Source organism: Shewanella maritima (assembly GCF_043643735.1).
Classification (GTDB): domain Bacteria; phylum Pseudomonadota; class Gammaproteobacteria; order Enterobacterales; family Shewanellaceae; genus Shewanella; species Shewanella maritima_A.
Map to the genome: position 1 here is coordinate 1 of NZ_JBHZSM010000016.1, position 92408 is coordinate 92408.

Below are 92408 nucleotides of genomic sequence, written 5' to 3' on the forward strand. Positions count from 1 at the left end.
GGCTGCGTATTTTACGCATTCCCGTTGTGGCGTCAAGGGTTTTTTCAAACTTTCTTTTCGCCGTTGATTTGGATGCTTATTTGCGATTCAAATCAAGATGTCACGTTTGCTGCATACCGTAATTGTTTGCCGCTGTGCCGTGTCAGTGGATGCGCATTATAGGGAGATTTAGAAACCACGCAAGGGCTTTTATAAATAAAAAGGCAAAAAAAAGATCGCTTGATGATCATTTCACCAATTGCGATCTTTTTTAATCAATTTAGCTAATAAATGAGCTAAATATTGTGTGTCTACTGACGTGCTAGTCTGCGGCTTTTGGCTGACTAGTTTCTGCAGGGGTATTAAACTGCTCTAAAAAGGTTAGTGCGTTTTCATCATCCCAATCCACATAGGTTCGTACAAATGCAACTAACTCACCTTGTTTGTTCAAAATAAACGTTGCAGGTATTGTTTCTAGTGGAAACACTTCCCGTAAATTTTGTTGTGGGTCAAAGTAAGAAGTGAACTCCGTGAGTTCAAGCTTTTCTAGAAACGGCTGAACGATTTCCTTGCCCTGAGCATCGATAGAAATTGGCAATAAGGCAAAGTCATCTTTATCTAGTGCTTTTTCTAATCGATCTAATGCAGGTAATTCACGTACACAAGGTGGGCACCAAGTTGCCCACATATTGATGACGACAACTTTACCTTTATATTGCTCAAAATCTATTTTAGTACCATCAATGGTATCGAAATCGACTAAGGCAATAGGGAAAGGCGTTGGCAAAACATTAATCAACTCTAGCGTTGAATTAGATGTTGGTTCTTGCTTGGGCTGCATCCCTGGGTATGCATGGCTGTATGAGGATACAACCAATGCAGTGACGAGAATGATACTCAGTATAGATTTCATCATTTATTTACGATTAAGTAGTTCATCAAGCTGTTTTTGCTCATCATCTGTTAAATCAGAATTATCATCCACGGCCGTTTTTTGACGACGAACCCAGAATAGACCAACAAAAAGTCCAATTGCTAATAATGCAAATGGGCCACCCCAAAGGATGTATGTTTTAGGGTCAAGTCTTGGCTTATAAAGTACGAAGTCACCGTAGCGACTAGTCATGAAATCAATAATTTCATTGTCAGTACGACCTTCATCGACCATTTTGTAAACTTCTAGTCGAAGATCGTCAGCAACTGGTGAGTTAGAGTCAATCAGATTCTGATTCTGACATTGCGGACAACGCAAGTTATGCGATAACGACAAAGCTCTTTTTTGATTGTTATCAGACTTAAACTGATAGGTATCAACATTATCATTGCTGTCAGCTAACGCTGAAACTGATAGCACCATAGAGAAGCAGGCAACTATTAATAATTTAAACGCTTTCATTATGATGCACCTTCTAACTTAGCTTCAGCTTGTAGCTCTTGGATCATTGGATATAAGGTTTCTTGCCAAATGCCACCATCGATAGGACCTGCATATCGAAAACGTATAATACCATTGTGATCGACGATAAAGGTTTCAGGTGCACCATATACACCTAAATCTAATCCTAAGCGCCCATCAACATCGAAAATGTTTTTCGCATAAGGATCACCTTCACGACGTAACTCTCTGATAGCAGCTGCGCGATCATCACGGTAGTTGATGCCGTAAATAGGGACTTGATTTTGACGAGCAAGCATCATCAAGAATGGGTGTTCGTATTTACATGCTGGACACCATGTGGCCCAAACATTCATTACTGACACCTGACCCTTAAGATCTTCTTGTGTGTAGTACTCGCTCGCATTTTCTAGCTTTTCAAGTTGGAAAGCCGGAATCGGCTTTCCTTCCAATGCTGAATCAAGCTTCTGCGGATTTAAGAATAATCCTTGATAAAGAAAGATACCCATCCCTAAAAACAGTACTAAGGGTATAAACAGCACCAACTTTTTCATAAATTCTCCATTTTAATTAGGCGGTCGCTTGATTAGGCTGTCGCTAATTCTGGTTTACTTGTCTCTTCTTTGGCAGCACTTTTCACGCGATAGCGTTTATCAGATGCCGCTAAGAAACCACCAATCATCATGAATATGGAACCAATCCAAATCCAACGAACAAATGGCTTGTAGTTTAGACGAACAGCAAACTCAGTTGTGCTAATAGGATCGCCCATGGTGACGTATAAATCGCGGAATAATCCCCAATCAATACCAGCTTCAGTCATATCCATAGTGCGAACATTGTATTGACGACGATCAGGGCGCAATAACGCAATGAACTTGTCTTCTTTATAAACTTCAATCTGACCTTGCTGAGCCGTGTAGTTTGGTCCAACAACATTCAGTGTTTCAATGTAGTTGAATGTGTGGCCAGCAAGTTCTTCACTCACGCCAGGCCCCATACGCACACTTTTCTCTACTGAATAGTTAGATACCATTGTGGCACCGACAACAGAGACAGCAATACCTAAGTGAGCAATGACCATACCTAGCTCACTGCGACCTAGGCGGGCAATACTAAAGCTACCATCTTTATTGCGCAGTAAGTTATATACAGCACGTGAAGTTGCTAGGAAAATCCATGTTGAAGCAGTGATACCTAACGCAACCCAAATTTTGAACTCGTCACCAGCGATGAACGGCGAAGCAAAACCAAAGGTTACCGCAATAATTGCAGGGACCATTAATTGACGCTTCAGCTCACCTGCTTTCGATTTCTTCCAGCGAATGATTGGGCCAATACCCATGAAACCAAACAGGACAAGTACAATCGGTACAAATACAGCGTTAAAGTATGGAGGTCCTACAGAAATCTTACCCATGCCTAAGGCATCAATTAATAGAGGGTAAAGCGTACCTAGTAATACAGTACCTGCTGCAACGGTGAGTAACACGTTACATACCAGTAGCATAGTTTCTTTAGACTTAAGCTCAAACTTGGCAGGGCTGCTCATTTCACTTGCTCGGAATGCGAACAAGGTGAGCGAGCCACCAATGGCGAGACCAAGAAGAAGGAGAATGAACATACCACGACTTGGGTCCGCTGCGAACGAGTGAACAGAAGTCAGTACACCTGAACGTACAATAAAGGTACCTAACAAGCTTAATGAGAAAGCAAAGATTGACAGTAATACCGTCCAGTTACGGAATGCACCACGCTTTTCAGTCACGATGACAGAGTGAAGCAAGGCTGTACCAATCAACCAAGGCATAAATGAAGCGTTTTCAACTGGGTCCCAGAACCACCAGCCACCCCAGCCTAGTTCATAGTATGCCCACCAAGAACCTAGTGAGATACCACCTGTTAGGAATACCCAAGCCGCTAATGTCCATGGACGTGACCAACGTGCCCAAGCTGAGTCTAAGCTACCACTCATTAAGGCAGCAATTGCAAATGCAAAGCTAACTGCAAAACCTACATAACCGAGATAAAGCATTGGAGGGTGGAAGATCAAACCAACGTCTTGCAACATTGGGTTCAAGTCTCGACCTTCCATCGGCGTTGGGAATAAGCGCTCAAATGGACTTGAAGTTAGAATCATAAACAGCGTGAAACCAACAATAACCATTGCAAGTACAGACAGTACGCGAGCAGTAAAGACTTCTTCTAAACCTTTACTGAACTTAGCAACTGCTGCAGCCCAAACCGTTAGAGAGAATACCCAGAACAGTAATGAACCTTCATGACCACCCCAAACCGCTGCAATCTTAAAGAAGATAGGAAGTTCAGAATTTGAGTGATGGGCTACATATGCAACAGAAAAATCATCAACTGCAAAGCTATAACCTAAGGTAACCACAGAAAATGTGATAAATAAGAACATACCGTAAGTTAAAGGCCAGGCGAATCTCACAAGGTACGGATCTTTCTTGATCGACCCTATGAGCGGCACGCTAGCTAATAGAAAGGCAAATGCCAATCCAATAATTAGCGCAAAATGTCCAAGTTCTGGAATCATGGGTATTCCTCAATCTCATTAGATTTAAGTTAATAAGAGTATCTCTACTCACAAAATGCTACATGTGAAACACGAATATAGTCACATTAGCTTAAACGAATTTTAATCATTTTAGAGCTTGCTAAGATTAATGTCTGCTCTTTTCATGCAAAACTGGGTTACTTGTCTCACTTCTGTTAGCTAGCAATATGATTAAGATTGTCATCTATATGAAAAGTTGCAGACATAGATATTTAGCGTATGACCTGCTCTTGAAGTAAAAGTTTCCGCTATAGATGACTATTTTCTGGCAATATGTGAACCAGCACTCAACTCTCAAGAATTGAGATTCATATATTCCTTATATTACTGTTCAATGAATAATCTTTACGTATAATCTACAACTTCAAGCCAAGCGGATATTCCGCTTTTCTATAAACTAAAAGTGAATATTTAAACAATGACCACATTTTGGATTTTTATTGCGCTTGCCGTAACCGTCAGCTTACTCATGATTTGGGTACCTCACTTCCGCCAACAAAAACTGTTACAGGCCGAAGAAGAGAACGTCCGCAAAGAAACGAATTTAGAATTGTTCAATGAACGTCTTGGGATTCTTGAAAAAGAGCTTGAAGATGAATTGTTGGATCAACAAGAGTTTGAGTCTCTAAAAAAAGAACTTGAAGTCAACCTTTTACAAAACATGAAACAAGAGAGCAATGATTCACTTAAAGAAGCTGCAAAGCCTAAAAGTGTCTTATGGCCCGCTATCATGACTGTGTCTGTTTTTGCCGTTTGTGGTTACTTCTACCAGCAACTAGGTGCATATGAAGAGTTATCTAATCCGCCACAAGCTGCTGCAGATCCTCATCAAGGTATGACACAAGAGCAAATGATGGCTCAACGTGTACAAATGATGGAAGCACAAGTACAAGCTGATCCAAATAACAGTCAAGCTTGGTTCTCACTTGGTCATGCTTACATTTCTGCCAGTAAATATAACCAAGCCATTGCTGCTTTTGATAAAGTAATGGAGCTAGTGGGTACCCACTCTGAACTATTAGGTCCTAAAGCTACAGCAATGTACTACAGCGCAGGTCAGAAGATCACTCCTCAGATTCAAGTAATTATTGATCAATCATTGGAACTTGACCCAAGTGACCCATCAACACTATTGCTAGTTGGTATGGACTCATTCTTTACTGCTAATTACCAAAAAGCCATCGATGCATGGCAGCTAATTTTAGATAGCAACCGTGAAGATGTTGACCGTGCAGCAATTATGAATGCGATCCAATCTGCAAAAATGAGCATGCAATCGAACATGGGTGCTATGCCAAATGATGCCGCTCACAACCCAATGGGAGCGACGGGTTCAAACACTGATTCAGCTCAAGTGAAAACAGTTGATGTAACACTTAATATCGCGCCAGAGTTAGCACAGCAAGTCGCTTCAACCGATATGGTATTTATATTTGCTCGTTCAACTACAGGCCCTAAAGTACCGTTGGCTGCGACCAAAATTAGTGCAGCAAGCTTACCAGCGACAGTGACGCTAGATGACAGTACCTCTATGGGCGGAGATGTCACCTTAAGTGGTGCAAATGAAGTAGAAATTATTGCTGTACTTTCTAAGCACGGCAGTGTGAAGGCCCAAGCAGGTGACTTTAAAGGTAAAGTCGATGCTGTAAAAGTGGGTAATGATGCTTCATTAACGATTGATACAATCGTGCAATAAGTTAAGTCAGCACGAGCTAAGCTCGTAACTCCGACACAAAAAAACCGGCATTAGCCGGTTTTTTGTTATTCAGCTTCAAGATTACTTAGACATAAACTCGATAGCTTTTTGGTAATCTTCATCAGTACAATCAGTACACATGCCGCCAGGTGGCATTGCATTTAGACCTGATTTAACAGAAGCTACAAGCGCTTCCATACCTTTAGCCATTTTTGGTTCCCATGCTGCAGCATCATGAGCTTTAGGAGCACCGGCAACTCCCATGCTGTGACATACTTGGCATGCTTTGTTATAAACGGCTTCACCTTCTTGAGCAAATACATTCGCAGACAAAGTTAATGCGGCTACTGCAGACATTGCTAACAATTTTTTCATGTTCAACGTTCCTAATTGCAAATAAATACAAAGCTTAACGCTGCCCTTTGTTCCAGAAGGCAGACTCTTTTAGCAAGGGCAGAATACTACAAACTGCAAAAAAACTCACCTTTTTGTGATAACAATCTCACCTTGGCATTTAAGAAAAGCAAAAAATCAACGTCTTGGTAATATATTAGTGAAAATTGAACAAGTTCAATTTTTAGTTAAATTATTGGAACTAAATCAAATTGCTGAATGTCCATAACTAACTAATGTAACGCCAGTAATAGGATTATGTTAGTATTATTCATGTATTCTTCCTCACTAATTTAACGAGGGCTAAGTGACAGAAAAACCACAACAAGACGTCCTACTTCGCGCTAACGAATTAACCTGTATCCGCGAAGAGCGCATTCTATTTGATCAACTCTGCTTTAATATTCACGCTGGTGATATTGTCCAAATTGAAGGGCCTAACGGTGCAGGTAAAACCAGCTTATTAAGAATTATTGCTGGCCTTTCGCGCCCTTACGCAGGTTCTGTGCACTATCTTCAAGAAGATATTTTGCGCTGCCGTGACGAGTTTAATCATGACTTATTGTATTTAGGGCATTTACCTGGTGTGAAAAGCGAATTGACCGCAGAAGAAAATCTTAACTTCAATTTAAGGTTAAGTGGTTACGATACACACGATACAAATGATATTTTAGCGAAGGTTAATTTAAGCGGTTTTGAGGATGCGTTGGCAGGTCACTTATCTGCTGGGCAACACCGTAGAACGGCACTAGGCAGACTCTGGCACACCAATTGCCGAATTTGGATATTGGACGAACCTTTTACGGCCATTGATAAAAAAGGCGTGGAAGAGTTAGAGAACCTATTCCTCAAGCATGCCGAGTCTGGAGGCTGCGTTATCTTAACAACCCACCAAGACATGGGCGTTGTTCCAGATGAAAAATTACGCAAAATCCGTTTAGACTATCGCTTCGTATAAGGTATCAAAATGAACAGAGGTATTAGCTACACCAGTGCATTTTACACACTGTTAAAACGCGATATTCAAATTGCGATTAGACACCGTGGTGATATTTTTAACCCACTATTATTTTTTATATTAGTGGTGACCCTTTTCCCCTTAGGCATTGGGCCAGAACCACAGGTATTAAGCCGTGTTGCACCTGGCATTATTTGGGTAGCCGCATTACTGGCATCAATGTTGTCTCTAGAACGCTTATTTAAAGCCGACTATAACGATGGCAGCCTTGAGCAAATGTTATTAAGCCCACAACCATTATCGTTAATGGTGCTAGCAAAAGTATTTGCACACTGGATTTTAACCGGTGTTCCACTTATTTTAGTTGCACCTTTATTAGCAGTTCTGTTACACCTAGATCAAAATAGCTATGTTGCATTAGTTGCCACATTAGCGATAGGGACACCAGTACTGTCATTGTTAGGCGCAATTGGTGTTGCGTTAACAGTTGGTCTGCGCAAAGGTGGCGTGTTACTGAGTTTGCTTATTTTACCACTGTATATCCCAGTGTTAATTTTTGCCACCAGCGCCATCGATGCTGCAACCTTTGGTTTATCTTATACTGGTCACCTCGCATTTATCGGCGCGATGTTGGCGGGTTCATTAATTTTGGCACCGATAGCAATTGGTGCGTCTTTACGAGTGAGTACTAACTAAATGTGGAAATGGCTTAATTCATACGCTGATCCTCAGCGTTCATATAACCTTGCAGGCAAGTTGTTACCTTGGTTTGCTGGCATTGCAATTGCTTTGATCGGTATCGGTACGACTTGGGGCTTATTGTTTGCGCCAATGGACTACCAACAAGGTGAAAGTTTCAGAATCATTTATATCCACGTACCAGCGGCTTCAATGTCTATGACGGCTTATATGATGATGGCAACAGCCTCATTTATTGGTCTGGTATGGCAAATTAAAGCGGCAGATTGGGCGGCAGCATCTATTGCGCCAATCGGTGCAGTGTTAACTTTCATCGCACTATTTACCGGTGCCACTTGGGGTAAACCTATGTGGGGTACTTGGTGGGTATGGGATGCTCGCTTGACTGCAGAGTTAGTACTTCTATTCTTATACCTAGGTGTGATTGCACTTTACGCTTCATTTGAAGACAAAGTGCTTGCAGCACGTGCAGCTGGGATCTTAGCAGTAGTTGGTGTGATTAATATTCCAATTATTAAGTACTCTGTTGAGTGGTGGAGTAGCTTACATCAGCCAGCCACAATCAAGATTACAGAAGAATCAGCTATGCCAATGGAAATGTTAGCGCCGCTATTAATCAACATCTTTGGTTTTGGCGTAATGATTGGTGCGTTAACATTAGTAAGATTCCGTGCAGAAGTATTAGCGCGTAACGGCATGCGCCCGTGGGTACGTGAAATAGCAACACAAGAGGCAGCTAAGTAATGCAATTTGATTCATTAAACCAATTTTTAGACATGGGCGGCTATGCCTTCTATGTATGGCTTGCTTACGGTGTATCTGCAGCAAGTTTAGGGATCCTTATCATTAGCAGTGCGCGTAAAAAACGCAAAGTGCTTCAACAGATAGCAGCTAAAGTTGCTCGTGAAGCAAGACTTAAAGAATCAAGAGGAAACAAACAGTGAACCTGAATCCAAGACGTAAAAAACGACTAACTTTAGCCGTATCATTAATCGGTGGCGTCGCAGTAGTGGCTTCACTATTACTGTATGCCCTGAACTCTAACTTAAACTTATTCTTTACCCCTTACGAAATTGTAAACGGTAAAGAAGGAACTGGTGAGCGTCCTGAACTCGGACAGCGTATCCGTGTCGGTGGTATGGTGACTGTAGGAACACTAACCCGTGACCCTGACAGTCTGCAAGTTGAGTTTGAAATCCACGACGCCTTTGGTGGTGCTATCATGGTCACTTACGATGATTTGTTACCTGACTTATTCCGTGAGGGACAAGGTATCGTAGCTCAGGGTGTATTAGGCGAAAATAATACGCTTGAAGCAACTGAAGTATTGGCAAAGCATGATGAAACTTACATGCCTCCTGAAGTTGCTGAAGCCATGGGTAAATCTCATGAGCAGCTTGATTATTCAGAACAGCAAACTGGCGGTTCATACTAATACTGCATGAGTGATTAAAACCAGCCCAAGTGGCTGGTTTTTTATTGCCTGTCATCTCCCCTAAGTAACAACTTGGCTAAACATTTGCCTATTTATAATGATTTGTTTAAGGTCTCTGTTGTAAATAACCTGACGGAAAGGACTTCCTTTGAAAACAACCTTAACTGCGGCAGCCTGCTTACTCGCCACGACCTTCAGCCTGCCAGCTATTGCAGATCAGACACAAGATAAAAAAGCGCTACTACTTGAGTGGATGCAAGGCCACTTTGATAGTGAGCAACAAGCCAGTGCTGATGCAGACTTTTTTAATATCCACCTAAACATGACGCAAATCTGGACAGAACATCAATCAACTTGGCTGTATGTCGAGCAAGCTGCAGTAACACATTTGCAAGCCCCATATAGACAGCGGGTTTATGAAGTATCGGCTATCTCTGATACTGAATTCTCCAGTAAGGTGTATACCTTTGAAAACCCCAAGTCATACGCGGGGGATTACAAAAAACCGCAGCCTCTTGCCAACCTGACTCCTGATGACTTAACCATAAAGCAGGGTTGCACGGTATATTTAACTTGGAATGAATCTACATCTGCTTTTATTGGCTCAACCAAAGAAGATGAATGTAAAAGTCAGCTAAGAGGGGCGAGTTACGCAACATCTGAGGTGATGGTAACAGCAGATAAGATATTAAGCTGGGACAGAGGCTTTGATGCCGACGGCAAACAAGTTTGGGGCGCTGTAAAAGGGGGCTATGAGTTTATCAAAAAATAGCACTTTTAACCTGTTTAGCCTTTTAAGCTTGCTTAAAGAATAAAGCCCTGACGGGGCTTTATTCTTTTTTAAAATAGTTACCACGAACACTTACAGGGCAACGTAAAGTAACCTAAGCAGATTTTTTCGCTTCAATCGCCGCTTTAACCTGTTTTACCGCAGTGCCACCTAATACATCACGCTTCTCAAGGCAGGCTTCAATGGTGAGGTCTTGGTATACATCATCGCCAATCACATCTGCAAATTGCTGTAATTGACTGACTGTCAGCTCCTCAATGGCTTTTTGCTCATTGATAGCAAATACTACCACTTCACCCACCACATGATGCGCTTCTCTAAATGGCATTCCTTTCGCTACCAGATAGTCGGCTAACTCAGTGGCATTTGCATAACCTTGTTGAGCAGCACTAAGAGCCTGAGGGCGGTTAACTGATAAGCCAGAAAGCACCAATGCTGCCATATCTAAACAAATGGACCAGCTATCAACAACATCAAATAAACCTTCTTTGTCTTCCTGCATGTCTTTGTTATAGGCTAATGGCAGGGCTTTCATCGTAGTTAAAATACCGACCAAGCTGCCATATACCCGACCGGTTTTGCCTCTGATCAGCTCTAATGCATCTGGGTTTTTCTTTTGCGGCATCAATGATGAGCCAGATGTCACTTCATCGCTAAGTGAAATAAAGTTAGCTTCGCCTGCATTAAAGAAAATTAAGTCTTCAGCCATACGACTTAGGTGCATCATGCTAATTGACGCAGCACTGCAAAGCTCTACCACATGGTCTCTGTCAGATACGGTATCAAGGCTATTTAATGTTGGGCGTGCAAAACCTAAAGACGCCGCTAATGCATGACGATCAATTGGGTACGCTGTACCTGCCAGTGCACCACAGCCAAGTGGGCAAGCATCAACCCGCTTAAGCGCATCCTGTAAACGGCTAATATCACGCTCAAACATTTCCACATACGCTAAACACCAATGGCCAAATGTGACAGGTTGAGCCCGTTGTAAATGCGTGTAGCCAGGCATAACCGCATCAACTTCTCTTTCAGCAAGTGCAATAAGCTCACTATGCAGAGTCGATAATTTACTTAATAGTGAATCACCCTGAGTTTTACACCAAAGCTTCAAATCTGTCGCGACTTGGTCATTACGAGAGCGGCCAGTATGTAACTTTTTACCTAAGTCACCCACTTTAGCAATGAGCTGCTGCTCAACATAACTGTGAATATCTTCTGCGCCATGCTCGATAATCTGCTGCGGGTCTTCACCCACTTCAGCCAATAGCTCATTTAATGCCGCTTTTAAATCGGTGCATTCTTGCGCCGTAATGATCCCAACACTGGCAATCGCATCGGCCCAAGCAATCGAGCCAACAACATCTTGCTCAAATAAGCGGTAATCTACTGGCAGTGAATCATTAAATAACTTAAATAGCGCACTGCTTTCACCTTGAAATCTTCCGCCCCATAACGCCATGATGTTGTCCTCTAAATCTTATGTTTCGCTTATGCTTTTCATCAAAGTGGCTACACCAAACGCAATGTTTGGCTAGCCAACTGATGCTAATATTCTGGTGCTAGTCAATATTGAGAGTTACTTGCTGTTCAATGCTCTAATACGGCTAGCCAATGAGTACAACCGAATAAAGCCTTCTGCATCTTTTTGGTTATAAACTTCATCTTCACCAAATGTGGCAAACTCTTCAGAATACAAACTGTTAGGCGAACGCTTCTTCACTGCTGTGACTTGACCTTTATACAGCTTCAATACCACATCACCGTTAATCAGATCTGCTAGCGGCTTGGACGCGCCTAGTAGTGACTCACATAATGGCGTAAACCAACGACCGTCATAAACTAAGTGTGCCATTTGCTGACCGACTTGCTCACGCCAATCACGGCTGGTTTTATCTAGCACTAATTCTTCAATTGCCCGTAACGCTGCAAACATGACTGTTCCACCAGGTGTTTCATAACAACCACGTGATTTCATGCCCACTAAACGGTTTTCAGTAATATCAATCCGACCCACACCATGTTTACCTGCAATATCATTAAGTTGCATCAATGCAGCGTACGGCGATAACGATTGACCGTTAACTTCAGTCACCTTGCCTTGCGCAAGTCCTAAGGTGACATATTCAGGTTCATTGGGTGCATCTTCAGGGGCTACCGTCATGGTCCAGACTTCTTTAGTTGGCTCGTTCCATGGATCTTCTAGCTCACCACCTTCATGAGAGATATGCCAAGCATTCGCGTCACGACTGTAAATCTTAGTCGCTGAGGCTGTTGTCTCAATATTTCTTTCTGCTAGATAGTCCAATAGATCTTCACGGCTAACCATTGACCATTCACGCCATGGCGCAATCACTTTTAAATCTGGTGCGAGTGCAGCAAAACAGCCTTCAAAACGAACCTGATCATTACCCTTACCTGTACAACCGTGGCACACAGCATCAGCGCCGACTTTACGGGCAACTTCAACTTGTGCTTTAGCAATGATTGGGCGCGCCATAGAAGTACCTAACAAGTAAGTACCTTCATAAATTGCACCAGTCGCAATCGTTGGATAAATGTAATCTGCCACCAGCTCTTCTTTCAAGTCGACGATATAACATTCTGAAGCACCTGAAGCGATGGCTTTTTCGTGTAAGCCTTCTAACTCTTCATCACCTTGGCCGACATCGGCACAGAAGGCGACAATTTCACAGTCGTTATAGGTTTCTTTTAACCACGGGATAATAGCTGACGTATCTAAACCGCCTGAATATGCTAATACGACTTTCTTTACATCATTGTGTTGTTCAATGCTCATGATTCTGTTCCTACTACTCTCTTGCTAGGCAAGTAAATTAAATTGGGTGATTAACCTAACAAGGTCACTAACACTGCATTTTGTGCATGCATACGATTTTCTGCTTGCTGTAAAATTAATGAGCCTTCACCATCAATAACTGCGGCGGTAGCTTCAACTTCACGGTACGCTGGCAAGCAATGCATAAATAAATTAGCACCAGTTTGTTGCATCAATGATTCATTGACTTGGTAAGGCTTAAACTTTGCCTCAATTTGTTCCATTGGCGTATTGTCACCCATAGATAACCAAGTATCAGTATAAATAGCATCTTGCTCACCCATGGCTTCGACATCAGATGTCAGTATCAATTCGCCACCATGTTGCTTAGCCAGTGCTTGAGCTTCACATACTACTTGGCCATCTGGGAAGTGTCCTAGCGGGCACACCACTGTCATTTTCGCGCCTAATAAGGCTGCACCATACATCAGTGAATGAGTGACATTATTGCCATCACCTACATAGGCAAGTTTAACCTTGCTTACATCATCAAAGTGCTCTGCTAGTGTGAGAAAATCTGCCAAACCTTGGCATGGATGATACATGTCAGACAGTGCATTGATCACGGGTACTGAACCATGCTGCGCTAACTGTTCAATCGTTGAATGAGCAAAGGTTCTCGCCACAATAGCATCAGCCCAACACGAAATATTACTGGCAAAATCAGATACTGGCTCACGTTTACCCAAGGCGCCATTTTGTTGGTCTAAATACAGGGCATGTCCACCCAACTTATTAATGCCAATATCGAAGCTGACCCGAGTACGCAGTGATGGCTTTTCAAATAACATTACTACACTTTTACCCGCTAAAGCTTGAGCATAATCTTGTGGATTCGCTTTAATTGTCTTAGCGAGTGACAGCAAATCGAGAAGTTGTTGCTGAGTTAAATCTTTTATCGTCAGAAGATGGTTCATATTATTAATCTCCTATGGTTGGATCTGAGTGCCAAGGTTGCCACCATTGGCAAAACCCATGAGCCCTATTGTGTCTTGCCAAGAAGCAATATTGACTGCGACACCAGATTGCTGGGCCACTGCTAGGGCTGCTTCCACTTTAACTTTCATGCCTTTCTCAATCACACCTTGTGTAATCAGTGCATGAATTTGTGACTCATTTAAATGAGTTAGTAACTGTTTGTTTGCATCAAGCACACCAGGTACATCAGATAACAGTACTAGCCCACCTTGTAATAACTGCGCGATGGCCACTGCAGCTTGATCAGCATTGACATTCAAACAGTTACCCTGCTCATCAATGGCAATGGAGCTGCATACAGCCAAACACCCTTTCGCAATGATAAATTGCAAATAGCTATCGTCATTTGCGACAACTTCTCCCACCAAACCTAATTCAGGTTTCATGACTTTTGCCGAAACAGTATTGGCATCACTCAGGCTCATACCTACGGCAGAGATACCCGCCGCGATTGCCGCTGCTTGTATTTGTTTGTTTGCAGTTCCGGCTAACGCCCCGACAATAATGTCAATTTGATCTTCAGGGGTCACTCTTAAACCATCAAGTTTAATGGTTTGTTTACTGTTTGCCTGTAACTGCTGTTCAACGAGATAACCGCCACCATGCACCAGTACAACAGGTTGACCAGCATCAATCATGCTCTTAACTGCTGCCATGAAACTGCTCAAGCTTTCAGCTTGTTGTAATAGAGCACCACCCACTTTTATCACTATTGGCTTTTTCATATTTCCCCCTTACAAACCAAAGTGAATTTTGATGCATTGTAGACCTTGGCTTGCAGCCCCTTTCATCAAATTATCAATGGCGCTTGCTATCACTATATGGTGATTTGATTCATCATACTTCCAGCCGATATGGCAGTTAGGCGTATGGACAACATCATCCACTTTAGGGAATTGATTATGCGTGACATTAACAAGTTGACACTCGTCATACATACTGAATGCTTTAGCGATATCGGTATTGGTTGTCTCAGGCTTAAGCTGTACGGTAATAGTCGCTAAAATCCCACGCTTAAAATTGCCTAAATGAGGGGTGAAAATTACTTCATGGCCGAGATGAGTGGCAATCTCCGGTTGATGACGATGCCCAAGTACGCCATAAGGCGTAAGGCTAACCTCGCAAAAGCTCGTATGTAATTGCGCTTTTCTACCCGCACCGGTTACACCGCTAACCGCATTAATAACAGGTAAGCTACCTGCAAAAAAGTCAGTTAAGGGTTTGAGTGCTAGTAAAGAGGCCGTTGGATAACAACCTGGTACGGCTATCATTTTAGATTTGGCAATTTGCTGAGCGTTCCATTCTGCTAGTCCGTAAACCGCTTGATCTAGTGTTTTCTTTTCAGTGTGCTCAAAACCATACCATTTTGGATACTGCTGATTGTCAGCAAACCGATAAGCACCACTTAAGTCAAACACCGACAGTCCTTGCTCATAAAACCAAGCGGCAAGCGTTAAACTTACGGCATGATCAGTAGCCAAAACAACGGCATCTGCTTGCGCGACAATTTGTTGTTTAGCCTCTTCTGATAATCCTTGAAGCGTGTATTCAAGTTGACCATAGTAAGGATATAAACTGGATAATGCTTTGTGTTTATCTACACTACCTTCTGATACATAGATCCCTTGTACAGAAAGTTGTGCCTCTTGATCAATCAATTGTGTGATTTGTGCCCCGGTATAACCACTGGCACCAATAATAGCGATATTTTTCATAGTAAATAGCTTATAAAAGAGTAAAACAAAAAATGCAGTTAGGCTGGGTGCCTAAAAAGATGCGAACTATCGTCGCGAGGTAGGCAAACAGCGAGTGCGATACTGATGATGAATTTTATGTAGCTTACTCATTTATCGGGTCACTTTTATTAATGGATGATGGTGCTTAATTCAACTGTTTGCTAGACTACCACAACTTATTATTTATGCAATAAATATGCATAAATATTTTAAAATAATTTTTGGAGTTACCCTATGAGCTCACTGCCGGATTTACAATCAAGTTTTACACAGTTGATTGCAGCCCCTTCTATCAGTTCCCTTGAAGCCAAACATGACATGAGCAATAAGCCTGTGATTGACTTGCTGCAACAATGGTTCACAGAACTTGGTTTTGAATGTCAAACACCAAAAGTTAACGACAGTCGAGATAAACATAACCTAGTTGCTCGTTTAGGCCAAGGAAGTGGTGGTTTATTATTAGCCGGTCACACAGACACTGTACCTTTTGATGAAGGGCGCTGGAATAGCAGCCCATTTGAACTTATCGAAAAAGATAACCGTTGGTACGGTTTGGGCACGTGCGATATGAAAGGCTTTTTTGCGCTCATAGTAGAGGCCTTGAAAGACTTGCCTGTCAGCGAATTTAAAAAGCCACTGACTATTCTTGCCAGTGCAGATGAAGAAACAACCATGAATGGCGCAAAGGCTTTTGCAAAAGAAACCACTGTAACACCAGACTTTGCCATCATCGGTGAACCCACTAGTTTGAAACCTGTTTACATGCACAAGGGACATCTAGCCCAAGGCATCCGCGTGACAGGCCGCAGCGGCCATTCATCCGACCCCGCAAAAGGGCTAAACGCCATTGAGGTAATGCATAAGGTTATTGGGCAACTGTTGAAACTAAAGCAGCACCTTAGTGAGAATTATCGTGAGAACGCATTTTCGGTACCTTACCCTACTATGAACTTCGGTCATATACATGGTGGCGATGCCGCCAACCGGATCTGTGGCTGTTGTGACCTACACCTTGATATACGTCCTCTCCCCGGTATGGAGCTAGCTGACTTAGAGCACATGGTATTAAATTATCTTGCCGAGATCAGTGCCGCTTATCCAGGCAGTATTAATGTCAGCACGCTCTATCCTGGCTCAGAATCATTTGCAGGTGATGCTAACAGTGATTGGACCCAAGTGGTGGAGCAGCTGAGTGGTCAGCAAGCTCAAGTTGTTAATTATGCAACTGAAGCACCTTATATCAAGCAGTTAGGCTGCCAAACACTTGTACTGGGACCTGGCAGCATTGAACAAGCTCACCAGCCGGATGAGTTTATCGATTTAGCCTATATGAAACCAACAATTGAGTTACTTAAAAAACTAATTTACAAGGTTTGTATCAAATAATGGCTATAATTTGACACTTTAGCGCTAATCGTTGTAATTTTTTAACAACTTTTAGAAATTATATTTCACCTTTAACATGTAAAATATTGACCATGCAGCTTGTGCTGGTTAAGGTGCTTAATAGGATATTCAGTGATTGGGAGTCATCATGACAGTTGTATCAGCAGATATGTATGCATCACTTAGGGCCAATGTGGGCAACTTAGGCCAAATTTTAGGTGATACTATGCAAAGCCACCTTGGTCCTGCATTTTTGGAAAAAGTAGAACAAATTCGTATTTTAGCCAAAGAATCAAGACAAGGTGATGACTCAGCCAGAGAGCATATGCTAGCCCTGCTGACTTCACTACCCGATGATGAGTTAGTCCCTTTTGCTAAGGCATTTAATCAGTTCCTCAACCTTGCCAATATTGCCGAACAGTTCCACACAATTAGCCGCAATTGTGATGAATTAGTGTGTGTACCAGATCCAGTTGAGCAACTGTTAGGCAGAGTGCTCAATAATGACAAGTTTGACGAAAATGACGTACTTGAATGCCTACGAGAGCTTCACATTGATTTGGTACTTACCGCTCATCCAACCGAGATCTCGCGTCGTACACTCATTCAGAAATACTCATCTGTCATTGACTGTCTCACCGAACTAGAAAACCCGCAGTTAACTGACCGCGAGCAGCAACAATCAACACTCAAATTGCGCCAATTGATCGCACAGATTTGGCATACGAATGAGATCCGTGAAGAACGCCCGACCCCAGTAGATGAGGCACGTTGGGGGTTAAGCACAATTGAAAACTCGCTTTGGCAAGCTGTGCCAGATTTTTTACGTCAGTTAAACGATCAAGTAGAAGAAAAAACTGGCCAGCAATTACCTTTTGATATTTGTCCTGTGCGTTTTTCATCTTGGATGGGCGGCGACAGAGACGGCAACCCTTTTGTCACCGCTAAAGTCACTAAAGAAGTCCTAGATAGAAATCGACATGCGGCGGCGCGCCTTTACCTTAAAGATGTAGTCACTCTTATCAATGATCTTTCTATGCGCCAAGCAAACGAAGCACTGATGGAACTTTCAGGTAACAGTAATGAACCCTACCGTGAAGTGTTGCGAGAACTACGTACTAAATTACGTGCAACAATTGATTTTCTCAATGAGCGATTAGCAGGTCATCATCCAGACGTGGATAAATCGACCTTGATTTGGACTCAAAAAGATCTACAGCAACCACTTGAACTGTTATATCGCAGCTTATGTGACAACGGTATGCGTTTAATTGCTAATGGCTTATTACTCGATATGCTGCGCCGTTTAAGTTGTTTTGGCATTCACATGTTACGCCTAGATATCCGACAAGATGCTGAACGCCATAGCGATGTTATTGCAGAGCTGACTCGCTACCTCGGTATGGGTGATTACAACCATTGGGACGAGACTGAAAAACAAGCCTTCTTACTTAGAGAGCTCACTAACAAACGACCTTTGATCCCAACTAACTGGTTACCAAGCGATGATGTAGCTGAAGTACTTAGCACCTGTAACTTAGTTGCCAAGCAACCTGCTAATGCACTAGGTTCTTACGTGATTTCAATGGCGAGTAAGCCATCTGATGTCCTAGCAGTTTTGTTGCTATTAAAAGAAAGTGGTTGCCAACATCCAATGCGTGTAGTGCCATTATTTGAAACATTAGATGACTTAACCAATGCAGCAGACTGTATCCACCACTTATTAGCAATAGATTGGTATCGCGGTTATACCAAAGGTATGCAGGAAGTGATGATCGGTTACTCAGATTCAGCGAAAGATGCCGGTGTGATGGCTGCTGCATGGGCACAATACCGCGCTCAAGAACAGTTAGTTGATGTGTGTAAGCAAGCTGACGTTAAATTAATGCTGTTCCATGGTCGCGGTGGCTCTATCGGTCGTGGTGGTGGGCCAGCACATAAAGCGATATTGTCTCAACCACCAGGTTCAGTCGATGGCCGTATTCGCGTAACTGAGCAAGGCGAAATGATCCGCTTTAAGTTTGGATTACCAAAACTTGCAGTACAATCACTGGCACTGTATACATCTGCAGTAATGGAAGCTACATTACTTCCACCACCTGCACCTAAACAGCAGTGGCGTGAGTGCATAGAAAAAATTGCAACTGAATCGGTCGAAGCTTACCGTGGAATCGTAAGGCAAGAAAAAGATTTTGTTGCCTATTTTCGCAGTGCAACGCCCGAAGTTGAGCTAGGTAAACTACCATTAGGGAGTCGTCCAGCTAAAAGGCGTATAGATGGTGGCATTGAAAGCTTACGTGCCATTCCTTGGATTTTTGCTTGGTCCCAAAACCGTTTGATGTTACCTGCATGGCTAGGTGCTGGTGAAGCATTACAAGCTGCAATTGAAAGAGGTGAACAGGGCCTTTTACAAGAAATGCAAAACCAATGGCCATTTTTCGAAACCCGTATATCAATGCTTGAAATGGTATATATGAAAGCTGAGCCCAATTTAGCTAAATATTATGAACACTGTTTAGTTGAGGAAGCACTTCAGCCTTTAGGTGAAAAATTACGTCAACGATTACAGATCGGTATAGATGCTGTGTTATCACTTACAGACTCTGGTGAGCTAATGGCTCATACTCCTTGGAACAGAGAATCGGTGAAACTCAGAAACCCATACATTGATCCACTAAACTTCTTACAAACAGAACTTCTTGCTCGTACTCGTAAAGAGCAAACACCTTCGGAAAACGTACAACTAGCATTAATGTTAACCATTGCTGGAGTCGCCGCAGGTATGAGGAATACAGGTTAAGCTATGCGCCTATTTAAAATGTGTCTGATTTTAATGACTGCTGTATTAACTGGTTGTGCTAGTCAATACAGCATTTCTGAGCGTGATATTGAGCGCTATTTGAATAATCAGATGCACTTTGAAGTTAAGCAAGGCAATCAACTAATTGGATTTATGATTGAGCTCAATGACATGAATGTAGAGCTAGGGCATAAACCCGAGACCATGGCTGTGACTGCTAATGCCGAAGTCACAGTCAGTAATCCTATCTTTCCAATTTCGGCAAAGCTAAAAGCCACCTTTGAAGCAAAACCTTGGTACGATAAAGATTCAAAAAGCATCTACCTCAAGCACTTAGACTTGATTGATGTAGAATCTGAACCGGAAGATATTCAAGCCGCCATTGAGCAAATAAGCCCAAGATTAATGCAGTTCGTCAGTCAGTTTTTAACAACCCAGCCTGTATATACGCTCGACGAAACAGATTCGAATCAAGCATTAATGGCAAAGCTTGCTGAAGAGATTGAAATTAAACAGGGTAAAATCATTATCAAATTGAAATAAGAGCCAACTAAGGCTCTTAATGGTTCACAGATAGCCACACTATTTGGCAAAACGCTTAATATTTGGATAATCCACAATGACAGCCTCACCAAGTAATGCACGTCTTAACATGTCATAGGCCACTGCAGCAGTTAAACCGCGAATAATCTCGCGCTTTTTAAGTGGCAGTTTAACCATCTGACTGTGAATACCACCATCTTTAACAGCAAGAGCAATCGCAACTGTACCCACAGGTTTATCGTCAGTACCACCATCAGGCCCTGCTATACCACTTGTGGCAAGCGCATAGTCACTGTCTAGCATTTCCCTAGCACCAGACGCCATTTCTTCAACAGTAGCAATGGAAACTGCACCATGATCGTCTAGAGTTTGAGGGCTAACGCCAAGTACACGCACTTTTGATTCATTACTGTAAGTGACCAAACCATGGTGTAAGTATGATGAACTACCTGGAAAATCAATAAGCTGGCTAGTAAGCATCCCACCAGTACAAGACTCAGCCATACTCAAACTAATCCCAGACTGAAACAATCTTTGATGGATTTCAGATGCCAACGTAGGCACATTATCAGCAACCACAACATGACCCAAAAGCAACCTAATTGCAGAGACAACGTCCTCTAATTGATTGATAGCAGTTTTACCACGAGCAAATACCTTAACCTCTATATGAGGCATTGAAGAGCGATAACCTAACTCGATACCACTGGGTAATTGGAGAGCAGATAAGGTATCTTGAAGGGCAGATTCCCCCTGCCCTATGGTTAAAAGCTTAAAGACTTTTGTAGGTTGGCTGCTACCAAACTCAGTATTTAAAAAGGGTAGGAACTGTTCGTGGATCATTTGCTTAAGTTCAAAAGGCACACCAGGAGTAAAGAAGAACCATGCACGGTTCAATTTAACTCTGAAGCCACAAGCCGTGCCAACAGGGTTATCGACCATGATGGCTGACTCTGGTAATAATGCTTGCTTGAGATTACTCTCGGGCATCAATCTATTACTGGCGGCATACCAATCAATCAATGTGCGCTTCCATTGCTCATTTAAGGTAAGTGGTTCGCCCTTAGCTTTGGCCATGGCTTCTGCTGACATATCATCAGTAGTAGGGCCTAATCCACCATTTACAATGATGACATCTGCATGATGGCTACGGGCAGTGAAAACATCTACCAGGTCATCTAAACGGTCGCCTACCGTTGTACGATGCTGCATTTCAATGCCTTGCTCCATTAAGGTGTTGGCCACCCAAGCAGCATTAGTGTCGATTATTTGACCTGACAACACTTCCTCGCCTGTACAAATCATCTCAAGTTTCATGACATACCCTACATAGTAAATATGCGATCAACTTAGATAAGGTGTTAGTGAAAAGCAAGGTAAAAGGGAAATTGGATTGTAGTGTGGTGAAAAATGGGCATAAAAAAACCGAGCCTAAGCTCGGTTTTTCAATGTAATACTAAATATTACTCAGCTGCTTCAACTTCTTCAGTTTCTGCAACTTCAGGGCGACCGACTAACTCGATGTAAGCCATTGGGGCTTTATCACCGGTACGTAGACCGCACTTAAGAATACGAGTGTAACCACCAGGACGTTCCTGGAAGCGTGGACCCAATTCTGTGAATAACTTACCTACAACTTCAGCGTCGCGGGTACGAGCAAAAGCTAAACGGCGATTTGCAACGCTGTCTACTTTAGCTAGTGTTATTAGAGGCTCAACTACGCTACGCAGTTCTTTCGCTTTAGCTACTGTTGTCTTGATAATCTCATGACGAACCAGTGAGCCAGCCATGTTACGGAACATAGCTTGACGATGACTGCTGTTGCGGTTCAGTTGACGACCACTCTTACGATGGCGCATGACCTAATCCTTATAACCTAAATCTGTACTAAACTGAGAACTTATAGGTCGTCTGCTAAACTAGCTGGAGGCCAGTTTTCAAGACGCATACCTAACGACAGTCCGCGAGATGCTAAAACATCCTTAATTTCAGTAAGAGACTTCTTACCTAAGTTAGGTGTTTTCAACAACTCAACTTCAGTGCGCTGTACAAGATCTCCGATGTAATGAATCGCTTCAGCCTTCAGACAGTTGGCTGAACGTACAGTTAGCTCTAAATCGTCGACAGGACGCAACAGAATCGGATCGAATTCTGGCTTCTCTTCTTCTTCTGGCTTAGCTGAAGATACATCGTCAAGGTTCACAAACGCTTCTAGCTGTTGAGCCAGAATAGTTGCCGAACGACGAATAGCGTCTTCAGGATCGATAGTACCATTAGTGGTCATATCGATTACTAATTTATCTAAGTCAGTACGCTGTTCAACACGTGCCGCTTCAACATTGTAAGCAATGCGTGCAACAGGTGAAAAAGAAGCATCAACCAACAGGCGACCAATTGGGCGATCATCGTCTTCAGTTTGTGTTCTAGCAGAAGCTGGAACATAACCACGACCACGCTCAACACGGATACGCATGCTGATGTCATTATTACCGGTCAAATGACAGATAACATGATCAGGATTCATAACGGTAACATCACCGTCATGTGTGATATCTGCTGCTGTAACAGGGCCTGCGCCTGACTTACTTAGCGTAAGTAAAGCCTCATCTTTACCCTCAATAGTTACCGCTAGACCCTTTAGGTTTAACAATATTTCAAGGATATCTTCTTGTACGCCTTCCTTACTGCTGTATTCATGCAGTACGCCATCAATCTCTACCTCTGTGACAGCACAGCCAGGCATTGATGACAATAGGATGCGACGCAACGCGTTACCTAAGGTATGGCCAAAACCACGTTCTAGTGGCTCTAGTGTAACTTTAGCGCGTGTTGAATTAACCTGCTCAATATCAACGAGACGCGGTTTAAGAAATTCTGTAACAGAACCCTGCATTGTGTCCTCTCTTGTTTGTTAGCTTTACTTAGAGTAAAGCTCGACGATCAGCTGTTCGTTAATATCCGCAGACAAATCGCTACGTTCTGGTAGACGCTTGAAAGCACCTTCCATTTTCGCATTGTCGACTTCTACCCATGTAGGCTTTTCGCGTTGACCAGCAACTTCTAAAGCCGCTTTGATGCGAGCTTGGTTGCGTGATTTTTCACGGATGCTTACAACATCATTCGCAGACACTTTGAATGACGGAATGTTAACAACACGACCGTTAACCATAATTGATTTATGGCTTACTAGCTGACGTGATTCTGCACGAGTAGCACCAAAACCCATACGATAAACTACGTTATCTAGGCGTACTTCTAAAAGTTGTAATAGGTTTTCACCAGTATTACCTTTTAGACGTGCAGCTTCTTTATAGTAGTTACGGAATTGCTTTTCTAGCACTCCATAAATACGACGAACTTTTTGTTTCTCGCGTAACTGTAAACCGTACTCAGACAAACGAGGCTTACGAGCGCCGTGTTGTCCTGGTGCAGCTTCAAGCTTACACTTCGAATCGATTGCTCTCACACCGCTTTTTAAGAAAAGGTCAGTACCTTCTCGGCGGCTGAGCTTGAGCTTAGGACCCAAGTATCTTGCCATGATCTTTCTCCAACTATCCTATAACGTAGTTATACACGACGTTTTTTAGGTGGACGACAACCATTGTGAGGGATAGGTGTCACATCAGTAATGTTGGTAATTTTATAACCAACTGCGTTCAGTGCGCGAATCGCTGATTCACGTCCTGGACCTGGACCCTTCACAAAAACTTCAAGGTTTTTAACACCATAATCTTGTGCGGCAACACCTGCACGCTCTGCTGCAACCTGCGCAGCAAATGGGGTTGATTTACGTGAACCACGGAAACCAGAACCACCTGAGGTAGCCCAAGATAAAGCATTACCTTGACGATCGGTAATGGTTACGATTGTGTTGTTGAAAGACGCATGGATATGAGCCATGCCATCTGCAACCTGTTTACGTACGCGCTTACGCGGAGAACGTGACGGAACTTTAGCCATTTTGGTTTACCTTCCCGTTACTTTCTAATTGGTTTACGTGGACCTTTACGCGTACGCGCATTGGTCTTAGTACGTTGCCCACGAAGAGGCAGGCTACGACGATGGCGGAGACCACGGTAACAACCAAGGTCCATAAGACGCTTGATGTTCATTGAAATCTCACGACGTAAGTCACCTTCTACTTCATACTTGGCAACTTCTTCGCGTAGGGTGTCTATTTGAGCTTCGCTCAATTCCTTGATCTTAGCGTCTTCTGAAATTGAAGTAGCAGCACAAATTTGTTTTGCGCTTGTACGTCCAATACCGAAGATAGCAGTCAATGCAATGACTGTATGCTTATGATCAGGAATGTTAATGCCAGCGATACGGGCCACTATGCACTCCTTAAATGTTAAAGGCCATCTGCGAAAAGCCCGAAAGGATACTCGACAGACGACAATTTTGCAAACAATATTTTTGGTCAGCCCAGACAGGGCTGACCAACTTCTTTACTAGCCTTGACGCTGTTTGTGTTTTGGTTCAACACAGATAACGCGTACAACGCCACTACGCTTGACGATCTTGCAGTTACGGCAGATCTTCTTCACGGAAGCTCGAACTTTCATTTCACACTCCGTCAAGTAATCTTATTTACCAAAGCGATCTAAATTCGCTTTGTTAACAAGATTAGCTTTCTTCATAACAGACTCATATTGATTAGACATCATATGGGTCTGAACTTGAGCCATGAAGTCCATGATTACAACTACAATAATTAGTAGTGAAGTACCGCCAAAATAGAACTGTACTTGCCATGCAATTAACATGAACTCCGGAATTAAACAGATAAAGGTAATGTAAATCGCGCCAGCTAATGTTAGGCGAGTCATTACTTTATCAATGTAACGCGAAGTCTGTTCACCGGGACGTATCCCTGGAATGAATGCACCACTCTTCTTTAAGTTATCTGCAGTTTCACGCGGGTTAAATACTAACGCCGTGTAGAAAAAACAGAAGAAGATGATTGCTGCAGCATACAATAATGAATACAGCGGTTGTCCAGGTGACACAGCTAATGCGAAATCGCTTAACCATGACATGGACTCATTTTGACCAAACCACTGAGCCAGTGTGCCTGGGAACAAAATGATGCTGGATGCAAAAATTGGCGGAATTACACCTGCCATATTAACTTTAAGTGGTAAGTGAGTGCTTTGCGCCGCAAAGACTTTACGTCCTTGTTGACGCTTTGCGTAGTTAACAACGATACGACGTTGACCACGCTCGACAAACACTACCAAGTAAGTTACAGCAAATACAATAACCGCTAACAGCAATAATAGTAACACATTCAAGTCACCTTGACGCGCCTGCTCAGCCGTTTGGCCGATAGCCGATGGTAAACCAGCAACAATACCTGCGAAAATAAGAATCGAGATACCATTACCAATACCACGTTCGGTAATTTGCTCACCTAGCCACATAAGGAACATGGTTCCTGTCACTAGACTCACAATCGCAACGAAGTAGAACGCTGGGCCAGGGTTAGCAACTAAGCCTGGCATCAGGTTCGGTAAACCTGTTGCAATACCGATTGATTGGAGCGTACCCAGTACTAATGTACCGTATCTTGTATATTGACTAATTTTTTTGCGTCCTGACTCGCCTTCTTTTTTCAATTCAGCAAGTGCAGGGTGCACAACAGTCAATAACTGCATAATAATCGAAGCCGAAATATACGGCATGATTCCTAATGCAAAGATAGAAGCACGCTCTAAGGCGCCACCCGAGAACATGTTAAACATGCCAAGGATGGTGTCTTTTTGCTGTGCAAACAAATCGGCTAATACAGCTGCGTCAATACCAGGAATTGGTACAAACGAACCCGCACGGAATACGATTATCGCACCAATCACGAACAGAAGACGGGTTTTCAATTCAGATAAACCGCCTTTCGCGCTTTTTAAATCAAGTCCTGGTTTTGCCATCGACGTATTATTCCTCGATCTTACCGCCGGCAGCTTCAACCGCTGCACGTGCACCTTTGGTTACCTTCAGACCTTTTACGGTCACTGGGCGCTCAATGGTACCTGAAAGAACGATTTTAGCAAACTGGATGTTGCGAGTAATTACGTTCGCATCTTTCAGAGCGTTCAAATCGATAACATCACCGTTAACTTTTGCTAGTTCGCTTAAACGAACTTCAGCTGTTACCAAAGCTTTGCGTGAGGTAAAACCGAACTTAGGTAGACGGATTTTAAGTGGCATTTGACCACCTTCAAATCCTACGCGTACGCCGCCACCTGAACGAGACTTCTGCCCCTTGTGACCACGACCAGCAGTTTTACCTAGGCCAGAACCAATACCACGACCTACACGCTTAGGTGCAGACTTAGCGCCTGCAGCTGGAGATAGAGTATTTAAACGCATTTATTAATCCTCCACCTTAACCATGTAGTAAACTTTGTTAATCATACCGCGAACTGAAGGTGTATCTTCAACTTCAACAGTGTGATTAATGCGACGCAGGCCTAAACCTGTTAAGCATGCGCGGTGCTTTGGTAAGCGACCGATGCTGCTTTTAGTCTGTGTTACTTTAATTGTCTTAGTAGCCATGGTGCATTACCCCCGAATTTCATCAACATTCAGGCCACGCTTAGCTGCAATTTGTGCTGGTGACTTCATGTGCACCAACGCATCTACAGTTGCGCGAACGATGTTGATCGGGTTAGTTGAACCGTATGCTTTAGACAGTACGTTATGAACGCCTGCAACTTCCAATACGGCACGCATTGCGCCACCGGCAATAATACCGGTACCTTCCGATGCTGGCTGCATGTATACACGCGAACCAGTGTGGCGACCTTTAACTGGGTGATGTAAAGTACCACCATTCAGTTCAACGGTTACCATGTTACGGCGGGCTTTTTCCATTGCTTTTTGAATAGCAGCTGGAACTTCACGCGCTTTACCATAGCCATAGCCGATCTTACCATTACCATCACCCACTACTGTTAGTGCTGTGAAGCTAAAGATACGACCGCCCTTAACTACTTTAGAAACACGATTAACTGCAATTAGTTTTTCTTGCAGATCGTCTTTTTGCTGAGCTTCTAATTTAGCCATTTTATAACCCCTTAGAACTTCAGGCCAGCTTCACGAGCAGCGTCTGCCAATGCAGCTACGCGACCGTGATACTTGAAACCAGAACGGTCAAACGCAACTGTTGCTACGCCTTTTTCGATCGCACGCTCAGCAACTAGTTTACCAATTGCTTTAGCCGCATCTACGTTACCGGTACTCTTAAGTTGCTCTGCAACCGCTTTTTCAACAGTTGAAGCAGCTACAACCACCTGAGCTTCAGGATTGATCACCTGAGCATAAATGTGACGTGGTGTACGATGTACAACCAGACGATTCACGCCTAGCTCTTGGATCTTCTTACGTGCACGAGTAGCGCGACGTAAGCGAGATGTTTTCTTATCCATATCGCGTTACCTACTTCTTCTTAGCCTCTTTACGGCGTACTTGTTCGTCTGCATAGCGAACACCTTTACCTTTATAAGGCTCTGGTGGACGGTAGCCACGAATTTCAGCAGCAACTTGGCCAATTAACTGCTTATCAACACCAGAAAGTGTGATATCAGTTTGGCTAGGACATTCTGCTTTTACGCCAGCGGGTAGTTCATGCACTAATGGGTGCGAGAAACCTAAAGTAAGGTCGATACCTTTACCGGCAACTTTTGCACGGTAACCAACACCAACTAACTTAAGTTTTTTCTCGAAACCTTCAGATACACCAATAACCATGTTGTTTACTAATGCACGAGCAGTACCTGCTTGAGCCCAAGCGTTAGTAACGCCTTCAACTGGGCCAAAAGTTACTTGTGCATCTTCAACTTTTACAATGACTGCATCATTGATTACTCGAGTCAGACTACCTTTGCTGCCTTTAACAGTAAGGGTCTGTTCGTTTAAAGTCACCTCTACGCCAGCAGGGATAGTGACTGGTGCTTTTGCAACACGAGACATTACTAACTCCTTACGCTACGTAGCAGATAACCTCACCACCCGTGCCATTTTGGCGGGCGGCACGATCAGTCATCAAGCCTTGAGAAGTGGAAACAATTGCGATACCCAGACCGCCCATCACCTTTGGTAATTCGTCTTTACCTTTGTAAATACGAAGACCAGGGCGACTTACGCGCTGGATAGTCTCAACGACTGGTTTGCCTTGGAAATACTTTAAAGTGATTTCTAATTCAGGCTTAGCTTCGTCTGCTACGGCGTAGTCAGTAATGAAACCTTCGTCTTTAAGTAATTTCGCGATTGCTACTTTTAACTTAGCTGAAGGCATCTTTACAGATACGTGGTTAGCAGCTTGGCCGTTACGAATACGGGTTAACATATCCGCAATAGGATCTTGCATGCTCATATTAGCTTACTCCGTGACAAGTGCTTACCAGCTGGCCTTACGCAGACCAGGAACTTCACCACGCATGGTAGCTTCACGTAATTTGATACGGCTTAAGCCGAATTTACGTAAGTAGCCATGTGGGCGACCAGTTTGATTACAGCGGTTGCGTTGACGCGACGCGCTAGAATCACGAGGTAGTGCTTGCAACTTAAGCACTGCATCCCAACGATCTTCTTCAGAAGTATCAGGGCTGCTAATTAGTGCTTTAAGAGCTAAACGCTTTTCAGCATATTGAGCTACTAGCTTCGCACGCTTTACTTCACGTGCTTTCATAGATGATTTTGCCATTATGCTACCCTTATTTCTTGAATGGGAAGTTAAAAGCGTCTAACAAAGCACGACCTTCTTCATCATTCTTCGCAGTAGTAGTGATAACAATATCCATACCACGAATCTTATCGATTTTATCGTAATCGATTTCTGGGAAGATGATCTGCTCACGCACGCCCATTGCGTAGTTACCACGACCGTCAAACGCTTTTGCGCTTAGGCCACGGAAGTCACGAATACGTGGGATTGCAATGTCAACTAAACGCTCTAAGAATTCCCACATACGCTCACCGCGTAGGGTCACTTTACAGCCAATAGGGTAGCCTTCACGGATTTTAAAACCAGCAACTGATTTACGAGCTACAGTTACGATTGGTTTTTGACCAGCAATTGCAGTCATGTCACGAAGCGCGTGCTCCATAACTTTCTTATCTGCAACAGCTTCGCCTACACCCATATTAAGGGTGATTTTTTCAATCCGAGGGACTTGCATGACACTGGAATAACCGAACTTTTTAGAAAGTTCTGAAATTACAGTCTCTTTGTATTTATCATGCAGTTTCGCCATCGTTTACTCCAAATTACTTAACGAGTTCGCTGTTCGACTTAAAGAAACGGACTTTTTTGCCGTCTTCAAATCGGAAACCAACACGATCTGCCTTGCCTGTGGCTTGGTTAAAGATCGCTACGTTTGATGCTTGAATTGGGGCTTCTTTCTCAACAACACCACCAGTTACACCCAGTTGTGGGTTTGGCTTTTGGTGTTTTTTAACAAGATTGATGCCTTCAACAATCAATTTACCAGTAGGTAAAACTTGAGAAACCTTACCGCGTTTCCCTTTGTCCTTACCTGCTAATACAATTACTTCGTCTTCACGACGGATTTTTGCTGCCATTTTGAAGCTCCTTACAGTACTTCAGGTGCCAGCGAGACAATTTTCATGAACTGCTCAGTACGCAATTCACGTGTCACTGGTCCAAAGATACGAGTACCAATCGGTGCAAGGTTTGCGTTAAGCAATACCGCTGCATTCCGATCGAAGCGAATGACAGAACCGTCTGGACGACGTACGCCTTTCTTAGTACGGACTACCACCGCGTTATATACATCACCTTTCTTCGCTTTAGCGCGAGGAATCGCTTCTTTTACAGAAACTTTAATGATGTCGCCGATACCGGCATAACGACGATGAGAGCCACCCAAGACCTTAATACACTGAACTCTGCGTGCGCCACTGTTACATGCGACGTCAAGAGTCGATTGCATTTGGATCATTTCAAGTGCTCCGCTATCGTTACTACACAAATCCCACTATTGGGACATATTATTGCCCATTTTTGAGCACAATTACTCGAAAATGGCGCGCAAGTATAACACCACAACATTGGATTGCATAGGAAAAAAAACAAACGGCCCCAATTTTTTGGAGCCGTTTCGGTTAACCTAATAAAATATTAGGCTTTTGTTACTACTTCAACCAGGGTCCAAGACTTAGTCTTAGAAAGAGGACGACACTGGCTAATTGCCACTACGTCACCTTGGTTACACTGATTTGTTTCGTCATGTGCATGGATTTTAGTAGTACGCTTAATGTATTTCCCATAGATTGGGTGTTTCACTTGGCGTTCAATAGCAACAGTAATAGACTTGTCCATTTTGTTGCTAATTACTTTACCTTGCAAAGTACGGATTTTATCAGACATTACGCACCTGCCTTAGAAGTAATAATGGTCTTAACACGTGCAATGTTACGACGCACTAGTTTCAATTGATGAGTTTGGTTCAATTGACCAGTAGCGTGTTGCATACGCAGGTTAAACTGCTCACGCAGCAGACCAAGTAATTCAGCGTTAAGTTCTTCAACGCTCTTTTCTCTTAGTTCGCTCGCTTTCATTACATCACCGTCTTAGTTACGAAGGTAGTCTTAATAGGAAGCTTGGCAGCTGCTAAAGTGAAAGCTTCACGAGCTAACTCTTCAGAAACACCATTCATCTCATAAAGAACCTTACCAGGTTGAATCTGACATACCCAGTATTCAACGTTACCTTTACCTTTACCCATACGCACTTCAAGAGGCTTAGAGGTAATTGGCTTGTCAGGAAAAACTCGAATCCAAATTTGTCCTTGACGTTTAATGTGACGTGTCATGGCACGACGTGCAGATTCGATCTGACGAGCAGTTAAACGGCCACGGCCGACTGCTTTTAGACCGAAGTCACCGAAGCTAACTTCAGTGCCGTTCGCTAGACCGCGGTTACGGCCTTTGAACATCTTGCGAAACTTCATACGTTTAGGTTGCAGCATTGAAGGCTCTCCTATTTACCACGAGGCTTACGCTTAGGTTGCTGCTTCGGCTCTTCAAGCGCTGGGATCATACCGTCTAGAACTTCACCTTTGAAGATCCAAACTTTGATACCAATCACACCGTATTGGGTGTGAGATTCAGCTGTTGAATAGTCGATATCAGCACGTAGAGTATGTAGAGGTACACGACCTTCACGATACCATTCAGAACGTGCGATTTCAGCGCCACCTAGACGGCCACTCACTTCAACTTTGATACCTTGGGCACCGATGCGCATTGCATTTTGTACCGCGCGCTTCATAGCACGACGGAACATAACACGACGTTCTAACTGCTGAGCAATAGAGTCAGCAACTAACTTAGCGTCTAATTCAGGCTTACGGATTTCAGCGATGTTGATTTGAGCAGTAGTGCCAGTGATTTTAGACACGTATGCACGTAATACTTCAACGTCTTCACCTTTCTTACCAATCACAACACCTGGACGGGCAGTGTGAATCGTAACGCGGATGCTTTTCGCTGGGCGTTCAATAACAATCTTAGATACTGATGCAGCCTTTAACTTCTCAGTTAAATATTGGCGCACTTCCCAGTCGCTGTTCAGATTATTTGCATAATCTGATTTATCGGCGTACCAGGTAGAGATCCAAGGCTTGGTGATACCTAGACGGATACCATTAGGATGTACTTTCTGTCCCATTGCTCTCTTCTCCTAGCGATCTGATACAACCACAGTAATGTGGCTGGTACGCTTCAATATACGATCAGCGCGGCCTTTAGCACGGGGCATGATACGCTTCATAGTTGGACCTTCGTCAACGAAGACTTTACCAACTTTAAGCTCATCAATATCTGCACCTTCATTGTGCTCGGCGTTTGCGATAGCTGAGTCAAGTACTTTTTTAACTAGTACGGCGGCTTTCTTAGGGCTGAAAGTCAAAATCTCTAGCGCCTTAGATACAGGCAAACCGCGGATTTGATCAGCAACCAGACGGGCCTTCTGCGCAGACGTACGAGCAAAACGATGTTTAGCTAAAACTTCCATCTTATTCCTCCCGTATTAACGCTTCTTCGCTTTCTTATCAGCAGCATGGCCGCGATAAGTGCGAGTTGGTGAAAATTCACCAAGCTTGTGGCCGATCATTTCGTCAGTTACGAACACAGGTACGTGCTGACGACCATTATGGACAGCGATGGTCAAACCAATCATGTTTGGAATGATCATTGAGCGGCGAGACCAAGTTTTAATTGGCTTTTTATCTCCCGCTTCCATCGCTTTCTCTACCTTCTTCAGCAAGTGCAGGTCAATGAAAGGACCTTTCTTGAGAGAACGTGGCATGGGCGAATCCTCTTACTATTTATTACGACGACGTACAATGTACTTGTCAGTGCGTTTGTTGCTACGAGTTTTATAACCCTTAGTCGGCACACCCCATGGAGATACAGGATGACGGCCACCCGAAGTACGGCCTTCACCACCACCATGTGGATGGTCTACTGGGTTCATTGCAACACCACGAACTGTAGGGCGTACGCCTCTCCAGCGCTTAGCACCAGCTTTACCTAACTGGCGTAGCATGTGCTCGGCATTACCAACTTCACCGAATGTCGCGCGGCAATCAACTGGAACTTTACGCATTTCGCCAGAGCGAAGACGTAGAGTTGCATAAGCGCCATCACGAGCAACAACTTGTACATAAGCACCAGCTGAACGAGCGATCTGAGCACCTTTACCAGGCTTCATTTCTACCGCGTGCACAACACTACCCACTGGGATGTTGCGTAACGGCATAGCGTTACCCGTCTTGATTTCAGCATCAATACCAGATTGGATTGCGTCACCTGCTTGCATGCCTTTAGCAGCAAGAATGTAACGACGCTCACCGTCTGCGTATAATACTAGCGCAATGTGCGCTGTACGGTTTGGATCGTACTCAAGACGTTCGATTTTTGCAGGGATACCATCTTTGTCGCGCTTAAAGTCGATTAGACGGTAATGCTGCTTGTGTCCACCACCAACGTGACGAACAGTGATACGGCCAGTATTGTTACGACCACCACTTTTAGACTTCTTCGCCAGCAGGCCAGCAAAAGGTTTACCCTTGTGCAGGTCAGTGTTAACCACTTTAACAACGTGGCGACGACCAGCAGAGGTAGGCTTACACTTAATAACTGCCATGATAATTCTCCTTTGCTTACTCAGCGCCGACGAAATCGATGTCAGCACCAGCAGCTAGAGTTACATAAGCTTTTTTCCAATCGCTACGACGACCTGCACGGCCACCGGTACGCTTAGATTTACCTTTGTTAACTAGAGTGCGAACTGAATCAACTTCAACTTCAAATAGCTTCGCTACTGCAGCTTTAATCTCTGCTTTAGTCGCATCGATTGCTACGCGGAAAACTACAGTGTTGTTTTTCTCTGCAACGATTGTGCTCTTTTCAGAGACATGCGGAGCTAGAATAACTTTTAGCAAACGTTCTTCGGTGATCATGCTAGCATCTCCTCGATTTGCTTCACTGCGTCAGCAGTAACTAAAACAGTGTTGAACGCGATTAGACTTACCGGGTCAAGACCCGCTGCGTCACGTACGTCAACTTTGTATAAGTTGCGAGCTGCTAAGAATAAGTTCTCATCAACTTCTGCAGTAACAATTAGAACGTCGTCTAATTGAAGATCTTGTAGTTTTGCTTTCAGCTCTTTAGTTTTAGGAGCTTCAACACCAAAAGATTCAACAACAACTAAACGCTCTTGACGTACCAATTCAGAAAGAATGCTCTTAAGAGCACCACGGTACATCTTCTTGTTAACTTTTTGGCCATGATCTTGTGGCTTAGCAGCGAATGAAACTCCACCACCACGCCAGATTGGGCCTTTTACGCTACCGGCACGAGCACGGCCAGTACCTTTTTGACGCCAAGGCTTTTTACCAGAGCCTTTTACTTCAGCACGAGTCTTTTGAGCACGAGTGCCCTGACGTGCGTTAGCAGCGTACGCAACAACTACCTGATGAACCAGAGCCTCGTTAAAGTCCTGGCCGAAGGTAGTTTCGGAAACTTCAAGAGCGCTTTGCGCGTCTTTCAATACCAATTCCATTACTATCTCCTCAGACCTTAAGCTTTAACTGCAGGCTTGATGATCAGGTCGCCATTTGTAGCGCCTGGTACAGCGCCGCGTACTAGAAGTAAGTTACGCTCTGCATCAACACGTACAACGTGTAGATTTTGAGTCGTTACTTGCTCAGCACCCATATGGCCTGACATCTTTTTGCCTTTGAATACGCGACCTGGCGTTTGGTTCTGACCGATAGAACCATTTGCACGGTGCGCTAATGAGTTACCGTGAGTCATATCTTGAGTACGGAAATTCCAACGCTTAATACCGCCTTGGAAGCCTTTACCCTTAGATTGACCAGTAACGTCTACTTTCGCTACGTCTGCGAAAATATCTACATTTAGCTCAGCACCAACTTCAATGCCTTCGCCTTCACTATCTGCTAAACGCATTTCCCATAAACCACGACCGGCTTCTACACCGCCCTTGGCAAAGTGACCTGCTTCTGCTTTAGTGATGCGATTGGCTTTTTTGGTACCAGTAGTTAACTGAAGAGCGCGGTAGCCGTCGTTCTCTAAAGTTTTCACTTGAGTAACGCGGTTGCCAGCAACTTCAATTACTGTTACAGGGATCGACGCACCATCTTCAGTGAAGATGCGGGTCATACCCACTTTACGACCAATAAGACCGATAGCCATCTCTCAAACCTCTTCTAAGGATCTCAATTAACCTAAGCTAATCTGAACGTCGACACCAGCCGCAAGATCTAAACGCATTAATGCGTCTACTGTCTTTTCTGTTGGCTCTACGATGTCAACTAAGCGCTTGTGAGTACGAATTTCGTACTGATCACGAGCATCTTTGTTAACGTGCGGAGAGATCAAAACGGTATAACGCTCTTTGCGTGTTGGTAGTGGAATAGGACCACGTACCTGCGCGCCTGTACGCTTAGCAGTTTCAACGATTTCCGCTGTAGACTGATCAATCAAACGATGATCAAAACCTTTCAAGCGGATACGGATTCTTTGGTTCTGCATTGACCAGAGCTCCTAAATTGGACACATAAAAAATCACCCTCTAGCGTTTTCCCAAATGGAAAAGCAGAGCGAGATGATTTAACCGTTAGACTCCCTATCGGAGTCCCTGATGAATGTGAAAAGACTAATTGTCTTAACACTTAACTTATTCTCTGTATCTAACAGAGGCTGGCAATTATACAGAACAAGATTTAAAGATCAAGCCTATTGGATGATTTTTATTCTTTTCACTTGAACTGCAAAATTTGTCTTTTGGACTTACCCAAGTAAAAGGTATTTAATTCTGAAATTTAATCTAGAAAATACCATCAAATTTTATAATTAAAACCACTCTTGAATTTTACCCAACAAAAAAGGAAGCCGAAGCTTCCTTTTTAGGATGTGTCTCTAAATCAGCTATTAAGCGATGATTTTAGCTACAACACCAGCACCAACTGTACGGCCACCTTCACGGATAGCGAAACGTAAACCGTCATCCATCGCGATTGGGTAAATTAGTGTAACAACCATCTTGATGTTGTCACCTGGCATTACCATTTCTACGCCTTCTGGAAGCTCGATAGTACCTGTTACGTCAGTTGTACGGAAGTAGAACTGTGGACGGTAACCTTTGAAGAAAGGAGTGTGACGACCACCTTCATCTTTCGAAAGTACGTATACTTCTGATTCGAAAGTTGTGTGAGGAGTGATTGTTCCTGGCTTAGCCAATACTTGACCACGCTCAACTTCATCACGCTTAGTACCACGTAGTAGTACACCACAGTTCTCACCTGCACGACCTTCGTCAAGCAGCTTACGGAACATTTCTACACCTGTACAAGTTGTAGTTGTCGTGTCTTTGATACCAACGATTTCTACATCGTCACCTACTGTGATAATACCACGCTCAACACGACCTGTTACTACTGTACCACGACCTTGAATTGAGAATACGTCTTCAATTGGTAGTAGGAAAGGCTTATCGATGTCACGCTCTGGCTCTGGGATATAAGTATCTAAAGCTTCTGCTAGTTCGATTACTTTAGCTTCCCAATCTGCTTCACCTTCTAGGGCTTTAAGTGCAGAACCTTGGATTACTGGTAAGTCATCACCTGGGAAGTCATACTCAGATAGAAGTTCACGAACTTCCATTTCTACAAGCTCAAGTAGCTCTTCATCGTCAACCATGTCACATTTGTTCATGAATACGATGATGAAAGGTACACCAACCTGACGTGAAAGTAGGATGTGCTCACGAGTCTGTGGCATTGGGCCATCAGTCGCTGCTACTACTAAGATTGCGCCGTCCATCTGTGCAGCACCAGTAATCATGTTTTTAACATAATCCGCGTGACCTGGGCAGTCTACGTGTGCGTAGTGACGAGTTGGAGTGTCATATTCGATGTGAGAAGTATTAATTGTAATACCACGCTCACGCTCTTCTGGAGCGTTATCGATTTGTGCGAAATCTTTAGTCTCACCGCCGTATGCTTTAGTCAATACTGCAGAGATAGCCGCTGTTAGAGTAGTTTTACCATGGTCAACGTGACCAATTGTGCCCACGTTTACGTGCGGTTTACTACGTTCAAATTTTTCTTTAGCCACGATATATTCCTTTCTTTTCAGAAGTGCTCGACTGTGCCGAGCTATATAACAATTTAATATGTACTTATTATTAAGTACGGGATTCTATAATCGCTTTTGCAACATTGTTAGGTGCTTCATCGTACTTCAAGAACTCCATCGAGTATGAAGCGCGACCTTGTGTAGCACTGCGTAAGTCTGTTGCATAACCAAACATTTCAGCGAGTGGTACTACTGAACGGACTATTTTAACACCACCGATGCCATCGTCCATACCTTCAATTAAACCACGACGTCTGTTGAGGTCGCCCACAACATCACCCATGTAATTTTCAGGTGTAGTTACTTCTACTTTCATGCAAGGTTCGAGCAGTACAGGGCTTGCTTCAAGCGCACCCTTTTTAAAGCCCATTGAACCAGCAATTTTGAAAGCCATCTCATTTGAGTCTACATCATGGTATGAACCATCATATAGCGTGACTTTCACGTCAAGAACAGGATAACTAGCTAACACGCCGTTCTTCATTTGTTCTTGAATACCTTTGTCAACAGCCGGGATAAATTCCTTAGGAACTACACCACCGACGATTTGGTTAACAAATTCATAGCCAGCCCCTTCTTCAAGCGGCTCTAGTTTTAACCACACGTGACCAAATTGGCCACGACCACCAGATTGGCGTATGAACTTACCTTCCACTTCAACGCTGTTACGAATTGTTTCGCGATAAGCAACTTGTGGCTTACCTACGTTACACTCAACACTGAACTCGCGACGCATACGGTCTACGATAATGTCTAAGTGTAATTCACCCATACCAGAGATAAGTGTTTGAGCGGTTTCTTCATCAGTCTCAACACGGAATGACGGGTCTTCTGCAGCTAATTTCTGCAATGCAATCGCCATTTTGTCTTGGTCTGCTTTTGAACGCGGCTCAACGGCAATGGTAATAACTGGCTCTGGAAACTCCATACGCTCAAGTATTACTTTTTTATCATTATCGCAAAGAGTATCACCAGTTGTGACATCTTTTAACCCGATAGCTGCAGCGATATCACCAGCTCGAACTTCTTTAAGTTCGGTACGGTCGTTAGCGTGCATTTGAACCATACGGCCAATGCGCTCACGTTTTTGTTTCACTGAGTTATATACCGCGGCACCCGTTTCTAAAACACCAGAATACACACGGATAAAGGTTAATGTGCCTACAAAAGGGTCAGTCGCAATTTTAAATGCCAATGCAGAAAACGGCGCATCATCATCTGATGGACGTTCTACTTCGTTCTCATCCATATCGACACCCTTAATAGCAGGGACATCAATAGGCGCGGGAAGGAAATCTACAACGGCGTCGAGTACAGCCTGTACACCTTTGTTCTTAAATGCAGAACCACAGGTAGCCAGTACTATCTCGTTATTTATCGTACGCTGACGAAGGGCCTGCTTGATCTCCTGCTCTGATAGTTCACCTTCTTCAAGGTATTTGTCCATCAGCTCTTCAGAAGCTTCCGCAGCACTCTCCACAAGATACTCATGCATCTCTTGGGCTTTATCCAAAAGATCTGCAGGAATTTCTTCATAAGTGAAACTCACGCCCTGATCTTCTTCAGACCAGTTTATGGCTTTCATCTTAATGAGATCAATAACCCCTTTGAAGTTTTCTTCTGCACCAATATTCAATTGAATCGGTACACAATTCGCTCCTAAGCGATTACGGATCTGGTCGACCACGCTATCGAAATCAGCACCAGCACGGTCCATCTTATTGACGAATACCATGCGTGGAACTTCATACTTGTTAGCTTGACGCCAAACAGTTTCCGATTGAGGTTCTACGCCAGATGAGCCGCAGAATACAACAACTGCACCATCTAAAACACGTAATGAACGCTCAACTTCAATTGTGAAGTCAACGTGACCTGGGGTATCGATGATATTAATACGATGTTCAGTGAATTGGGCATCCATACCACGCCAGAAAGCGGTAACAGCAGCTGATGTGATAGTAATACCACGCTCTTGCTCTTGAACCATCCAGTCTGTTGTAGCGGCACCGTCATGCACTTCACCGATTTTATGAGACAAACCGGTATAGAACAGAACACGTTCTGTTGTGGTAGTTTTACCTGCGTCCACATGAGCAACGATACCGATATTACGGTATTGCTCAATTGGGGTTGTACGAGCCACTTTTTTATACCCTCTCACCTAAAGCCATAGCTTTAGGAAATATCAACAATATAAGGCGGGCTTTCGCCCGCCTCAAAGTATTACCAACGGTAATGAGCAAAGGCTTTGTTAGCTTCAGCCATGCGATGCACGTCTTCACGCTTCTTAACAGCAGTACCTTTGTTTTCAGATGCGTCTAGCATTTCACCTGCTAGACGTAGAGCCATAGATTTTTCACCACGCTTGCGAGCAGCTTCAACTAACCAGCGCATCGCTAGTGCGTTACGACGCACTGGACGAACTTCACATGGTACTTGATACGTTGAACCACCAACACGACGAGATTTAACCTCGACTGATGGACGAACGTTTTCAAGTGCTGCTTCAAGGATATGTAGATGCTCTTCGCCTTTTTTCTCAGCGACAACATCTAATGCCTTGTAGATAATTTTTTCAGCAGTCGACTTTTTGCCGTCCTGCATAATGACGTTGATGAACTTAGCCAACAACTCACTGTGAAACTTTGGATCTGGTAGGATTTTACGTTGTCCTACAACGCGACGTCTTGGCATATCAATTCTCCGTATGCTTCAGGTATTTCCAAAACTGGAATGTCAATTTATTTAGCTTGGCCTTACTTTAACGGGATACGTTAAGACTTAGGACGCTTAGCACCGTACTTAGAGCGGCCTTGGCGACGAGTAGTCACACCAGCACAGTCTAATGCGCCACGAACAGTGTGGTAACGCACACCAGGCAAGTCTTTAACACGACCACCACGGATTAGGATTACACTATGTTCTTGCAAGTTATGGCCTTCACCACCGATGTACGAAGTTACTTCGAAACCGTTAGTTAGACGCACACGAGCTACTTTACGTAGTGCAGAGTTAGGTTTTTTAGGTGTTGTAGTGTACACGCGAGTACAAACACCACGTTTTTGTGGGCACGAGTTCAACGCTGGCACATTAGTCTTTTTGACTTGTGGCGAGCGTGGCTTACGTACCAACTGGTTTACAGTTGCCATGTATAGCTCCGACAGTTGAATATCTCAACAATTAGGTGTGAAAAATCTATATCCCACAATAGTGGGACGCGGAATTTTAGAAAGGTAATGCCTGCCTGTCAAGAAATAGACAACTTTTGATCGAAATAACATAAAAAAAGGCGCCAAAGGCGCCTTTTTTTCACATTTTGATCACTTAATCTTGGCTACCAGCCAAATTTAAGAGATCTGCAAGGTTCTGCTCAGCTTCACTTGCTGTCACAGTTGGAGCCTCAACTTGGTCAGTGCCTTTTGCACGTTCCTCGTTGCGATTCTTGTGATATGCATAACCAGTACCCGCTGGGATTAGACGACCTACAATTACGTTTTCTTTCAGGCCACGTAATTGATCGCTCTTACCGCCAACAGCAGCTTCGGTTAATACGCGAGTCGTTTCCTGGAACGATGCAGCAGAAATAAATGACTCGGTTGCCAAAGAAGCTTTGGTAATACCCAGTAATTCACGTTCAAACGTTGCAGGCTGCTTACCTTGAGCTTCTAGCTCACGGTTTGCAATCTTAACGCGTGAAACTTCAGCTTGTTCACCTTCAAGGAACTCAGTATCACCAGCATTTTCGATAATACACTTACGTAGCATCTGACGGATGATCACTTCGATATGCTTATCGTTGATCTTTACACCCTGTAGACGGTATACATCTTGAACTTCGTTCACAATGTAGTTTGCAACATGGTGGATGCCGCGAAGACGTAAGATGTCATGCGCTGCTTCTGGTCCATCAGCAATAACTTCACCGCGTTCAACTTTTTCACCTTCGAACACGTTTAGGTTACGCCACTTAGGAATCATCTCTTCATAGTGATCGCCGCCATCAGCTGGAGTGATCACTAGACGACGCTTACCTTTTGTCTCTTTACCAAACGAGATAGTACCTGAGATTTCTGCAAGAATTGCAGGCTCTTTTGGCTTACGCGCTTCGAACAAGTCAGCTACGCGTGGTAGACCACCGGTAATATCGCGAGTCTTCGAAGACTCTTGCGGAATACGTGCTAACGTATCACCAACGTTGATTTGTGCGTTATCGTCTTTAGAAACAATCGCGTTACCAGGTAAGAAGTACTGAGCTGGAATATCAGTTCCAGGGATCATTAAGTCATTACCGTCAGCATCAACTAGACGAATTGCAGGACGCATTTCTTTACCCGCTGAAGTACGTGCACCTACGTCAAGTACAACAACAGAAGAAAGACCTGTTAACTCATCAGTTTGACGAGTCATGGTTACGCCTTCAATCATGTCCACAAATTTAACACTACCCGCTACCTCAGAGATAATTGGGTGAGTATGTGGATCCCAGTTAGCGATGATTTCGCCAGCTGAAAGTTGATCATCTTCTTTCTTCTCAAGCACAGTACCGTAAGGTACTTTATAACGCTCTTTCTCACGACCTAGCTCATCGATGATGGCTAATTCAGAAGAACGAGAAACAATAACCAACTTACCTTCGATGTTTGTAACATGCTTAGCATTATGCAGCTTCAATGAACCTGCATTCTTAACTTGAACGTTGTTTTCAGCAGACGCTCTCGAAGCAGCACCACCAATATGGAAGGTACGCATGGTAAGCTGTGTACCTGGCTCACCAATAGATTGAGCAGCAACAACACCAATTGCTTCGCCGTGGTTAATAATATGACCACGTGCCAAGTCACGACCGTAACACTTAGAACACACACCAAAGTCTGTTTCACAAGTAATTACGCTACGTACGATAACTTCATCGACACTGTTTTCTTCAAGCTTGTCACACCATTTTTCGTCAAGCAGTGTGTTACGTGGCGCAAGTACTTCTTCAGTACCAGGCTTAAGCACGTCTTGAGCAACAACACGGCCCAATACACGTTCACGTAATGGCTCAACAACATCACCACCTTCAATAAGTGGCTTCATTGTCAAACCATGCTCAACACCACAGTCGTCTTCAATAACAACTAAGTCTTGTGCAACGTCTACTAGACGACGGGTTAAGTAACCAGAGTTCGCAGTCTTCAATGCGGTATCGGCAAGACCTTTACGCGCACCGTGAGTAGAAATAAAGTACTGAAGTACGTTTAGACCTTCACGGAAGTTCGCCACAATTGGCGTTTCGATGATAGAGCCATCTGGCTTAGCCATCAGACCACGCATACCCGCTAGCTGACGAATCTGTGCAGCACTACCACGAGCGCCTGAGTCGGCCATCATGTAAATGCTGTTGAACGATGCTTGTTTCTCTTCTTCGCCATCACGGTTAATTACTGTCTCAGTAGACAGGTTATCCATCATTGCTTTTGAAACTTTTTCGTTCGCACTTGCCCAGATATCGATCACTTTGTTGTAGCGTTCACCTGCGGTTACAAGACCAGATTGGAACTGCTCTTGAATTTCGCGAACTTCAGCTTCTGCATCAGCAACAAGGGTGTACTTCTCAGCTGGAATTTCCATGTCGTTAATACCGACAGAAGCACCAGAGATAGTCGCAAAACGGAAACCGGTGTACATCAATTGGTCAGCAAAGATAACAGTATCTTTAAGACCTAGTTGACGATAACAGGTGTTCAATAGTTTCGAGATCTGCTTCTTACCCATGTTTTGGTTAACAAGGTCGAAAGATAGACCTTCAGGTAAGATAAGCGATAACAATGCACGGCCCACTGTCGTATCTACGATACGGTTAGAAGCAACCTTCTCGCCATCTGCGTCGATGCTGTACTCTGTGATACGTACTTTAATACGTGCGTGTAGCTCAGCTGCACCGGTTGCGTAAGCTTTTTCAACTTCAGCAACAGAAGCAAATGCCATGCCTTCACCTTTACCGTTAACACATTCACGGCTAGTGTAGTACAGACCCAATACAACGTCTTGAGACGGAGTAATTACCGGCTCACCGTTTGCAGGTGACAAAATGTTATTGGTAGACATCATCAACGCACGAGCTTCAAGTTGAGCTTCAAGTGTTAATGGTACGTGTACCGCCATTTGGTCACCGTCGAAGTCAGCGTTATACGCCGCACAAACTAACGGATGCAGTTGGATTGCTTTACCTTCAATCAGTACTGGCTCAAATGCTTGAATACCCAGTCTGTGAAGTGTTGGTGCACGGTTAAGCATCACTGGGTGTTCACGAATAACTTCGTCTAACACATCCCATACTTCAGCTTGCTCACGCTCAACCATTTTCTTAGCAGCTTTAATTGTCGTAGCAAGACCACGACCTTCTAATTTGCCATAGATAAATGGTTTGAATAACTCAAGCGCCATCTTCTTAGGAAGACCACACTGATGTAAACGTAAAGTAGGACCTACGGTAATTACCGAACGACCTGAATAGTCAACACGTTTACCAAGAAGGTTCTGACGGAAACGACCTTGCTTACCCTTGATCATATCAGCAAGAGATTTCAGAGGACGCTTGTTTGAACCTGTAATAGCACGACCACGACGACCGTTATCTAATAGCGCATCAACAGACTCTTGTAACATACGCTTTTCGTTACGTACGATGATATCTGGTGCAGCTAGGTCTAATAGACGTTTTAGACGATTGTTACGGTTGATCACACGACGGTATAAGTCGTTCAAATCAGACGTAGCAAAACGACCGCCATCTAGTGGTACTAGTGGACGTAAATCAGGTGGCAGAACCGGTAAAACTTTCAGGATCATCCATTCTGGCTTGTTGCCAGAAGTGTAGAATGCTTCCATCAGTTTCAGACGCTTAGTCACTTTCTTACGACGAGTTTCAGAGTTAATTGAAGGTAACTCTTCACGCATTTGCTCGATTTGTTCTTCTAAATCGATTGCACGAAGTAATTCTAAAACGGCTTCAGCACCCATTTTAGCTTCAAACTCATCACCGTACTCTTCTAAGGCGTCTAAGTAGGTTTCTTCCGTTAGCATTTGTCCGCGCTCAAGCGAGGTCATGCCTGGCTCGATCACAACAAATGATTCAAAGTACAGTACGCGTTCAATATCACGTAATGTCATATCCAGCATTAAGCCGATACGAGACGGAAGTGATTTCAAGAACCAGATGTGGGCAACTGGGCTAGCCAGTTCAATGTGACCCATACGCTCACGACGTACTTTAGTCTGGGTAACTTCTACACCACACTTTTCACAAATCACACCACGGTGCTTAAGACGTTTGTATTTACCACACAAACATTCGTAATCTTTTACAGGACCAAAGATACGCGCACAGAACAAACCTTCACGCTCAGGTTTGAAAGTACGGTAGTTAATGGTTTCTGGCTTTTTAACTTCACCAAAAGACCAAGAACGGATTAGGTCAGGCGAAGCCAAACCAATTTTAATACCGTTAAATTCTTCAGTCTTACTTTGCTGTTTAAGAAACTTTAATAAGTCTTTCACGTTTCTCTCCTGAAGGAGTTAAACCAGGTGCTTTGCACGGGCAAAGCACCGTTAGGTTACCAAACATTGCTTAAGAGCGATGCTTACTCTTGATCCAACTCGATATTAATACCCAGTGAACGGATCTCCTTCAGCAATACGTTGAAGGACTCTGGCATGCCAGGTTGCATCTGATGGTTACCGTCGACGATGTTCTTATACATCTGAGTACGACCGTTAACGTCATCTGACTTAACTGTTAGCATTTCTTGAAGAGTATAAGCGGCACCGTATGCTTCAAGTGCCCAGACTTCCATCTCACCGAAACGCTGACCACCGAATTGAGCTTTACCGCCCAATGGCTGCTGAGTAACTAAGCTGTACGAACCGGTAGAACGGGCGTGCATCTTGTCATCAACTAAGTGGTTCAGTTTAAGCATATACATGTAACCAACAGTTACTTTACGCTCAAATTCGTTACCGGTACGGCCGTCACATAATGTTAACTGGCCAGATGTTGGTAAGCCTGCAAGTTCAAGCATTTGCTTGATCTCTTTCTCTTTCGCGCCATCAAATGCTGGTGTTGCGATTGGCAAACCAGTTTTGAGGTGTTTAGCAAGGCGTACAACTTCATCATCAGAGAATGAGTCGATGTCAACTTTCTGTTGAATTTCATCACCTAACTCATAAACTTGTTTGATATAGCCACGAAGTTCTGCCAATTCACGCTGCTCTTCTAGCATTTCAGTAATACGATTACCGATGCCTTTCGCTGCTGCGCCCATGTGAACTTCTAATACCTGACCAATGTTCATACGCGATGGTACACCCAGTGGGTTAAGTACGATATCAACAGGGTTACCTGTTTCATCATATGGCATATCTTCAATTGGACAGATCTTCGAGATAACACCTTTGTTACCATGACGACCCGCCATCTTATCACCTGGTTGGATAGTACGTTTAACCGCTAAGTAAACCTTAACAATTTTCAGTACACCTGGTGCTAAGTCATCACCTTGAGTGATCTTGCGACGCTTGATTTCAAACTTCTTATCAAAGTCAGCTTTTAGCTCTTCGTGCTGTTCAGCTAACTGTTCAAGTTCAGTTTGTTTCTTTTCGTCGTCAATAACTTGAATTAATACGTCTTTACGTGGGATCTCAGCAAGTTTTGCTTCAGAGAAACCAGCAGATAATAACAAGTTACGTGCACGGTTTAAGACACCTTCTTCAAGGATCTTGAACTCTTCGCCTAAGTCTTTACGAGCTTGGCTAACGTGCATTTCTTCAATTTCTAATGCGCGCTTGTCTTTTTCAACACCATCACGGGTGAAGACTTGAACGTCGATGATGGTACCTTTAACAGAGTTAGGTACACGTAGCGAACTGTCTTTAACGTCAGACGCTTTCTCACCGAAGATTGCACGGAGTAGTTTCTCTTCTGGTGTAAGCTGAGTTTCACCCTTAGGTGTTACTTTACCTACTAGAATATCGCCACCCTTCACTTCTGCACCAATGTAAACGATACCTGACTCATCTAGTTTAGACAGTGCAGATTCACCTACGTTTGGAATATCAGCCGTGATTTCTTCACTACCAAGCTTAGTATCACGCGCAATACATGATAATTCTTGAATGTGAATAGTCGTGAAACGGTCTTCTTGCGCTACGCGCTCAGAAATAAGGATCGAATCCTCAAAGTTGTAACCGTTCCAAGGCATGAATGCGATACGCATGTTTTGGCCAAGTGCCAAATCACCTAAGTCAGTTGAAGGACCGTCAGCAAGTACATCACCACGAACCACTGGCTCACCAACGAAACAACGTGGACGTTGGTTGATACAGGTGTTTTGGTTCGAGCGGGTGTATTTAGTTAGGTTGTAAATGTCGATACCTGCTTCACCAGGAGTCAGTTCATCTTCATTTACTTTCACTACGATGCGACTAGCGTCAACGTAATCAACTACACCACCACGTTTAGCAGCAACAACTACACCAGAGTCAACAGCCAATGCACGCTCAATACCGGTACCCACTAATGGCTTCTCAGCATTTAGGGTTGGTACTGCTTGACGTTGCATGTTCGCACCCATCAATGCACGGTTAGCATCATCGTGTTCTAGGAACGGAATTAATGATGCTGCAACAGAAATAATCTGTTGTGGCGACACGTCCATGTACTGAATGTCAGCTGCACGCATAAAGGTAGATTCACCTTTATGACGACAAGCAACTTGCTCTTCAATAATAAGGTCGTTGTTATCAACTTCCACGTTCGCCTGAGCGATCACATAGCGGCCTTCCTCGATTGCTGATAAGTATTCAACTTCATCAGTAACCACACCATCAACTACCTTACGGTAAGGTGTTTCAAGGAAACCATATGAGTTAGTACGTGCGAAACTTGCCAACGAGTTAATTAGACCAATGTTTGGTCCCTCTGGCGTTTCAATCGGACATAGACGACCATAGTGAGTCGGGTGTACGTCACGTACTTCGAAGCCAGCACGTTCACGTGTCAAACCACCTGGGCCTAATGCAGAAATACGACGCTTATGCGTCACTTCTGATAGCGGGTTGTTTTGGTCCATGAACTGAGAAAGCTGTGAAGAACCGAAGAATTCTTTCACTGCTGCAGAAATTGGCTTCGCGTTAATCAGATCTTGTGGCATCAATTCGTTTAAGTCGCCTAGAGATAGACGCTCACGAACAGCACGTTCAACACGTACTAAACCAACACGGAATTGGTTTTCAGCCATTTCACCCACACTACGGATACGACGGTTACCTAAGTGGTCGATATCATCGACTTCGTCGAAACCATTGCGGATTTCAATGATTTTCTTCATTACAGCAACAATGTCTTCTTTAGACAATATGCCTGCACCTTCGTCTTCTGACATTTCAAGACGACGGTTGAACTTCATACGACCGACTTTAGACAGGTCATAACGCTCATCGCTGAAGAATAGGTTTTGGAATAAACCTTCTGCGGCATCCTTGGTTGGTGGCTCGCCCGGACGCATCATACGATAGATTTCAACTAATGCTTCTAAGCGGTTAGTTGTTGAATCAATGCGTAATGTGTCAGCGATGTAAGCACCATGGTCAAGGTCATTGATGAATAAAGTATCAATGGCTTTGATGCCTGCTAGAGATAGCTTAGCTAAATCTTCAAGTGAGATTTCGCTATTTGCTGAGATAAGAACTTCACCTGTGTCCTCGTCGATGTAATCTTGTGCAGCAAATTTGCCCACAATGTAATCAACTGGTACTTCAAGCTCAGTTGTATTGGTTTTCTCAAGTTGACGGATGTGACGTGCAGTAATGCGACGACCCGCTTCAACAATACCATTACCTTCAGCATCTTTAATGTCATAGCTCGCTGTTTCGCCACGTAGACGATCAGGAAGCAACTTCATCACTAAAGAATCTTTCTTAATCTTGAACTCAGTACGTTCGAAGAATAAGTCTAGAATATCTTGAGTCGAGTATTCCAATGCACGCAGAATGATAGTCGCAGGTAATTTACGGCGACGGTCAATACGGACAAATAGTGCATCTTTTGGATCAAATTCGAAATCAAGCCATGAACCACGGTAAGGAATAATACGTGCGTTATACAGTACTTTACCTGACGAGTGGGTTTTACCACGGTCGTGATCGAAGAATACACCCGGACTACGGTGTAACTGAGATACAATTACACGCTCAGTACCATTGATAACAAAAGTACCATTATCAGTCATTAATGGGATATCACCCATATAGACTTCTTGTTCTTTGATATCTTTTACAGTACCAGCAGCAGCTTCACGGTCAAACAGTACCATGCGTAGTTTTACGCGCAATGGCGCTGAATAGGTAACACCGCGGATCTGACATTCTTTCACATCAAAAACTGGCTCACCTAGCTTGTAGCTGACATATTGCAGCTCACTATAGCCAGAAAAGCTCTTGATAGGAAAAACGCTACGGAATGCGGCTTCTAAGCCACGCTCACCCGTAGGGTCTTGATCGGTGAACTTCTTAAAAGAGTCTAACTGGATCGACAATAAATAAGGGATATCCAATACTTTTGGACGCTTACCAAAGTCTTTGCGAATACGCTTCTTTTCAGAATAGGAGTAAACCATGGGTTTCCTCTGCTTACATGATATGACCAAGACTGAAATAATATTTATTAAATCAGCACGTTTGCCCATCACCGTTGATGCAAGAACCTAACCAGTAATCTCTGCTAGGGACTGCTAAAAATGGCGATAAACGGTGAAAAAAAATCGCCTGCGCCTAAAGCGCAAAAAAGGCCGACGGTTAAAAAACCGTCAGCCCTCACCCAATTGCTTGGGTGATGCAAGCTATTTAGTATAGCTTACTTAAGTTCAACTTCAGCGCCGGCAGCTTCTAGATCTGCTTTAAGTGCTTCAGCTTCTTCTTTAGAGATAGCTTCTTTAACTGCTACTGGAGCAGATTCAGCCATACCTTTAGCTTCTTTCAGGCCAAGACCTGTAGCGCCACGTAGTGCTTTAATAACAGCAACTTTGTTAGCACCGAATGAAGTCATAACAACGTCAAATTCGGTTTGCTCAGCAGCAGCAGCGCCAGCGTCACCGCCAACAGCTACAGCAGCAGCGGCAGCAGAAACACCGAATTTCTCTTCCATTGCTTCGATTAGTTCAACAACTTCCATTACAGACATTTCTGCAAAGGCTTCTAAGATTTGATCTTTAGTGATAGACATTAGAAATATTTCCTATTGTTCTGAATTCAATTAATTTAAGCGGCTAATGAAAAATTAAGCTGCTTCTTTCTGATCGCGTAGGGCAGCCAAAGTACGTACGAACTTGCCAGCAGATGCCTCTTTCATAGTCATCATTAACTGAGCTAGTGCTTCGTCGTAAGTTGGTAGTTTCGCTAAACGATCAATATCAGCTGCAGGGATTAGTTCCCCTTCAAATGCTGCACCTTTAACTTCAAACTGCTCTTGCTCACCAGCAAAGTCTTTAAGTAGACGTGCTGCGGCACCTGGGTGCTCATTTGAGAATGCAATTAAAGTTGGGCCAGTGAATGTTTCTACAAGGCACTCAAAATCAGTACCTTCAACAGCACGGCGAGCAAGTGTGTTACGTACAACACGTACGTATACACCATTTTCGCGAGCTGCTTTACGTAGAGCAGTCATAGCGCCTACAGTTACACCGCGTGAATCGGCAACAACTGCAGAAAGTGCACCTTTGGCAGCTTCGTTGACTTCAGCAACAATTGCCTTTTTGTCTTCGAGTCTTAATGCCATTGGCTTTACTCCTGGATTCTACCTAGGGCTATCCCTAGTATTAACCAACTAAATACTCATGTATTTAGCTACTTACGGTGCAGATTTCCAGCAGAATAAAATTCTTTCTGGGGGTCTGACACCGTCTACGCAGGAAATTAAGTGTATCTTTTGATATACACCTGCGGTCTTGGACGGAAGCTAGCATTTGATGATTTTGTCATCACTTGCCAGCTTCAACCCACAAAGTGCGCGCATTATACGCTAATACGCACGCTTTGTATATTACTTAAGCTCAGTTAAAGAAGCTTGGTCGACAGCAACACCTGCACCCATAGTGGTAGAGATGCTAACTTTCTTCAGGTAAACACCTTTTGCTGCAGCAGGCTTAGCCTTCTTAAGTGCAGCAACTAATGCTTCCAAGTTTTCTTTTAACTGTTCAGCAGTGAAATCCACTTTACCGATAGTAGTGTGGATAATACCGTTCTTGTCGTTACGGTAACGAACTTGACCAGCTTTAGCATTCTTAACTGCTTCTGCAACGTTAGGCGTTACAGTACCAGTTTTAGGGTTAGGCATTAAACCACGTGGGCCTAATACTTGACCTAATTGACCAACAACGCGCATTGCATCTGGAGATGCGATAACTACGTCGAAGTTCATTTCGCCAGCTTTTACTTGAGCAGCTAGATCGTCCATACCTACAAGTTCAGCGCCAGCTTCTTTCGCAGCTTCAGCGTTTGCACCTTGTGTGAATACCGCAACGCGGATGTCACGACCAGTACCGTGTGGTAGTACAGTAGCACCACGTACGTTTTGGTCAGATTTACGAGGATCGATACCTAGGTTAACGGCAACGTCAACACTCTCAACGAATTTAGCAGTTGCTAATTCTTTAAGTAGAGCAACAGCTTCGTTCATTTCGTAGCTTTTAGTAGCTTCTACTTTTTCGCGGATTACGCGCATGCGCTTAGTTAGCTTTGCCATTATATTAGTCCTCTACTACCAAACCCATTGAACGTGCAGTACCTTCAATTGAACGCATCATCGCTTCAACATCAGCACCAGTCATATCAGCGGCTTTAGTTTCAGCAATTTCCTGAACTGCGCTGCGCTTGATAGTTCCAACTTTCTCAGTATTTGGACGGCCAGAACCAGACTTCAGACCTGCTGCTTTAAGCAGTAAGAATGACGCAGGTGGCGTTTTAGTTTCGAAAGTGAAAGAACGGTCGTTGTATACAGTGATAACAACTGGAATTGGCATACCTTTGTCGAACTTTTCAGTACGAGCGTTGAATGCTTTACAGAATTCCATGATGTTCACACCTTTTTGACCCAAAGCTGGACCTACTGGTGGAGACGGGTTTGCAGCACCGGCTGCTACTTGTAGCTTAATATAAGCTTCAATTTTCTTTGCCATGTCGACATTTCCTCTATTTGGGTTCAAACGCTAATCAGCCCTATGCCGACTCGCTCCCCTGAAAACAACGGGTGCGGATTATACAGAAATCCACACCCGCAAACAATCTTAAATTTGCTTTTATTTTAATCAGCTTTTTTCAATTTGACCAAAATCTAGCTCTACTGGTGTAGAACGACCGAAGATCATCACAGAAACCTTAACGCGGTTCTTATCATAATCAACTTCTTCAATGGTGCCATTGAAGTCAGCGAAAGGACCATCACATACGCGAACAATCTCTCCAGGCTCAAACATCACGCGATGTGTTGGAGACTCAGTAGTTTCTTGTAGACGTTGTAAAATAGCATTTGCTTCTTTGTCTGAAATAGGCGCTGGACGGTCAGAAGTACCGCCAATAAAGCCCATCACACGTGGAATGCTTTTCACTAAGTGCCAGCTGTCATCGTTCATTTCCATTTGGACTAATACATAGCCTGGGAAGAACTTACGCTCACTTTTACGGCGTTGACCCGCTCGCATTTCAACCACTTCTTCAGTCGGTACTAATACTTCACCAAAGTAGTCTTCCATGCTGTGCATTTTGATATGCTCAAGCAGCGTCTTACAAACACGACCTTCATAGCCAGAGAATGCTTGGATCACATACCATCTTTTTTTCGCTTCAGTAGCTTCAGTCATTTTTAATGCCTATACACCGGTGATGAAATTGACTACGCGCAACAAGATGCCATCTAATCCCCATAGGATAAGACCAACAATAGCTGTTGCCGCTAGTACGATAAATGTTGTGTTAAGTGCTTCTTGGCGTGTAGGCCATACCACTTTGCGCACTTCAATATGCGATTCTTTGGCAAAGATTAATGCTTCTTTGCCTTTTACAGTTTGCGAAGCAATGAATGCTGCAATCGCAAATGCGACAATTACGCCGGCTGCACGAGCAACAACGCTGGCTTCACCAAAATATTGGTTACCAATAACTGCTGCTGCGATCAGAACTACCGCTATGCCCCACTTAACAAGATCCAGAGAGCTTCCCTGGTTTTCAGTATTTGTTGTCATCGGTTATTTCCGTTACTTACTACGACCTGAGCTTATTTTAAAATGTGCACTTTCACTACAATACAAAGGTGGTTGTAGTATGCGCTGCCGCACAGGGTCAAAAATCGGCCATAGATTGTATTCTTATTCAGCTTTATTCGCAATACAACATGGCTTTTTTAAACCAACAATTTCACGAAAAACCGAATTTTATTTGTAATTTTGACTAAACAAAAAAGGAAGCCGAAGCTTCCTTTTTAGGATGTGTCTCTAAATCAGCTATTAAGCGATGATTTTAGCTACAACACCAGCACCAACTGTACGGCCACCTTCACGGATAGCGAAACGTAAACCGTCATCCATCGCGATTGGGTAAATTAGTGTAACAACCATCTTGATGTTGTCACCTGGCATTACCATTTCTACGCCTTCTGGAAGCTCGATAGTACCTGTTACGTCAGTTGTACGGAAGTAGAACTGTGGACGGTAACCTTTGAAGAAAGGAGTGTGACGACCACCTTCATCTTTCGAAAGTACGTATACTTCTGATTCGAAAGTTGTGTGAGGAGTGATTGTTCCTGGCTTAGCCAATACTTGACCACGCTCAACTTCATCACGCTTAGTACCACGTAGTAGTACACCACAGTTCTCACCTGCACGACCTTCGTCAAGCAGCTTACGGAACATTTCTACACCTGTACAAGTTGTAGTTGTCGTGTCTTTGATACCAACGATTTCTACATCGTCACCTACTGTGATAATACCACGCTCAACACGACCTGTTACTACTGTACCACGACCTTGAATTGAGAATACGTCTTCAATTGGTAGTAGGAAAGGCTTATCGATGTCACGCTCTGGCTCTGGGATATAAGTATCTAAAGCTTCTGCTAGTTCGATTACTTTAGCTTCCCAATCTGCTTCACCTTCTAGGGCTTTAAGTGCAGAACCTTGGATTACTGGTAAGTCATCACCTGGGAAGTCATACTCAGATAGAAGTTCACGAACTTCCATTTCTACAAGCTCAAGTAGCTCTTCATCGTCAACCATGTCACATTTGTTCATGAATACGATGATGAAAGGTACACCAACCTGACGTGAAAGTAGGATGTGCTCACGAGTCTGTGGCATTGGGCCATCAGTCGCTGCTACTACTAAGATTGCGCCGTCCATCTGTGCAGCACCAGTAATCATGTTTTTAACATAATCCGCGTGACCTGGGCAGTCTACGTGTGCGTAGTGACGAGTTGGAGTGTCATATTCGATGTGAGAAGTATTAATTGTAATACCACGCTCACGCTCTTCTGGAGCGTTATCGATTTGTGCGAAATCTTTAGTCTCACCGCCGTATGCTTTAGTCAATACTGCAGAGATAGCCGCTGTTAGAGTAGTTTTACCATGGTCAACGTGACCAATTGTGCCCACGTTTACGTGCGGCTTACTACGTTCAAATTTTTCTTTTGCCATGATATCGCCTCAATCCAGGATCTGGGTAGTGCAAACAGATATAGAAAAAATCCGATGCATAAAATGACACCGAATCAATTAAGTTTTTGGAAATTAAGCTTAGCATATAACAGTAAAGGTGCTGGTCAGATTAAAGTTTTATTTAATCTAGTCAGCAAATTGGAGCGGATGGCGGGAATCGAACCCGCGTTATCAGCTTGGAAGGCTGGAGTAATACCATTATACGACATCCGCGGAACCTGCTAAGGCTACTTAATTGCCTTTAAAAATGGTGGAGGGAGAAGGATTCGAACCTTCGAAGGCTGAGCCGTCAGATTTACAGTCTGATCCCTTTGGCCACTCGGGAACCCCTCCAGCAAAATGGTGCCGGCACCAAGAGTCGAACTCGGGACCTACTGATTACAAGTCAGTTGCTCTACCAACTGAGCTATACCGGCATTTCATTTCGGAAACGGATATTAGGTAAATGTGACCATAAGTGCAACCTAAAACTTGAAAAAAATGCAAAAAATGTGTCAAACGACGTTTTTTTACCCTTACAAGCCCTGCATAGTCTGATTTCTGCACAAAATTGTCGCAAGGTGTCAGATTTCAATGACAACTTGTTGTGAGCCTTAAGTTGTTGGTGTACTGTGCCTGCTCAAGTAAAGGAATTAGCATGAATACCAGTAACCATTTACAACAAGCTTTGTACTATTCATTTCTCCGTGAGCAATGGGCTGAATTGCGAAAGTCTGTACCACTCACGTTAAATGAGGCTGAGTTAGCTGGGTTACGCGGTATGAATGAGCGCCTTTCTCTTGATGAAGTCACCGACATTTACCTTCCATTAAGCCGACTATTGAATTTAATCGTGGGTTCTCGTCAACAGCGCAGTGCAGTGCTTGATAAGTTTCTCGACAGAAGCGTCAGCCGTGGCCCTTATATCATTAGTATTTCTGGCAGCGTAGCAGTAGGTAAAAGTACCACTGCACGTATTTTGCAGACATTACTTCAACAATGGCCTGAGCACCCTAAAGTCGAGTTAGTCACGACAGATGGTTTTTTATACCCGCTTGCAGACTTAAAACGTAAAGGCTTGATGCAGCGTAAAGGTTTTCCTGAAAGTTATGATGCTAAGTTACTCAGTGACTTCATTTCTGCAGTTAAGGCTGGTGAAGAAGAAGTGCTGGCACCGCTTTACTCTCATGTCACCTACGATCGTCGCCATAATGAGTACCAACCTATCAGACAACCCGATATTCTTATTTTGGAAGGGTTAAATGTACTGCAAACCGGTACAGATACATTAGTCAACTCGCAATCGCCGTTTGTATCTGACTTCGTCGATTTCTCAATTTATGTAGATGCTGATGAGTCGTTATTAAAAAAGTGGTATAAGCAGCGCTTTCTACAATTTAGGCAAGGGGCTTTCAGTGACCCTAAGTCGTACTTCCACCATTACTCAAAATTGACTGATACTGAAGCAAACGCCATTGCAGCTAATATCTGGGACACCATTAATGGCCCAAACTTGAAGTTAAATATTCAACCCACCCGCGAACGTGCACACCTAATACTAAAAAAGGGTGATAATCACCTAATGTCGAAGGTGCTACTGCGCAAATAATCTAACACTAGCAACAATGGTTATGTTGTCGAGCGAAGGCTAATCTCACCACCAATATAAGCTTTATTGCCCGCTTCAGTTGATATCACAATGCCGCCTTGCTCGTCTATGCCCTGGCATATACCAGACACCTCATTAGGCGCCATGCTTAAAGTAACTGGCTTACCGATAAATAAGTCAGCGTTATTCCATCGCTCAATAAAAGGGGTCAGCCCTTTGGCTTCAAAAGTGGCAAAGTCGTCCTGTAACTGTTGATGGATGTTGGCCATCAAGTCAGTTTTATCGATACCAGACCGTCCGGATAAATCACTCCAAGGCTGATCAATAAGATTACCCTGCTCCAGCGGCATATTCATATTAATCCCAAAACCCACAACAATTTGTGTCTGTGAATCAGAAGGTTGCCCTAACTCAATTAAAATCCCCGCTAACTTTCTCCCGTCAAGGTAAACATCATTTGGCCATTTCAAACCCAGCCCTTCCACCTTTAGTCCTTGTAGTGCACTAACCAAGCTACAGCCCACTACTAAGCTTAGCCCCATGAGCGCCTGTGGTTGCAGATGTGTTCGCCAAAACATGGAAGCATACAAATGATGACCGTAAGGTGATTGCCATGTTCGACCACGGCGACCGCGACCTTTTGATTGATACTCTGAAATACAAATATCACCCGCGCTTAATTCCGAGGCATGATTAAGCATGAATTCATTGGTGCTATCAATCTCATTAAAGTAGAAACAGCGCTTATCAATTGCTTTTAATAATAGAGACTCTTCGATAAGTGAAATAGGCGCAGCGAGTTGATAACCTTTTCCCTTGACTGAAAATATGTCAATGCCGTACTCACCCATGGCATCAATATGCTGATTAACCGCCATTCTCGATAGCTGCAGCTGCTGCGCAATCGCTTCGCCAGAGACAAACTTATCGTGACTCAGCTGTGCGAGTATTTGGCGTTTTCTCGCCCAATGTTCATTGGTCATAATGTTATCTCTCCAGTTGCGCCTATTAAACGAGGTTCAGCTTCTAATGTAATTGAAAACTTCTGTTCTACTACAGCGATAACGTGACGTGCAAGTTGGCAGATTTCCTCCCCCTTAGCCTCACCATGGTTAACTAACACCAGCGCTTGCTTACTGTGAACACCAACGTTGTTTATCGTCATCCCTTTTAAGCCAGCTTGGTCAATTAACCAACCTGCGGCAACTTTTACCAACCCATTGGATTGAGGATAGCCAACAACATCTTGATATTGCTGCTTGAGTTTATGAAACTGCTGCTTTGCAATGATTGGGTTTTTAAAAAAGCTGCCAACATTGCCAATTTCATCAGGGTTAGGGAGTTTTTGTTGCCTCGTGTGGCAAACGGCATCAAATATCTGTCTTGCTGTCACTGTGTTAATGTCTAAATGTGTTAAAGGACCATAACTTAAGTTAGGTTGCCACTGTTTAGGTAAGTTAAAAGTTACCGCAGTAATAATCGCTTTCCCTTTAAGCGCATGTTTAAACACTGAGTCACGATAACCAAACTGACATTGCGCCTTGGTAAGCGAAACTTGTTGGTAGGTTTCCAAACATAAATAATCCACACGCGTGCAAAATTGACTAATTTCCACACCGTAAGCACCAATATTCTGGATAGGAGCGGCCCCAACACAACCTGGGATAAGTGCCAAATTCTCTAAGCCGTGATAGTCATTTTCTAAGCAATAGCACACCAGTTCGTGCCAGTTTTCACCCGCTTGTACTGTTAAGGACACTGTGTTTTGTGTTTGAGTAACGTCTATTCCCTTCGTTTCAACTTTGATGACTGTACCTTGGAAATCATCTGTCAGAACAATATTGCTACCACCACTGAGCACTAACATTGGTGTGCCTGTTTGGGCTAATGACTGGCAAGCCTTGATTAAATTTGCCATATCTTTAATGACAATCAAATCTTGGCATTGATGTGCTAAGCCTAAAGTATTGTGGGATTTCAGTGATACAGTCATAAACCTAGAGTATTTCAACAAACTAACATTGAAGTCATTGTAACAGTTTTACACTCAGCAGAGATGAGTACAGAATTAGAAATTAAGTATTACGTAGGGATTGGTGAAACGCAGGCAAAAAAATAGCCTTGTGGGGTGCAAGGCTGAGATCTAAAAACACACTGAGTCAACAGGAATTGAGGCAAGTATACGGCCTCATTGTGACAACAAAGTGACACACTAACCTTATTTTTCAATATATTAAGCGTAGTCATCCTTACCCAGAAATTGTTTTAGTTCTTCCCCTGGCATTGAGCTATGACTTGCCACAGCAAAGCCTGACCATATTGCAGCTTGCTGCATAGCTTGCTCTATATCGCAACGACTGACTAAACCGTTAATGAGTCCTGCGGCATAGGCATCGCCAGCGCCCGTTGTATCAACAACTTGTGCCTCAACAGCAGCAACATGAACACTGGTCTCGCCGTCATAAGCAATCGCGCCGCATTCGCCATCAGTCACGACAAAATAACGTAAGTTATCGCCCGCTATTTTTCGCCCATACGCCCAAATATCATCACCACACCGCCCTTGCATATCAGTCAAAGAAGCAATCAACACATGGCAAGGTAAGCTACGCTCATCTACTGCTAATTGCGCCACAATTAAACAGTTAGGGTTATCGTTTAATGCCTGTTGCATCCAAAAGTGTGGATTAAGCACTTCACTGTTAATATAAAACGCGTCCCAGCGTGACCATTGGGGTTGTTTTGTGAGAGTAAACTCAGGGCGGGGGGAGCGAATGATAGTGCGCTCACCATCAGGGGTCATCAGCAGCAACATTTCACAAGTATTACCTTGATAACGCTCCATCAGACGGCAATCGATTCCTAAAGTACTCGCTTGAGCCAAGATCCAGTCACCAATGTCATCTGTTCCAACCTGACTGACAACCGCGACATCATGTTGCGCCCAGATGAGTCCTACGCCAGTATTGGCTCCCCCACCACCTAAACGTAATCCATTATCTTGATAATGAAACCGGCCACCGGTTTGTAATGGCTTATCCAATTGCAGCACTCGATCACAATTGATATTGGCTAGGAGTAAAATATTCGCCATGGTGAAATCCTTAATCTGTTGGCTCAATTGTGAGGGTACGTGAATCAAAAAAAACGGCAACCTAAATAGGTTACCGCTTGCTCAATATCTGCACACCTTTAGGTGTGTTTAGTTTCAATAACGATTACATATCACGCTGTGCTAGCGGCTTACGTAATTGTGCGCGCACGTTATCCATGCCTGAATAAAATTCTTTCATCATAACCAAGCCCATCATTTTACCGTTATCTGTCACGATAATATCATCAGGGTTGTTTGGGTCATTTTTAATCGCACCAATGGCCTTCATTGAGGCCATTTCTTTAAACAATGCGGTATCAAGATTAACGTTAAAATTGTCACGGAAATACTTACGCGACAAACGGCCAGAAAACATACCGAGTAAGAAGCGATACTGCATCACTTCTTTTAACTGATAACGTTTTTGCTGCTCAACGGCCATGCGCCCTTGCGCAATACGCTCTTGGTATTTGCGTAAGCTAAAGGTGTTTACGTACAGGGTGTCATTCAAGAAACTAAATGAACCTGAACCCACACCTAAGTATTCATCGTAATCAATAACGTATTCATCAAAGCCTTCATTGTTGGCTTTACCAAATGCCCAACCAGATAGTTGGTTGTATTGTCCGATAAGTGTATTCAGGATCTGTCTATATTGATCCATCATTTCACCGTGCGGTGCAGCCAACTTACCTTTGACACTCTTACGGGTTTGATGGGTGATCATCAGTGGGTAGGTGGTAATTTGGCGTGGGTCTAATTTAGACGCCATGTCTAAATCTGATTGGATAATCTCAGGCGTTTGGCCTCGGAATCCAAAAATCAAATCGACATTAATAATTGGGAATAATTCTTTTGCCGCCATAATGCGGTCAAAGGTTTCTTCACCCGTACCGAACTTTTCTAAGCGGTCGGTCATTTTCAAAATACCGTTGTCGAAGCTTTGAACGCCGATAGACATACGGTCGACCAACCCTTTCAGTTGTTTAAACTCTGGGTTAGCTAAATGCTGTGGATCTGATTCACACGACACTTCTTTAATATCTGGGAATAAAGTTTTAGCATGCTCGATTGTGCGTGCTAACTCATCTTCAAGTACCGTAGTGGTGCCACCACCGATATACATAGACTCAAAACGGTAGCCAAGATCTTTTGCCATCTGCATTTCTTTACGCAGAGCAACAAAATATTCACGAGCTTTATCTTCTTTAAATAAGAATCGATGGAATGTACAGAATGAGCAAAGCGTATGGCAAAACGGGATATGCGCATACAACATATACTTTTTGCCTTCTACAGGCTTAGGCATTCGGTCAACAGAAATGGTGTCCAGCGTTAAGTTTTTATCTACAAAATACTGCATCACTCGCTCAAGTGAGCTCACCATCCAATTAGGCACTGTGATATCAGCTTGATACGGGGTAATGATTTTACTATCTGGTAAGACGATCGAAGAAGACATCAATACTCCAATATAAACAAAACATAAAAACGAAAAACTTTTAAGCTTTTGACCTGAACTAAAAGCAATGACAATTCGAACAAGTGACGCGCAAGCATACACAAGTATTTATCAGCAAACCGTGAACAAGGCATCACTAATATACATATCATACATAACAAAATTAAACTTTATTCATGACGATATAATTAAAACAACAAAACACCTTGAACCATGCTCAAGGTGTTTTGAATTCAGTCAAAGTAAAACCTTTACTGATCTTTGTATTTTAATGTGCCGTTGTCTTTGATTTCATCGAACCAAAGATTGTGATGCTGAGTTGCCCAGTTTTCATCACAATAGCCGCTTACCATACACTCCATACCACCTTCAGACATTACTGTTGCCATGAAGATATGTACGATTGAGAATGCAGTAATAATAATGGCACTCACAGAGTGAAGTACTAGTGCAATCAAGCTCAGAGTACGGCTTGGTTCAAACAAGTTAGGGAACAACAATAACATGCCAGAAGCAGAAATAATTAGGCCAAATAGAGCAAATGCCCAGAACCATAATTTCTCACCAGCATTAGCAAAGCCTGCATCAGGGTGCTTTCCTTTGAATGGACCAAAGTTTAAGTAACCACCAACCACTAGCATCCACTTAATGTCGTACATTTTAGGCATTTGGTTTTTCGCCCAAAGCACCGTCATTAATGCCCAACCTAGCATGAATGGTATTGCCATGTAATCATGGATAAGCTTTGAAGCGTTAACCAAAGACCCCCAAGCACCGTCACCGATATAAGGCTGGAAGAAGTAACGGCCACCAAGCAATACTAAACCCGTTAGGATCAGTAACATACATGGAATCGCACCTAACCAGTGGATCGAAACATCAAATTTTGACCAACGGTAAACCATCTTACCTGAAAAGCCACCGTGTAGTTTTGAAATACCATTCAATTTAATGAAGATAATAAACACGATGATCATGCCGAATAATGCGGCTAATAATGCAGGCGCTAGAATATCGCTACGTAACTCAAATACGCGTAAGTCATACACATTGATCAATTGTTCATGTGCTTGACCTGTTGACGTTGTTACACCTTGAGCACCACCTTTTAATTGCGCCCAAATCTGCTGTTCTGTTTCTTGAGCATTATGATCATGCCCTTCATGTGCGAAACTGTTTACACTGAACATCAGTGCAACGGCAACGCTTAACATCATAAAGATTTTTTTCATGCTACATCCTTTGAGGTCACTAGGTGTTTGCAAAACAGCACAAACACCTAGTTACACTATTGGACTAACGTTAGCGGTTGAGGATTAACCCCAAATCGCCTTGTTAGAGCCACGAGAAGCAACACGCTCACGGTAAATGTCAGATACCACACTAGCATCACCAGCAAGCAGCGACTTAGTTGCACAAAGCTCTGCACATAATGGCAGCTTACCTTCAGCAACACGGTTCGCACCGTACTTGTTACGCTCTGCAGACGAGTGGTTATCTTCCGGGCCACCAGCACAGAAAGTACACTTGTCCATCTTGCCACGTCCGCCAAATACTGACTTTTGTGGGAACTGAGGTGCGCCGAATGGGCATGCATAGAAGCAGTAACCACAACCGATACACGTATCTTTGTCGTGAAGTACGATGCCATCTTCTGTTTTGTAGAAACAATCAGCTGGACATACCGCCATGCAAGGCGCATCACTACAGTGCATACATGCAACTGAAATTGACGCCTCACCTGGTTTACCGTCATTGATTGTTACTACGCGACGACGTTGAATGCCCCATTGTAATGCTGAGTCATTCTCGTTTTTACATGCCGTGACACAGCCGTTACATTCGATGCAGCGCTTGGTATCACATAAAAATTTCATTGTAGCCATTTTGGCAATTCTCCTCGCTTAAACTGCAATTACGCTTTTTCAATTTGACAAAGCGATGACTTGGTTTCTTGCATCTGGGTTACAGGGTCGTAACCATAAGTCATTGCAGTATTCGCTGATTCACCGATGATGTAAGGTACTGTACCTTCTGGGTAGTTAGGCTCTAGGCTTTCACCGCTCATTTCACCCGCGAAGTGGTATGGCATCCAAGTCACACCAGGCTTAACGCGTGGAGTAACCATAGCCTTGATCTTAATACGACCACCTTCAGCACCTTCTAACCACACTGTGTCACCGTCACGGATACCGCGATCAGCTGCATCAGCAGGGTTAATTTCTACAAACATGTGCTGTTGAAGTTCTGCTAACCAAGGGTTAGAACGTGATTCTTCACCACCACCTTCATACTCAACTAAACGACCAGACGTCATAGCAAGTGGGTACTTGTCTGTGTTGTCATTGTCTTGAATAGTCTTATAAAGTGTTGGTAGACGGTGTACTTGCATATCGTCGTACGTTGGGTACTTCGATACTAGGTCACGACGTGGCGTGTATAACGGCTCACGGTGAACAGGTACTTGGTCAGGGAAGTTCCAAACGATACAACGCGCTTTAGCGTTACCGAATGGGATACAACCGTGAGCAACTGCTACACGAACAATACCGCCAGAGATATCAGTCTTCCAGTTCTTACCTTCAGCAGAGGCTTTCTCTTCTGCCGTTAGCTCGTCCCACCAGCCTAATTGCTTAAGCATGTCAGCGGTAAACTCTGGGTAACCATCAGTCAGTTCTGAACCTTTAGAGAAGCTACCTTCAGCTAATAAGTTCTTACCTTGATATTCAACACCGTAACGTGCACGGAAGTTACCACCGCCATCTTTCACGTGTTTGTTTGTGTTATACAGAATTTGTGTACCAGGGTGCTTCTGCTCTGGTGTACCCCAACAAGGCCAAGGTAGACCATAAGTTTCACCTCTAACGGCGCCACCTGGAGCTTCTAGTGTCTTGTTATCAAACAGACCCCAGTTTTGAGTGTGCTGCTTGATACGCTCAGGGCTTTGGCCTGTCATACCGATTGTCCACATACCACGGTTAATTTCACGTGTTACGTCTTCAATCACTAGCATGTCGTTTGCATCTTTCGCGATACGCTTAGTGTATTGCTCAGCAAAACCTAGCTTTTGCGATAAACGGTACATGATTTCAAGGTCAGTTTTTGACTCGAATAATGGGTCAACAACTTTCTCACGCCATTGCTGTGAACGACCAGAGTTAGATACTGAACCTTCAGTTTCAAACTGAGTACAAGCTGGCAATAGGTATACGCCATCAGTACGGCGGTGCATAACACCTGCCATGGTTGGGAAAGGATCCACAACAACTACGGTGTCCATCTTGTCTAACGCTTCACGTACGTCATTTTGACGACTTTCAGTGTTAACAGATTGCCCCCAGAAGAAGCCCATGCGTACACGGTCTTTCTGCGCTAGTTTTTCCGGCGTTTCTAATACACCGTCATGCCAACGTGAACAAGGGATACCAGGCGTGTTCATTGGTACACGGCCTAAATATTCATTTTGGTCAAAACGATTCTTAACCCAATCAAGCTCAAGATCCCACACGTTAGTCCAGTGAGCCCAAGCGCCAGAAGTTAGACCGTAGTAACCAGGTAAGTTATCAAACAATAAACCTAAGTCAGTTGCACCCTGTACGTTATCGTGACCACGGAAGATGTTAGTACCACCACCTTGAACACCCATGTTACCTAGGGCAAGCTGAAGGATACTGTAAGCACGAGTATTAGCGTTACCAACGTGGTGTTGTGTACCACCCATACACCAGATAACAGTACCTGGACGGTTTTCTGCCATTAACTTAGCAGCTTGATAAATTTCTTCTTCGCTACAGCTAGTGATGTCGGCAGTAACTTTAGGTGGGAACTTCTTCGCTTCTCTACGGATTGACTCCATTTCGAATACGCGTTCTTTGATAAATGTCTTATCTTCCCAGCCATTTTCGAAGATATGCCATAACATACCGTAGATGAATGGAATATCAGTACCGGGACGTAGACCACAATGTAGGTCAGCGTGCGCTGCAGTACGTGAGAAACGAGGGTCAACAACGATAATCTTTGCGTTGTTCTTCTCTTTCGCTTTTAAGATATGCTGCATTGCAACAGGATGCGCTTCAGCCGGGTTTGAACCGATGAAGAAGATTGCATTTGCATTCTGGATATCATTGAAAGAGTTAGTTTGCGCACCGTAGCCCCAAGTGTTTGCAACACCAGCTACCGTGGTAGAGTGACAAATACGTGCAGAGTGGTCAACGTTGTTCGTGCCCCACATTGCCGCAAATTTACGGTACATGTAGCAGCCTTCGTTTGAGAACTTAGCACTACCCATGAAGTAAAGTGAATCAGGACCAGACTCTTTACGAATATCTAGCATTTTATCGCCAACTTCGTTGAAAGCTTGTTCCCAAGAAAGTTTCTTCCACTTGCCGTTAACCAATTTCATTGGATACTTTAAGCGTTTTTCACCATGACCGTGCTCGCGAATAGCTGCACCTTTTGCACAGTGACCACCAGAGTTAAATGGGTGATCAAATGCAGGCTCTTGACCTGTCCACACACCATTTTGAACTTCAGCGTAAATACCACAACCTACTGCACATGCACTACACACCGTACGTTTGATTTCTGTTGGAGTATCATGAGGGATATCTTTTGCTTCTGCACGGCGCATCATGCCAGTACCAAGCATAGAAACAGCAGCAATACCACCAGTTGTGATACCTACTTGCTTCATAAATTGACGGCGGTTAATACCTAAGCTTGCCTTAGCAGCTTTAGGTGCCGTTGTTGACTTGCGAGTTAACTTCATCGCTTATTTCTCCTAACTTAGCCGCGTAAGCTATCGTAGTAACTGCTGATATGTGCAGTCTCGTGATAACCCTTAATTTGTTTCTTGCTCGCACTGTGTTCAGTTGCTTGTGCAGCACTTACACCAGTCACTGCGATAGCTGCAGTAGCAGTACCACCTACAGTGAGTGCTTTCAGCAAAGATCTGCGGTTTAGATCAGGCTGTTGCTTACTCATCATCTACTCCCAATGAAAGAATCACTTTCATAAATATTGAACGAATGAATTGCAATTAACCGCTGGCCATTGTTAATAAAATGTTCCAATTAACTGAGCGATTAATATCCCCAAATTTGGGTGATTTATTTTGCAGCGCTAATATAAAAGAAATGACAAGAGGATTTATTGATAGGTCTTCAACATTAATAATTTTTTATAAGAAATTAGATCAAATTTGTCTATGGATTCACACTTTTTCCATAGTCACAAATGAGAATAGTTCTTTATAAATTAACAGGTTAATACTTAGTTAACGAGCCTTTATTTTTCATTAACATTTGTTTGTTAAGTAACAGATTTATACTAGTCAAGATTTTAAACATTTATAAAAAAAACACCTTTATGAATACATCACAAAGGTGTTTTATAGTCGCATTATTTTAAAAGATAATCAGTGGTAAAACTTAATCAACATCGATTAATCTTTATACTTTAATGTGCCGTTAGCTTTGATTTCGTCATACCATAAATTATGGTGTTGAATTGCCCAGTTTTCATCACAGTAGCCAGAAACCATACATTCCATACCACCTTCGCTGAGTACTGTTGCCATCCAAATATGCACAATAGTAAAAGCGATTAGAATGACTGCACTGACGCCATGGACTAGCAAGGCTATCATCGAAGCTTCTCTTGGTAACTCAAGTGTTGGCAATACAAGCATTAACCCTGAAACACTGATAAACAAACCAAAGATTGTCAGTGTCCAGAACCACATTTTCTCACCAGCATTAGCAAAACCACTGTCTGGGTGCTTGCCTTTAAATGGACCAAAGTTAATATAACCACCCACCACTAAGAACCATTTTAAGTCATATAACTTAAAGGTTTGCAGCGGCATCCACTTAATCACACATAATAGCCAAGACACGATAAATACGATACCTGACCAATCATGAGCAAACTTACTAAAGGCAATGATTGCAGCCCATAAGCCTTCACCAATATAGGGGGCCAAGAAGTGGCGGCCTATCATAATGAAAATACCTGTTACCATTAGGATTAAACAAGCGATTGCCATCACCCAATGTAACCAAATATCGGCTTTGCTCCAGCGTTCAACCATCTTGCCAGAGAAACCATGACTTAATTTTGATGGACCATTAACAAAATAGAACACCAAGAATGCACCAAACACCCCTAAAACAGACAGTACAATCGCTGGCTTTACATAAGTATCGCGTACGATTTTCCCTTGGTTCCCGGCAACATTAATCAGCACATTAGACTCAAGCCGTTTATCTGTACTTTCACCTGCTTCACCGGCTTTCACTGCTCGCCACATATCGGCATCGCTCATGCTCGCCTGTTGCTTACTTGACTGATCATCAGCAGCAAATGTGCTCGGTGCCATTAACCCAAGTCCTAGGATTAGAACTAACAGAGCCATGACACTATACAGTGATTTGTTTAACGATAAGTTTAACATTGTCACTCCTTTGTGTGGCTGCGAGCAAACTCGCAGCCCATGCTCTAGGTTAAATCATCTCACCGGTTTTAGGGTTGTAACCCCAGATGGCATCAGGATTACCCCGAGCAGCCATACGTTGACGGTAGATATCAGAAACCACCCCAGCATCACCGGCTAACAGTGCTTTAGTTGCACAAAGCTCGGCACACATAGGAAGTTTACCTTCGGCAATACGGTTCGCACCGTACTTATTACGTTCTGCACTAGAGTGTGTCTCTTCAGGACCACCTGCACAGAAAGTACATTTATCCATCTTACCGCGGCTACCAAATGCAGTCTTTTTAGGGAACTGCGGTGCACCAAATGGACATGCATAGAAACAGTAACCACAACCGATACAGGTATCTTTGTTGTGAAGTACTATGCCATCTTCAGTACGGTAGAAACAATCTGGTGGACAAACAGCCATACAAGGTGCGTCAGTACAGTGCATACATGCAACTGAAATTGAAGCTTCTCCAGGTTGACCATCGTTAATCGTCACAACTCGACGACGTTGAATACCCCACTCAAGTGCGGCATCGTTTTCGTTTTTACACGCGGTGACACAACCGTTACACTCGATGCAGCGTTTTGTGTCACATAAAAATTTCATGACTGCCATAATGGCTTATCTCCTCATCAAGTTCGGTTAGGCTTTGCTGATCTGGCATAAGCTGGACTTAGTTTCTTGCATCTGAGTCACAACGTCATAACCATAAGTTAATACTGTATTTGCTGATTCACCAATCACATAAGGAATCGTTCCTTCTGGATAGCTCTTCTCAAGGCTTTCGCCTTCAAATACACCAGCAAAGTGGTACGGCATAAAGCTTTCACCTTCAATAACACGTGGTGTTACCATTGCTTTAACTTTGATCTTAGAACCTTCCGGGCTGTGAACAAATACGTCATCACCATCACGAATACCGCGATCAGCTGCATCAGCAGGGTTAATCTCGATAAACATTTCTTGCTGAAGCTCAGCTAGCCATGGATTAGAACGTGTTTCTTCACCACCACCTTCATACTCAACCAGACGACCAGAAGTCAGCGCTAATGGGAAATCCTTAGCGAAGTCTTTGTCTTGGATAGATTTATAAAGGGTTGGAAGACGAGCAACCATACGGTCATCATAAGTCGGGTATTTAGATACCAAGTCACGACGAGGCGTATATAGTGGCTCACGGTGCACAGGGATATCATCCGGGAAATTCCAAACAATACAACGCGCTTTAGCATTACCGTAAGGGATACAACCATGCTTAATAGCCACACGTTGAATACCACCAGAAATATCTGTTTTCCAGTTTTTACCTTCAGCGTGTTGCTTCTCTTCAGCGGTTAATTCATCCCACCAACCAAGCTGTTTAAGCATGTCTGCCGTAAACTCTGGGTAACCATCTTTGATTTCAGAGCCTTTAGAGTAAGAACCTTCGGCAAGAATGTTGTTACCGTTATGCTCAACACCGTAACGTGCACGGAAGTTACCACCACCGTCTTTCACTTCACGACCTGTGCGGTAAAGAATTTGCGTACCCGGGTGCTTCTGTTCTGGCGTACCCCAACAAGGCCAAGGTAAACCGTAAGTTTCACCGCGAGCTGGACCACCTGGCGCTTCCAGTGAGTCTACATCGAAAGTACCCCAGTTTTGCTGGTGCATTTTCAAACGCTCTGGGCTTTGACCTGTATAACCCACTGTCCACATACCACGGTTGAATTCACGTGTGATGTCTTCAATGACAGGCTCATCACCTTTCACTTCAATGTTCTTGAAGAACTCTTTGTCGAAACCCCACTTCTTAGCCAGTTTGCACATAATCACATGATCTGGAAGTGATTCAAATAAAGGAGAAATCACTTGGTCACGCCATTGTAGCGAACGGTTAGAGGCAGATACTGAACCATAGGTTTCAAACTGAGTTGCAGCGGGTAATAAATACACACCGTCTTTACGGTTATGCATGACACCTGCCATTGTTGGATAAGGGTCAACAACCACAACGGTGTCCATTTTGTCTAGTGCTTCACGCACTTCACGGCCACGGGTTTCAGTGTTAACAGATTGTCCCCAGAAAAACGCCAAGCGAATGTTGTCTTTCTGAGCAATCTTGTCTTTATCTTCTAATACACCATCATGCCAACGAGAACATGGGATACCAGTTGATGTCATTGGGTCTTGACCTAGATAGTTACCTTGGTCGAAGCGGCCTTTCACCCACTCGTAATCTAAATCCCAAACGTTCGCCCAGTGTTTCCATGAACCTGTTTTCAGGCCATAGTAGCCAGGAAGCGTATCGAACAATAGACCGAAGTCAGTTGCACCCTGTACGTTATCGTGACCACGGAAGATGTTAGTACCACCACCTTCAACACCCATGTTACCGAGGGCTAATTGAAGTAAGCAGTATGCACGTGTATTAGCATTACCTACGTGATGTTGAGTACCACCCATACACCATACGATGGTGCCAGGCTTAGTTTCAGCCATCATCTTAGCAACACGGTACATTTGTGCTTTTGGTACACCAACCACATTTTCAACTTCTTCAGGTGGGAATTGCTTAACTGCTTCTTGGATACGTTCCATGCCGTATACACGTTGCGAAATAAAGCTTTTATCTTCCCAGCCGTTTTCAAAAATGTGCCATAACACACCATAGATGAACGGGATATCAGTACCTGGACGAATGTGAACAAACTCATCAGACTTAGCTGCAGTACGAGAGAAACGTGGATCTACCACGATGATTTTCGCACCACGTTCTTTACCCGTTAAAATGTGCTGCATCGCAACTGGATGCGCTTCACATGGGTTAGAACCGATGAACATCATGCACTTAGATTTACGAATATCGTTAAACGAGTTAGTTTGCGCACCGTAGCCCCAAGTGTTTGCAACACCGGCTACCGTGGTAGAGTGACAAATACGTGCAGAATGGTCGACATTGTTAGTGCCCCACATTGCCGCAAATTTGCGATATAGATAAGCTTGCTCGTTTGAGAATTTCGCACTACCCATGAAGTAGAGTGAGTCTGGACCAGATTCAGCACGAATATCCAATGCTTTTTGGCCAACTTCTTCAATGGCTTGATCCCAAGAAAGTTTCTTCCACTTTCCGCCTTCCAGCTTCATTGGGTATTTTAGACGTTTCTCACCATGACCATGTTCACGTAAAGAAGCACCTTTTGCACAGTGTCCACCTTGGTTAAATGGGTGGTCGAATGCTGGCTCTTGACCTGTCCATACACCATTTTGCACTTCTGCATAAATACCACAGCCCACTGAACAGTGAGAACAAATAGTACGTTTGATATCGGTTGGCGCATCGTAAGGCACTTCTTTCGCTTCTGCTTTACGCATCATGCCTGCACCTAACATCGATGCTGCTGCAATCCCACCAGTCGCTAAACTAGCAGACTTTAGGAATTGACGTCGATTAAGACCTAAGCCGGACTTCTCAACTTGTTCGACTTTGTCTGTTTTGCGGGTTAATCGCATCACACACTCTCCTTTTATTTGCTTAACGAAGCATAGTAACTACGGACATGCTCTGTTTCGCGATACTTGTCAGACTTAGGCTGCGTCACCTGTTTAGGTGCTGCGGCCGCTGCGGGAGCACTGACACTGGCGACTGCACCAGCCGCGCCGCCTAAAGCCAATGCTTTAAGCATGTGGCGCCGGCTCATGTCGGAAACGTTTTTACTCATATTCTCTCCTTGTTTAGATAAGCCCTAACCCAAGCTAGGGCTGATATCGATTATTGCTTATAAAAAAGCGGTGTAACTTAATTCACACGGACGACTTCATCATCCTCAACCGGTTCTAGGTCAGCACTACCTGGACAGTTAACCGGTATATCTAAGCTTAATTGCTCAAATTCAACAGCTTCAGCCTCAAAGAAGGCTTTTGCTAAGTGTGCGACTGGGACATAAAAATTAGCACTGGGTGTTTTTGCGAGTGCATCACAAAAACGGTCCATCCAACTGCTCATATGGCGTTGGTAAAATGCTAACTGGCGGTAACCAGGCGCTTCAGTAATTAGGGTGCCCATCACTTCGCAAATTGCAGCAACGTGATCTTCAGGCTCTTTGACATCCTCTTCACGCTCAAAGCCTAGTTGCATTAGATCATTTCGCAATAATGCTAAAGGCTTATCCATTAACGTGCCTGTCATGAACCAGCTGGCATATGGCATGATTTCACCACTACCCACACCGTAGAAAATGGCAAAGTATTCATCTTCTAGGTCTGCTGATTGACTATTTTGAGCCGCATTTTTTAACGCTATCCATGCCTCACTCATTGCATTGCCTTCTTCGGCTTCTACATCAAGTTCTGCTAAAAACTGCAATAACTCATCATTAGGGTGGCGGCGTAATAACGCGGCCAACAATTGATAGATATCAGCTCGTAACTGATCATTTTCGCTGATTTCTCTTACATTCTCGGTCATAGCGGATCTCTTATCGCAATTGCTTTTCTGGATCTTGAAGGATGTCTTCAAACATATCTTTTACGCGGCAATCACCGCACATTTTTAATCGCTCAATATTGGCATTGAACGCACTATGTTCGCCGACCATATCTAGCATTTTGTGTACCATTGACTGAGTCGCAAACGGTGCGCCACAGGTAATACACTCAAAAGGGGCTTCCTCTTTAAGTGTCTTCAGTTCTTGGCGCTGCGCTTGGTCAAAGTTCACCTGTGCAGCCAAGCTAATGACACTTTCTGGGCAAGATGTTTCGCATAAACCGCATTGCACACAATCTTGCTCAAGGAACAATAATGCCGGTGTATCACCACCATCTTTTAATGCTTGCGTTGGACAAGTCGCGACACAAGACATACACAAAGTACACTTGTCGACATTGACCACAACCTTGCCATAAGGCACGTTGGCAATGGCCAATTGAGTATCAACAGCTGCGGCTTGACCATTTAAATGATCTATCGCTTGGTACAACACATCACGTTTAGCATTAACAATGTCAGTCTGCTGTAGTGCCAATGGCACAATCACAGGCCATGAATTACTCACAGTTAGATGCTCATCAATAGTAGCTAAATCTTCAGTGCTAACGAGTCTGATACGTTGCGGTTGACCCATTTCATCTAAAATGCGGTTGGCTAAGCTTAGTTCACCGTGCAACATTTGCGTTAAAGTAGGTGCTGTAGCATCAGTATTTAGGATTAATACTTCACGGGCACCAAATGCAAGCGCTGCCATCCAATGATCAATACTGGCAACGGTAATTTCTTCTAACGCTACAGGTAATACATCCCCGCTGAGGTTGTCATCAATAAAACCAGCACCTACGTTTTCATCATGGAACAAGATAACTGGAGCAACCTGAGCCTGTTGACGAAAACGGCCAATCAACTTTTCTAAATAACCGTGAAGTGCTTTTGGTGAAGGTAGGTCATAGCTGATTGCACCTGTTGGGCAAAGGTTGGTACAACTGCCTGCGCCATGACAAAGATAAGGGTCAATTTCGATTTTCTGTTCAATGCTGCTAATGGCATCTGCCGGACAAAAATCCAAGCAGCGGTTACAGCCATTGACACCATTGCGGCTGTGAGCACAAATATCTTCATTCGCTTTAACATAACGTGGTTTATCAAACTCACCCACCATGTCAGGAATTTGCGCAATTGCCTCATCTATTTTGTGTTGATCGTAACCGGTATAAAAATATCCCGCGGGTAGCATTTCTAAGTTAATGCAAGGGGTTTGGCTTAAATCAAGAATGATATCGAAATGAGGCTGGCGAATAGAAACAACGCTTAGCTCAACGACACCTTGAGCTTTATCATTTTCAACACTGACTTGGAATTGGCCTAAGAAGCCTTTAATCGATTTAAGTTTGTTGTAATAGCTTTCAATATCTGCAGCTGCGTTCATTACCTGTTCAAGGTGAGCTTCATCTTGGCGAGTAATACTATCATTTGCCAAAATAACGCGGCTTGCCATACCAGATAATCGTTCTGCAGCTAAACGAGCTAAGTCTTCAGGGCCAATGATTAGCACATTGCCTTGGGTGGTATAACTGACAGTAGGCGGAATCAAATTCTGTAAAATTTGAGTGCTACTCATCACTTGTTGCCGAGCCTGCTTAAGCTCTAGCTGGTTTTGTATCATACTCATTGCGTTCCTAACATGTATGCCAGCAATAAATCGAAGGCATAGAAATGTAGATTAACTTTAGTAAGTCTGACAGTTATTGGTAATTGGCTAATGCCGTTACCTTTGCCTCATCATGGCCTGTCACACAATTATGAGTGCTGAAAAATCTGCACTCATGATTAACTGTGTTCGACTTGGTTATCACTCATTGCTTTTGTTGTATTAGTTTGTGACGGTTGAACCAACGGCGCATTTTCTGCAGTCTCTATGGCTTCATCACATGTTGGCAAAGCTTGTTCACTTTGCGCTAGGCTCAGGTCATCACCCTGCTCCTGTTGAGCAAGTTGCTCTTGTTCTTCCTCTTCCGGCTCTTCTTTAACAACATGTCGGAAAATCTTCTTAGCTAATTCAGCTGACACATCAGCAGATAGCTTAGGTTGGTTGGTGTAATCCAACGCATATTCCAACAAGCCATCAATCTCGTTGTATTGAGGCTGTTTCCAAAGCGCTTTCAGTGCAGCTTGTTTCGCTGCAGGGTCAACGTTATCAGCCATAAAACTTGCAAAGCTGCCACCCACCTCAATGGATTCAGGATCCGGAAGGTCTTCAGCTGTTAAGGTCTTTGGCTCCTCAGTTGCTTCAGGTTCTTGTGCTAATTGTTCTTGTGCTAACTGCACATCTGCATCGCTAGCGGCCTGTTCAACAACCTCTTCAGTCTCAGCGACTTTTGCTTGTTGTTCTTCCAGCGCAACGTTTTCTCTACGCTGCTGCCAACGACTTAAAAAACCGCTCATTGCATTCTCCCAGTACGGTTCGCACTCGGTCCTTCGTTCTTGCGACGGTTAACATGTTTACGGCGGTGAGCGCTTATCTCTACCTCACCATGACGAGTAATAAATGCCTCTATCCAACAGGCAATTGCAGCCGGCATCAGGATATTAAGCACAGGCGTATCAGATTCTAAGCAGCCAGCACTGACATTCTGGTCAGCAGAAATAGCGGCAGGAACCCAAGTTCCATCTTCAAGCTCATCACACACGATATAGAGCATGGAATTATCCATGTCTAAGTTGATTCGATAGCTGCCCCGCTGATCGCGATACAGCTCCAATAAAATGAGGCTTGCACCTTCTGGTGCTGGCATAGTCGCCGGAATAAACTGATCAACTTCCCATCTAACAGAAGCCCAGCGCCCAACCTGTGATTCTACCTTTTTAAGGGAAACATACATTGGCCAGACATTATCAGTGTGTTTCATATTTGAGCTTGCCTCGATTAGTTTCTACCCCATTAACTCAGCAAGTATGATGCCAACTCTTCGAACAAAAAATGTTTGAGCTTGATCGCGTATTCAAATGTGCAGATGGGACAATTTGTCCATATACGATTTTGCTATAGGACATAAATTCACGTTTACAGATTCAGGCTGAGCGAGATTTGCGCCAGATCACGCTATTTGGAGATGAATCGGGTGTTGATAACATTTATTGCTATCCTGATTGGCGTTCAATTACGCCCTCACTCGCGTATTCATCAGTAGGATGTGTTCGTTATTCATTCAATACAAGGTTATCTTCTATGGCTGATCCAACCGCTAAAACCACATCATCGGTAAAGTTTGTTAAGACCAATGCTGAGGTTCCATTAACCCTACCAGTGACGGCAATTGATGAAAAAGGACAGCAGGTCGATAAATTTGTAGCCTGTGAACGCCCATTAACAGTTTACCTAAATTGGCGACCTATTGTGACCTTGATGACTTTAGGTGCTAGCCCAGAGTCTTTAGCATTAGGCTACCTGAAAAACCAAGGGTTTATTAGTGAACTCGATAAACTAGAATCAGTGATTGTGGACTGGGATGTCAATTCAGCCGCCATATTAACGAAAGAAACCTCTGACGATATTGAGGCAAAACTATCTGAAAAAACAGTCACCTCAGGCTGTGGCCAAGGCACAGTTTATGGCGGTTTTTTACAAGGGTTAGATGACATAAAACTGCCTACCCCGAGTTTAAAGCAAACCGTTCTTTATAGCTTACTGAAAAACATTAACGCCTATAACGACACCTATAAAAATGCAGGAGCAGTCCATGGTTGCGGTATTTGCCAGCAAGACCAAATCCTTGCTTTTGTTGAAGATGTGGGTCGACATAATGCCGTTGATACTTTAGCGGGTGATATGTGGCTTGAGCAGCAATCAGGAGCTGATAAAATTTTCTACACGACAGGCCGGCTCACCTCAGAAATGGTGATAAAAGTCGCTAAGATGGGCATCCCAGTATTATTATCTAGAAGTGGGGTGACACAAATGGGGTTGGAGTTAGCACAAAAGCTAGGTATTACTCTCATCGCTCGCGCTAAAGGACGCCATTTCTTAATTTACCACGGCCAAGACACCATTGAATTTGATGTGCCAGCCAAACAGTAGCGAGTCATTACCATTAACGATTTGAGTGTAAGTTTTGCCATTGTTTCATCGCACTTACACTCATAAATGACCAAGCAAGCATGCGTGTTATTTTACTGCCTTGCTTCATTTCAATCACTTTCACCTGAGCGACTTTGCATGCTTCTAAACGTTGTTTGCAAGGTTTAATGTTTTCAGACTTCGACACCAGCGAAGTAAACCACTTAACCTGTCCAGCATAAGCCACGCTTTCACTGATCATATTAGTGAGAAACTGCAACTCGCCACCTTCACACCATAACTCGGCTTTCTGCCCACCAAAGTTCAACGGTGCTTGCTTATTCGTCTCTGTTTGCGGTGTCTTGCCATATTTTGCCTGACGATTTGCCGTCAAGTTAGCTACTTTTCTTGCTGACCCCGCAGTTGCTTCAGCCAGTGACTGATGAAAAGGTGGATTACACATGGTGAAATCAAACCATTCATCTTTTACCACAACCCCTTTAAAAATCTGATTTGGGTTAGTTTGCAGTCTCAGCGAAAGCTGCTCCGAGGAAAGTTGATTAGCAGTGGCAATGTTAGCGACATTGTCTATAGACTTAGGGTCAATATCTGATGCAGCAAATTGCCAACCAAAGCCTTTAACGCCTAATAAGCAATATATGCCATTGGCCCCTACGCCAATATCTAAACCCCTGATTTTAGAGGCCTTTGTACCATCAGCATCTGGCTGACTGACTTTTAGTAAGTCTGCAAGATAATGCAAATAATCAACTCTGCCAGGAACGGGTGGGCATAAAAAGCCTTTGGGAATATCCCAATCTTGAATACCGTAATCACACTTTAATATGGCAGTATTCAAACATTTAACGGCGTCAGGATCAGCAAAATCAATGGATAAATTACCAAATGGATTCGGCTTAACAAAGTGGGACAATTTGGGTAATGCCGTAGTTAACGCTTTGAAATCATAACCTTTAGCATGACGGTTTTGCGGGTGTAACCCTTTATCTTTAGCAGAGTGTGCCTGTTTTCGTGGTTTCGGCTTTTGATTGGGTTTAGTGGTAGGCTTAGCCGAAGTCGGCTTCGGCCCTTTTCGATGGTTTGACATTAATCGTATAAGTACTTAGTAAACAGCAGATTAACAACTGTTGCTTTACCTGTTTCTTGTTCAATCAAACGATTCACCATTTCAAAGCATTCACGGCGGATTTCTTCGCGACCAGCTAATGACTTCACCCTATCTTCAGACTGATTACCCAAAATCTCCACAATCGCGGCGCGAAGTAATGGGTCATGATGTTCTAAATCAATTAAATCATTCGGATTTTGTACCATGAGCTCGACACTGATTTTAACGAAACCGAGTTTTTTGCGATTAGAAATATAGTTAGTGACAATATCAGGCTCAAAACCATAGTAAGCATATACAGGATCGTTTGCTTGTACATTGTCGCTATAACTCGCGCATACAAAAAAGGTTAATAGTATTAAAACAAGTTTTCTCATCGAGCGGTGACTCCTAGCCTGACGACACGATTAATTTATCTACAGTGTAAACGCCATTTATGTTTTTGCCTAACCGTGGGCATGATAAACTGCATTCGTTGAGTATTGTAACGAGTTTTTGATGAACGTGACTAGTGTTAGCTTCCCATATGGCGAATCAATTCAGTGGTATTCTCCTGAAAATCGTCATGATTTGCCTGAAAATGCATTGAAAGATTGGTTATTAGCCACAGGCAGCCTGACAGAAAAGCTCAAGCGAGAATGTGATGAATTCACTGTAACAGTGCTCGGCGAACACGTTCATACACCTTTAGCTGGTGAATGCCCTCACGCTCAGCAACCTATGTGGATCCGCGAAGTGTTGTTGTCGCTTGATGGCACACCTTGGGTATTTGCGAGAACCTTAATTCCACAGCAATTATTAGATAACCCTATCCACGCCTTTACTAAGCTCGGTAATCGACCGCTTGGAGAATTGTTGTTTACCAGTGAATCTATCACACCCGGTAATATCGAAGTCGCCCAATTTGAAACATGTGGCAGCTTGGCAAGACTGGCCACCAGCTTAGATCAACCAGTAAATGACACTCTATGGGGACGACGCCGTTACTTTAATTTAGGCGCAGAGCAGCTAATTGTGAGCGAAATATTTTTACCTGCCGCGGTGAAGCAAATTATGGCCAAAAGCACACCGAGTTAACCATAACCAGCTTTATCTGAACAATAAAAAAGCGCCATTGGCGCTTTTTTGTTAACGAATAAGGTTACCACATTAGCTTTGAGCCCGACCTCTCAGTAGTAAACCTAGCGCCAATAAACTCAGCATACCTAAGCTGCCACCTGAGTCACCCGAACTCGGTTCAGGGGTTACCACCGGCGGAGTCACTTCTGCCGCCTCGACTTGTACACTTTGGCTGGCTGTTTGGCTGTTGCCTAATTCATCCGTCACCGTTAAAGAGACGGTATATGTGCCCGATTGTGCATAACTGTGAGTTGCATTTTGCGCACTGCTGTTACTGTTATCACCAAAGTCCCACATAAAAGTTAACTGTCCAAAGCCATCACTGACTTGCGAAGTGAAACTCACATCAAGGTTGTTTGCACTAAAATTAAAACCAACTTGAGGTGGAATCGCAATCCTTACATCTTGGCTAGCCGTTACAGTATCTCCATTACCATCAGTCACCGTGACAGTCACTTGATAATCTCCTGACTCAGAGAAGCTATAAATAGGGGCTGCTTCAGCACTCGATGCACCTGCGACACCAAAGTCCCATAAGTAAGTATAGTTACCATCACCACCAAATGCGTTAGCGTCAAACGATGCGGTACTGCCATCAACCGAGACAACTAGCGAGAGTGATAATTCATCGGGCTCAATCACAACAGAACCTGAACGTTTAAACTGCACAGTTGCAGTTGAGCTGTTAGTCGCTTGGCTAATGACTTCCATTGTTAAGCCTAATTCTGGTAACTCTAACCCTGATTGCGGCTGTAATGGCGCACTATAATCAAGACTGTCATCAAACATAGTGACAGCTGACAAATGGTTATCGTTAAAGAAAGCAGATTGATCAAATAGACTAAATGCCGCATCACGTATCTGTCTGCTCGTATCAGATGAGCCAATTAGATTTTGGTCAGCATCAACAACACCGATTAAGCCAGAACCCGCGTGTTGAGAAACATTATTATCGTATTCTCCAAGATTTTCTAACCAGATTAAGACACCGGGCTCATATCCTTCATACTCTAGCCCTTGATCAATTCCTTGGTAGTTTCTGAGCTGTACGATGTATCGGCGCGCACCAGCGGGACGTTGGTCATCAATACGGCTAAAGCCAGATAACGTTACGCTGTCAGCTTGCTCTGCACCATCTTGGAAAACAGCAGAACCATTATTCATTATGCTGATGTTATCAATTGCCATACCGTAACCACCCACAGACTGATCCGTGATATAGGCAAAGCTGATTGTAACGCTTTGTCCGGCATATGCCGCGAGATCGTATGACAACGTTACCCATGAATCAGGCCCAGATGCTGATGCGAGGTCACTAGATGCCCCCGTTATGAAATGCTGGACACCAGGGTACAGGCTATTGCTGCTGCGAGTTTGGTTACCTGCAATCGCCACTCCGTTCACCAGTACCTGCATATAGTCATAATCAACTTCAATATCCCAATGAGCGATCATATCTAAACTGACGGATGCAGAGTTTGGCACGTCAACATCGAATGACAGACGGTTATCAAGCATGTCGCCTTGTCCTGAGTAATATTGATATTCCCCTTCAAACGGTGTCTTAAATGCCACTGTTGTTGGAGGTAACTCGATTGATAACTGGTTAACGCTTTCGGAGTCAGCAGCATAGTTGAGACTGACATCAACACCTGAACTATTAATACTGCCTAACGAAATCAGTTGCTCATTAACCCACTTACCTTTGAATTTATCTTGTAAGAATGAACGTGCATATGGACTAAAGCCAGTAGGCTGAGTACCGGGTATTTGGCCAGCCCAACTGCCCGATGACATGATTGACCAACTGCCAACTGGTGAGCCATCTTCAGATGAAGTATTAGTGTCATACTCATCTGGCAGGCCAAGATCATGACCAAACTCATGAGCACAAACACCGGCAGCAGCATCAATTGGCTGAATGGTATAGCCAAATATCTGCATATTTCGCCCAGGAATATCATGTCCACTTTGACCTGCATTCACAAAATAGCGATGTGACCAAATCGCGTCTGCGCCTAAATTTCCCCCACCCGCTTCTTCACCTATACTCGAGTGAAACAACATGATGTGATCTATCATGCCGTCGGGTTCATCTAAATTACCATCACCATCAAGATCGTATGGATCTTCAATGTCATAACTTGCCAGCTCTGTATCAGACATTGATGCAACGGCTTTAATTACAGCCTCAATGACTAATTCACTAACATTGCTATCATTATCATCAGCACCATTGCCACCGTAATATGCTGCATTATTATCAGCTGTCACCCAGTCTTGTGCTTCACCAGTAAAGAAAAAACTTTGTCCAGAGGCGGCTTGAAAATATTGATATGTCGATTGTAATGTTTGACTTTGTGGTCCAGTAAACCCACTAGTCGAGAATAATAAGTCTTGATAATGACTCACAGGGTAATTGGGGTAATACATGCTGGTGTCACTAGCAGAAAGTCCATTGTCATCATGAAGTAAATCAGGAAAATCCACCAACACACCTAGCACTTTAACGGTTTTGGTGACATCTTCATCAGCCATTGTATTCATCACACTCACCGATGATTTTACACCTGATAGCTTTTGAGCTTGCTGCTGAGAGTGCAGCTTTTGGGCACGAAACTCCATCGCGTTTTTTTCAAAGCCACCCTCCTGACTTTTTGAAACGAATTGATTTACAGCATCTTGCTGTTGCTCCAACGTGGCATCTGGCGCTAACTCACCACGCTTCTTTAGCCAATAAAGAACTTGTTCTTTATTTATCACGCCAGGATCTGCAGGTGTTCCAGACACTGTCTGAGCTTGGGAGGCAGAGGCAAACACTAATGCAGAGCCGACCAATGTACTGAGAAGTTTTTGTTTCATTTTATGTATCCTTACAACTATACATGCCGATTTTGCCTAGTATTGTTTCGAGGCAAACTGTCGGGATGAGCATGATTAACCTTTACACTTTTTTGTATAAGCCTGTTGACGTTTATCAATATACGCCGCAACCGTCTCGTCGATTTGCTCTTGCGACATATCGACCGTCACAATGCCTTGATTGGTTAAACTTTCTATCAACTTTGTCTTATCTTTAATCGGTGGCATGCTGCCACAAGTGATATGAGGTTTTAGCGAAGATAAAGGCTGTTTTTCTGCTTCTGTGTCATGAGTTTGAGAGCATCCAATTAACCCTGCGCCACAGAAAACCAATATTGAAATGATGGGTTTCATCTATACACATCCATGGTTGTTAGATTTGACTAATCACAGCACATTAACAGTTGTTACCAGCAATATACAATTATAGATGAACAAATATTTGTGTAATCGCGTATGAAGTCTAAACAGAACAAAATACTTTAAATTCAACTGGTAATTGAAATTAATAGTGTTTTAAACGCAATAGCATTTTTGCCTAACCAAGCGATTAACAAACATGCTATGATCCGCCACCATAGATAACTTATGTATCAGATACTTAAAGAAAGGGTTCACTGCAGCATGGAAACATTATCAGCCGCAATAATGCTATTTTTAATTATGGACCCTCTAGGCAACCTGCCAGTGTTTACAGCCGTGCTGAAACACGTTGAGAAAAAGAAGCGACGTAAAATATTAATTCGCGAGCTGCTAATATCTTTGGCAATCATGATGCTGTTTTTGTTCACTGGCGAACAAATATTGAATTTCTTAAGCCTCAAAAAAGAAGCGGTTTCCATAGCCGGCGGTATTATTTTATTCCTTATTGGTATCAAAATGATCTTTCCTTCTGAAGGTGGCTTAACCGGTATCGCAGCAGGTGAGGAACCTTTTATTGTGCCTCTAGCCGTACCTTTAATGGCTGGTCCATCCATCCTTGCAGCACTATTATTATTGGCCCACCAAGACCCCAACCGGATGACAGACTGGACTATGGCGCTTATCGGTGCATGGGCGTTGAGTGCGGTAATTTTGATGATGTCAGATGTATTCCATCGCTTATTAGGTGAAAAAGGGTTAACTGCGATGGAACGCCTAATGGGTATGCTACTGGTCATGATTTCAGTACAAATGCTACTGGATGGCATCATTGCCTATTTAGAGTTTGCGAAGAATTTATAAAAGATTTATAAACATACGCAGTTAATGTAAATAATTCCTATTACGGAACCATGTGGCTACAAATAGCCATATAGATGTTATACTGCGTTGTTTTTTCATTGGTCAGCCTTGGTAACCATGCTTTATCTGATTGCGAGTTGTATAGCTCTACTATTTGGTCCTCTTTTTTACCGCTTTTTTTCAACAGGAAGTGGATTACAAAAAGGGCTGGATGGCTTTATCTTTGTTTCTCTAGGCGGCCTTGTACTTGTACATATTTTGCCAGAGTTACTCGAGCATGGCGGCATTTTGACCTTGGCTTTTGTCATGGTCGGGCTATGGGGACCAAGTGCTAGCGAAAAGCTATTCCATCAATATTCCAGTATTACCCACAACATTACCCTCACATTAGGTATTGCAGGCTTATTACTGCACACAGTTACAGATGGTGGCGCAATGGCACTTGCGCAACATGAGGATTACTCCATTTTACTTGCTTTGGGTGTGATCATTCACCGCTTGCCGGTCGGTCTGGCTATTTGGTGGTTATTGAAACCCCAAGTTGGTTCTCGCTGGGCCATGATTGTATTAGCAGGCATGATGCTGCTCACCTGTGCAGGCTACTTTGCCAGTGAACAGTTCATGCACCAAATCAGTTTAGAGAATACCGCCTATTTACAAGCTTTTGTAACTGGTTCAATTTTACATGTGGTACTTCATCAGCCTCATAATCATCCAGACCCAGATTCAGATTCAGACAAGAAAGGAAAGTATGAGTATCAAGCGGGTATTGGTAGCTTACTTGGCTTAGGGTTACTGGCTTTATTGTTATTGCTCGATAGTAATAGTGGCCACGAACATCACCATCATCATGACCACAGTTTCGACCAACTGTTAGACTGGCTGTTATTAGTCGCACCATACCTGATACTTTGTTATGCCGTTGCTGCATTACGGTTCCATTTTAATTATCAGCCGAACCACCCTGTTATAGCAGTGCGTTGGATGCAACGCATTTTGGGACCCGAAGCATTGATCTTATCCTTTGCTTTACTCGGCCCTGTTTATAGCTTGATTCATTTGGTTGCAGGCGCTTTGTTGATTGCTTTTCTCAGTTGGCAACAAGTATCACTGACCGACCCTCATGATCAACTACCCAATAAAGCCGTTAGCTTTGGTTTTGCACACATTGTTGACCGCAGCGCACCTTGGATCGTGTTCAGTATTATCGTTGCAAATGTGATTGGTCATCCTTCTCTGCCATTTTCTACACCTTGGCTGCAAGTTGCCCTTCTCCTATGTGTATTTTTACCGCTTAGATTATGTAACTTAGGTGCTGCGGTGTTAGCTGTTTCATTGGCTCTCAGTGGTTGGGAGGCGATTGCGATTATCTTTGCCTTAATTGCCGCTCCATTAGTGAGCATCTCGCAATTTAAGTTAATGTCGAGTCAACAAATTTTTGCCCTGCTTGCACTTATCTTTGCCATACTCACCCTAGGTTATATTGCCCCATTACCCGTACAACAAACGCTTGCGCTACCAAGCTGGCTTAACGCTATCTCATTAGCTATCGTTAGTATATTATTTGCAGCAAGCCTATTACGTCTCGGACCTAGACAATTCCTTGCAAGGTTAATGATAAAATTTAGACAAACCCATCATCACCATTAAGACCTAGCAAACATATTAAGGAGTGAAGGATGTGTATTTTATTTTTAGCCATTAATGCTCACCCACATTACCCTTTAATCGTTTGCGCTAATCGCGATGAATTTCATCACCGACCGACTCAAGCGGCTCATTGGTGGCCTGCAACAGCAAAGAGTCCGACTTTACTTGCTGGCAAAGACTTGCAAGCAGGAGGAACTTGGCTTGGGATGTCACAAACTGGGCAATTTGCAGCACTGACCAATATCAGAACCACTTCTCCAGAGTCAACCATGCGCAGTAGAGGTGAGCTAGTGACCATGGCGTTAAATCAGCAAATTTCCCTTAACTGGCTTAAAACACATCAACATCAATACAATCCATTTAACTTGGTTTATCAGCAGCAAAATCAACTGTATTGCTTTAATAGTGTCACGGGTGAGAACTTACATTTACACGGTGGTTTTTTCGCAGTCAGCAACGGATCTATCAATGATAAATGGCCCAAGATGTCATTGGGTGAGAAGCGATTAGAGCAAGTCGTCAATGACTCGCCCCCATCGACACTTCAGAATTAATCAGCATCATGCTAGATAACACTCAAGCGGAAGATGCGGCATTACCGGTAACAGGCATTGATCTAGAGTGGGAAAGAAGGCTCTCATCTATATTTATCAAGCATCCTGAGTACGGTACGCGCTCGACCAGCATCATACTTCAACAAAAAAATTTGAATACGGAGTTTATTGAAGTGAGGTATGACGGTAAAGGCCGTAATTTAGGGCAACAGAAGTTCACTCTTGCAGAGCAGTAACTTGGCAACAAACAATTGATTTTAGGTTATCAATAGCTTAAAACTAACATTTAGATGTGAGCCCAAGCACAAAACATTGCATCTATCACTACAAATTAGCAAAACTCTGTTAAAAGAGACCATCAAATTTCAAATTTACAACCTAGATCAAGGTTATTTAGTATGTAACCTTGCATACTTCGTACATTGCTAATTTACCCTTCGGAGGACACACCTTGAAGCAGCCCACACCTATTAGTTGGGATCAGTCGATGATCGAGAAGTACAATTATAGTGGTCCCCGTTACACCTCTTATCCGACCGCGCTTGAATTCGACGACACGTTTACCGAACAAGATTTATTGACTTCGATTGAAAATAGTCAATCCAATAAGCTGTCGCTTTATGTACACATCCCGTTTTGTGCGAAGTTATGTTACTACTGCGGTTGTAATAAAATCATTACCCGCCACGCTCACAAAGCCGATCAGTACATCGAGTATCTTGCAGCTGAAATTGTAAAACGCGCACCGTTATTCAAAAACTACACGGTAACCCAGATGCATTGGGGCGGTGGTACACCAACGTTCTTAAACCCAGAACAAATTTTAAAGTTAACAAGCTTAATTAAGTCACACTTTAGTTTTGCTGAAGTGGGCGAGTACTCCATTGAGGTAGATCCTCGCGAAATCGAACTAACAATGCTAGATACGTTAAAAGAAGCTGGCTTCAACCGTATTTCGATTGGTGTTCAAGATTTCAATAAAGACGTACAAGTTGCTGTTAACCGCGAACAAGATGAACAGTTCATTTTTGACCTGATGTCAAAAGCAAAAGAACTTGGCTTTGTGTCTACTAACGTGGACTTAATCTACGGTCTACCGCTACAAACGCCTGAGACATTTGCTAAAACAATTGAACGTATCATTGAGTTATCACCTGATCGTTTATCAGTATTTAACTACGCACATTTACCTTCTCGCTTTGCTGCGCAGCGTAAAATTAAAGATGTTGATATGCCATCACCGCAACAGAAGTTAGACATGTTGCACCAGACCATTGAGTCACTCACTGACGCTGGTTACCAGTTTATTGGTATGGATCACTTCGCTAAGCCTGATGATGAACTCGCTCGCTTGCAACGTGAAGGTAAACTGCACCGTAACTTCCAAGGTTACACCACACAAGAAGAGTGTGATCTGCTTGGTTTAGGGGTATCTTCAATCAGCCAAATCGGTGATTGCTATTCACAAAACCAAAAAGACTTACGTCCTTACTATGAAGCGATTGATGCACAAGGCCACGCGTTATGGAAAGGCTGTAGCCTGAACCATGATGACGAAATTCGCCGTGTGGTTATTAAGCAAATCATTTGTCACTTCGATTTAGATATGGCTGAAATTGAAAAACGTTTCAACATTGTCTTTGATGACTACTTTGCAGAAGACTTAGAATTGTTGCAGACATTTGTCGATGACAAACTAGTTGATATTACAGATCGCAGATTAACGGTGAGCCCTACAGGCCACTTATTAATCCGCAACATTTGTATGTGTTTTGATGTTTACTATCGTCAAAAGGCAAGACAGCAGCAGTTCTCTCGTGTGATTTAAACCGAATCACGATCAAAAAAGCCAGCTAAGTTAGCTGGCTTTTTGTTTTCTGTTACCGATTATTTAGCGGCTACCTTATTGTATAAAGCTTGCTTGCTGCTATCAGATAAGAAGCTCATCTCAACGCCATTGCGCTGTAACTGCACCATTTGTGCACCAGATAAACCAATTTCAGCTTTCACAGCACGATACTCATGGGCAATGTCAATTGCACTCACACCAGGATCATCTGTATTTAGCCCGATAAGCACACCCGCGTTTAAAAATTGCGGTAATGGATGTGATTGATAGTCCGCCACAGTAGAAGTGTGCAAATTACTCGTTGGGCAAGATTCGATTCCAATGCGTTTTTCTACTAGGTAATCCATTAACTTTGGATCCTGTATCGCATTAACACCGTGACCAATGCGGGTTGCACCCAGCTCGTTAATCGCCTGCCACATACTTTCAGGGCCAGCTGCTTCACCCGCATGTGCCGTGATAGCTAAACCAGCATCACGAACTTGCTTAAAATGACTAGCAAACAACTCCCCAGGGAAACCCAGTTCGTCACCCGCTAAATCGACAGCAACTAACTTATCTTTGTGAGCCAATAAACCATCGAGTTCTTGCTGACATGCTTGCTGGCCAAATGAACGCGACAAAATACCGATAAGGTTTACATCAACATCAAAATCTTTAAGGCCTGCTTGAACACCATCAATGGTCGCTTCAACGACAGCTTCAATCGGAAGCTTATGGTTCATCGCCATATAATAAGGGCTAAATCTGAGTTCTGTGTAATCAAGGCCAGATACTGCAGCATCTTCAACATTTTCATAGGCTATGCGCTTAACCGCATCAAGATCGGCTAACACTGCCACCATCCAATCTAACTTTTTCAAAAAGTTAACCAGATTATTTTCTTTACCTTGGATTTGTACATATGGTGCTAAGTTTTCAAGAGAATTAGCAGGCAGTTGAATACCATGTTGATTACCCAGCTCCCAAATAGTCTTTACGCGCACATTGCCGTCTAAGTGACGATGGAGATCTACTAACGGAATTGTCGAATCAATCATATCTAACCTCTAAATTAGTCACACTTGCAACGAATCATGGAACACAACCATGTAGATTTAACAAAAATCATAAAAACACCGTTCGCAATTTAACATAAAACAAGGACTGGTTTCACTCATTTTTTTGCATCATCGACTGTGTTTTTACAGCATACTTGGGCATACTCAAACCTCTGGATATATTCAATTATAGGAAATCTTATGCGCGCCTCAGTTTTATCTCTTGTTATTGTTGCTGCACTGAGCGGCTGCTCTGTTAATACCACGTCTTTTCAAGCGCAAAGCCAAGCCTATGACTCAAGCCGAATTAAAGCAGCTCAGGCAGAAAAAGCAAAAGAGGAATCACTGAAGACTGAAGTTATCACCGCAGACTTACAAACGCTGATTGATAGAAGCTGGGCACACAGGCTAGCCAAGAGCCCTTCAATGGCAGTGAGCTTTGGCGATAAATCAGCCAAAGGTAAATTAGCAGACTTATCGCCAGAAGCATTAGCTGAGCATCACTTAAGGGCTAAGTCGTTATTGGCGTCCGCCAAGGCTATTGACACCAATAAACTGTCGAAAGCCGAAGTAATCAACCTCACGATTTTGCAAGATCAACTGCAAAATGAAGTTGATATGTACCAGTTTAAAGATCATTACCTACCTATCACCGCAGAGAGTGGCTTCCACGCTTATATAGCATCCATCTCTTCAGGCAACTTCAATGATGAACAAGATTATCAAGACTACTTAAGTAAACTGGCAGCTTTACCCACTTACTTTTCACAGCAAACGTTTTGGCTACAACAAGGGTTATCAGCGGGAATCACACCAGCGAAAGTGACCTTAAATGGCTTTGAACAAAGCATTAGCACCTTTATCGTAGAACCAGAAAAGAGCGGCTACTTCAAACCGTTTACGCAATATCCAAAACACTTCAGCGAACAACAAAAACAAGAGTTTACTCGTTTAGGTAAGCAGGCCGTTGAACAACATGTTATTCCCAGTTATCAATCCTTTTACGAATTCATGACTGAGCAATATATTCCCAACTCCCGAGAAGAAATTGCAGCCAGTGCAATGCCAAATGGCGCAGCGTTTTATAATAATCGAGTGAAGTATTACACCACACTGGATATGACGGCCGATCAAGTTCATGAGCTTGGCCTATCTGAGGTGAAAAGAATTAGAGCTGAAATGCAGAATATTATTGATGAACTGCAATTTGATGGCGATTTTGCTGTGTTTTTACACTTTTTAAGAACCGATGAACAGTTTTATGCCAAGTCTGCAGAAGAGCTATTAAAAGAAGCCTCATACATCGCAAAGAAAGCAGATGCTATGCTACCTAAGTACTTTGGCAGAATGCCACGCACACCTTATGGTATTGCCCCTGTTCCTGCAGAAATTGCCCCGAAGTATACAACCGGACGCTACTCTGGCTCCAATGCAGATGATCAACCAGGTTATTACTGGGTCAATACCTATGCGCTTGAGCAGCGCCCCTTATATGAACTAGAAGCACTCACTCTACATGAAGCCGTGCCTGGGCACCATTTGCAGATTTCGCTCACTAAAGAAATGGAAGATCTGCCAAACTTCCGCCGCTATAGCTACATTTCAGCTTTTGGTGAAGGTTGGGGACTTTATTCTGAATTTTTAGGACTCGAAGCAGGCTTCTATCAAGACCCTTACAGCAACTTTGGTAGATTGACCTATGAAATGTGGCGTGCAGCTCGCCTCGTGGTTGACACAGGTATGCACGCAAAAGGCTGGTCACGCCAAGAAGCGATAGACTTTATGGCGAGCAATACCGCTTTATCACTGCATAATGTTACGACTGAAATTGACCGCTATATTTCTTGGCCTGGTCAAGCATTGTCATACAAAGTGGGTGAATTAACCATTAAACGTTTACGCACAAAAGCTGAAAATGAATTAGGTGAGAAGTTTGATATTCGCGCTTTCCACGATGCAGTATTAGAAAACGGTTCTGTACCAATGTCGATACTCGAACAAATCATCGATGACTTTATTGCCGAACAAAAATCATGATGCCTATATGGCCACTCACAATGTGAGTGGCCTTGGTTCATACCGGCTGACTTTTACGCATCTATTTTCACGTCTATGTATGATAAAGTCAGCTTTTACTCTCTTCGCCACAACTCATTAGCCTATGACTCATACTACCTTTTCCAGTGAAACACTTACCCCGACTTCTGCTCAACAATCGTTCTGGTTACTGGTGGAACAGGGGCGATTCACGGCAAAGGATGGCGTTGAGTTAGCATACTGTGTTGCCAGCCATCCCAATAACAAACAAGCCATTGTCATTAGTAACGGTCGTGTTGAGTCTTACCTTAAATACCAAGAAATCATTTTTGATTTATTTCATCAAGGTTATGATGTATATGCCATTGACCATCGTGGACAAGGGTTATCCCAAAGAATGACAACTAACCCTCAACAAGGGTTTGTATATGATTTCAATGAATATGTTGATGATTTAGAGCTGTTTATCGATGAGCAAGTTAGGCCGAAACAATATCAACACCTACATTGTTTAGCACACTCTATGGGCAGTGCTATTGCCACCTTGCTGATGGCGAAACAGCCTAAATGGTTTAGTTCGGCAGTATTCTCGGCTCCAATGTTTGGCATTCAACTTCCGGTACACAAAAACATCATTATATGGCTGGCTAACATACTTAATACTTGCCGGAGGCAGGACGAACTTTACAAGGCAAACTACATCATTGCAGGGACGGATTACCAACCAGATAGCTTTGCAAAAAACAAACTCACTCATAGCCAAGCAAGATATCACGTTTATCGCGATCTCTATGAAGCTAATCCACAAATTCAACTAGGTGCACCAACCAATCAGTGGTTATTAGAAGCAATTAAGGCTGCAGATGAGTGTGTCTTGCTAAGTGCAGGGATAACAACGCCAAGACTCATACTGCAAGCAGAGGCTGAAAAGATAGTGTGCAATAAATCACAAGATGCTTGTTTAAATGTAAATTGCAGCAAAGTGATCATTAAAGATGCGTTTCATGAAGTATTGATTGAAACCGATGCTAGGCGCAACCATGCGTTGAATGAGACATTGGCATTTATGAAACGACATTCAAAGACAGTTGCGATTTAATTAACTGTAAACAATCTACCTGACTAAGCGGGCGGCTAATTATATATCCTTGGAAATAACTACATTTTGCCTGAGTAAGCTTGTTCAACTGCTGTTTATTTTCAATCATCTTACCCACCACGGGTAATGATAGTTTATGTGATAAATCAACCACACTTTCCAATACCGCAAAAGTTTCTGTCGATGTTTCAATTCCATCAAGATAGTGTTCTGACAGCTTTACCTGAGAGAACCCAACGCCTTTGATTTGATATGGCGCGCAATCATTACTGCCGAAACCATCTAGCGCAACTCGCAAGCCATTTCGTTGTAATTCTAATAACTTAATTCTTGTGGATTCAGGATTAACAAAGAAAATATCCCCTTTAAACTCAAGCTGAATATTATCTAAGCGTACGTTTGATGACTGAATTTTGCTGACAATCATGCTGACAAAATGGTCTTGATGTAAATGACGCGAAGAAATATTAATTGAAATGATTGGTGCTTCAATATGCTCATTAGAGAATGTATTTAAGAATTCACACACATGCTCAATCGCAATTATTTCAAGCTCAAAGATACTATCGGATAACTCAGCAACAGGGATAAATTTCTTTGGACTAATAAAGCCATGTAAAGGGTGATACCAACGTAAGAATGCTTCTAAAGAGTGGATTCTTCCCGCTTGGTCGACCACTGGCTGATAAGCCACAGAGACTTGCTCACTTAACATGGCTTGCTTAAGCTCAATGCCTAAGTCAAAAGGTTTAGTCTGCTCATCATCAAAGCCTGGGTAATATATTGCACAACCATTGGACCGACTATCTTTAGCTTGGGTTAAGGCCCGATCCGCTCGAGCAAGCAATGTTTGTGGTTCTAACGACTCAATGCCATCAAACACGACCAAACCGACACGTGCTGAAATCGATAACGTCTGATCTGACAGTGTCAGGCTTCTACCAATTAACTGGCGAACTTCACTTGCCAATGCAAGAGCACGTTTATTGGCTTGATCTGCATCACCACCGAAGCTCTTTGCCAAGATAACAAATTCATCAGCCCCCAACCTTGCAACAGTCCCCACAGAGGAAAACGCGCCAGCTAGACGGGCTGCAATTTGAATTAATAAACGGTCACCGAGTTGCCGCCCCAAGGCATCATTAATTAACTTGAAGTTATCTAAATTAATCATCAAAAATGCCGAGTACTGGGTGGTATTTCGGTTGTGCACTTGAAGATCGTATAACTCGTTAGCTAACGACTGTCTATCAATTAAATCTGTTAACCCACTTTGAGTTTTATGCTCTGTTGATGAACTTTGAGTTCTAACATCACCTGTCACGTCAGTAATTGTTCCAATTAGACGAGTGGGGCGACCTTCTGTATCCCATTCAACACTTTTGCCGCGGTCATGTACCCAAATATACCGACCATCCTTGTGCCTTAGACGGTGAACGCTTTCATACTCTTTTGTTTTATTATCAATATAATTCTGTAAATTCTGCAGCACTTGCGCTTTGTCATCACGGTGAAGCTTGGTTTCCCAAACAGCATAATCATTATCAAGTTCATAAGCTTGGTAGCCTAGAATTTCTTTCCAACGATCTGAAACAAATAAGTCAGAACGACGTATATTCCAATCCCAAATACCTTTGCGTGCACCTTCTACTGCAAATAACCATCGCTGTTCAGCATCATTTAATCGTTTAGAGCTTCTTGATAGCTTGGCATGGACCTGAAACAGGTAATCAGATAAATCTGACACTTCTTTACTTGGCGTTGGAAAGTTAATCGAGAAAGTGTCAGTTTCAATTCCCTTGGCGGCTCGGATCAATCTCCTTAAAGGCTTAATTAAAAACCAAAATAGCAGCACACAGAAAGCTGCTAACACAATAAACCCAAGGCCCCATATTTTTAGAAAGCGGTTGAGAAGTTGCTCTTTAGCGGCTGATACCAATGACAATATGTCATACTCAAGGTAAATAACATTAATGCTATTTGAATAATTTAGACGGTTGTTGATATTGATTGGATAATATATCTGAACAGAGTTTCGGTCTAAATTAACGTCAACATAGGGGACTTCATTGATTACTGTACTGCGATGTATGGTATCTGAATAACCTTCTAATACATTATTTGCACTGCTTTCACGCCATATAACATGATTAGCAAAATGAATTTCGCTAGACATATCAAGCAACACATAAACCATCATATTTATATCGGTTGCAACCAACGAAACCTCTTGCTCAATTCGAGAAAGGTCTTGGGTCGACAAAGCAGACTCAACCACATATCTCATTCTAAAGAGAGATGAGAGTAACTGATCAACCTTATTATCGGCAATATGCTGTTGAAGGTGGCTTCTTTCATAGTTATATTCAACACCTACTATCACTAGAAACAATACAATGATAAATGCAGGTACCGAGATACTCAGTGAAGGCTTGGGAAATCGAGTCAAGATACATCCTGTATAGCAACAAGTGCCTATATGCTATCGGTAATAACAAGTACAAGTAAAGCATTACTTAGATTGAAAATAGGTAACAATTGAAAATTCGTTTAACACATCGAATAAATGAAAACTTACCGTATGTTTGTTCTTATTCTATCGACGTTTTTCACTAAAAAAATAAATGTTCAAACACAACTAGACCAAGTGGTCTATATAACTTCATGTAAGAATAAATGTAAGTCCAACTGAACTACTGCTTCTCTGCTTTTCTTAAGAAACAAAAAAGCCTCGTCATTGCTGACGAGGCTTCGATGTAAGTGGCGGAGCGGATTTGCTCTTATCAAGAGATGAACCCGCGACCCTTCGGCGTGCCAGGCCGGATTCTAATCAAAAGAGTCCAATCTCCCACGGATGGCGTGTAGGCTAAACATTGTCAGAAACAATGTAAGTCCAACTGAACTACCGTTTCTCTGCTTTTTCTTAAGAAACAAAAAAGCCTCGTCATTGCTGACGAGGCTTCGATGTAAGTGGCGGAGCGGACGGGACTCGAACCCGCGACCCCCGGCGTGACAGGCCGGTATTCTAACCAACTGAACTACCGCTCC

Annotated in this window: 92 protein-coding genes, 4 tRNA genes and 1 pseudogene; 19 read left to right on the top strand and 78 right to left on the bottom strand. The window is 43.3% G+C overall.

The features are described 5' to 3' along the window. Positions 1–301: 301 nt before the first annotated feature. From ACHUGF_RS15170 to ACHUGF_RS15185, 4 genes are read right to left on the bottom strand one after another with little or no spacing between them, the layout of a single operon-like run. Positions 302–895 carry a TlpA disulfide reductase family protein gene (locus ACHUGF_RS15170; protein ID WP_394132465.1) on the bottom strand — a complete coding sequence of 198 codons (594 nt, stop codon included), beginning with the start codon at positions 893–895 and terminating at the stop codon, positions 302–304. Further along, positions 896–1375 carry a heme lyase NrfEFG subunit NrfF gene (nrfF, locus tag ACHUGF_RS15175; RefSeq protein ID WP_394132467.1) on the bottom strand — a complete coding sequence of 160 codons (480 nt, stop codon included), beginning with the start codon at positions 1373–1375 and terminating at the stop codon, positions 896–898. After that, complete coding sequence (locus tag ACHUGF_RS15180; RefSeq protein WP_394132468.1) at positions 1375–1929, bottom strand: DsbE family thiol:disulfide interchange protein; 555 nt, start codon at positions 1927–1929, stop codon at positions 1375–1377. Before ACHUGF_RS15180 ends, nrfF begins: the two co-directional genes overlap by 1 nt. Before the next feature lie 32 nt (positions 1930–1961). Beyond that, a complete protein-coding gene (locus tag ACHUGF_RS15185; protein ID WP_394132470.1) occupies positions 1962–3932 on the bottom strand; it encodes a heme lyase CcmF/NrfE family subunit in 1971 nt (656 codons plus the stop codon). Between the two features lie 439 nt (positions 3933–4371). Between ACHUGF_RS15185 and ccmI the strand changes: the two genes are divergently transcribed. Continuing rightward, a complete protein-coding gene (gene ccmI / locus ACHUGF_RS15190; protein ID WP_394132472.1) occupies positions 4372–5649 on the top strand; it encodes a c-type cytochrome biogenesis protein CcmI in 1278 nt (425 codons plus the stop codon). 81 nt (positions 5650–5730) lie between these two features. On the opposite strand, the gene ACHUGF_RS15195 is transcribed toward ccmI, so the two are convergent. Continuing rightward, positions 5731–6024 carry a c-type cytochrome gene (locus ACHUGF_RS15195; RefSeq protein ID WP_394132474.1) on the bottom strand — a complete coding sequence of 98 codons (294 nt, stop codon included), beginning with the start codon at positions 6022–6024 and terminating at the stop codon, positions 5731–5733. 325 nt (positions 6025–6349) lie between these two features. Here ACHUGF_RS15195 and ccmA point away from each other — a divergent pair, with 325 nt between their 5' ends. The 6 genes from ccmA (at position 6350) to ACHUGF_RS15225 (ending at position 9906) form a co-directional block, all read left to right on the top strand. Beyond that, on the top strand, positions 6350–7000 hold the full coding sequence (gene ccmA / locus ACHUGF_RS15200; RefSeq protein WP_394132476.1) for a cytochrome c biogenesis heme-transporting ATPase CcmA: 651 nt from the start codon (positions 6350–6352) through the stop codon (positions 6998–7000). A 9-nt stretch (positions 7001–7009) separates the two neighbouring features. Next, complete coding sequence (gene ccmB / locus ACHUGF_RS15205) at positions 7010–7696, top strand: heme exporter protein CcmB (protein ID WP_394132478.1); 687 nt, start codon at positions 7010–7012, stop codon at positions 7694–7696. Continuing rightward, positions 7697–8443, top strand: coding sequence for a heme ABC transporter permease (locus tag ACHUGF_RS15210; RefSeq protein ID WP_394132479.1), 747 nt, complete (start codon positions 7697–7699; stop codon positions 8441–8443). Further along, positions 8443–8643, top strand: coding sequence for a heme exporter protein CcmD (gene ccmD, locus ACHUGF_RS15215; protein ID WP_394132481.1), 201 nt, complete (start codon positions 8443–8445; stop codon positions 8641–8643). The genes ACHUGF_RS15210 and ccmD overlap by 1 nt, the downstream gene beginning before the upstream one ends. 2 nt (positions 8644–8645) lie before the next feature. Continuing rightward, on the top strand, positions 8646–9134 hold the full coding sequence (gene ccmE, locus ACHUGF_RS15220; RefSeq protein WP_394132598.1) for a cytochrome c maturation protein CcmE: 489 nt from the start codon (positions 8646–8648) through the stop codon (positions 9132–9134). 148 nt (positions 9135–9282) lie between these two features. Continuing rightward, on the top strand, positions 9283–9906 hold the full coding sequence (locus ACHUGF_RS15225) for a chromophore lyase CpcT/CpeT (RefSeq protein WP_394132483.1): 624 nt from the start codon (positions 9283–9285) through the stop codon (positions 9904–9906). A 112-nt stretch (positions 9907–10018) separates the two neighbouring features. Here the strand turns inward: ACHUGF_RS15225 and argH are convergent, their stop codons facing one another. The 5 genes from argH to argC all read right to left on the bottom strand — a co-directional run bounded on the left by argH (position 10019) and on the right by argC (position 15456). Beyond that, on the bottom strand, positions 10019–11386 hold the full coding sequence (gene argH / locus ACHUGF_RS15230) for an argininosuccinate lyase (RefSeq protein ID WP_394132485.1): 1368 nt from the start codon (positions 11384–11386) through the stop codon (positions 10019–10021). Between the two features lie 117 nt (positions 11387–11503). Then, entirely contained in the window at positions 11504–12724 is a 1221-nt protein-coding gene (locus ACHUGF_RS15235) for an argininosuccinate synthase (protein ID WP_394132487.1), read from the bottom strand. Between the two features lie 50 nt (positions 12725–12774). Next, the gene (locus ACHUGF_RS15240) at positions 12775–13680 is read right to left on the bottom strand and encodes an ornithine carbamoyltransferase (protein WP_394132488.1); all 906 of its coding nucleotides are present in this window, start codon (positions 13678–13680) and stop codon (positions 12775–12777) included. A 12-nt stretch (positions 13681–13692) separates the two neighbouring features. Then, positions 13693–14466: an acetylglutamate kinase gene (gene argB, locus ACHUGF_RS15245; RefSeq protein WP_394132490.1), complete on the bottom strand. Its 774-nt coding sequence runs from the start codon at positions 14464–14466 to the stop codon at positions 13693–13695. Positions 14467–14475: 9 nt separating this feature from the next. Beyond that, positions 14476–15456: an N-acetyl-gamma-glutamyl-phosphate reductase gene (gene argC / locus ACHUGF_RS15250; RefSeq protein WP_394132491.1), complete on the bottom strand. Its 981-nt coding sequence runs from the start codon at positions 15454–15456 to the stop codon at positions 14476–14478. Between the two features lie 255 nt (positions 15457–15711). Between argC and argE the strand changes: the two genes are divergently transcribed. The 3 genes from argE (at position 15712) to ACHUGF_RS15265 (ending at position 20206) form a co-directional block, all read left to right on the top strand. Further along, positions 15712–16863, top strand: coding sequence for an acetylornithine deacetylase (gene argE / locus ACHUGF_RS15255; RefSeq protein ID WP_394132493.1), 1152 nt, complete (start codon positions 15712–15714; stop codon positions 16861–16863). 148 nt (positions 16864–17011) lie between these two features. Beyond that, positions 17012–19663 (top strand): phosphoenolpyruvate carboxylase, encoded by a 2652-nt coding sequence (gene ppc / locus ACHUGF_RS15260; protein ID WP_394132495.1) that lies wholly within the window; start codon positions 17012–17014, stop codon positions 19661–19663. A 3-nt stretch (positions 19664–19666) separates the two neighbouring features. Continuing rightward, positions 19667–20206, top strand: coding sequence for a YceB family lipoprotein (locus tag ACHUGF_RS15265; RefSeq protein ID WP_394132497.1), 540 nt, complete (start codon positions 19667–19669; stop codon positions 20204–20206). A 39-nt stretch (positions 20207–20245) separates the two neighbouring features. On the opposite strand, the gene ACHUGF_RS15270 is transcribed toward ACHUGF_RS15265, so the two are convergent. The 45 genes from ACHUGF_RS15270 to ACHUGF_RS15490 form a co-directional block, all read right to left on the bottom strand. Further along, positions 20246–21523 (bottom strand): CinA family nicotinamide mononucleotide deamidase-related protein, encoded by a 1278-nt coding sequence (locus ACHUGF_RS15270; protein ID WP_394132499.1) that lies wholly within the window; start codon positions 21521–21523, stop codon positions 20246–20248. Between the two features lie 146 nt (positions 21524–21669). Next, positions 21670–22065 (bottom strand): 50S ribosomal protein L17, encoded by a 396-nt coding sequence (gene rplQ / locus ACHUGF_RS15275; RefSeq protein ID WP_130600104.1) that lies wholly within the window; start codon positions 22063–22065, stop codon positions 21670–21672. A gap of 41 nt (positions 22066–22106) precedes the next feature. Further along, entirely contained in the window at positions 22107–23099 is a 993-nt protein-coding gene (locus ACHUGF_RS15280; RefSeq protein WP_394132501.1) for a DNA-directed RNA polymerase subunit alpha, read from the bottom strand. A gap of 24 nt (positions 23100–23123) precedes the next feature. After that, a complete protein-coding gene (gene rpsD, locus ACHUGF_RS15285) occupies positions 23124–23744 on the bottom strand; it encodes a 30S ribosomal protein S4 (protein ID WP_394132502.1) in 621 nt (206 codons plus the stop codon). A gap of 29 nt (positions 23745–23773) precedes the next feature. After that, positions 23774–24166, bottom strand: coding sequence for a 30S ribosomal protein S11 (gene rpsK, locus ACHUGF_RS15290; protein WP_130600098.1), 393 nt, complete (start codon positions 24164–24166; stop codon positions 23774–23776). 17 nt (positions 24167–24183) lie between these two features. Continuing rightward, complete coding sequence (gene rpsM / locus ACHUGF_RS15295; protein ID WP_394132503.1) at positions 24184–24540, bottom strand: 30S ribosomal protein S13; 357 nt, start codon at positions 24538–24540, stop codon at positions 24184–24186. A gap of 117 nt (positions 24541–24657) precedes the next feature. After that, a complete protein-coding gene (rpmJ, locus tag ACHUGF_RS15300; protein WP_006083579.1) occupies positions 24658–24771 on the bottom strand; it encodes a 50S ribosomal protein L36 in 114 nt (37 codons plus the stop codon). A gap of 21 nt (positions 24772–24792) precedes the next feature. Continuing rightward, positions 24793–26133: a preprotein translocase subunit SecY gene (gene secY, locus ACHUGF_RS15305; RefSeq protein ID WP_394132506.1), complete on the bottom strand. Its 1341-nt coding sequence runs from the start codon at positions 26131–26133 to the stop codon at positions 24793–24795. A 7-nt stretch (positions 26134–26140) separates the two neighbouring features. Next, positions 26141–26575, bottom strand: coding sequence for a 50S ribosomal protein L15 (gene rplO, locus ACHUGF_RS15310; protein ID WP_394132508.1), 435 nt, complete (start codon positions 26573–26575; stop codon positions 26141–26143). Positions 26576–26578: 3 nt separating this feature from the next. Beyond that, on the bottom strand, positions 26579–26761 hold the full coding sequence (gene rpmD, locus ACHUGF_RS15315; RefSeq protein ID WP_394132509.1) for a 50S ribosomal protein L30: 183 nt from the start codon (positions 26759–26761) through the stop codon (positions 26579–26581). A gap of 6 nt (positions 26762–26767) precedes the next feature. Further along, a complete protein-coding gene (gene rpsE, locus ACHUGF_RS15320) occupies positions 26768–27271 on the bottom strand; it encodes a 30S ribosomal protein S5 (protein ID WP_394132511.1) in 504 nt (167 codons plus the stop codon). 11 nt (positions 27272–27282) lie between these two features. Then, positions 27283–27633, bottom strand: coding sequence for a 50S ribosomal protein L18 (gene rplR, locus ACHUGF_RS15325; protein ID WP_130600086.1), 351 nt, complete (start codon positions 27631–27633; stop codon positions 27283–27285). A 10-nt stretch (positions 27634–27643) separates the two neighbouring features. After that, entirely contained in the window at positions 27644–28177 is a 534-nt protein-coding gene (gene rplF / locus ACHUGF_RS15330) for a 50S ribosomal protein L6 (protein WP_394132513.1), read from the bottom strand. 10 nt (positions 28178–28187) lie between these two features. Next, positions 28188–28580, bottom strand: coding sequence for a 30S ribosomal protein S8 (gene rpsH / locus ACHUGF_RS15335; RefSeq protein WP_394132514.1), 393 nt, complete (start codon positions 28578–28580; stop codon positions 28188–28190). A gap of 24 nt (positions 28581–28604) precedes the next feature. Further along, positions 28605–28910, bottom strand: a complete 306-nt coding sequence (gene rpsN / locus ACHUGF_RS15340; RefSeq protein ID WP_394132516.1) for a 30S ribosomal protein S14 — start codon at positions 28908–28910, stop codon at positions 28605–28607. A gap of 10 nt (positions 28911–28920) precedes the next feature. Then, positions 28921–29460 (bottom strand): 50S ribosomal protein L5, encoded by a 540-nt coding sequence (gene rplE, locus ACHUGF_RS15345; RefSeq protein ID WP_394132518.1) that lies wholly within the window; start codon positions 29458–29460, stop codon positions 28921–28923. Between the two features lie 13 nt (positions 29461–29473). Further along, positions 29474–29788: a 50S ribosomal protein L24 gene (gene rplX, locus ACHUGF_RS15350; RefSeq protein ID WP_394132520.1), complete on the bottom strand. Its 315-nt coding sequence runs from the start codon at positions 29786–29788 to the stop codon at positions 29474–29476. Between the two features lie 11 nt (positions 29789–29799). Beyond that, a complete protein-coding gene (gene rplN, locus ACHUGF_RS15355; RefSeq protein WP_011494644.1) occupies positions 29800–30168 on the bottom strand; it encodes a 50S ribosomal protein L14 in 369 nt (122 codons plus the stop codon). Positions 30169–30347: 179 nt separating this feature from the next. Beyond that, positions 30348–30596, bottom strand: a complete 249-nt coding sequence (rpsQ, locus tag ACHUGF_RS15360) for a 30S ribosomal protein S17 (RefSeq protein WP_394132522.1) — start codon at positions 30594–30596, stop codon at positions 30348–30350. Then, positions 30596–30787, bottom strand: a complete 192-nt coding sequence (gene rpmC / locus ACHUGF_RS15365; RefSeq protein ID WP_394132523.1) for a 50S ribosomal protein L29 — start codon at positions 30785–30787, stop codon at positions 30596–30598. Before rpmC ends, rpsQ begins: the two co-directional genes overlap by 1 nt. Beyond that, positions 30787–31197, bottom strand: a complete 411-nt coding sequence (gene rplP, locus ACHUGF_RS15370) for a 50S ribosomal protein L16 (RefSeq protein WP_028774668.1) — start codon at positions 31195–31197, stop codon at positions 30787–30789. Before rplP ends, rpmC begins: the two co-directional genes overlap by 1 nt. A gap of 11 nt (positions 31198–31208) precedes the next feature. After that, the gene (gene rpsC / locus ACHUGF_RS15375; RefSeq protein ID WP_394132525.1) at positions 31209–31898 is read right to left on the bottom strand and encodes a 30S ribosomal protein S3; all 690 of its coding nucleotides are present in this window, start codon (positions 31896–31898) and stop codon (positions 31209–31211) included. A gap of 12 nt (positions 31899–31910) precedes the next feature. Further along, the gene (rplV, locus tag ACHUGF_RS15380) at positions 31911–32243 is read right to left on the bottom strand and encodes a 50S ribosomal protein L22 (protein ID WP_394132526.1); all 333 of its coding nucleotides are present in this window, start codon (positions 32241–32243) and stop codon (positions 31911–31913) included. A 15-nt stretch (positions 32244–32258) separates the two neighbouring features. Further along, positions 32259–32537 carry a 30S ribosomal protein S19 gene (gene rpsS, locus ACHUGF_RS15385; RefSeq protein ID WP_006083596.1) on the bottom strand — a complete coding sequence of 93 codons (279 nt, stop codon included), beginning with the start codon at positions 32535–32537 and terminating at the stop codon, positions 32259–32261. Positions 32538–32552: 15 nt separating this feature from the next. Next, positions 32553–33377: a 50S ribosomal protein L2 gene (gene rplB / locus ACHUGF_RS15390; protein ID WP_130600064.1), complete on the bottom strand. Its 825-nt coding sequence runs from the start codon at positions 33375–33377 to the stop codon at positions 32553–32555. A gap of 16 nt (positions 33378–33393) precedes the next feature. Further along, entirely contained in the window at positions 33394–33693 is a 300-nt protein-coding gene (gene rplW / locus ACHUGF_RS15395) for a 50S ribosomal protein L23 (protein WP_394132527.1), read from the bottom strand. Beyond that, positions 33690–34295: a 50S ribosomal protein L4 gene (rplD, locus tag ACHUGF_RS15400; protein WP_394132529.1), complete on the bottom strand. Its 606-nt coding sequence runs from the start codon at positions 34293–34295 to the stop codon at positions 33690–33692. Before rplD ends, rplW begins: the two co-directional genes overlap by 4 nt. Before the next feature lie 17 nt (positions 34296–34312). Beyond that, entirely contained in the window at positions 34313–34951 is a 639-nt protein-coding gene (gene rplC / locus ACHUGF_RS15405) for a 50S ribosomal protein L3 (RefSeq protein WP_394132531.1), read from the bottom strand. Positions 34952–34978: 27 nt separating this feature from the next. Continuing rightward, entirely contained in the window at positions 34979–35290 is a 312-nt protein-coding gene (gene rpsJ, locus ACHUGF_RS15410; RefSeq protein WP_011635639.1) for a 30S ribosomal protein S10, read from the bottom strand. Between the two features lie 399 nt (positions 35291–35689). After that, the gene (gene tuf, locus ACHUGF_RS15415) at positions 35690–36874 is read right to left on the bottom strand and encodes an elongation factor Tu (RefSeq protein WP_394132534.1); all 1185 of its coding nucleotides are present in this window, start codon (positions 36872–36874) and stop codon (positions 35690–35692) included. A 70-nt stretch (positions 36875–36944) separates the two neighbouring features. Next, entirely contained in the window at positions 36945–39041 is a 2097-nt protein-coding gene (gene fusA, locus ACHUGF_RS15420; protein ID WP_394132536.1) for an elongation factor G, read from the bottom strand. A gap of 80 nt (positions 39042–39121) precedes the next feature. Then, positions 39122–39592, bottom strand: coding sequence for a 30S ribosomal protein S7 (gene rpsG, locus ACHUGF_RS15425; RefSeq protein ID WP_394132538.1), 471 nt, complete (start codon positions 39590–39592; stop codon positions 39122–39124). A gap of 80 nt (positions 39593–39672) precedes the next feature. Next, positions 39673–40047, bottom strand: a complete 375-nt coding sequence (rpsL, locus tag ACHUGF_RS15430; protein WP_394132539.1) for a 30S ribosomal protein S12 — start codon at positions 40045–40047, stop codon at positions 39673–39675. Positions 40048–40222: 175 nt separating this feature from the next. Then, on the bottom strand, positions 40223–44440 hold the full coding sequence (gene rpoC, locus ACHUGF_RS15435) for a DNA-directed RNA polymerase subunit beta' (protein ID WP_394132540.1): 4218 nt from the start codon (positions 44438–44440) through the stop codon (positions 40223–40225). Positions 44441–44523: 83 nt separating this feature from the next. Further along, positions 44524–48555 carry a DNA-directed RNA polymerase subunit beta gene (gene rpoB, locus ACHUGF_RS15440; RefSeq protein ID WP_394132541.1) on the bottom strand — a complete coding sequence of 1344 codons (4032 nt, stop codon included), beginning with the start codon at positions 48553–48555 and terminating at the stop codon, positions 44524–44526. A gap of 236 nt (positions 48556–48791) precedes the next feature. After that, positions 48792–49160 (bottom strand): 50S ribosomal protein L7/L12, encoded by a 369-nt coding sequence (gene rplL / locus ACHUGF_RS15445; protein WP_394132543.1) that lies wholly within the window; start codon positions 49158–49160, stop codon positions 48792–48794. A gap of 54 nt (positions 49161–49214) precedes the next feature. Beyond that, positions 49215–49712 carry a 50S ribosomal protein L10 gene (gene rplJ / locus ACHUGF_RS15450; protein ID WP_394132544.1) on the bottom strand — a complete coding sequence of 166 codons (498 nt, stop codon included), beginning with the start codon at positions 49710–49712 and terminating at the stop codon, positions 49215–49217. Between the two features lie 264 nt (positions 49713–49976). Further along, positions 49977–50678, bottom strand: coding sequence for a 50S ribosomal protein L1 (gene rplA, locus ACHUGF_RS15455; protein WP_394132546.1), 702 nt, complete (start codon positions 50676–50678; stop codon positions 49977–49979). A gap of 4 nt (positions 50679–50682) precedes the next feature. Next, the gene (gene rplK / locus ACHUGF_RS15460; protein WP_055026515.1) at positions 50683–51111 is read right to left on the bottom strand and encodes a 50S ribosomal protein L11; all 429 of its coding nucleotides are present in this window, start codon (positions 51109–51111) and stop codon (positions 50683–50685) included. A 129-nt stretch (positions 51112–51240) separates the two neighbouring features. Then, positions 51241–51792 (bottom strand): transcription termination/antitermination protein NusG, encoded by a 552-nt coding sequence (nusG, locus tag ACHUGF_RS15465; protein WP_394132548.1) that lies wholly within the window; start codon positions 51790–51792, stop codon positions 51241–51243. Positions 51793–51801: 9 nt separating this feature from the next. Beyond that, positions 51802–52173: a preprotein translocase subunit SecE gene (secE, locus tag ACHUGF_RS15470; RefSeq protein WP_394132550.1), complete on the bottom strand. Its 372-nt coding sequence runs from the start codon at positions 52171–52173 to the stop codon at positions 51802–51804. 261 nt (positions 52174–52434) lie between these two features. After that, a complete protein-coding gene (gene tuf, locus ACHUGF_RS15475) occupies positions 52435–53619 on the bottom strand; it encodes an elongation factor Tu (protein ID WP_394132534.1) in 1185 nt (394 codons plus the stop codon). Between the two features lie 160 nt (positions 53620–53779). Continuing rightward, positions 53780–53853: transfer RNA gene (locus ACHUGF_RS15480), tRNA-Gly, on the bottom strand. A gap of 35 nt (positions 53854–53888) precedes the next feature. Beyond that, positions 53889–53973: transfer RNA gene (locus tag ACHUGF_RS15485), tRNA-Tyr, on the bottom strand. 7 nt (positions 53974–53980) lie between these two features. Further along, positions 53981–54056: transfer RNA gene (locus tag ACHUGF_RS15490), tRNA-Thr, on the bottom strand. Positions 54057–54277: 221 nt separating this feature from the next. On the opposite strand from ACHUGF_RS15490, the gene coaA reads away from it, so the two are divergent. Continuing rightward, complete coding sequence (coaA, locus tag ACHUGF_RS15495) at positions 54278–55228, top strand: type I pantothenate kinase (RefSeq protein ID WP_394132551.1); 951 nt, start codon at positions 54278–54280, stop codon at positions 55226–55228. Between the two features lie 20 nt (positions 55229–55248). Here the strand turns inward: coaA and birA are convergent, their stop codons facing one another. The 16 genes from birA to ACHUGF_RS15575 form a co-directional block, all read right to left on the bottom strand. Next, positions 55249–56211, bottom strand: coding sequence for a bifunctional biotin--[acetyl-CoA-carboxylase] ligase/biotin operon repressor BirA (gene birA, locus ACHUGF_RS15500; protein ID WP_394132552.1), 963 nt, complete (start codon positions 56209–56211; stop codon positions 55249–55251). Further along, entirely contained in the window at positions 56208–57221 is a 1014-nt protein-coding gene (gene murB / locus ACHUGF_RS15505) for a UDP-N-acetylmuramate dehydrogenase (protein ID WP_394132553.1), read from the bottom strand. The genes birA and murB overlap by 4 nt, the downstream gene beginning before the upstream one ends. A gap of 240 nt (positions 57222–57461) precedes the next feature. Beyond that, positions 57462–58322 carry a PfkB family carbohydrate kinase gene (locus tag ACHUGF_RS15510; RefSeq protein ID WP_394132555.1) on the bottom strand — a complete coding sequence of 287 codons (861 nt, stop codon included), beginning with the start codon at positions 58320–58322 and terminating at the stop codon, positions 57462–57464. A 124-nt stretch (positions 58323–58446) separates the two neighbouring features. Further along, complete coding sequence (locus ACHUGF_RS15515) at positions 58447–59784, bottom strand: coproporphyrinogen III oxidase family protein (RefSeq protein ID WP_394132557.1); 1338 nt, start codon at positions 59782–59784, stop codon at positions 58447–58449. 251 nt (positions 59785–60035) lie between these two features. Next, the gene (locus ACHUGF_RS15520) at positions 60036–61016 is read right to left on the bottom strand and encodes a formate dehydrogenase subunit gamma (RefSeq protein ID WP_394132558.1); all 981 of its coding nucleotides are present in this window, start codon (positions 61014–61016) and stop codon (positions 60036–60038) included. 84 nt (positions 61017–61100) lie between these two features. Further along, the gene (gene fdh3B, locus ACHUGF_RS15525; protein ID WP_394132560.1) at positions 61101–61670 is read right to left on the bottom strand and encodes a formate dehydrogenase FDH3 subunit beta; all 570 of its coding nucleotides are present in this window, start codon (positions 61668–61670) and stop codon (positions 61101–61103) included. A 29-nt stretch (positions 61671–61699) separates the two neighbouring features. Further along, a complete protein-coding gene (locus ACHUGF_RS15530) occupies positions 61700–64555 on the bottom strand; it encodes a formate dehydrogenase subunit alpha (RefSeq protein WP_394132562.1) in 2856 nt (951 codons plus the stop codon). A gap of 17 nt (positions 64556–64572) precedes the next feature. Further along, the gene (locus ACHUGF_RS15535; RefSeq protein WP_394132564.1) at positions 64573–64770 is read right to left on the bottom strand and encodes a twin-arginine translocation signal domain-containing protein; all 198 of its coding nucleotides are present in this window, start codon (positions 64768–64770) and stop codon (positions 64573–64575) included. Between the two features lie 460 nt (positions 64771–65230). Then, the gene (locus ACHUGF_RS15540) at positions 65231–66241 is read right to left on the bottom strand and encodes a formate dehydrogenase subunit gamma (RefSeq protein ID WP_394132566.1); all 1011 of its coding nucleotides are present in this window, start codon (positions 66239–66241) and stop codon (positions 65231–65233) included. Positions 66242–66290: 49 nt separating this feature from the next. Next, positions 66291–66887: a formate dehydrogenase FDH3 subunit beta gene (fdh3B, locus tag ACHUGF_RS15545; protein WP_394132567.1), complete on the bottom strand. Its 597-nt coding sequence runs from the start codon at positions 66885–66887 to the stop codon at positions 66291–66293. 27 nt (positions 66888–66914) lie between these two features. Further along, on the bottom strand, positions 66915–69764 hold the full coding sequence (locus tag ACHUGF_RS15550) for a formate dehydrogenase subunit alpha (RefSeq protein WP_394132600.1): 2850 nt from the start codon (positions 69762–69764) through the stop codon (positions 66915–66917). Between the two features lie 14 nt (positions 69765–69778). After that, positions 69779–69973, bottom strand: a complete 195-nt coding sequence (locus ACHUGF_RS15555) for a twin-arginine translocation signal domain-containing protein (RefSeq protein WP_394132568.1) — start codon at positions 69971–69973, stop codon at positions 69779–69781. A 77-nt stretch (positions 69974–70050) separates the two neighbouring features. Next, the gene (locus tag ACHUGF_RS15560; protein ID WP_394132569.1) at positions 70051–70719 is read right to left on the bottom strand and encodes a TorD/DmsD family molecular chaperone; all 669 of its coding nucleotides are present in this window, start codon (positions 70717–70719) and stop codon (positions 70051–70053) included. Positions 70720–70729: 10 nt separating this feature from the next. Beyond that, positions 70730–72412 (bottom strand): 4Fe-4S binding protein, encoded by a 1683-nt coding sequence (locus ACHUGF_RS15565; protein ID WP_394132571.1) that lies wholly within the window; start codon positions 72410–72412, stop codon positions 70730–70732. Between the two features lie 158 nt (positions 72413–72570). Further along, a complete protein-coding gene (locus tag ACHUGF_RS15570) occupies positions 72571–73185 on the bottom strand; it encodes a DUF3306 domain-containing protein (protein WP_394132573.1) in 615 nt (204 codons plus the stop codon). Further along, positions 73182–73649: a DUF3305 domain-containing protein gene (locus ACHUGF_RS15575; protein ID WP_394132574.1), complete on the bottom strand. Its 468-nt coding sequence runs from the start codon at positions 73647–73649 to the stop codon at positions 73182–73184. Before ACHUGF_RS15575 ends, ACHUGF_RS15570 begins: the two co-directional genes overlap by 4 nt. A gap of 320 nt (positions 73650–73969) precedes the next feature. Here ACHUGF_RS15575 and ACHUGF_RS15580 point away from each other — a divergent pair, with 320 nt between their 5' ends. Further along, positions 73970–74818 (top strand): formate dehydrogenase accessory sulfurtransferase FdhD, encoded by an 849-nt coding sequence (locus ACHUGF_RS15580; protein WP_394132576.1) that lies wholly within the window; start codon positions 73970–73972, stop codon positions 74816–74818. A 13-nt stretch (positions 74819–74831) separates the two neighbouring features. Here ACHUGF_RS15580 and rlmF read toward each other — a convergent pair whose 3' ends face one another. Further along, positions 74832–75905 carry a 23S rRNA (adenine(1618)-N(6))-methyltransferase RlmF gene (gene rlmF, locus ACHUGF_RS15585; RefSeq protein ID WP_394132578.1) on the bottom strand — a complete coding sequence of 358 codons (1074 nt, stop codon included), beginning with the start codon at positions 75903–75905 and terminating at the stop codon, positions 74832–74834. After that, positions 75905–76303, bottom strand: coding sequence for a flagellar basal body-associated protein FliL (locus ACHUGF_RS15590; protein ID WP_394132579.1), 399 nt, complete (start codon positions 76301–76303; stop codon positions 75905–75907). Before ACHUGF_RS15590 ends, rlmF begins: the two co-directional genes overlap by 1 nt. 121 nt (positions 76304–76424) lie before the next feature. On the opposite strand from ACHUGF_RS15590, the gene ACHUGF_RS15595 reads away from it, so the two are divergent. Then, positions 76425–77003 carry a chorismate--pyruvate lyase family protein gene (locus ACHUGF_RS15595; RefSeq protein ID WP_394132580.1) on the top strand — a complete coding sequence of 193 codons (579 nt, stop codon included), beginning with the start codon at positions 76425–76427 and terminating at the stop codon, positions 77001–77003. Positions 77004–77075: 72 nt separating this feature from the next. Here the strand turns inward: ACHUGF_RS15595 and ACHUGF_RS15600 are convergent, their stop codons facing one another. Together ACHUGF_RS15600 and ACHUGF_RS15605 are read right to left on the bottom strand one after the other, a co-directional pair. After that, on the bottom strand, positions 77076–79907 hold the full coding sequence (locus ACHUGF_RS15600; RefSeq protein ID WP_394132581.1) for an immune inhibitor A domain-containing protein: 2832 nt from the start codon (positions 79905–79907) through the stop codon (positions 77076–77078). 75 nt (positions 79908–79982) lie between these two features. Next, positions 79983–80261, bottom strand: a complete 279-nt coding sequence (locus ACHUGF_RS15605) for a hypothetical protein (RefSeq protein ID WP_394132583.1) — start codon at positions 80259–80261, stop codon at positions 79983–79985. A 270-nt stretch (positions 80262–80531) separates the two neighbouring features. Here ACHUGF_RS15605 and ACHUGF_RS15610 point away from each other — a divergent pair, with 270 nt between their 5' ends. The 4 genes and pseudogenes from ACHUGF_RS15610 (at position 80532) to hemN (ending at position 85163) form a co-directional block, all read left to right on the top strand. Then, positions 80532–81131 (top strand): YhgN family NAAT transporter, encoded by a 600-nt coding sequence (locus tag ACHUGF_RS15610; RefSeq protein WP_394132585.1) that lies wholly within the window; start codon positions 80532–80534, stop codon positions 81129–81131. A 117-nt stretch (positions 81132–81248) separates the two neighbouring features. After that, positions 81249–82781, top strand: a complete 1533-nt coding sequence (locus ACHUGF_RS15615) for a ZIP family metal transporter (RefSeq protein WP_394132587.1) — start codon at positions 81249–81251, stop codon at positions 82779–82781. Positions 82782–82810: 29 nt separating this feature from the next. After that, positions 82811–83571 (top strand): annotated as a pseudogene (locus ACHUGF_RS15620) (NRDE family protein). A 215-nt stretch (positions 83572–83786) separates the two neighbouring features. Beyond that, complete coding sequence (hemN, locus tag ACHUGF_RS15625; protein ID WP_394132589.1) at positions 83787–85163, top strand: oxygen-independent coproporphyrinogen III oxidase; 1377 nt, start codon at positions 83787–83789, stop codon at positions 85161–85163. 59 nt (positions 85164–85222) lie between these two features. Here the strand turns inward: hemN and add are convergent, their stop codons facing one another. Continuing rightward, positions 85223–86224 carry an adenosine deaminase gene (add, locus tag ACHUGF_RS15630; protein WP_394132591.1) on the bottom strand — a complete coding sequence of 334 codons (1002 nt, stop codon included), beginning with the start codon at positions 86222–86224 and terminating at the stop codon, positions 85223–85225. A gap of 201 nt (positions 86225–86425) precedes the next feature. On the opposite strand from add, the gene ACHUGF_RS15635 reads away from it, so the two are divergent. Then, the gene (locus ACHUGF_RS15635) at positions 86426–88261 is read left to right on the top strand and encodes a DUF885 domain-containing protein (RefSeq protein ID WP_394132593.1); all 1836 of its coding nucleotides are present in this window, start codon (positions 86426–86428) and stop codon (positions 88259–88261) included. A gap of 124 nt (positions 88262–88385) precedes the next feature. Next, entirely contained in the window at positions 88386–89360 is a 975-nt protein-coding gene (locus ACHUGF_RS15640; RefSeq protein WP_394132594.1) for an alpha/beta fold hydrolase, read from the top strand. Here ACHUGF_RS15640 and ACHUGF_RS15645 read toward each other — a convergent pair. Both ACHUGF_RS15645 and ACHUGF_RS15650 read right to left on the bottom strand, forming a co-directional pair. Beyond that, positions 89326–91809, bottom strand: coding sequence for a putative bifunctional diguanylate cyclase/phosphodiesterase (locus tag ACHUGF_RS15645; RefSeq protein WP_394132596.1), 2484 nt, complete (start codon positions 91807–91809; stop codon positions 89326–89328). The genes ACHUGF_RS15640 and ACHUGF_RS15645 overlap by 35 nt on opposite strands. Before the next feature lie 522 nt (positions 91810–92331). Beyond that, a tRNA-Asp gene (locus tag ACHUGF_RS15650) sits at positions 92332–92408 on the bottom strand.

Bases quoted from the DNA above. Each gene is read 5' to 3' on its own strand.
- rplO (WP_394132508.1), bottom strand. From the start codon at position 26,575: ATGCGTTTAAATACTCTATCTCCAGCTGCAGGCGCTAAGTCTGCACCT.
- rplW (WP_394132527.1), bottom strand. From the start codon at position 33,693: ATGATCACCGAAGAACGTTTGCTAAAAGTTATTCTAGCTCCGCATGTC.
- ACHUGF_RS15540 (WP_394132566.1), bottom strand. From the start codon at position 66,241: ATGTTAAACTTATCGTTAAACAAATCACTGTATAGTGTCATGGCTCTG.
- rpsL (WP_394132539.1), bottom strand. From the start codon at position 40,047: ATGGCAACTGTAAACCAGTTGGTACGTAAGCCACGCTCGCCACAAGTC.
- rpmD (WP_394132509.1), bottom strand. From the start codon at position 26,761: ATGGCTACTAAGACAATTAAAGTAACACAGACTAAAAGCAGCATCGGT.
- ACHUGF_RS15590 (WP_394132579.1), bottom strand. From the start codon at position 76,303: ATGAGAAAACTTGTTTTAATACTATTAACCTTTTTTGTATGCGCGAGT.
- ACHUGF_RS15570 (WP_394132573.1), bottom strand. From the start codon at position 73,185: ATGAGCGGTTTTTTAAGTCGTTGGCAGCAGCGTAGAGAAAACGTTGCG.
- rplA (WP_394132546.1), bottom strand. From the start codon at position 50,678: ATGGCAAAGCTAACTAAGCGCATGCGCGTAATCCGCGAAAAAGTAGAA.
- rpsD (WP_394132502.1), bottom strand. From the start codon at position 23,744: ATGGCAAGATACTTGGGTCCTAAGCTCAAGCTCAGCCGCCGAGAAGGT.
- rplD (WP_394132529.1), bottom strand. From the start codon at position 34,295: ATGGAATTGGTATTGAAAGACGCGCAAAGCGCTCTTGAAGTTTCCGAA.
- ACHUGF_RS15580 (WP_394132576.1), top strand. From the start codon at position 73,970: ATGGCTGATCCAACCGCTAAAACCACATCATCGGTAAAGTTTGTTAAG.
- secY (WP_394132506.1), bottom strand. From the start codon at position 26,133: ATGGCAAAACCAGGACTTGATTTAAAAAGCGCGAAAGGCGGTTTATCT.
- ACHUGF_RS15615 (WP_394132587.1), top strand. From the start codon at position 81,249: ATGCTTTATCTGATTGCGAGTTGTATAGCTCTACTATTTGGTCCTCTT.
- ACHUGF_RS15550 (WP_394132600.1), bottom strand. From the start codon at position 69,764: ATGCGATTAACCCGCAAAACAGACAAAGTCGAACAAGTTGAGAAGTCC.
- argB (WP_394132490.1), bottom strand. From the start codon at position 14,466: ATGAAAAAGCCAATAGTGATAAAAGTGGGTGGTGCTCTATTACAACAA.
- rplV (WP_394132526.1), bottom strand. From the start codon at position 32,243: ATGGAAGTTTTAGCTAAACATCGTTTTGCTCGTACGTCTGCGCAGAAG.
- ACHUGF_RS15270 (WP_394132499.1), bottom strand. From the start codon at position 21,523: ATGAAACTTGAGATGATTTGTACAGGCGAGGAAGTGTTGTCAGGTCAA.
- ACHUGF_RS15605 (WP_394132583.1), bottom strand. From the start codon at position 80,261: ATGAAACCCATCATTTCAATATTGGTTTTCTGTGGCGCAGGGTTAATT.
- rplB (WP_130600064.1), bottom strand. From the start codon at position 33,377: ATGGCAGTTATTAAGTGTAAGCCTACCTCTGCTGGTCGTCGCCACGTT.
- ccmD (WP_394132481.1), top strand. From the start codon at position 8,443: ATGCAATTTGATTCATTAAACCAATTTTTAGACATGGGCGGCTATGCC.
- ACHUGF_RS15195 (WP_394132474.1), bottom strand. From the start codon at position 6,024: ATGAAAAAATTGTTAGCAATGTCTGCAGTAGCCGCATTAACTTTGTCT.
- ACHUGF_RS15635 (WP_394132593.1), top strand. From the start codon at position 86,426: ATGCGCGCCTCAGTTTTATCTCTTGTTATTGTTGCTGCACTGAGCGGC.
- rpsS (WP_006083596.1), bottom strand. From the start codon at position 32,537: ATGCCACGTTCTCTCAAGAAAGGTCCTTTCATTGACCTGCACTTGCTG.
- ACHUGF_RS15575 (WP_394132574.1), bottom strand. From the start codon at position 73,649: ATGAAACACACTGATAATGTCTGGCCAATGTATGTTTCCCTTAAAAAG.
- ACHUGF_RS15185 (WP_394132470.1), bottom strand. From the start codon at position 3,932: ATGATTCCAGAACTTGGACATTTTGCGCTAATTATTGGATTGGCATTT.
- rpmJ (WP_006083579.1), bottom strand. From the start codon at position 24,771: ATGAAAGTTCGAGCTTCCGTGAAGAAGATCTGCCGTAACTGCAAGATC.
- ACHUGF_RS15600 (WP_394132581.1), bottom strand. From the start codon at position 79,907: ATGAAACAAAAACTTCTCAGTACATTGGTCGGCTCTGCATTAGTGTTT.
- argC (WP_394132491.1), bottom strand. From the start codon at position 15,456: ATGAAAAATATCGCTATTATTGGTGCCAGTGGTTATACCGGGGCACAA.
- ACHUGF_RS15610 (WP_394132585.1), top strand. From the start codon at position 80,532: ATGGAAACATTATCAGCCGCAATAATGCTATTTTTAATTATGGACCCT.
- add (WP_394132591.1), bottom strand. From the start codon at position 86,224: ATGATTGATTCGACAATTCCGTTAGTAGATCTCCATCGTCACTTAGAC.
- rpmC (WP_394132523.1), bottom strand. From the start codon at position 30,787: ATGAAAGCGAGCGAACTAAGAGAAAAGAGCGTTGAAGAACTTAACGCT.
- ACHUGF_RS15595 (WP_394132580.1), top strand. From the start codon at position 76,425: ATGAACGTGACTAGTGTTAGCTTCCCATATGGCGAATCAATTCAGTGG.
- argH (WP_394132485.1), bottom strand. From the start codon at position 11,386: ATGGCGTTATGGGGCGGAAGATTTCAAGGTGAAAGCAGTGCGCTATTT.
- ACHUGF_RS15560 (WP_394132569.1), bottom strand. From the start codon at position 70,719: ATGACCGAGAATGTAAGAGAAATCAGCGAAAATGATCAGTTACGAGCT.
- ccmI (WP_394132472.1), top strand. From the start codon at position 4,372: ATGACCACATTTTGGATTTTTATTGCGCTTGCCGTAACCGTCAGCTTA.
- rplC (WP_394132531.1), bottom strand. From the start codon at position 34,951: ATGGCTATCGGTCTTATTGGTCGTAAAGTGGGTATGACCCGCATCTTC.
- rplX (WP_394132520.1), bottom strand. From the start codon at position 29,788: ATGGCAGCAAAAATCCGTCGTGAAGACGAAGTAATTGTATTAGCAGGT.
- rplJ (WP_394132544.1), bottom strand. From the start codon at position 49,712: ATGGCATTAAGACTCGAAGACAAAAAGGCAATTGTTGCTGAAGTCAAC.
- secE (WP_394132550.1), bottom strand. From the start codon at position 52,173: ATGACAACAAATACTGAAAACCAGGGAAGCTCTCTGGATCTTGTTAAG.
- ACHUGF_RS15530 (WP_394132562.1), bottom strand. From the start codon at position 64,555: ATGAAGTTAACTCGCAAGTCAACAACGGCACCTAAAGCTGCTAAGGCA.
- ACHUGF_RS15535 (WP_394132564.1), bottom strand. From the start codon at position 64,770: ATGAGTAAGCAACAGCCTGATCTAAACCGCAGATCTTTGCTGAAAGCA.
- rpsQ (WP_394132522.1), bottom strand. From the start codon at position 30,596: ATGTCTGATAAAATCCGTACTTTGCAAGGTAAAGTAATTAGCAACAAA.
- rplN (WP_011494644.1), bottom strand. From the start codon at position 30,168: ATGATCCAAATGCAATCGACTCTTGACGTCGCATGTAACAGTGGCGCA.
- rpsC (WP_394132525.1), bottom strand. From the start codon at position 31,898: ATGGGACAGAAAGTACATCCTAATGGTATCCGTCTAGGTATCACCAAG.
- ACHUGF_RS15235 (WP_394132487.1), bottom strand. From the start codon at position 12,724: ATGAGCATTGAACAACACAATGATGTAAAGAAAGTCGTATTAGCATAT.
- rplE (WP_394132518.1), bottom strand. From the start codon at position 29,460: ATGGCGAAACTGCATGATAAATACAAAGAGACTGTAATTTCAGAACTT.
- ACHUGF_RS15265 (WP_394132497.1), top strand. From the start codon at position 19,667: ATGCGCCTATTTAAAATGTGTCTGATTTTAATGACTGCTGTATTAACT.
- fdh3B (WP_394132560.1), bottom strand. From the start codon at position 61,670: ATGGCTACAATGAAATTTTTATGTGATACCAAGCGCTGCATCGAATGT.
- fdh3B (WP_394132567.1), bottom strand. From the start codon at position 66,887: ATGGCAGTCATGAAATTTTTATGTGACACAAAACGCTGCATCGAGTGT.
- rplQ (WP_130600104.1), bottom strand. From the start codon at position 22,065: ATGCGCCATCGTAAGAGTGGTCGTCAACTGAACCGCAACAGCAGTCAT.
- ACHUGF_RS15180 (WP_394132468.1), bottom strand. From the start codon at position 1,929: ATGAAAAAGTTGGTGCTGTTTATACCCTTAGTACTGTTTTTAGGGATG.
- tuf (WP_394132534.1), bottom strand. From the start codon at position 53,619: ATGGCAAAAGAAAAATTTGAACGTAGTAAGCCGCACGTAAACGTGGGC.
- ACHUGF_RS15565 (WP_394132571.1), bottom strand. From the start codon at position 72,412: ATGAGTATGATACAAAACCAGCTAGAGCTTAAGCAGGCTCGGCAACAA.
- rplL (WP_394132543.1), bottom strand. From the start codon at position 49,160: ATGTCTATCACTAAAGATCAAATCTTAGAAGCCTTTGCAGAAATGTCT.
- rlmF (WP_394132578.1), bottom strand. From the start codon at position 75,905: ATGTCAAACCATCGAAAAGGGCCGAAGCCGACTTCGGCTAAGCCTACC.
- ACHUGF_RS15510 (WP_394132555.1), bottom strand. From the start codon at position 58,322: ATGGCGAATATTTTACTCCTAGCCAATATCAATTGTGATCGAGTGCTG.
- ACHUGF_RS15210 (WP_394132479.1), top strand. From the start codon at position 7,697: ATGTGGAAATGGCTTAATTCATACGCTGATCCTCAGCGTTCATATAAC.
- rpsN (WP_394132516.1), bottom strand. From the start codon at position 28,910: ATGGCAAAATCATCTATGAAAGCACGTGAAGTAAAGCGTGCGAAGCTA.
- rpsE (WP_394132511.1), bottom strand. From the start codon at position 27,271: ATGGCTAAATTAGAAGCTCAGCAAAAAGACGATCTGCAAGAAAAACTA.
- ACHUGF_RS15640 (WP_394132594.1), top strand. From the start codon at position 88,386: ATGACTCATACTACCTTTTCCAGTGAAACACTTACCCCGACTTCTGCT.
- argE (WP_394132493.1), top strand. From the start codon at position 15,712: ATGAGCTCACTGCCGGATTTACAATCAAGTTTTACACAGTTGATTGCA.
- ACHUGF_RS15240 (WP_394132488.1), bottom strand. From the start codon at position 13,680: ATGAACCATCTTCTGACGATAAAAGATTTAACTCAGCAACAACTTCTC.
- ccmB (WP_394132478.1), top strand. From the start codon at position 7,010: ATGAACAGAGGTATTAGCTACACCAGTGCATTTTACACACTGTTAAAA.
- coaA (WP_394132551.1), top strand. From the start codon at position 54,278: ATGAATACCAGTAACCATTTACAACAAGCTTTGTACTATTCATTTCTC.
- nusG (WP_394132548.1), bottom strand. From the start codon at position 51,792: ATGACTGAAGCTACTGAAGCGAAAAAAAGATGGTATGTGATCCAAGCA.
- rpsJ (WP_011635639.1), bottom strand. From the start codon at position 35,290: ATGCAGAACCAAAGAATCCGTATCCGCTTGAAAGGTTTTGATCATCGT.
- ACHUGF_RS15280 (WP_394132501.1), bottom strand. From the start codon at position 23,099: ATGCAGGGTTCTGTTACAGAATTTCTTAAACCGCGTCTCGTTGATATT.
- murB (WP_394132553.1), bottom strand. From the start codon at position 57,221: ATGACTGTATCACTGAAATCCCACAATACTTTAGGCTTAGCACATCAA.
- ppc (WP_394132495.1), top strand. From the start codon at position 17,012: ATGACAGTTGTATCAGCAGATATGTATGCATCACTTAGGGCCAATGTG.
- ACHUGF_RS15520 (WP_394132558.1), bottom strand. From the start codon at position 61,016: ATGAAAAAAATCTTTATGATGTTAAGCGTTGCCGTTGCACTGATGTTC.
- nrfF (WP_394132467.1), bottom strand. From the start codon at position 1,375: ATGAAAGCGTTTAAATTATTAATAGTTGCCTGCTTCTCTATGGTGCTA.
- birA (WP_394132552.1), bottom strand. From the start codon at position 56,211: ATGACCAATGAACATTGGGCGAGAAAACGCCAAATACTCGCACAGCTG.
- rplF (WP_394132513.1), bottom strand. From the start codon at position 28,177: ATGTCTCGTGTTGCAAAAGCACCAGTCACTATCCCTGCTGGCGTAGAG.
- ACHUGF_RS15555 (WP_394132568.1), bottom strand. From the start codon at position 69,973: ATGAGTAAAAACGTTTCCGACATGAGCCGGCGCCACATGCTTAAAGCA.
- rpsK (WP_130600098.1), bottom strand. From the start codon at position 24,166: ATGGCTAAAGTTCCGTCACGTTCTCCGCGTAAGCGCGTACGTAAACAG.
- rpsH (WP_394132514.1), bottom strand. From the start codon at position 28,580: ATGAGCATGCAAGATCCTATTGCGGATATGTTAACCCGTATTCGTAAC.
- rplR (WP_130600086.1), bottom strand. From the start codon at position 27,633: ATGGATAAGAAAACATCTCGCTTACGTCGCGCTACTCGTGCACGTAAG.
- rplP (WP_028774668.1), bottom strand. From the start codon at position 31,197: ATGCTGCAACCTAAACGTATGAAGTTTCGCAAGATGTTCAAAGGCCGT.
- ACHUGF_RS15515 (WP_394132557.1), bottom strand. From the start codon at position 59,784: ATGTCTTCTTCGATCGTCTTACCAGATAGTAAAATCATTACCCCGTAT.
- rplK (WP_055026515.1), bottom strand. From the start codon at position 51,111: ATGGCAAAGAAAATTGAAGCTTATATTAAGCTACAAGTAGCAGCCGGT.
- rpsG (WP_394132538.1), bottom strand. From the start codon at position 39,592: ATGCCAAGACGTCGCGTTGTAGGACAACGTAAAATCCTACCAGATCCA.
- ACHUGF_RS15170 (WP_394132465.1), bottom strand. From the start codon at position 895: ATGATGAAATCTATACTGAGTATCATTCTCGTCACTGCATTGGTTGTA.
- rpoB (WP_394132541.1), bottom strand. From the start codon at position 48,555: ATGGTTTACTCCTATTCTGAAAAGAAGCGTATTCGCAAAGACTTTGGT.